The following is a 113,806-nucleotide window of genomic DNA, read 5'->3' on the forward strand; positions in this document are numbered from 1 at the left end:
CCGGACGAGGCTGGCCCGTTTCGGACTCTGATAAATCCCGGCCGCGCACGGATGTTGGCTGAAACGGATTGATGACCATGGACCAGATTGCTGCCCAGCTGATCGGCTTTGCCGCCGACCATACGCAATGGATCGCGGCGCTGGTCTTCGTGCTGGCCTTTTTCGAATTCATCCCCTTCGTGTGGGTGGCCCTGGTCGGGGTCGCCGCCCTCGTCGGGCCGCAGAATGTCGGCCAGCTGGCGGTGGTCGTGGCGGCCGCGACGATTGGCGGGGCGCTGGGCGATGTCAGCCTTTACCTGCTGGGCCAGAAGAATGCCGGCCATCTTGGCCGCATCTGGCCATTCCGGAAGCATCCGAACCTGATTGCGAAGAGTGAAGCCTTTTGCGCCCGCTGGGGGCTTGGCGCTGTTGTGATCGGGCGGTTTTCCGGTCCGGTGCGGGCCGGTGTGCCCGTGGTCGCTGGCGCGCTGCGCATGCCGGCGGTGACGTTTTCAGCTGCCTCGGTTGCCGGCGCGCTGATTGCCGCCGTTGTGTTCCTTGTCCCGGCTGCTGTGGGTGCGGGCACCTTGTTCGGGATGCTCGGCCTCAGCTGACGGAGGCGCGTCCGGATCTTCCGGCTTGTGCCCGATCCAGAGCATGTGCGGGACATGGTAGCCGCGGTCCAGCGGCACCTGCTCGACATCGAAGCCAGCGGATTTCAACTGCCTGCGAACCTCTTCCGGCGACGGAAACGTGAAGGTGTTCTTCTCTCCCATCGTCAGCCCAAAGATATTCACGGCGAGTGTTTCTTCCGCTTTCAGAATGGCAAGTTTTCCGGGCTTCCCTGTATTCATTTCCTTCAGGAAGAGCCATCCGCCGGGTTTCAGGCTGTCATAGCATTTCTTCAGGATGCCCGCCCACATGATCAACGGCACCAGATACATGACATCCAGAATGGAAATGTAATCCACAGACCCTTCCGGAAAGTCAGCGATGCTCATGACAGCGAGCTTGTGACCACGCGTTCCGGCATTGGCGAAGGCCTCTTTCGCCTGCCGGATTTTCTGGGGGTCGAGATCAATTCCGATCAGGCTCAGACCGGGGCGCATGCGGTGAGCCAGCGCCAGGAAGATGCCGTGTCCGCAGCCAAGGTCCAGGAGTGTCCGGCGTTCTCCGGCGGGGGTGCGGGGAATCCGGGCAATGATTTTGCCGAAAGGGGAGAGTAGCGAGCGGATCACCTGGTGTATTCGCCAGATGACGGGCAGCGGCGAGAGGAAATGCCAGACAAAAAGGGCGATGGACAAACGGCCCATCCGGCACGGGGACTCTGTGCTGTCTAGGCCGTCAGGTCCCGGAACGAGATCAGACGGATCCCCTTCGCTTCGATTTTCGCGGCGACCGAAGCGTCCTTCAGAGCTGACAATTCGTTCGCCCATGCATACCCCCAATGGAGTTTATCGGACGCGGGGTCGTCTTCCCCGGGATGGCACATTAACTCACAGGTGCCGGTTTGCGGCAAGTTTGACACGACCGTCAGGAGAGCGGCTGTGTCGAGTTTCCCGCCATAGTGGAATCCCGCAAAACGATCCGTCGTCGGGCCAAATCCCTTGCGAGCGCGGTTGCAGAAATGGTTCAGGACAAGCTGTTGGGCGACGCGCGGGAGTCCGCCCGGTGACGTCAACATGTAGGGACTGACCGTCTCCCGCGGCAGGCGCATGGGGGCGATCCCGTGTTTACGGCCAAGGTCCTGCGCGACGGAAAGGATACCGGGCAGCATGTGGACGTGCTGGTGGCTGTCGAGGTGGGAAATCGCAAGACCGGCTTCCTTGATACGCGCGATCTGGGCGTCCAGTTCGAGGCGGACTTCATCGAGGTCGATGAGGCCGCGGAAATAGCGCTTGGCAAACACGGTGATGTGTTTGTGGAAATGGCCGGTTTCGTCGACGAGGCTCGGAACTTTTGCCGGGTCGGTCAGCGGGCGTTCCTCGATCAGGGTCAGGTGGACGCCAATGTCGAGCGAGGGCGTTGCCTTTGCGATCCTGACCGCATGATCGAAGGCCGGGGCACAGGCCATGATCGAGGTCGACGTCAGGATGCCATTGAGATGTGCATCGGCGACGCCTTCATTCACCCGTTCCGACAGGCCGAAATCGTCCGCATGCACGATCAGGCGCAGACCGTTTGTCGCGGCCTTGTCAGGTGTCGGCGTAAGGGGGACGGCTTCGGTCATGGCGCAGGAGGGGCCTCGGCGATTGTCGGGAAGGCATACCAGATTTCGGTGTCGTCCCGCGAGTGGATCACCTCGGGCGCCCGTCCGCCGGCCCGCTCGCTGGCGCGCTTCATCAGCCGGTCGAACCGCTCGTCCAGCCAGCGCGGCTGGTATTTCGATGTACGCAGGATGTAGACCGTCGGCGTCTCGCCATAGGTCGGACCATAGCCCCACGGCCAGTTGCGGGTGGAGGCGACATAGTCCGGATCGAAATACGGAATCTGGAAGCGCACCGTATCCGGATCGTTTTCCGGGAAGAGGAGCGTATCGCCCCAGGGGTAAAGTTCCACCGTGGTCAGGCCGTTTTCCTGGATGCCATTCATGTAGGCTTCCAGCACGGCGCGGTCTTCGGGGGTGAAGTAGGGCACGTCATCGGCGATGACCATGCCATCGACATTCAGTTCCTGCAGGTAACCTTTCGGGCCTTCGATCCGGCCGGTCTTCAGGAAGAACAGGCCCGCGACCGCCACAAGGGCGAGCGATGCGCCAAGGGAGATCAGTGCCTGGTCCGGATAGCGCCGGCGCACATCCTTCACGAGGATCTCGATCAGGGCGAGCGCGGCGAGCAAATAGGCGAAATCGTTGAACACGTCATACCACTGTTCCTCGCGCACGCGGCTCATCAGCCAGGCGCCGACAGCGAAAGCGGTAAGGTGCGCAACCGGCACCTTGCGCCAGAGGGCCAGCGCCCAGATGGCGAAGATCGACACCAGGCCTACGGCATGCCAGCCGCCGAATTGCGACGCGCCCTTGCTGGCCGAGGTCGTCTCGGACAGGCGGTAGGCGAGGTCATGCTCGAAGGCGGCCCAATGGGTAAAGATGTAGAGCGCCTGCGCGGCCCAGGCCGCGACGCCGATGCCAATCACGATCATGCCTGTCCGGCTCGGCCAGTTCTTCCACAGCTTGCCCGCGAAAATGGCATAGAAGAAAACCGGTGCGCCCATCAGCATGGCGTTCGGGTGGATAACGGCAGACCCGCCAAGCAGGCCGAGCGCGACCCAATGGCGATTGTTCTGCACAAGAAGCAGCGCGCCGCAGATGATGGCGAACATCACCGCTTCCATGCGGGCATTGTTGGCCATGGCCACGAAGTGTCCATTCAGCAGGAAGGCGCCGATCAGGATCAGGCTGACCGCGGCGATCTTGCGGCCGCGCATGGCCGTGGCCAGAAGGCCGAACCCGGCCAGTGTCGCGACGAGGGACACGGCCCGCGCGATTTCCAGCGAAAAGCCGAAGACCTTGAAGACGATGCCCATCAGGAGGGGATAGCCATAGGGCAGCAGCAGGAGCGGGCGGTCCGGGTCGATTTCCGGCGCGATGAAATCATTCCAGCGCTCAAATCCGCGCGCCTGCCAGAGGAAGTAGGCTTCGTCGCCCCATGGGGCAGGCAGGGTCAGCCCGGCGGCCATGTGCACGGCAATCGTCAGGATCCCGACGAGCACCACGCCCGCGAGGAAAAGGCTTGCGCGCAATGTCCAGCTGTCATCCCCGCCGCGCAGGAAATGCATCAACTTCTGAAGTGTCTGAGCTGCGTCCATGCGCGTGGCTCCTCCCATCTTGCCGCCTGTGACGGCGACTACATTCTCTGGTCGAGATTTTTTTCCGTTTCGACGTGGGCAAAATTCTGGATCACCGAAGCGATCGTTTCCACAATATCGGCCTTTTGCACCTTGCCGGATGTATCGCTGACAAGCGTGTCCAGCCGGTCGATGAAGTCCGGGCCGATCTTCGCCTTGGCGTGACGAATGGCCAGCACGCTCTCCATGCCGATCTCGTGGGAGACCTCGTCGGCGCCGACGAACTCCTCATAGGGTTTCTCACCACTCGTATCGAGCGGGGTGAGGAGTAGGGGCCATTTGCCCTGCTTGCGCAGCGCGGCGACTTCATGGCGGGCTTCGGTCTCATCCTCGAACGGAACGGCTTCGAAGCCGGTGAGTTTCAGCACGTCTGCCGCAATGGCTTCCAGAAGGCGCAGTTCCTTTTCCGGGTCGAGGCGCGGGATGATGATTTCATCCTGTCCGCCAAGCAGGGACGCCAGCAGGCAGATCTCGCCCGCTTCGGCGCGGGTGACGAAATAGCGGCGTGTGCCCCGCGGGGCAGCCAGCGGTTGGCCGAGTTCGATCCGGCGCAGCCAGGCCTGCGGCAGACTGCCATTGGAGAAGAGGACATTGGCGAACCGCGCCGACGACACATTCATGCCGGCGGTAGGGCTGGCGCTGAACAGCACGTCTTCCATCAGGCGCTTGGTGGCGCCCATCAGGCTGGTCGGGTTGGCGGCCTTGTCGGTGGAGACGCCGAAGAAACGGGTCGTGCCACCGCGGGCCGCGATCCAGGACTTGAAGCGCGCCTGGCGTACGACATTGGTGTCCAGCATCTGGAGCAGGGAGTAGATGTCCTTCTCCGAACGCACATGTTTCAGCGCGGCGAAATTCATCACAACATCGTAGGGGTCTTCGGAATTGACCAGACGTTCCGTGACCGGAGCGCCGAAATCGATCGGCCACATGCGAAGGTCGAGATTGGCTGGAAGGTCCATGCCAGAGCGCAGGTCGCGCACCAGTTCGGCAAGGTAATTTTCCGAATGGTCGATGACGTGCACGGCGGCCGGTTCAAACCGGATCAGCGCGCGCAGCGTGGCCGATCCGATGGAGCCACCCCCGCCGACAATCAGGACGCGCTTGCCGGTGACCGCCTCGCGGATGCGGGCTTCGTTCGCCGTGATGTCGCCCTGGAAGAAAGAGTGGCTGCGGGCCACGACATGCTGGTCGAACCGGTCCGGGGAAAGGTCGCTCATGCTCACGATGCGGTCTCCTTGCCGGCGTCGGACCGGGCGCCATAGGTGTCGGCCACGAGGTAACGCGGGCGGTTTTTCACTTCGTCGAAGATGATGCCGATATATTCGCCCAGCACGCCGAGGAAGAAGAGGTTGACCGACCCGCCGAAGGCGCCGAGCGCGAACAGGGACGCCCAACCCGGAACGATGATGTCTTCGAAGAAGAGATAGACGATCAGGTAGTAGATACCGGCCGTCGCACTGCAGGCGGCGAAGATCAGGCCCAGCCAGATACAGACGCGCAGAGGCAGTTTCGAGAAGGAGAAGATGCCGTTCGTTGCGAACAGGATCAGCGCGGCGAGGGAATAGTTCGACCGGCCTGCAAACCGTTTCTCCGGCACGAATTCGACATAGGAGATCCGGTAGCCGACCCAGGTGACAAGACCGCGGAAGAAGGGGTTGTGCTCGCGGAACTGGGTCCGGAACACATCGGCGACTTTGCGGGACAGGAGGCGGAAGTCAGCAGACCCGGCATTCAGGTCGATCCCGGTCATGCGTTCGAACACGCCGTAGAACATGCGCGAGGTGACGCGCTTGCCGAAGGAAATTTTCTGGTCGTCATGGCGGAGCGTCTGGACGATGTCGGAGCCGCCGCGCCATTCCTCGATCAGTTTCGGGATCAGCGAGGGCGGGTGCTGCATGTCGCTGTCGAGCATGACGACGGCGTCGCCGCGCGTCTCGTCGATGCCGGCAATCAGCGCTGCCTGGTGGCCGAAGCGGCGCGACATGACCAGGACGGTCACATTGTCGGATTTGTCGGCAATGCCCTGCAGGATTTCATCGCTGCGGTCCGGCGGGGCGGGGTCAACGACATAGATGTAGCGGAACTTGTACTCATTATAGAGCGGTTCAGTCGCCTCGATCAGTGCCTTGTGGAAGGTTTCGATTGCCGCTTCCTCACGGAAGACCGGGCAGACGATATCAATACTCAACATATGGCTTGTGCCTCGATCACCGATTTCATGCCTTGTTCAAATCCGATCTGCGGGCGCCAGTCTGTGGCCGCAGTCAGGGCGGAGATGTCTGCAATGACATCCATGACTTCATTCTCGCGGCGCTCGCCGCGGTCGGAATAGGGTTTGGAGGTTCCCGCCGCCTTCAGGCAGGCAGCGATGACGTCGCCAATGGAATAGGAGCGGCCGGAGCCGACATTGTAGGTGCCGCCACCTGACATCCCGATCGTGCTGATCATTGCCTCCACCACATCGTCCACATGGACGAAATCCCGGCGCGGGGCGAGGTCTGCCACGACAATTTCCTTCACCGACGGGTCAACGGCCTGACGGGCAATCGTTGGTATCAGGAAGGAATCCTTCTGGCCGGGGCCGTAGGCATTGAAGAGACGCAGCACGGTGACGTCCATGCCGAAATTGCCGGCGAAGAAGCGGCAGGCATCCTCGGCGGCGAGTTTGGACCAGGCATAGGGATTGGCCGGACTGGGCGGAAAATCTTCCGACACCGGCACGGGGGCCCCGGCACCGTAAACAAACGTGCTGATGAAGGTCATCGGCACCCCGGCGCGGCGGCATTGGTCCAGTACGCGCACGGTGCCGTGCGTGTTTACCAGGTGGTAGTTCGCCGGATCGGTCCAGCTGTCCGGCACGAAGGAAAGCGCGCCAAGATGAAAGACGTGTCCGGCGCCTTCCAGCGGCAGGTCGCCAGTGAGCAGGTCGCCTCCGGTGGAACGGGAAAAGCCCACAATCTCCATGCCCAGTGCTTCCAGCCGCGCGGCGAGCCGGCGGCCGACAAAACCAGTCTCCCCGGTCACGACAATGCGGCCGGGGAGGTCCTGTTTTGAAGAAGAGGCGGTTGCTGGCACGTCAGAGTCCCAGTTTTGTGCGCAGGTCCGGCCATTCGTCGACGGCGCGGAAATAGTCATCCGGCCGGCCGATATCGAGCCAGTAGCCTTCGTGCGTCTGCACGTTCACATCGCGCTTTTCGTCGAGGAAGCGCAGCATCAACTGGTCGAAGCCATAGGCCTCATCTTCCGGAATAAAGTCCAGCACGCGGCGGCTGAGGCAGTAGACACCCATGGAAACGAGATAGGGGGTGCGCGGTTTCTCGGTGAAGGAGACGAGATGGTCGGCGTCACAGCCGAGCACACCATAGTCGATCAGCTGTTCGCGCTTGGAGGCGGCGATGGTGAACAGGCGGTTGTCGTTTTCATGATTGGCGAAGAAGTCGCCGAAATCGAGGTCGCAGAGAATGTCGCCATTCATGACGATGAAGTTTTCCGGCAGCTCCTCCATCAGGTGCAGCGGGCCCATTGTGCCAAGCGGCTTGGTTTCCAGGGAATATTCGATGCTGACGCCCAATCGGCTTCCGTCGCCGAAATAGGCGCGCAGGATATCTGCCTGATGGTTCACGGCCAGGATGATGCGGCTGAAACCCTTGCGAGCCAGCTGCTTGATGATGACTTCCAGGATCGGGGATTCGCCAACCGGCATCAGGGGTTTGGGCAGTACGACCGTGTATGGACGCAACCGCGATCCGAGGCCCCCCGCCAGAATGACGGCTGTGCGGCCGGTGTCGTTGCTCATGTTAATACTCCTGTCCCCAGTCAGTGCAGCTGAAACCGCGTGTTCGAATTACGCGAAGAAGGCTGCAAATTCCTTGCCATTTAAACAGGAAATGCCGCGCACGTCTGGTGCAAACAGGGACACTTCTGAGGCGAGTCGTGGAAAGCGCAGCAATCCTGCGAGGAGATTCTGCTCGACTGGCATGCGCAATGCACAAAATCGACGGTAATGCGCCCTGACTCCTTCCATCCTGCGGCCGGCGGCCAGGCCGGTTCAAAGCCAGGCTACCGGGCCGATGTGGACGGACTGCGCGCGGTGGCCGTTCTGGCCGTTCTTGTTTTCCATGCAGGTTGGAGCCGGTTTTCAGGCGGCTTTGTCGGCGTCGACGTCTTTTTCGTCATTTCAGGCTATGTGATCGCGCTCAGCCTGTTCCGCGACCTGCGTGCCGGAAGGTTTTCTCTGACCGGCTTTTTCGCGCGCAGGGCACGTCGAATTCTGCCAGCGCTGACGGTGGTCTTGTTGGGTACGCTGCTGGCAAGCCTGGCAATCGTGCCGCCTGTCTATTTCCAGCCTTTTGCGGACAGCCTGATCGCGGCGTCGCTGTTCTTTTCGAACGTGCATTTCTGGCAGGCCAGTTCCTACTTCAACAATGACATGCCGTTCCGGCCCTTGCTGCACACCTGGTCGCTGGGCGTGGAGGAACAGTTCTATCTTGCGGCGCCGGTATTCCTGCTGGTGATCCAGCGTTTCCTGGCCGGACGCTGGCGGCTTGTGGTGACCTTGTGCCTGCTCGGTTCTTTCGGGCTGAACCTGTACGCCGTGCGCCACGGCCATATCGATGCGGCGTTCTACCTGCCGTTCACGCGGGCCTGGGAATTCCTGCTGGGTGTCCTGATCGCGCTCCTGCCGCGCTCAGCCCTGCCGCGCGGGGTGAACGAGGCAGGCGCGCTGGCCGGACTGGGGATGATCGCCGGGGCGGTCTTCCTGTTCGGGCCGGGGACCCTGTTTCCCGGATCTGCAGCGCTCTGGCCCTGTCTCGGGGCAGGGCTGGTGATCTGGCTGGGCCAGCCGTCGGGGCAGGAACACCGGCCGCTTGTGTCACGCTTTCTGGCCTTGCCGCCCATCGTGTGGGTGGGGCGGATCTCCTATTCGCTTTATCTCGTGCACTGGCCGGTGCTGGTCCTGGCGCCGTTCCTGATAATGCGCCGGCTGACATTCGGGGAGACGCTGGCCGCACTGGCGCTTTGCTTCCTGCTGGCCTGGCTTGTCTACCGCCTTGTCGAAACGCCCCTGCGCCGGACCGGTCGGAAAACATCGGTTGTGCTGGCAGTGGCGCTGGCGTGCGCCCTTGGTACCGCAGCGGCCGGGTGGGCAGGGGGCAAAGCCAATGCCCGTCTGTTCGCCAGTCAGCCGGGCTTCGACCGCGTGCCGGACATTCATGCGGCTGAGCGAGCGTGGGGCGCGGGCACCTGTCTGTTGCGGGATAGCCAGAGCTGGACGGACTGGTCGGCCGGGGCCTGTACGCTGGGCGATGGAGACGGTGCGCCGACCCTCCTGTTCGGGGATTCCTTTGCGGCTCATTATGTGCCGGGCCTTCGCGAGACCGGATGGGCCGCACGCGCGCCGATTGTCGAATATGCCATGGAAGGGTGCCCCCCGACCCTGGCGCCAGACAGCCCGGGTACGCCAGCCTGCCTGGCCTTCCGGCCGCAAGCCCTGGAACTCGTCCGGCAGCTGGGCGTCAAACGGGTGATCGTGGCGGGCAGCTGGCTGGAATACGGCACGCGGATTTCGGTCCAGGTCGAAAGCACATTAACCGCGTTCAAGGCCGCCGGTGTTGAGGTGACGCTGATCGGCCAATCACCGAACTTCCATATTCCGCCTTATCTGATCCTCGCGCGGACCGTACCGCCGGGAACGGAAGACGCCGCCCTGCCGCTGAGCGCCGAGGCGCGCGCGATGAATGACCGGCTTGCCGCGATAGCTTCGCGCACCGGCGCGACCTTTATTGACCCGGCCGGGGCGCTTTGTCCGGAGGGGCATTGCCCGGTCCGGGCCGGGGGCCAGGATCTTTATCTCGACTATGGTCATTTCACGCCGGACGGCTCCCGCCAGGCGGTGGAGGCCTATTTTCCAGATCCGGCACATTGATCTGGAGCCTGTCTCAATAGAATACACCAATCAGGGGAATTCACCCGGAATGCGGTCGATTTGTCCCGCTTTGGTGGATTTGGACTGGATTCCTGTGGTGTGAGAGTTGCTATAGGAAAGCTGGGCGCATTAACGGTGCGCAAGACAGCTAGAGGGACCAGAGGCACACATGAAAATTCTGATTACAGGCGGCGCGGGTTATATCGGCTCGACCATGGTACCGCGACTGCTGGAGCAGGGGCATGAAGTCACCGTGCTCGACACGTTCGAACGTGGCACGACCGAACTGGCCGCCGTGTGCGCGAACGAGAACTTCACCCCGGTCAAAGGCGATGCCCGCGATACGCGCCTGCTGGACGAACTCGTGCCGCAGGCCGATGTGCTGATTCCGCTGGCGGCCCTTGTCGGCGCGCCGCTCTGCAAGCTGGACCCGATTGCAGCCAAGACCCTCAACCAGGAAGCGGTTGTGGACCTCGTCAAGCGGACCTCCAAGGACCAGAAGGTCGTCTTCCCGGTCACCAATTCCGGCTATGGCATCGGGGAAAGCGGCAAGTTCTGCACCGAGGAAAGCCCGCTGAACCCGATCTCCCTCTACGGTATCACCAAGGTGGAAGCCGAGAAGGCCGTGCTCGACAACGGCAATGGCGTGACGCTGCGCCTGGCCACGGTGTTCGGCATGGCTCCGCGCATGCGCCTGGATCTGCTGGTCAATGACTTCACCTGGCGCGCCGTAACCGACCGGGCCGTCGTCATCTTCGAAGGCCACTTCAAGCGCAATTACATCCATGTCCGCGATGTGGTGAAAGGCTTCGAGCACGCGATTGCGAGTTTCGACACGATGCGCGGCGAGGCCTACAATCTCGGCCTGTCGGATGCGAACCTCTCCAAGATCGAGCTTTGCCAGAAGATCCAGAAACACGTGCCGAGCTTCGTCTATCTCGAAGCGCCGATCGGCGAAGACCCGGACAAGCGTGACTACATCGTCTCGAACGAGAAGGTGGAAGCCACGGGCTGGAGTCCGGACTGGTCGCTTGACCGGGGTATCGCTGAACTGCTGCGTGGGTACAAGATGATCCGCAACTCCCGCTACTCGAACGTCTAAGGCCTCGTAATGATCATTGTCCGCAGCCCGCTTCGTGTCTCCTTCTTCGGAGGCGGTACCGATCACCCCTCCTGGCTGGAGCGCGGGGAGAAGGGGGCCGTGCTGTCGACGTCGATCGACAAATACATCTATATCCAGCTGCGCCGGCTGCCGGCGGTGTTCGATTTCAACTACCGCGTCGCCTGGGGCATGCTGGAAGAAGTGTCGACCATCAACGAGATCCAGCATCCGGTCGTGCGCGAAGTGCTGAAGCACTATGCCGGCGACAACGAGACGGGCTATGAGGTGATCCACAACTCCGATCTGCCGTCCAAGTCAGGCCTTGGGTCCTCCTCTTCCTTCACCGTGTCGCTGCTGCACGCCTTTTTCGGCAACCAGGAAATGCTCAGTTCCAAGAAGAAGCTGGCGCGCGAAGCTATCTTTGTCGAACAGAAGCTGCTGGGTGAAACGGTTGGCTATCAGGACCAGATTGCGGCGGCCCATGGCGGCCTGAACCGGATCGAGTTTTCGGAAGACGGCGACTATGACATCTCTCCCATCCGCTTGCCGGCCGCACGCCGCGCGGCGCTGGAAGACTCGATGATGCTGTTCTTCACCGGCTTCACCCGCTTTGCCGACGAGATCGAAAAACGCAAGGTGGCAAAGTTCGGTGACCGGACGAAAGAGTTGCGCGCGATCTATGACATGGTGGGCGAGGGGGAACAGATCCTCACGGACCCGTCACGCGACATCAATGATTTCGGCGCGCTTCTCAATGAGACCTGGATGAACAAGAAAGCCCTCGACGCCTCGGTATCAAACCCCGAGATCGACGAGCGCTATGAAGCGGCTCTCAAGGCCGGTGCGCTTGGCGGCAAACTGCTGGGTGCAGGCGGTGGCGGCTTCCTGCTGATGTTCGTGCCACCCGAAAAGCGCGCCGCAGTGATGGCCGCGATGAAGGGCATGACCCATGTGCCGCTGCGCATGGAGCGGAGCGGGTCGCAGGTCGTTCTTTACGATCCGGAATTGGATTCAAACTATCTTCCCGCCGGGGCCAAGGTTTCCTGAACATGATTGATATTGATGTGTCCGCACAGACGGCTGCCATGACCTGCACGCAAGGCGACGTTTTGTTCGCCGGGCTCGAAAAGGCACTGGATAATGGCCGGGGTTTTGTCTTCGTCACCGATGCGGGCGGCAAGCTGCTGGGCTATGCCGACCTTACCATGATGCGCGAGGCCTTCATGAAGGGCGGGCATCTTTCCGGCCAGACGGTTGGCGATGTGGCGGCCCCTTGGGGCAGTGCGAAAGAGCCGCTCGGTGTGGAGCCTGTGCTGGATGGCGAAGGCCGCCTCAGCGGGATCGACGAGTCCGGCCCGCAGCCCTTCCTGCCGGTGTCTGAGCCGGACCTCACACACCGCGAAATGCGCAACGCATTCGACGCGTTCCTGTCGACCTGGATTTCCTCAACTGGCGACTACATCCGCCGCTTCGAACGCGAGTTCGCCGAAAAGATGGGTATGGCCCACGGTGTGGCGACGTCCAACGGCACCGTCTCGCTTCACCTTGCCATGGCGACGCTGGGCATCGGGGAAGGGGACGAAGTGATCGTTCCGGACCTGACTTTCGCGGCTTCCATCAATACGGTAATGCATGTCGGCGCCCGGCCTGTCCTGGTCGATGTCGACCGCGATACCTGGTGCCTGTCGGCCGAAGCGGTTGAGCGGGCCATCACGCCGCGCACGCGCGCCATCATGCCTGTGCACGTCTTCGGCCGCCCGTCGCAGATGACGGAAATCTTTGAACTGGCGCAGGCCCGGGGCCTCTACATCATTGAAGACTGCGCCGAAGCCCATGGCGCGAAATATGACGGCCAGCCGATCGGGTCCTTCTCCGACATTTCGAGCTTCTCCTTCTTCGCCAACAAGATCATCACCACAGGTGAAGGCGGGATCTGCCTGACCAATGATGCCGATATTGCAACGCGCATGCGGATGCTGCGCGATCATGGCATGCGGCCGGAGCGCCGTTACTGGCATGAGGAGCCGGGCTTCAATTTCCGCATGACCAATATGCAGGCCGCCATCGGGTGTGCCCAGATCGAGCGGATGGACGAGCTGCTTGCAATGCGCGCCGCTGTTTATGACCGTTATGTCGAGGCCCTCTCGGGCATCCCCGGCGTGTCTTTCCCGCCGCCGATGGACCAGCGTGCCCAGCCGGTGACATGGTTTGCCTGTGCCCAGGTGCCGGAAGACAAGCGCGCCGACCTCATTGCCGCCTGCAAGGCCGCGAATATCGATCTGCGCCCCTTCTTCCACGGCCTGTCGTCGATGCCTGCCTATCGTCAGTATGCCCGGAAGTGCCCGAACAGCACCTGGCTGTCCCGCACGGGCGTCAACCTGCCAACCTCGCGCCGCGTAGACGATGCGATGGTCGCCCGGATTGCCGGTGTGTTCGAAAGCGTGCTGGGCAAGAAAGCCTAGGCAAAACATTCAGACGAAACCAAAAAAGGGCGCTCCAGCGGAGCGCCCTTTTTGTATCTGCTTGCATACTGCCTCAGTCGCGGATCGGATAGCGCATCCAGTCATGGGCGAGCAGGGCAGCATCTTCCGAATCGAGACGGCGCCCGGCTGCGCGGCGGTAGGTGGCGCGGTTGGCGCGGGCCGTGCGCAGGAAGTCGAAATCGGACAGGCGCACTTTGCCTTTCTCGATAAGGTCGGCACAAAGCGCATCGTCTGTGAAGAGGCGTTCGATGACCCCGGCCATGTCGTGCGGATCCATCGGATCGAACAGGAGGCCGGCATCGCCGACCTGCTCGGGCAGGGCGGTGACGTTCGAACTGGCCACTGGAATACCCTCCGCCCAGGCTTCGAAAATCGGAAGACTGTTCGCTTCGAACAGGCTCGGCACGACCAGACAGCGGGCCATCTGATAGATCGCGCGCAGATCCTCATTGGACACGAAGCCCAGGAACTGGACCTGGTCTTCGAGGCCGAGTTCACGCATGCGGCTGTCCAGCGCTTCGCGGCTCGGCTCGTGCCGGGCTCCGGTGGAGACCAGCGGTACGGTCAGGCCCTTTTCATCTCGCAGCCAGGCCATCGCCTCGAACAGGCGCAAATGGTTTTTGTGCGGCCAGGTATTGTTCGGATAGAAGATGTAGCGCTCGGGCAGAGTATATTTGGCCCGCGTCGCGGCCTTGTCCTCGTCGGTCACCTCCGCCAACAATTGCGTGGGGGCTGCCTCCGGAATGATCTGCACCTTGTCGGGGCTGACGCCAAACTGGGCGACAACGTCATCCTTGATCCATTGTGAGTTCACGATGATCGCATGCGATGTGCGACAAGCAGCCCGGTAAATCGTTTCGCGCCAGGTGAGATCCGACAGGTCGAAGAATTGCGGATAATGCAGATGCTGCAGGTCGTGCGGATTGTAGACGGTCGGAATGGCGCAATAGATGAAGCCCTGAGTGGGCTGGTGCAGCACATCGAGGCCGAGGCTCTCGAGCCATCCGTCCGAGATTGGCACCTGCGGCCAGCCAACTTTGCCGTCCCGGCCGAGCGCCTTGTTCGCCAATCCCTTCACTCCGCGCAGGACGTCACGGACCGGATTGCCAGAGGAGACTGGACGCATTTCAAAGCGCTGATTTGCGGCAAGCGGGCTCAGCCAGTCGACCTGGTTCTGGTTCTCGACGATCAGGACGTAGGTTTCCGGCCCGTCCAGCTTCCCCAGCGCCGTGATCAGGCTGCGCAGGGCCGTTGCGATACCGCCATGTATCCCCGGTTCGACGTCTACAATGATGCCAACCTTCAAAATTCTGTCTCCTCCCTGGAGCGACTGTATCGATCCGGTCCAAATGTGCTGGTGCGCGTCACCAATGGGGGGCGCAGCACGCAAGTCTGATGCAAGTGGCCCTTTTATGGACCGTTTCTTGAAATTCCGTGTTAGTGGAAACAGGAAGTTTACTGGAATAGGGTTTGCAACCAAAACGAAGTTTTCGCGTCATGCCGCCTGAAGGGCGTGTTCGCGTACAGTAGAGGCGTTCTGACGGCGTATATATGAGACTGGTTGCACCCTTCGGCTTTTATGGCAGCGGCAATATTGGCGATGAAGCCACGCTGTTGGGGTTTGGCCGCCTGATTGAACGTTTCGGCGGGGGCATCGGGGTAGATGTTGCTTCCAGCGATCCGGCCCACACGAAGCGAGTAGAGCCGGGGTTCCGCTACTATCAGTATATCGACGGGATAATGGGGCTCCCGGCCAAGCTGCATGCCCATATGGGGGCTGGCTATATCATTCCGGGCGGCACGCCGATCATGGACAATCTGGGCGACTGGCCGCTGCTGAGCCTTGGCGGCATGCTCCAGCACGCCGGAAACTGGGGCAAGCCCGCAGCCTTTGTCGGGGTTGGCGTCGAGCAGCTCCGCCACGACATCTCGCGCCAGAGGGTGCAGGAACAGATCATTCCGAACGTCATGTGCTGGAGCGTGCGCAGCGTACATGACCAGGACCGGCTGCTGGACCTTGGGGTTGCACCGGACCTGATCACCATCGCGGCAGACATGGCCTGGCTGCTGGATCCGGCCGAGCCGGCCTATGGCCGCAAGGTAACCCAGCGCCTCGGGCTGGGCGGTCGGCCTGTCATCGGCGTCAACATCAATGCCGAAGACCACATGATGGAGAAGGCGCCGCGCCTGTTCACCGAACTGGCCGCCGCGCTCGACGATCTGGTTAACCGGCATGGCGCGCGTGTCCTGTTCCTCTTCAACGAAGTGCGGGAAGGGGACACCTATGACCAGGCGGCAGCGGACCTTGTTCGTTCACTGATGTCGCGCAAGGATGCGGTCCTGATGGGGCCATCTGACTACCTGACGCCACAGGAGATGATGTCAATCATTGCGCAGTGTGCGATGACGATTTCGACGCGGTATCATTTTTGTGTTTTCTCGGCCCTGCAGGGGGTTCCGTTCCTTGGGATCCGCCGGTCTGACAAGGTGAGCGATCTGTGCCGTGATCTCGGTTGGAAAGCCGCGCTTGATCCGGATGCCGCTGCGCATGCGGACATTTCCGCGATGGGAGACCAGTTGCTGGGTGATCCCTCCGCCGAGTTGAAAAAACTGTCAGAGAAGATTGCGGCCATGCGGGTGCGGGCCGAAGACAACAGGATCGCGCTGGATGCCTTGCTGGGGGCAATGCGTGGGGTAGGAATGCAGACCTGGATGCGCCATGCGGCTGGCCGGGTCGGACAAAAACTGGGGGGTGGAGTTCGATGAAACCCGAGACGACAAAAGTGTTGGTGATTACAGGCGTGTTTCCGCCGATGCCGATTGCAGAGGGTGACCATATTGCGCGGCTCAGCGAGGGGCTGGCGGAGCGCGGATTTTCCGTCGATGTGCTGACCAGCAAGAAAGCGGATGGCAAGAGTGTCAAAGGCTGCCGCGTCCATGCGGAAATGGATAACTGGAACTGGTCTTCGCAAGGCAAGGTGCTGCGCCATGCGCAGGACTTGAAGCCGGACCTGATCTTTATCTGGTTCATCGGCATGGCGTTCGAGTTTCATCCGATGATCTCGCTGCTGCCGACGCGTCTGAAAGCGGCCCTGCCGGACACGCAGATCGTGACCCAGATCACGGCACCGGTGGGGGTCCGCCCGAAAGAACATCCGTTCCTGACCCGGTTGAACCTGAAACTGTCTGCGCGTGCGCTGGGCGGTGGGAATATCAGTTATGAGTACGGCACGATCCTGCGGGACAGCGATCGCGTGATTGCCATGGCAAAACCTCATCTCGAACGGTTCGCCGAACACATGCCGGGACTGGAAGAGAAAGCTGTCATCATTCCTCCGCCGCCCTTGATTCCTATGAGCGTTCCGGGTGATGCGTCGCGCCTGAAGGGGCGTGAAATGCTTGGTGTTCCGGCGGATGCACCGCTGTTTGCCTATTTCGGCCGCCTCTATGTCGGCAAGGGCCTTGAATATCTCGTCCGCGGCTTCGCCAAGGTGCGGGCGCAGGTGCCTGATGCCCGCCTCGCCATCATCGGTGGTGCTGCGCCGGATTATTTCAAATCGGGCTGGAGCGTCGATGACCTGCACGCGATTGCGCGCGAAGAGGGGATTGAGGACGCGATCAGCTGGACCGGGGAGTTCCCGTTCGATACCGATGCCGGCTCGCTCTACCTGCGGGCCGCTGATTATGCCGTGCTGCCCTTCTCCGAGGGCGCCGCCCTGAACAACAGTTCCATTGCGGCCTGCGCCGCGCATGACTTGCCGGTCATCACCACGCTGGGGGAGCGTCCGGAACCGGAATTTGTCGACCAGCAGAACGTGCTTCTCGTCAAGCCGAAGGATTCCGACGCGCTGGCCGACGGCATGATACGCTTACTGAAGGATGCGGACCTGACATCACGGCTTCGCGCCGGGGCAGTCGCGCTGACGAAGCAGTATTTCAGCTGGGACGCGACCCTCGACAGTACGGTAAGCGTGTTCGAAGACGCGCTGGAGACAGCAGCGCTTCGAGAGCTGGCATGACCCGCGTCAAACAGGCCCTCTTTCTGGTGGGCGGCAGAGGCACCCGGTTGGGGGCCCTGTCGGCAAATACACCGAAGCCCATGCAGGAAATCGCGCCGGGCGTCCGTTTTTTGGACCTGATCCTGGAGAATGCTGCGCGGATGGGGTTCACGGATCTTGTCCTGCTGGCCGGCCATCTCGGAGACAAGGTCGAGGAGGCCTATGACGGCCAACGTATCGGCGAGGCGGCCATCCGTGTCGTGCGGGAAAGCCAGCCGATGGGAACCGGCGGTGCACTGGCGCAGGCAGCTCAGGTACTGGATGAGCATTTCGTCCTGCTGAATGGCGATTCCTTTTTCGACATCAATTTGCGCGCGCTGACGGCCGCGCCCCTTCCGGAAGGCGGTGGCCGCCTTGCCTTGCGCATGGTGGAGGATACTGCCCGCTACGGGTCCGTTCAGTTGGACGGGGCCAGGATCTCCGCCTTCATTGAAAAGAACCCGGACCTGACCGGACCGGGCCTGATCAATGGCGGCATCTACTATCTTGATCGCGCCATGGTCAGCCGGATCGAGGCGCCATCTTCCATCGAAAGCGATGTGTTTCCGGAACTGGTGAAAGAGGGGCGCCTGGAAGGCCTGCCTTTCGACGGATACTTTCTGGATATCGGCTTGCCTGAAACGCTGGCACAGGCGCAGCGCGAAACGGCTGCAATGCGGGTCCGTCCCGCGGCCTTCCTCGACCGCGACGGCGTCCTGAATGAAGATCACGGCTACACCCACCGTGTGGATGACCTCACATGGATTCCGGGCGCTCGAGAGGCGATCCGCCTGCTGAATGATCGCGGGTATCGTGTGATCGTTGTGACCAATCAGGCGGGCGTGGCGCGTGGATATTACGAGGAAGAGGCGATCGGCGTCTTCCATGCCGGTATGCAGGCGCAGCTCGCAGAAGAGGGCGCTTTTGTTGATGCCTTCTATCACTGTCCTTTCCACGCAGACGGGAAGGTGCCAGCCTATACAGTGGAAGACCATCCCGACAGGAAACCAAACCCCGGCATGATCCTGCGCGCACTGAACGACTGGCAAGTGAACCGGGAGGCGAGCTTTCTGATCGGGGACAAGCCATCCGACATGGAAGCCGCCCGCCGTGCTGGGCTGCCCGGCCACCTGTATACAGGCGGGGATCTCCTTGCGTTCGTGTCGGGTATAATCGGACCCGGCTGAGCCGGTGGAGGTAAGAATGTCTTCGGCAATTCCGTTCGACGAGATCCAGCGCTGGACATTCGATGCCGCCCTGCCGTTGTGGGCGGAAGCCGGCTATGACCTGCAAAGCCAACGGTTTGTCGAGAAGCTGGATTATTCCGGAGAACCGATTGATGCGGGGTTCCACCGCACCCGCGTGACCGGACGGCAGACCTATGTGTTTTCCCACGCCGCGATTCTCGGCTGGGAGCAGGGCATGACCTTGTCGGCAGAGGGCGCTCGCCAGCTCGATGAGCTGTATCTGGGCCCCGAAAAGGGCTGGCCGCGAACCACAGACCGCGAAGGCGCCGTGCTGGACGGCACGCCGGACCTGTACGATCTGGCCTTCGTCCTGTTCGGCTATGCCTGGCGCCACAAGGCAGCGCGGGATCAGGAGTCCCGTGCGGGCATGCACCGCGCGATGGACTTCATCGACACGCATTTGCGGGCGGAAAACGGATTCTGGCACGAATTACCGCCGGAAGGCTGGCGCCTGCAGAACCCGCACATGCACCTTCTGGAGGCCTCGCTCGTGTCCTACGAGGCCACGGGAGAGACGCGCTTCCTGGCAACGGCGCGAGAGCTGGTGACCCTGTTCCGCGACAAGCTTTTCGACGGCGCCACGCTGGCGGAGTATTTCGACGCTGACTGGAACCGTGCCGAGGGGCGTGATGGTCAACTGGTTGAGCCCGGCCATCAACTGGAATGGGCCTGGATTCTCGTCCAGTACGGCAAGCTGACGGGCGAGGATACGGTTGCGCTGGCAGAAGGTCTTGTCCGGTTCGCCGAGACCCATGGGGTCGATTCGCAGACGGGCCGGACGATGCAGGTCGTACTGGACGACGGGGCGGCAGTTGATGCCGGGGCGCGGACCTGGCCGAATACGGAGCGGATCAAGGCCCATCTCGCCCTGTTTGAAGCAACGGGACAGGATCCGCGCGCCGCCGTTGCAGCGAGCTCACGCCTGTTGCTGGATCAGTATCTCAACACGCCAATACCGGGTCTGTGGCTGGAGCGATTCACAGCGGATGGTGAGCCGGACGCCGATGATGTGCCGGCATCGACCCTTTACCATGTCTTTCTGGCGTTCACCGAAGTACTGCGTCTGCAGGAAAAAATCGAAGCCTTGGGACGCTGAACCTGCTGTATATTCAACGGAACTGATGTGCCGCCGCCACGTTCAGCGGCAATATGGCGGCCCGCTGGCTGTCTCAATCCTGAGCAGGCCTGGAAATTCGCGAGGAAATTTGCCTCCGGAGGTTGGGTCTCATGGCGGAGCGGCCTACATGAGACTTAACAGGAAAGAACCGATGACAAGCGCAGAGGCAGACACTTCGGCCAGGACGTCCGGGCGTCTGGTCGCCATTTCCAACCGGACTGCCGCCGGCAGTGAGAGCAAGGCAGGCGGGCTCGCCGTGGCCCTCTGGGAAACCCTGGTGGAGACCAAAGGCCTGTGGATTGGCTGGTCTGGCCGGGTGCTCGACTTTGAAACGGCACGGGTCAATTATGTCGAGGAAGAGGGGGTTCAGTTTGCCCTCAGTGATCTTTCCCGCCGGCAATATGACGGTTTCTATCTCGCCTACGCCAATTCTGTGCTCTGGCCGGTCATGCACAACCGGATCGACCTGGCGGTCTTCGAAGCCGATACTTACCGCAACTACCGGTCCGTGAATGAGAAGTTTGCCCGGATTGCGGTTCAGGAAGCCCGGCAGGAAGACTTTATCTGGGTGCATGATTATCACTTCTTTCTGCTCGGGCGGATGATGCGCCAGCGTGGCTGGCAGGGCCGCCTTGGCTGGTTTCTGCATATTCCGTTTCCCGCGCCGGACGCCTTCCGGGCGATCCCGCAGCACCGGGAACTGGGCGAAGCCATGTGCGCCTATGACGTGGTGGGCGTTCAGACCGGCAAGGACCTCTACAATCTCGCCCGCTACCTCGAAGAAGAGTTCGATGCGGAAGAATTGCCGGATGGCCGGTTCAAGGTAGGGGAGCGAACTGTCCGCCTGCTGCATTGCCCGATCGGGATTGATGTCGATGCCTTCGTGAAAGCCTCCACCTGTGAAGACGCGCAGCTGGCCGCGTCGAAGCTCGACAGATTTCTGGGGAACCGTCAGCTGGTGCTCGGCGTCGACCGGATGGATTATTCCAAAGGCCTGATCCAGCGCTTCGAAGGCATGGCAGACCTTTTTGACCGGCACCCGGATGTGCATGGGCACATATCCTTTACCCAGATCGCACCGCCCTCGCGGACGGTTGTCGAAGGCTACCAGCAACTTCGCCAGCAGCTGGACGAACTGTCCGGCCGGATCAATGGCGACTATGGAGACCTGGACTGGATTCCCATTCGCTATCTGGCACGCGGGTATGACCGGGACGAGATTGCAGGCCTCTATCGTGCCGCGAAAGTATGCCTTGTCACGCCCTTGCAGGACGGGATGAATCTCGTCGCCAAGGAATTTATCGCGGCACAGAACCCGGACGATCCGGGGGTATTGGTCCTGTCACAGTTTGCGGGCGCCGCCGAGCAAATGAATGAAGCCCTGATCGTCAATCCGTATGACGCTGGCGCAATTGCCGAAGCCGTTTATCAGGCTATTCATATGCCGCTGGCGGAACGGCAGGCCCGCTGGCGCAGCTTGATGGATGGCATCCGGTCGCAGGACCTGGTCTGGTGGAGGCAACGTTTCCTCAACGCCGTTCCCGCAGATGCAGAGGTGCCAGTACTTTCATGACAGGACAGGCTATCGCGCCGCCGCCGCTGACCGCGGGCGATGCGCTATTTCTCGATTTCGACGGAACGCTGGCCGGCCTGCAGGACGATCCGGATACGGTGTTCCTGGCTCCCGGTATGGATCTCGTCCTGGAGGCCGTCGGCGACCGTCTCGATGGGGCGCTTGCGATCCTGTCCGGCCGTGACGCTGGCGATCTGGCCCGGCGTGTGCCGGGCGGGTTATGGCGTGTCGGCAATCATGGCCTGATCCCGCTGGCGCCAGACCAGCAGGCACCGGATACGCGCGCCTCTGCGCCGGACGCCGTGCGCGGCGCGATCGAGAAGATCAGCGCGATGTTCCATGGCACGCGCGTTGAAACGAAAGGCCCTGTTCTGGCTTTGCACTACCGTCAGGTGCCGGACGCGGCAGACGATCTGGCGATCGCTCTCGCTGAAGCGGGGCTGTCGGGGGCGGGATATCGCATCCAGCATGGAAAGTTCGTGTTTGAGGCGAAACCCCAGGATGCCAACAAGGGCCACGCGCTGGCCCGTATGATGCATGAAGCGCCCTTTGCCGGGCGACGTCCGGTCATGATTGGTGACGATACGACCGATGAAGATGCTTTCAGGGCGGCCAACCGCCTTGACGGGTTGACGGTCAAGGTCGGCGCAGGCGACACCGTCGCGCGGCACCGGCTGGAAAATGTCGACGCCGTGCATGCTTATCTGAAGGAGTTGGCTGACACATGAGCGGACTGGACCTGGGCATCGTGGGCAATGGCACGATTGCCGCCCTGATCAATTCACGCGGTGATTACCAATGGTCTTGCCTGCCGAGGTTCGATGGAGAGCCGGTGTTCAACCAGCTGCTAGGAGGTGGCGGCACGTTTTCTGTCTGGATGGAAGACCTCGCGTCCCGCACCCAATCCTATGACCATAACACGGCCATCCTGCGGACACGTCTTGAGTCGCGTGACGGCGCCATCGTCGAGATTGTGGATTTCGCCCCGCGGTTTGAAAACCAGGGCCGGATGTTCCGCCCGGCCGCGCTGGTTCGCCGATTCCGAGTCCTGGCGGGCACGCCGCGCATGCGTATCACGCTGACACCCGAAACCGATTGGGGCGGGCGAAAGCTGAAGCCTGTGAGAGGGGTCAATCACGTCCGGTATGTGGATGAAGAGATCAGCTTCCGTGTAACCACGGATGCGCCGGTCTCCTACATCCTGTCAGGCACGAGTTTTATTCTGGACCGGGAAGCGGCCTTCATTCTGGGGGCGGATGAATCCCTTTCCGATCATCCGGAAGTGATCGCGCGTGATTGGGAAGAGCGCACGCGCCTTTACTGGAAGCGCTGGGCGCGCAGCCTTGCCGTACCGTTTGAATGGCAACAGGCGGTCATTCGTGCTGCGATCACGCTGAAGCTGTGCGTCTATGAAGAAACCGGCGGCATTGTTGCGGCGCTCACCACCTCCGTGCCCGAACACGCAGGATCCGAGCGGAACTGGGATTATCGTTACTGCTGGATCCGGGATGCCTATTTCACCGTAACGGCGCTGAACCGCCTGTCCGGCATGGGCACGCTGGAGCACTATATGCGCTGGGTCCGGAATATTGTGGCGCAATCAAAGGGTGGTCATATCCAGCCAGTGTACGGTATCGGCCTGGAAGCCGATCTGACGGAAGACTTTGCCGACCAGTTGCCGGGGTATCGCGGCATGGGGCCTGTGCGCCGTGGCAACCAGGCGGCGGAGCACGTCCAGCATGATGTGTATGGGCAAGTGGTCCTGGGCGTTGCGCAGAGTTTCTTCGATACGCGCCTGATGAAGCGGCCCGGCCTGACCGAATTCGAACAATTGGAACCCGTTGGAGAACGGGCTTTCGCAGTCCATGACACGCCCGACGCGGGTATCTGGGAATTCCGGACGATTGCCCATGTGCACACGTCATCCGCCATCATGTGCTGGGCGGCTTGTGACCGGCTCGCGAAGATCGCGGCGCATCTTGGCCTGCCAGCGCGGGCGGATTACTGGCGCGAGCGGGCCGAGATCGTTCACGGAACGATCCTTGAGAAAGCCTGGAACGAGGAGATTGGTGCCTTCACTGCGGCGTTCGGCGGGGAAGATCTGGATGCGTCCGTCCTGTTGATGGCGGAAATCGGGTTCATGGCGGCGGATGATCCGCGATACGTGTCCACGGTGCAGGTGATCAACCGGGACCTGCGCGAGGGCGACCATGTCTATCGCTACAAGGTGACGGATGATTTCGGAAAACCGAAAACCGCCTTCACCGCCTGCACCTTCTGGCTCGTCGATGCTTTGTACCGGATCGGGGAGACCGAAGAAGCGCGGCGTGTCTTCGAGGCGCTGCTGGCGGCGCGCAACCATCTGGGCCTGCTGTCCGAGGACGTCGACACTGACACCGGAGAACTGTGGGGAAACTTCCCGCAGACCTACTGCATGGTCGGGATCATCAATTCGGCGGCCTTGCTTTCGCGGCCGTGGAGTCAGGCGATGTAGGCGGCCTTGCCTAATTTTTAGGCAGGTCTATTCGCGCTTCCCTCAAAGCCGGGCGGCCCCGGCAGAGCAAGGATGTACCTGTTAGCTTGCCTTGACCGGGTGCATCCATGCATGCGTTGTTGTCTCCATGGGAGAGGCGCCACAATTTTTTGATGAAATGGATGGGTTCGACGGAAACGTCCGAGCCCCCTATGCGGCCTATTCAAACTGGCTGCAGGAAATGAGTCGGCCGGCCCTTCTGAAGAAATCTGTCGAAGCGCAGGCCTTTTTCCGGCGCACCGGGATCACGTTTAATGTCTATGGGGAATCCGAAGCGGACGAACGGCTGATCCCGTTTGATTTGGTCCCGCGCATTATCGGTGCAGGGGAGTGGGCGAACCTCGTTCGCGGAATCGAGCAGCGGGTTAAGGCGATCAACGCCTTCCTGCATGATATTTATCACCGGCAGGAGATTATCCGGGCTGGCCGTATTCCCGAGCGCCTGATCCGCGAGAATGATGCCTTCCTGCCGAGGATGATCGGAGTTGATCCCCCGGGCGGCATATACACCCACATTGTCGGCGTGGACCTGGTCCGCACCGGACCCAACGAATTCTATGTGCTGGAGGACAATGCCCGCACGCCGAGTGGCGTGTCCTACATGCTGGAAAACCGCGAGACGATGCTGAAGATGTTCCCGGAACTCTTCTCGCACATCCGTGTCCAGCCGGTTCAGCAATATCCGTCCATGCTGCGTCGGTCGCTTGAACAGTGCGCGCCGCCAGCGGCAAACGGCAATCGGCCAACCGTGGCGGTCCTGACCCCGGGCATCCACAACTCCGCCTATTTCGAACACGCCTTCCTGGCTGACCAGATGGGCGTTGAATTGGTTGAAGGCCACGACCTTCGGGTCACCGACGGACGTATCGCCATGCGCACGACGCGCGGTTACGAACCTGTAGATGTGATCTATCGCCGGATCGACGATGACTTTCTGGATCCCTTGAATTTCCGGTCCGACTCCCTGCTGGGCGTAGCGGGCATCTTCGACATTTACCGGGCCGGCGGGATCACGATCGCCAATGCGCCGGGCACCGGCATCGCCGATGACAAGGCGATCTATTCCTACATGCCGGAAATCGTCGAATTCTACACAGGCCAGAAGCCGATCCTGCAGAACGTGCCGACATGGCGGTGTGCCGAGAAGGACGCGCTGGCTTATGTCCTGGACCATCTGGAAGAGCTGGTGGTCAAGGAAGTGCATGGGTCCGGTGGCTATGGAATGCTGGTTGGCCCTGCCGCCAGCAAATCGGAATTGAAGAGTTTCCGCGCCAAACTGATGGCCAAGCCTGAATACTATATCGCGCAGCCGACGCTTGCGCTGTCTACAGTCCCTGTGCTGACAAAAACGGGACTTGCGCCCCGGCATGTCGATCTGCGGCCATTTGTTCTTGTTTCTCCGGAAGGTGTTCAGGTGACACCAGGCGGATTGACGCGCGTGGCCATGAAAAAAGGCTCCCTGGTGGTAAACTCCAGCCAGGGCGGCGGAACCAAGGACACCTGGGTCCTTAAGGGGGACTAGGTGATGTTGGGCCGCACAGCTGCCGGTCTCTTCTGGCTGGCTCGTCACCTCGAAAGGGCGGGGAATACCTCGCGCCTGGCCGAAGCTGGTTTCCGCATGGCATTGACGCGGGCCGATTCCGATACAGAGGAATGGCAATCTGTTGTCACCACAGCAGGGTGCAAGAAGGCTTATCTTGAAAAGCATGAGACAATCCGGTCGGACAAGATCCTGGATTTCATCCTGCGCGACAAGGACAATCCCAACAGCGTTCTCTGCGCTTTCCACACGGCGCGCGAGAATGCCCGGATGACCCGTACCGCCCTGACGCGGGAGGTGTGGGAAGCGATCAATGAAGCTTGGATGAGTGTGCGCGATGCATTGCGCCGCCCGGTGCCGGAACGGGATCTGCCCGAAATCCTGTCATTGGTACGCCGCCAGGGCGCGCAGGTGAGCGGCGCAGTCACTGGCACCATGCTGCGCAATGACATCTACAATTTCATGCAGATCGGCACGCTGGTCGAGCGAGCCGATAATACGTCGCGTATTCTGGACGCGAAGTATTATGTGTTACTGCCTTCCAGCGCATCAATTGGGTCGTCGCTTGATAATGTGCAGTGGGAAATGATCCTGCGGTCTGCCTCGGCAGAGCGCAGCTTTTACTGGCTGAATGGCGGACGGGCCAGTCCGCCCGCCATTGCAGACTTTCTGATCTTTGACGCACGCCTGCCGCGGTCTCTGGCATTCTGCTATGATATGATTACGGAGTATCTGGGGCGGCTTGCCATTGAATATGGTGAAAGCACACCGGCGCATGAGCTGGCGACCCGTCAGGAGAACCGCCTTACTGATTTGAACATCGCGCTTGTGTTTGAGGAGGGGCTGCATGAATTCCTCACCAGCTTCATGGCTCAGAACGCGGCTTTCTCAGCCCAGATAGAAACCGACTACAGGTTCAATGAGTAAGCCATGAGACTGCGCATCGATCACACAACAGTCTATAATTATGAAAAGGCGGCGGTCTATGCGCTGCATCAGGTGCGCAAGCGCCCGCACGACACGGATGCACAAACGGTAATGGCCTGGGAGCTGGTTCTGGATGGGGCCAAGCTCGAAGCGCAATATGTCGATCATCACGGCAATCATGTCGATCTCGTCTCCATCGAGCCGGACGCCAAACGCGTGTCGATTTCCTGCCAGGGCGAGGTTGAGACCCGCGACACAGCGGGCGTGTTGACCAATAACCGGATGGTCCCGCCCCTCTGGCTCTATCGCCGATTTACACCACTTACGAAGGTGGGGAAGGGCGTCCGCGGTCTCGTCTCCCAGTTGGGAAAGGACCCGGCACTCAATCTCGAAACGCTGCATGAATTGATGAACATGATTGCAGAGGCGGTCGTCTATGACACCCAGCCGACCGGACCGAACACGACGGCCGAGGAGGCCCTCGAAATCGGTCATGGCGTTTGCCAGGATCATGCGCACGTCTTCGCGTCGGCGGCGCGGCTACTGGGGTTTCCGGCCCGGTATGTCGGCGGGTACATGATGATGCTGGACCGGGTCGATCAGGACGCAGGCCATGCCTGGGCGGAAGCCTGGGTCGAAGGGCTCGGGTGGGTCGGATTTGATGCGGCCAACCGGGTTTGTCCTGACGAACGGTACATTCAGGTTGCAACTGGGCTCGACTATCGCGAAGCTGGTCCGATGACAGGGGTCATGTATGGCGGTGAACGGGAGGTCCTCTCGGTCAATGTCCAGGTCCAACAATAACAAACGGGTCCGAAGGGGTTCTAAGTGACATATTGCGTGGCGATGCGGCTCAACGCGGGGCTCATCTTCATGTCCGACACGCGCACGAACGCGGGCGTGGACAACATTTCCAAGTTCCGGAAGATGTTTACCTGGGAAGAACCGGGGGAGCGGGTGATTACCGTTCTCACGGCAGGGAATCTTGCAACGTCTCAGGCCGTCATCAGCGTTCTGGATGAACGGGCCAAAGCCCCAAAGGAACGCCGCCCCAGCCTGCTGGAAGCGCCGACCATGTTCCAGGTCGCCAATATAATTGGCGACACGCTCAAGGAAGTGATCAAGACGCAGAAGATGACCGGCCCCGAATCGGAGGCCGATTATGGCGCGACAATGATTGTGGGGGGGCAGATCGCCGGAATTGGGCCGCGCCTTTTCCTGATTTACCCCGAAGGCAATTTCATCGAAGCCAGCGAAGAGACGCCTTTCTTTCAGATCGGCGAAACGAAGTATGGCCGGCCGATCCTTCTGCGGGCCTATGACCCTGATATGAGTTTTGAGGAGGCGATCAAGCTCCTCTACGTTTCCTTTGACTCGACATTGAAAGCGAACTTGTCCGTTGGCATGCCGCTGGATTTACAGGTGGTGGAGAAGGGGACGATGCGGGTCCGTCATAACCGGCGTATCGACGAGGACGATCCGTACTTCCAGACCGTTTCCAGCAGTTGGGGTGACGCCTTGAAACTCGCCTTCAAGTCGCTTCCGGATTTTTCGTTCGACAAGAAGGACGAAGCCTAGGCGGTTGCCAGCCCGGGCGCGTATTCGCGGAAAAGCTTCTTGGCAAGCGCCACACGGCCTTCCGCATCCAGACCATCTGTATTTGCCGTGAGCGTTGCGTTCACCAGAGGCCGGATCCCCAGACGGTTGGCGATTTGAATGGCGAGGCCTGGGCGGGCATTCAGTTCCAGAAGGAGCGGGCCCTTCTCCTTGTCGAGCACGATGTCGGCGCCAAGATAACCTAGTCCAGTCACCTCATAGGCCTTGGCGGCCATCAACAGCATGGCGTCCCAATGGGGGACGGAGAGATTGCTGAGCGGATTGGCCGTGTCGGGGTGGATCTCCGTCGTCTTGCCATTCTGCATGCCGTGCAAAGTCCGGCCATTGACCAGATCGAGGCCGACGCCGACGCCGCCCTTGTGAAGGTTTGCCTTGCCGTCTGATTCTGCAGTTGGCAGGCGCACCATGGCGACGAAGGGAATACCGCGAAGGACGATGATACGGATGTCGGGAACGCCGCCGAAGCTGATCGGGTCGAAGACCTCGTCGAATTTGACGCGATACTCGATCATCGCCACGTCAGGCTGTCCCGAAAGGGAATACATACCGGACAGGACGTTGTTGACGTGGAATTTCAGGTCCTCGAACAGCGCACGTTGTCCATTGGACCGACGCCATCCGCCCCGCATGGGGCCGAGAATGACCTGAATACCATTCCCCTGGGAGCCGTTGGCTGGCTTGATGACGCAGCCGTCCGGTTTATCGAGCAGCTTGTCCAAATTCCTCATATCCAGAGGATTGCGGATCAGGCCGTAGAGTTCCGGTGTCGGAATATTTGCCTCGATGGCAAGGCGTTTGGTTTCGGTCTTGTCGTTGACCAGCCGCATCAGTCGGCGTGGATTGAGGTCATTCACAAGGCGAAGGTTTCGCTCATTGATACCGAGCAGACCGGCCTTGCGCAGGGCAACCCAGGTCCCGATCATTTTTCTGCCTGCTTGGCCAGTTCGCGGAAGCGGATGATCTCGCTGACGCGCAATCCGGTATACTTGCCCATCAGCAGGCAAGCCGCCATCAGGATCAGGAGCAGTTCAGGGAAACTGAACAGCAGGTATTCGATGTGCTTGTTCGTCATCACCAGATAGGACAGCGAGGCCACAAGCAACGAGCCGGCACCGGCCTTGATTGCATCCTCGGCGGAATACTCCTCCCACATGATAGACATGCGTTCGATGGTCATGGTCAGGATGACCATCGGGAACAGCGAGATCGAAAGCCCCATGCGCATGTTGGCGCTGTTGAAGACTTGCGCGATGACCGCCATGCAGATCACGATGAAGATCAGCACGACTGCGAGCCGCGGGACCAATAACAATCGGAGTTTTTCCAGATAGAAGCGCATGGCAAGGCCCAGCGCGACCAGCATGGTGAAGAGGATCAGGCCGTTCAACAGGGCTGTCTCCCGGAAGGCGATACCGATCAGGATCGGCATGAAGGTGCCGAGTGTTTCAATCCCGATGAACTGGCGCATGAAGACCAGCAGGACAATGCCGGCCGGAATCGTGATCAGAACCTGATAAACGAGCTGTGTGGTGACGGGCAGGCGGTCGAAGCTGAACAGTTCCACCGGGGTACGATCCGCGCGGGCAGCTTTCCGCATGACGTCGGAGGCGGAAGAATCGATCGGCTGGATCGAGACCTGCGGTTCGAAGTCAAACACGCCGTCGGCGCGGATCATTTCTTCCGCCCCGTACCAGATCGTGAAGAATTCCTTCGGATCGGCGCCAATGAAGTAGCGCTTGTCGCGTCCGTCGACGTGGTACTCCAGCCAGTGCTGCACTTCCGTGCGGCGTCTGGCTTCGTCGAGGTAAACGCCATTGGCCACACGTGCGCGGATGCCCTGGCTTTGAAGGGCTTCAGCTGCGAGCGTCAGGCGGTTGAGCGGCGGCGGCAGGACGGGGAGAAGCGCCTCGATTTCGTCGGCGTCTTTCTGGACGAAGATTTCCTGAAGGATCAATTCTGCAAGCGAGTCGTCGTCTGCTGAACGCCGACGCATGTCCGAGGACCAGACAAGGAAGGCCTGGCGTTCCAGGTCATTCAGCGATTCCGGTGGCTCGCGATCTGCTGGCCGGTGCATTTCCGCGGGCAGGGGAGAGCGCTCAGTTTCCCCCTCCAGGCGGGCCCTGTAGCGCAACACCTTGCGGTCATTTGGATAGCGATAGGTCCAGATCGCCTTGCGGCCGTTGTCATTGGCCGTTTCGAGGCGCAACCCGAATGCGCCATTGTAAAATTGTTCCTGCGAGACGCGCCGTGTGTCGCTGTTGGACGGGATGAACGTTTCGATCCGGACCGGCTGGTTGGCGGTGTCAAAATCAAGATAGATCTCGAAATCCCAGGTTGTCGTCTGGGTGCCCGGCGTGAGCGGGTAATTGTACTGGAATACCTTGATGCCGAAGATCGTCAGGGCGATCGCGGTCAGCACAAGGGCCAGAAGGCGGGTGTGGAAAGTACTAGTCACGCTCAGGTACGTTACATTCGTCGTCAGCGATAAAGGTCGATGCGGAATCGACCAGAACGCGGGACGCGAGGAATTCGCGGCCAATGAGGATGTCGTATTCAAAGTCCTCGCGGTCGGCAAGATTGACTTCAGCCAGACCCCGAACGCCTCCGACACAAATCGGCAGGTGAATCACGGGCCGCCGAATGGTCCCGCCGGTCTTCAGCTTGATCAGGGCAAACCGCCGGACATCCTGATCATAGCGCACAGTCCGGCCGTTCTTGCCGCGCAGCCGAAAGGTCACCCAGTCGTCCTTGCCGGACTTCTTGTAGACTTTCACATCGCGCCCATAGACCGAGGAGGAATCAGCGCCGGTGTCAAGTTTTCCTTTCATTTCAAGGCCTAACTTGCCGACGTGGACATCTTCGACAAAGCCCAGAACTGTCATGTCTTCGCGCCCGTCACGTTCGGCCAGGGCCGGTCCGGGGACCAGAGCCAGAGCGAGGGCGGCATAGATTGGCAGTCTCAACAGTTTCACGGGGGGACCCCTCCTTCCTGAGCTGTCGCGCGGCTGTCGCCTTAGCATGCGGTTGAGTGCAACGATAGACATTCTGCTCGGCGCAGAGACGCGGCACAAACACCAGATTCATGGCGAAAAATGGACATGAACTGCCAGTGCGTTCACCAAGCTGTCCGTCTCCCTTTTGCTGGCATTATTAACCCGCACCAGGCTTGGGAGTTCCGCCAGTCACCTTCCTGCTCCTGTCATCCCGGGAAGGCGTTCAGTTTATGTGTGCAGTCGTCAATTGTTTCACCGTCGACTTCTGTCCTTACCGCCATGCAGGAATGGCCTGTTGGGCGCGTTGAAACGCCCTCAGGACTGAAGGCAGATCAGGCTGAAACGGGGAAAACGGGCCATGTGTCGACGATCGCGCCGTCCTCATAGACGGCGATGTCGCCGAACTGCAGGAAAACCGCTTCGCTTTGCTGCGGGCGGAAGAAAACAAATTCGTCAGGCTGGATCGACAGTTCCGGGCCGCCATTCAGCATTTCCTGGTTCGAGGAACGCCCGAAGGTCTTGTTGTATTCGAGGCCGGGTGGGTCGACAGGATCGGCCAGCCAGTGCCCGCCATGAATGAAGACGGTCTTTTTTGAATTGGGATTCCAGGCTGAAGCGGCCCCGCTGGCGAATTCGAGGCCGGGCAGGCGGGTCTTGTCCAAGGACTTGATCACCGGGGTCGCGATAAAGCTGGCAGGCTGGTGAGGTTCCAGAAGCTCTGTGTCGAAATGCGTTGGCTTCACAAGACAAGACCCCGCCGAAACCTCGTTCGCAATGTCGGTGGATTGGTAATAGCGGTAAGTCGGACTGCCAGCCGCGTTCCGGGTCAGGCCCGACATCCTGTCTGCGCCGATCAGGGATGTCGCCTGTTCCAGAGCGGACGTATAAGTGTTCCACGCACTTTTCAGCGCCTTGTCTCGCCAGCCGAGCGTCGTCGGCAGGGAGGGGATATGCGGCTCATACCCCATGAATCCGCGAAATTCGAGATTCGGGTTTGCCTCGATTGCTTCAATGGTTGCGCCGAGTTCCGGGCCGGGCTCGAAGCCGCCCCGGTGCAGGCCAACATCGAGTTCGAGGACGATTTTCAGCGTGCGCCCGATATCGGACGCAAGAGAGCGATACATGTCCAACCGGGCGGGTGTATCGATCAGCCATTGAACGTTTTCGGCGGCATTGCTGGCGTCAGCTGGAAGTGTATCGAAATAGTGCCGGGCTGCGTACACCGGTAGCGGCTTTCCCAGAAGCTGGTCGGCGTCCGGCATGTCGATCGACAATTTCGACAACATGGGCTGGTTGAACGTCATCAGCCGGTTGGTGCCGGAAAGGTCCCGGATGTGGGAAAGGAGTCCGATCGAGGGCAGGGACTTGGCAACGATGCGGTAGCCCATGCCGGCGGGCAGGTGGGTCTTCAGCGTCCGTACATTGTCCGAGAGGCGCGCTTTATCGATCACCAGGGTCGGCCAGGCGATCCCGGCGCCGATCAGGGCGGCCTGAACGCTGAGGAAGTATGGATCACGTGGCCCACTATGGTCATGGGGTTTGTTCATCAGGACAGCTCCTCCGGCGGCGACGGCGGCGCCGCCCAGAAACAGGGTACGGCGCGATAATTCAGGCATCGAAGTCTACTCCGAACAGGTGCGCAAGATGCGGGTTCAGGAACTTCCCTTCCGGATCCAGCGACGCGCGCAGGTCAAGGAAGTTCTGGAAGTCCGGATAGAGGGAGATCAACTCTTCTTTCCCGAGGGAGTGCAGCTTTCCCCAGTGCGGACGGCCGCCATGGGCACGATGAATGGGTTCAAGAGCGGAGAAGAAATAATCGTAGGGCTCATCCACAGCGGCGTGTGTGGCGATCGACATGCGCGGGCCATCATTGAACGGACTTAGCCACGCGTCGTCTGGTGCCGTAATGCGGATTTCCATTGGGAAGAACGTGTCGTTCCGGGATTCGAGCGCCGCGATGATCTCGCGCAGGCAAGTCAGGCCATTCTCGAGCGGGATATGGTATTCCATCTCGTTGAATTTGGTCGGCCGGGCCGTAGCAAGCAGCTTCCAGTAGGCATCGGAGCTTTCTTCAATCAGGCCTTTCGGAAGGCTTCCGGCGGCGATCCGTTCACGCAGCCAGGTGGACCAGCCAAATACATCGCGCAGTTGCTTAAGTCCGGCGAGCGTGTCTTCATCCTCGTCCGGGACCCGGCCTGTTACCTCCCCCTCAAAGATATCGTGGGAAATTCCGGCGGCATATCCGGTGAAGGGAAAATAGTAGAATTCGAAATTCCGGTGTTGCTGCGAGAGGTCCATGACCTGATCAAGAAGCGTGTCCAGCTTTTCGACCCAGACCCGGCGTTTCAAATTGTAGGTCGGCACACAGTTCAATGTGTATTGCGTGATGACGCCCAGTGCGCCGAGCGATACCCGGCCTGCCATGAACAGGTCCGGGTCTGAGGCGGCGGAGACATCGCGGGCCGTGCCATCTGCCAGCATAATGCGGAAACCTTCGATGTGCGCATGAAGGGGTTGGAGTGTCCGGCCGGTGCCGTGCGTCGAGGTTGAGAAAGACCCGGCCAGCGTCTGCACATCCACGTCCGGGAGGTTCTGCAGTGCGAGACCGGCGCCATCCAGCTCACGTGCCGCCTGCCGGATACGGGTGCCAGCGCCGATCGTGGCTGTTCCTGTCGCGGCGTCAGCTGAGATCAGGCCCGAGAAGCGGCTGGCATCCACAATCATGTGTTCGGACGGGACGAGGCCGGTGAAAGAGTGTCCACTGCCAACGGGGCGGACGCGGCGCGCTTCGGCAAGGGCATTGGCGAGGTCTGCTTCGCTGGCAGGCACGGCGATCTGCTTTGGTGTGGATTGCTGGATCCCGGACCAGTTTGTCCATGCGACTTCGCCCTCTGGAGCAGGGGGTAAGCCCGGATCGTATCCGTCACGCGTGAAGTCCTTCATGCTCCAACGCGCGTATTGGACGCCGGGGATCGCGACGGCGGCAGCCAGCCCTGCGGTTCCGAGCAGCACGGCCCGGCGTGTGGTGCTCATGACTGACCCTCCGTTGCCATGAATTCGATGAGCGCCCGGAAGTCATCGTCTGTGCAGTCCGGGCAGTATCCCATGGAAGGCATCGTACCGCGTCCCGAATGAATTGAGGCGATCAATCCATCCATGCCGCGCTGGTCGATACGCGGCGCCCAGGCCGCAGAATGGCCTGTCAGCGGGGCGCCAAGCCCGTTCAGCGCGTGGCAAGCGCGACAGGACCGGTCATAGATCGCGGCAAGGTCCGGGTCGGAGGGCACGAGTGATTCGGCGAGGGCAATGTGTCGGGCGTCAGGCTCGACAATCTCAGGCGTGGAACTCCCGATCGCGCCGCGGGAACAGGCGCAAACGCATGCCAGCAGCAGCGTTGCTGAGAATATCCTCACCATTTGTCTCCCCGTCCGTTGCCCGGATCGTATTTAGATAGCAAGTGCTATCATTACAGGATACATCAGAATGAGTCTATCTTGGAACGATCAGATTATCGACGCTACTCCTTATTGGAGGACTTCCGGACGTCTTCGTTCAGGGCGGCGAGACGCAAGCTGACGGCATATGCCTTCTTGGTCTCCATGCCGGCAAGGATCATACCCGCCTGTTCCGAGCGCATCAGGCGCAGGAAGCCGGCCGCAAAGTCGGAATCCATCTGGTTGAAGATAGACGCCGCCTGATCCGGTTTCATGGTGCCATACATGCGCGCAAGATGGTCCATATCATCATTGGAGGCATCCTGAAGCTGGCCCCAGCGGTCCTGCAATGTGGCTTCCACCGCCTTGAGATCGGACGCGCGCCGGTCAAGTTCTTGCTGGCGGGCGAGCAGTTCCAATTCCAGTTCCTGAAGGGCAGCCTGTTGTTCTTTCAGCTTTTTCTGGTCATCCGCCAGAAGTGCAGCTGTCTCAGCCGTAAAGCAGACCTGGTCGACCTGTTTGGCGCCTGGCGCGATGGAGGACGGCGCCGGAGTCTGATCTGCTGATTCCGCGGGGTGGGACGGTTTCTGCGGGCTTTCCGCAATCGCCAGATTGCTGGGCAGAAACCTGACGGCGGCACCCAGCGTGAACAGGAATCCCAGCGTGAGCAGGACATAGGATCGGCTGTTGGTGAGGGACTTCATGGCAGGCAACCTGTTCCGTTTTCTGCGAGGTCAGCGCCCGGTGGTCTGGGCGAGGGGGCGATAGTCTTCGTCGGCGGCTTCTGTCATTTCACGCATGTCCTGCATGACCCGGTTCATCTCCATGATCCGTGTCTTTGACTGATCCAGGATGATCCGCATCATCGTGCTGAGCTCGGCTTGAGATGCGGTGACCTGGTCGACCGCATCCTTCTGCGTAGCTTCCAATGACGCTTTCAGTTCTTCCAGGCGCGCGCATGTCTGTTTTGCGTCTTCCAGATGGGTTCCGAGACGCGCGGCCATTTCGCCGACATGCGAACGCGTCTCCTTTGTCGAGCTGGACATGGCAGCAACGGATTTGGACATGGCCATGATCGTCGCGCCGAGGCCGTCGCGTGTATCCTGTAGCGCCTTCAGGCGGCGGTTCAGTACGAAACAGTAAGCGCACGCGGCAAATGACACGAGGATGATGGCGATGTCCGTGGCTTGAATAGGCATAGGGCTCACCTCAACAGGAATTCTGTGATCAGGACGCCTTGGGAGACGCCTCCGCCGAGCACCAGTTCGGATCGGCGGCTCAATTGTTCGCGCATGTGGGCGTAAAAATCGGGATTCTCGAAGTCGCTGAGTTCGACCGAGCGCAGGTAGTTGGTAAATGCATCGATCAGCACAGGCTCGGCCTTCTCAACCATGCCAGTGCTGCCATTACCGGTGACGATCGACACCTTCATCTTCAGGTAGCGTGTCGCTGGCTCGCTTCCGATCGTGATGAGTATGTCCTGCAATTCGACATATGACTGGTCTTGCTGCGCGATGGGCTCAACGGATGGGCCCGTTTCAACCACCGGGCACGCCGGTCCGGTCGGCGGGTCCGAAGCCAATACATATACGGTCGCGAAAGAGCTGGTCATGGCGCCCACAGCAAGAATTGCCAGGCCGACGAAACCGCCGCCCGACTTCTTTTCGCTGGTCTGATCGCCGCCGTCCGCGGCCTGATCGCCAGCTTTCGCAGCACCTTTTTTGGCCATCAACTTCCCGGCTATCCCAAGACTCCCAATGCTCCTTAAAGAGGGCTTCGGGTAAAGGAACCGTTAATGATTTTCGGCCAGATATTAACCATTCCACCGATCCGCCCTGATACGGGAAGACCTGATTCATGAATTTTATCGCCAATCTTCGAGCCCTACCCGTTAGCCGGCAGATCATGCTGGCTGTCGCCGTGCTGGGGGTCGTCGGCATCATGAGCGTCATGGTGCAAGGGGCCATGAAACAGCCCATGGGGCTGCTGTATTCGGGGCTCGACGCGTCCGTCACAGGGGAGATTATCGACGAGCTCGATAAGCGCGGTACGAGATACGAGATCAAGGGCGATGCGATCCTTGTGCCTCAGAAAGATCGTGATTCGGTCCGGTTCGCGCTGGCCCGGGACGGGCTGCCGAAGCAGTCGGTCCAGGGGTATGAGCTTCTGGACAACGTAAACGGATTTTCCGTGACCTCGGAGATGTACAATGCTGCCTATTGGCGCGCGAAAGAGGGGGAGCTGACGCGCACAATTCTCGCTGTTCCGGGAATCAAGTCTGCACGGGTGCACATAGGCGCGAGCCTGCGATCAGGTTTCGCGCGGTCGGACCCGGCGCAAACCGCGTCCGTGACTCTGTCGTCGGCGCATGACCTGACGAACAGCCAGGCGCAGGGTATACAGTACCTGGTTGCACTGGCGGTGTCCGGACTAAGCCCGGACGAAGTCGCCGTTATCGACCTGAATAAAGGTATACTGGCTGGACCGGGTGCTGCATCCACGGAACAATCCGGGGTGGCAGCAGAAACTCAGGAATCGCAGCTGGAGCAGAAGGTCCTTCGCCTGCTGGAGGCGCGTGTCGGCCCGGGGAATGCACGGGTTTCTGTTTCGGTTGATGTGAGCCATGAGCGCCAGCGGACTTCTGCGGTGACCTATGATCCGGACTCCCGCGTTGTACGCTCACGGACGACAGGTGACGTTGCCGAAACCAGCGGCGGAACATCTGGTGCGCTGACCGTATCCAGCAATTTGCCTCAGGGGAGCGCCCCGGCTGGCAGTCAAAGCAACAGCACAGTCAAGAATTCGTCTGAGTCTGTCTCCTATGAGATCAACGAAACCCGTACGGAGACCGAGCGCTTGCCAGGGCAGGTGGAGCGGATGTCTGTCGCTGTTCTCGTCAATGAACAGGTGCTCGGGCTGGACCCGGCCGCCCCCGACGCCGCAACGATCAACGATGAGATGGTGGCGGATTTCCGTCAATTGGTGACGTCTGCGATCGGCCTTGAGCCGGGACGAGGGGATAATCTGACTGTGGAATTCATGCCGTTCCAGGCCGCCCCTGTGGAAGAGCTTGCCACTGCGCCTGGCATGATGGAGCAGCTGATGGAGCGGTACTTCTGGTCGGGAATACAGATTCTTGTGCTGGGACTTGTCGTCATTGTTCTGGCGCTCGGTGTGATCCGGCCCATGCTGAAACAGCCGAAGACGAACGCCTTGTCGCTTGATGACCAGGAGCCGGGCAGCCTCGACGCGATTGCCGCCGATCCGTTCGCGTCCCTGAAAGACTATGCGTCCGAGCGTCAGGATGATGCCGCCGCGATCCTTCAGGAATGGCTTGATGAAGACCGGAAGGTTGCTGTGAATGAGTAGCGCGCTTCTTTCCAATTTGCCGCGATTTGACCGGGATGATCAGACCCATCCCGCCGAGCAGCTGAAACGCATGCTGGGTCAGATGCAGGCGGCGGCTGCGCGGCCTACTGCCACCACGTCACAGCCGGAGACGCCGCCTGAAGAAGAGGAAGAAGCCTCTTCATCGGAAGATATCGGGCCGCGGCTCGCTGAAGTCGAAAGTCTGATTAATCAGCTTTCGTCCACGCTGGTCCGGATTGAAGGCGAAGCGCGCGATCATTCGGTGCAGGTGACCCAGGCACTTGCTGCACGCCTGTTTCCTGAATTGTCGCGACAGTTTCTGGCCGATGAAATCGCCCGGCACCTTCCTGACCTTGTCCCCGCGTCGGTGCCGACGCTGGAAATCCGTGCGCAGCAGGAAATGCTGGATAAGCTGGACCCCATTATTGCCCGTGAGTCGTCACTGGCCGGGCGTTGTAAACTGGTGCCTGCAGAAACTGCGGGCGAGCCTCGCGTTCTGGTCTCATGGAAGACCGGCGGCGTGACATTCGATTTCGAGGGCCTGCTGGCAGCGTGCCTCGCCCATCTGGACCCCTCCCACACAATGATTGAGGAGTAGACTCATGACCGCCCCTATGGAAGCCGAACCGAAACCTGCTGACGTCGAGCGCCGCGATCCGTCTACGGCGAACCAGCACCGGCGCACGATCTTCAGCGTTCCGGTTACTGTTACCGTTTCGATTGGACAGGCGCGCCTCAGCGTGTCCGAAATTCTCGATCTGCAGCCGGAGTCGATTGTTCCGCTGACGTCTCGCATCGAGGACCCGGTCGACCTGACGATCGATAACAAGATCATCGCAAAGGGCGAGCTTGTCGAAACCGAAGACGGTTCGCTTGGCGTGAAAATCACGGAGATACCGGAGCAATCCTACGATGATCTGGGCTAGGGCAGGAGGCGTTTTCCTCCGCTTCAGCATTCTGATTATGTTCGCCGCGGTGGGCTTTTCGCTCGCCGCGCATGCGCAAGGTGCGCCGCAGCTCGATCCGGTTCCCAGCCTGAATGATGTCCTGAACGGCAACGGGCAGGGTGGTCTCAGCCGCTCGGTGATCCAGCTGTTCCTGCTGGTTTCTGTGCTCAGCTTGGTGCCAGCCATTGCCATGATGGTGACGTGCCTGCCGTTCATGGTGATCGTATTCTCGTTCATGCGCCAGGCGGTCGGCGTTCAGCAGGCTCCGCCCAACATGATGATCATGGCATTGGCCATGTTTCTGACCTTCTTTGTCATGGAGCCTGTTTTCACAAATGCCTGGGACAACGGCATTTCCCCCTACATGGATGGCGTGCTGACGGAAGAACAGGCCTGGGTCATGACGACAGATCCGTTCCGGACGTTCATGACCAACCGCACCGAGCCGGAAACCCTTTATGTGCTGAGTGACGCTCTGAACCGGCCGCTCGTCGAAGGGGAAGCCCCGTCCTTTCCGTTGCTCGCGACCGGCTTCATGCTGTCGGAAGTCAAACATGCTTTCCAGATCGGCTTTGTTATCTTTCTGCCTTTCATGGTGATCGATCTTGTCGTCGCCTCAGTGCTGATGGCGGTCGGGATGATGATGGTGCCGCCCACTGTCGTCTCTCTTCCATTCAAGCTTGGCTTTTTTGTTCTGGCGGATGGCTGGCTTAAGATTACAGAAGCCATTTTGCGCGGTTATGCAGGATGAGTTCAGTCCGATCCGCCTCTAATGTCGAAAGCCTGCCAGCGCGCCGCGCGCAGAAGATGGGCGTGGCACCAGCACCGCAGCCGGTGCCGATCAGTTCTGCGCAACGCGCGGCAGTGATTATTGCCCTGTTGGGGGAAGGGGCGGCCAAGCCGATTGTCGACAAGCTCGACGATGCCGCGCTGGCCAAGGTCGCGGCCGCGCTTGAAAACCTCTCCATGCTGACGCGAGACGAGCTCATTGAGATCGTTATGGATTTCCTCAGCCGGTTGCGCAAAACAAATGGTGCACTGCGAGGTGGCCGGACGCGCGCGAAGGAAGTCTTGTCCGGAGTCGTGGACTCCGGGCGCCTCAGCCTGATTTTCAGCGATGACAGCCCGGAGACGGCGACCGATGAGGACGATGAGGAACTCAGCGTTTGGGAGCGTCTGGAACGCAGGGAGCCGAAGCAGATTGCAGCCTATCTGTCCCGCCTGTCTCCGAACCTGATTGCGCTAATCCTCCAGAAGCTGGACGTTTCCATTTCTTCCGAAGTGCTGGGTCACATGGAAGGCGACAAGCTGGGTCCGATGATCGGTCACATGGTTGAGCCGCGCAAGGCAGACCCCGGGGTCGACCAGGTGCTCGGCCGCATGGTCGAAATGGAGTTTCTCAACGCCGTCCAGGAAGAAGCTGAGGAGGGGGGAGAGAATCTCGCCTCCGTTGGAGAGCTGCTGAGCCTCATTTCCTCCGAAAAGCGTGACAGCCTGGTCGCCTTCCTGCGGTCCAAGCATGAGGACAAGCTGGAAGGGATCGAAAAGTCGATCTTCACGCTCGAAGGCTTGCCCGACCTCTTGCCGAAAAATGCCGTACCGGTTGTCTTCCGGGAAGTCGATCAGTCTTTCCTGCTGAAGCTTCTCGGCACGTTGCAAGGGAGTAACAGCGCGGTATCGGACTACCTGCTCGGCAACATCTCCTCGCGCATGGCAGATCAGTATCGCGACGACCTCAGCGGAATGCAGCCACTGGCGGCAGATGAAGCCGAGACAGTCCAGCGTGAGTTCCTGAATACTCTGATGGGCCTCAAGCGCCGTGGTCTGATTGTACTTGAGCGCAGTGCAGAAAAGGACGCCTGAGGCGTCCAGTCCGCAGCGCGTCAAACGAAATCCCTAACGGACAACCAGTTCCGCGTGGATAGCGCCAGCCGTTTTCATGGACCGGATGATGTCTGCCATTTCCTGAGGTGTGACGCCGAGGGCGTTCAGACCGGAGATCAGTTCCGACAGAGTCACATTTGGTTGCAGCATCGCGATATTTCCGCTGCCTGTCTGGCCGATCGAAATTTCAGACCTGGGAAGCACTTGCGTTTCACCTTTTGAGAATGGCCCAGGTTGGGATGCGACAGGTGACTCTGAAATCTTGATAGAAATATTGCCTTGCGCAATCGCGACGCGGGAGATGGTGACATCTTCGCCCATCACGATCGTACCGGACTTTTCATCAATAACGATCCGCGCGGGGGCATTGACGGGTACGGTCAGATTCTCGATCTCTGCCAGCAGGCGGGCAGGGGACACCTGCAGTGCTCCGAAGTTCAGTTCCACGGTTCCGGGATCACGCATGAAGGCGATAGGGCTGCCGACCCGGCCATTGATGACATCCTCGATCCGCGCTGCGGTGGTGAAATCCGGGCTCCGCAAGGCCAGTGTCAATTCACGACGCTGGTTGAAATCGTAAGCAAGTTCGCGCTCGACGCGGGCGCCATTTGGGACAGCGCCCGTCGTGGGCGTGCCGCGTGTTTCGCGCGCGCCCTGCGCCTGAACATCAATGCCGCTGACGATAATGGACCCCTGTGCGACCGCATAGACTTCATTGTCGGCGCCTTTGAGCGGGGTAAGAATGAGTGTGCCGCCTTCGAGGCTTTTCGCATCACCGATGGAGGCAACCGTCACGTCGACGCTCGACCCGGTCCTCGAGAAAGAAGGCAGCGTGGCCGTGACAAGAACGGCGGCGACGTTCTTCGGCTTGATCTCTTCTCCCTGAACATTCACGCCGAGGCGCTCAAGCATGTAGGAGAGGGAGTCTTCCGTGAAGGGGGAGTTTTTCACCGTATCGCCGGTGCCGTTCAGGCCGACAACGATGCCGTAGCCGACCAGGTCGTTCTGGCGAATGCCTTCCACATCCACAATATCGCGAATGCGCGTTTCGGCGCCTGCGGAGAAGGCCATGGTCGCAGCAGAAAACGCGGCAAGGAGCAGGGTGGTCCATTTCATGGCACTATCTCATAAAGTTCAGCAGGCTGAGATTGGCGAGCCTGGCGGTAAGTGTGTAGGAGGCTTCAAGACTGGTTTCGAGTCGTTTCAGCTCTGATGCCGCTTCGTATTGGTCTCTTGCCGTCATCTGATTGAATGAATGCGTGAGTACAGTTTCTTCAAGGTCCAGAGCGCTTTTCGATGACTCGATCTGGGCCTGAAGAATGCCGCGTTCTGCCCGGGCATTGGTCAGCGCGGCCTGGCCGTCCGCCAGAGTTTCTGTCGCCGCGATAAGGGTATCGCTGTTGCCATTGAGCAGGGGCAGGGTTTCATCAGAACCCGAAAGGGCAAGAACAGCGAGGCCCTGCAGCGTCTGGGTAATTGCCGGATCTGTTCCGGTCAGGCTGGCCGGATCGGATGCCGTCGCGGTTCCGGAATAGACATTGGCCTGCCACCCGCTACCGGGCGTGTCAAAATATGCATCCATTTGCGCCGCAAAGTCTGCGGCGTCGGTGGCAGAGGCCGCCATGGAGCGGACATCACCCAGAAAAATGTCCACGTCGCCGACGGGTTTGGTGTTCGTCGCGTCGCCAGAGAACAGATAACGTTCACCATGCCGGGTGTTGAGCACGGAGAATGTGGAGGCCAGTGCCGCCTTGGCGTCGCGCACCACAGATTCCCGTGCCGTAAAGTCCTCTGAGCCAAGTGCGGATTTCATTCGAACGCCGAGTTGTCCGATATTGTCGTCGATTGCCGTGAGAGACTGCTGAATGATTTCCAGCCTGGTCTCCTTGAGCGTGAGTTGGGTCCGCTCGTTTGCGACATCGTCGATCGCCTTCTGTCCGAGCATTGCCTGGCCGATACGGCCGGACAGATGTGCCGTCATGTCCTTGTATCGGCCTGTAACAGCTTCCTCCGAGGTTGTATCCATGCGGTCACGCAACCGTACGATGGTCTCGCTGAGGCCGGATGAGAGGTGGGTAATAGGCAGGGTCAGGCGCATGTCATCAGATCTCCATCAGCCGGTCGATCATATTGCTTGCAATTTCAATTACTCGGGCATTCGCGGCATAGGACTGCTCGATGATCAGCAGATCCTGCATTTGCTGGTCGACATTGACCCCGGTTTCGGAAACTTCGGCTTCGGCCATGATCGTGTATTGCGAAGAGGCGGAAGAGACGATCGCTTCATGGCTGATCCGTTTCTGTCCGGTTGTCGAGGCAAACTGAGCCAGCAGTTCGCTTGAAGAATAACTGCCTTGAAATCCGCCAGAATTCATTGGGCGGACGGTTGTGATGGCGTCCAGCATGTTCTGGAGCGTTGTCGCGTTCCCGGACGGGCCTTCGCTGACGGCGCCAATGCCGTCTCGCAACCGCCACATACTGCCACCCTGGTCGGGATCGATCGCTGGATTGAGTGCCAGCCGTCCAGCAAGCCCCGGGTCGCCCGAACCGTCTGAGTCGACAAACAGGCCTTGTGCACCCGGTGCTTTCGTCGGGTCGATGGAATCGTCGGACAGGCGGGCAATGAGGTCACCCGCTAGCGTATCGAGCTGGTCGCTGAAAGCAGGAAGGTCGGAATCGCGAAGCGTGAACAGAGCGCCGAACATGCCGCTTGAAACGGCGCCGTAAGAGGAGGCCCCAGGCGTGATCGGGATACCTGCGACCGTCAGGCCAGACAGCCCCCCGCCAGCGAGTGTCTGTGACGGGCCAAATACGGTAGAGGGCGTAAATTCAATCTGCTTGGCATTTGTTTGCAGAAGATAGACGCCTTCTTGCGTGACGATGTCGATGCCACCGCTCTGGCGCGGTACAGTTTGTATGGGCAGGTATTCTGAAACCTGGTCGAGCAGGCGGCCACGTTCGTCTATCAGAGCCGCTGCCTGACCGCTGGTGCGGTCGACCCTGGCGAGCTTTCCGTTGATGTCCTCAATGCCCTTCAAGGCCGCATTGACAGTGTCGACGCCGATCCCGATCTCATGGTCCGTTTCTGCACGAAGGTTTGTGGCAAAATCGGAGAGGGCGTTGAATTCATTGACAAGGGAACTGGCCGCTTGAAGCGTAGCGGCCATGTCCGAGCCGGACTCCGGTGATATTGCCAGATTGGACAGGGCACTCTCGAAATTGGAGAAGAGACCGAACAGGCCGGACCCGTCCGCTGTATTCCCGACACGGGCAGAAATCGTATTCCAGGTCGATGCGAAGAGATCGGCCTGTGAAAGATCGCTGCCGAGAGAACGACGTTCGGCTGACAAGGCTTCGTTGCCCGCCCGGGAGATGCCGACGGACTTGACCCCGGCGCTTGAGCCGCCCAGGACATTCTCGGCCACAACGAGCGAACGGCGGACATAGCCCGCCGTCGTCGAATTCGAGACGTTCGTGGCGACAACGTCGGCCTTCAGACTTGTGATCCGAAGGCCTGACTGTGCCGCTTGGATGGCGCTGGATATGGTCACTTACGTGCCGTCCCCTTCAAGCGTGGATCAGCGCTTCAGGTTGGTGGTTTCCTGCAGCATCTCATCAACGGTCTGAACAATCTTCGCGTTTGAAGAATAGGCCCGTTGTGTTTCGATGAGATCGGTCAGTTCAGCGGCAATATCGGTGGCTGATTCCATCAGCGAGTAGCCCGCAACGGTGCCAACCGGGCCGGTGCCCGCATTCCAGAGGTAAAGGCTTCCGGACGAAGAAGAGACCGAATAAGCCTGTCCATCGAGTGCAGTCAAACCATTCATGTTCGGCACGTCACCGACGGGAATCTGGTAGAGTGTCCGGCGAAGACCCGTGTCATAGATAGCTTGCAGGTAGCCGTTCTCGTCGATCTCGACGGAGGCCAGATCCCCTAGCGGAGCGCCGTCCTTGGTCACCGCAGTTGGAGAGTAGGGGCCAGCCAACTGGGTAATCCCTGCACTGTCATCCGGACGGCCGATGAAAACATCAATGGGTCCATGTTCGAGCGTCATTGATAACTTGCCGGTGGCCGCATCATAGCTAACCCCTCCGCTGGCCGTTGCCGATGCGATCCGGCCACCATTCGATGCTGTGTCGTCGAAGACAAGATTCAGATCACCAAGAGATGTAACAGGATCGCCGGCACTATCGAAGAATTGAACGTCCCATTCGTTTGACGATCCAGAAGCTGGAACGTTTGGAGTGAATTCCATCGTCATTGTTTGGGCACGGCCGAGATTGTCAAAATATTCAATTGGCAGGGAATAGGGCTCACCAGAACCGCCCGTGGTGGTTGCGTCCGCCGGCAGATTGATACCCAGTTCCATGCTTGTTGTCGGTGACGCCGTGAATTGTGACGTTGCAATGTTCACAGGCTCAAGGTTCAGGCCGCTGTTGCGGCTGACATTCCCGATGTCACCAGAAGAGTCGGCAGGCCAGCCAAGCAGAAACATACCGCTCTGGGTGCGGAGGTAACCATTCTGGTCGGGGTAGAAGGATCCAGTCGGCAGGAGCATGAGCGAACGCTCGGAAGGAACAGCGCCGATTCCGCCTTCATTCGTCACCGGCAAGAGGCCTCGTTCAGTAACCGCAATGTCAGTGGCATTCCCGGTCGAGGTGAGCGGCCCCGTTGCAGCAATGTCCTTGAAGGAGTCGACCCGCACACCGCCAGCCGCATACGCGGATGACCGCTGATGAAGCACCATGCTCGAGAAGTCGACCTGGCTGCGCTTGTAGCCCAGGGTCGATGAGTTGGCGATGTTGTCGGAGATTGTCGAGAGACGGGCGGAGTTGACACCCAACCCCATCACACCCGCGTTCAGGGACGAAGAAATGCTCATGTCGGTTGCTCCTGCAAAGTGACACAACCATGAGTAATTCTCGTTGGTTAATGACGAGATAACCCCGCTTAACCGTATAAATTTATTGGGTCAGAATGGTAATCGAAATCCGGCGGTTCTGGGGGGCCGCAGGGTCTTCGGGGATCAGGGGGTCGGAGGCGGCCTTTCCGGAAACTTCCCGGATGCGGTCAGCTGGCATGCCTGAACGGACCAGGAGCCGCCGCGCGGTGTTGGCACGATCTGCGGACAAGTTCCAGTTATCGTAAATGCCGGCATTCCTATAGGTGCGATTGTCTGTATGTCCGACAATCTTCACCTGGTTTTCAAAGCTGCCGAACGAGCCAGCAACTTGTCCCATGAGATCCGCCAGAAGCTCGGATGGATGGCTGGAGCCGACCGGGAAGAGTGGGGTTTTGGCCGAATCCGTGATCTCCACAACGATGCCTTCCGGCGACATCTTGATCAGCATGTGTTCTGAAATCTGATGACCGTCTTCAGTCAGGCCTTTTTTCAGGTCTTCAAGCTGTGCGGCAATGGCGCGTTCGTCTGTTTTGTCTTTCGTCCCGTGCGAGTCGATGGATTTCGACCGCGATGCGCCGGTTCCCATTTTCGCGTAGGTTTCTTCTGTAAAAATGGATGAGCCATTCAGGCCATCTGATCCGCCACCGGAAATGCGGCTGATCGGAATTGTCGGGTTGAAATAGTCGGCAATACCTTTGCGCTGTTCCTCTGTCGTGGCGTTGAGCAACCACATCAGAAGGAAGAACGCCATCATTGCGGTGACGAAGTCGGCATAAGCAACTTTCCAGGCACCACCATGGTGCCCGTCAGCTTTGACGACCTTCTTTCGCTTGATGATTGTCGTGTAGACGATTGGCTGTTGCTTGCTACTCATTAACCCTAACCATTTGAGGCAGTAGGGGCTTTCTACCAGACAGCCGTGAAGGAACGCTGCGGAGCCGATGGTTAACTTGCCCCGGGCTGTTAATGGTTTTTCAACCGGTCACCCACCATCACTGGTTAACGGGACGGTACGTTTTTTTAATAGGTGGCAAACTGTGTCTGCAGTTCTGCGGAAAAAGATCGACGCTGGGGCGGGCATTCCTCCCAGCATAATGCAACTGCAGCATTTCTGGCTGCAGTTGCAGGCCTGCACCCAGGATTGGGCGGCAGACACCTATGGTATACGACCGGAAGTTTCGCTCGCCAGCCGCCGGGTTGTGAACGGCCAAGAGGCCCAGCAGAAGCTGGAAGCGGAAAGCGGCTTCTACTATTCCGCGGCAACTTCACCAGGGCTGGCCGGGATTGCATTGGACGCGGCCGGATCCATCCGCAATGCGGCCGTCCGGATGAATCAGGATATTGAGAGTCTTGGCGATGCCTCGCCGCTCTTTCTGAAATTGCTCGCTGAGCAGGCCGGGCTGGAACTCTGTCATCAGGTCACAGCCGACCTGTTCGATGCGGAAGAGGGGGCGTCCTCGGCGCCAGATCCGAGCGGTGCCGCAGGTCGTTTCGAGACATCCAGTCGATACCTGTTGTTGGAATACCGGCTCCAGATGGATGATGAAGTGTCCAGCGTTTGGTTCGCGTATTTCTTTGAATTCATACAACAATACGTAATTTCAAGTCAGCGGGCCGCTTCTGACCGGAAGGGGCAAGGCAGGCACCAGAGCCAAAGATCGCTGAACAACAGCATCCTGGCATCCACAACGATGCTGGACGCTGTGCTGGACCGCCTGTCTCTGACAATTGGTGAATGCGCCAAGCTGGAAGTCGGCACCGTGTTGCCGCTCGCTGGCGCGGATGGGGGGCGGCTATCGCTGTCCGCAGATACGATCAATGGGTGTGTCGATATCGGTACCGGTGAATTGGGCGTCTGGAAACGTCAGAGGGCTTTGAAGCTGAAGACGCCGATTTCGAAAACCTTTGCGCAGGAAATCGTGGATTCATAGCAATCATCCGTACTGGGATTGCTTGAGGGGAGTTGAGCAGTGAATGCAATTATAGGGATGCTGGTGACGGTTGCCATGGTGTTTGGTGGCTACCTTCTGGCCGGCGGCAAGATGGAAATTATCACTCATGCTCTTCCTTTCGAGGGCATGATGATCGGGGGCGCAGCGCTGGGTGCTTTCCTGGCGGCCAACGATTTGACGACCATCAAGCACACGGTCGGCGACATTGCGTCGGTTTTCAAAGGGCCGAAATGGAAAAAACAGGACTATCAGGATCTCTTGTGCCTGATGCATGAGTTGTTGAACGTGCTCAAGCAGAACCCGGTAGATATTGAACCGCATATTGAAGCACCGAACGAGTCCGATATTTTTGCCAAATATCCGAAGATCCTGAAGGATCACTCTGCGGTCGAGATGATCTGCGATACCATCCGCTCGATGATCATGAACTTCGATAATGTTCATCAGGTGGAGGAGTTGCTGGAAGCACAGCTCGAAGGCCTGCAGGAAGACAGCCTGCACGGTGCTCATGCCCTTCAGAATATGGCAGACGCGCTACCGGCGCTGGGGATCGTTGCGGCTGTCCTTGGTGTGATCAAGACAATGGCCGCAATTGACAAGCCGCCGGAAATTCTGGGCGGAATGATCGGCGGCGCTCTGGTCGGGACCTTTCTTGGCGTGTTTCTCGCTTACGGAATCGTTGGTCCGTTTGCCAACAAGGTGAAGCACAATCGTACGGAAGAACATTTCTTCTACGCGACGATTGGCGGTCTCCTTGTCTCCAACCTGCACCACAACCCGGTCAACATTTCGGTTGAGGTGGCTCGCCGTCATGCCCCGGCACGGGTTCGTCCGACTTTCGACGATGTCGAGCAGGCAATTCGGGAGCTTAAAAAGGCAGCATGAAGCGGCTTTGCCTCCTCCTTCTGCTCAGCAGCTTACTCGCGCCAGCTTCGCTCGCGCTTGATGACACTGATGCTGTATCCGGACCGGAAGCGGGGCAGCCAACTCAGCTTGCGAACGAACTCGATCAGTTCGTTCGCGATGCCATTGACGAGGGCCTGCTGACCCCGACAGGGGAGGCGGAACCGGAAATGGACGACAGTGTGGCGCAGGATAGCCTGCCCACGGGTGTGCGTATGAGGCAGGCGGCGCCTTTCCCGGTGGAAGTAGACTGTGAAGGGCCTTATCCACTCGATTTTGATGCGTTTGAGCGGTTCGACCGCTATCAGCAAATCTACACGTTCCAGGAGAACGTGTCCGGGCTGCCCGGCGACGCGCCTGGGTTGGACGGTATACAGCTCGCAAAAGCCTATTTGGCGCTTGGGCTCTATTCTGAATCCGGTATGGTCTTGAAGTCGGCATCCGGACCGGTCGCAGCGGCATACCGCAAGGTTGCGAGCCTGATGGAAAACCGGTCGGCCGCAGATGTGGACTATTTCCGCAAACTGGCGGAGTGCCGCCCGGAGGCGGGCGTCTGGCTTGGAGCTGCGCTGCTGGCAAACGATCAGGACGCGGGCGTTCAGACATTCAGCGAAAACCTGAACGGCTTCCGGAAATTGCCGTTCCGGCTGCGTGCGGACCTTGCCGCAATAGTCGTACCGCAGCTCGACAAGCGCGGAGAACGTATTCTTCCGGTCAAACTCCTGGCTGATTTTACACCGGATCAGGTGAAGGAGGCGTCGCAGCTACAATTCGTCAAAGCCATCATCGACCTTGGAGAAAACCGCCCGGACGCGGACAAGTCTGTGCGGGCCTTCCTCAGTGAACCCCTGTTTCAGGAGCAGGCGCTTGCAGTGCTTATGCGACACAACAAGCCCCTGAGCGAATTGCATGAGGAAATCCTGCTGGGGGAACTGATGAAAAAGTTCGGTCAGACCGGCAATGATCGGGAGCTTGCAGCCAGCCTCCAATATGCATTGCAGGAACTGAGTGGCAGCTCGCACTATCAGCCAATCCTGGAACTTTCTGGGATGCCGGCGTTGCAGAACCCGGCAGCCCAAAAGGAGATCCGCCGCCAATTCATTGGCGGACTGGAACGCGACCTGGCCAGCGATAACCGGCTCCGCAACCTGGCGGCAATCAATGCGCTGGTCTCCGACCCCGGCATTCTTGAGGCGGCGCCTGAGCGTACACAGCTTTATCGGTCGGGCGCCTCTCTGGCGGTGCGCTTTGGTCTTGTTTCTCTGACCCGGGTATTGATGCGGCGGGATGAGGCGGACGATGAAGTCATTGCGGAATTGGCGGGTCTTGAGTTCAGAAGCGGTGACTTTGACGCCGTGACAAACTGGGCCCAGGCTTACCCTGATAACGCACCTCTCAATCTTCTGGCCGCAGAAAGTGCGATCCGGAAGGGAGATGCCGCCGGCCTGCATGTGTACGAACAGAGGCTGGATCTGAAACCGGAAACCGTTCTGGCTCTCATAGAGCTTGATGCGGCGTCCGGTCGTTGGCTGGTTTCGGATGCGATCTACGACGCGGCCGCGCGCCTGACTGATCCTGTGCAAAAGCAGCGTGCGGAGAGGGTGTTCGCCATGCGTGAGACCGCAAAGGATCTGGCGATGCCGGTACGGCCCAAGGTCGCAATGGCGAAGGTCGCATCTGTTCTCGGCAAATCAGATCTTTCTTCAGAACAAGTCACCGGAGGCGCGCACTAATGTCGAACGCCATTTACGCCATGCTCGGCCGTCAGCAGGGCCTGATGCAGGAAATGCAGGTTGTCGCGAACAATCTCGCAAACTCCAGCACGACCGGATACAAATCGGACCGCGCTCTTTTCGGCGAGTTCCTTGTCGCGACCGGATCTCAGTCGTCATCGCTCTCCATGGGCGGATTGGCCGGACATAGTTTTGCAATGTCGCAAGGGGCGCTGAAGGTTACCGGCGGGGAAATGGATTTCGCCATTCAGGGCGACGGTTTCTTTCTGGTCAATTCAGAGCAAGGGCAGCGCCTGACCCGTGCGGGGCATTTCCAGCTATCTACTGACGGACAACTGGTCGACATGAACGGCAGCGCGGTTTTGAGCGCCGCTGGAGCACCGATCAATATTCCGCAAAATGCAAGCGAGATCCGCGTTGCTGCGGACGGCACAGTGACGGTCAGCTCGGGGGATGGTCTGCCACCGCAAGAGGTTGGTCAGATCGGCGTGGTCACCGTTGATGAAGAAGCGACGCTGGTACGTGATTCAAACTCCTATTTTTCAGCGCCCGACGGTCACAGGCCTGCGGAAAACAATGAGATCGTTCAGGGCGCGTTGGAGCAGTCCAATGTCTCGCCGGTGCTGGAGGTTGCGCGCATGATCGAAGTGCAGCGCGCCTATGAAGCCGGCCAGGCCCTATTCGAGCGTGAAGATCAGCGCGTCAGCCAGATCATCAGTGCAATTCGTAACGGATAATAGAAGAAGCAGCAGGTAAGAGAAGGAGCAGGATGTGAAATCTCTACAAATCGCCGCGACAGGGATGGCCGCGCAACAGATGCGGGTCGATGTCATCTCGAACAATATCGCGAACATGAGCACTGCGGCCTACCGGCCCCGGTCTGCGGAATTTTCCGATCTCGTCTATCAGCAATACCTGACACCCGGCACATCGACGTCGCAGGTCGGGACGCTGGTTCCCGCGGGCATTCAGATTGGTACTGGTGTTCGACCATCAACGGTCTCGATGGAACTGACGCAGGGGGCATTGAATCCAACTGATGCGGAGCTGGACCTCGCTATCGATGGATCCGGCTATTTTGAAATTACGCTCCCATCCGGCGAGTCAGCTTACACGCGGGACGGCAAGTTCAATCGCGGGCAGGACGGCCAGATCGTCACAATGGATGGCTTCCCGCTGACGGACGGGATCATCATCCCGGATGACGCGCAGAAGATCTCAATCAGCCGGGATGGCGAAGTAGTCGCCTATTTTGAGGGCGTTACGGAAGGGCAGGCCATTGGAAATATTCAGCTGGTCCGCTTCGTGAACGAGAAGGGGTTGGAGGCAATGGGCGACAACCTGTTCCGTGAAACCCAGGCTTCAGGCACGCCAAATCAGCAAGTGCCGGGTACTGAAGGTGCAGGCTTTATCCGGCAGGGGTTTCTTGAAGGATCTGGCGTCGATGTGGTGAAGGAGATCTCGGAGCTGATCGAAGCCCAGCGTGGATACGAGTTGAATTCGAAGGTGATCACGGCCTCCGATGAAATGCTCGCCGCAACGACGAGGGTGAAATAATCACGATGTCTGTTCTCGCACTCAGTCTTGGAATGATGACGCTATTCGCAGGGTCGTCTTCCCTCGTGGCGGCGGAAGTGATCCGCGCCGGCGATCCTGTCACCACTTATAACGCAACCACCGAAGAGGGAGAGAATGCCTCTGGCGATCCTCTGGTCGGCCGCGAAGTGCTGCGGACAGTCTATGCCGGAAAGCCGATCACGTTTGAGAACACGCGGGCCCCTGTGCTGGTGCGGCGCAATCAGGTTGTCTCTGTGAAATACATCAAGGGCGGTTTGGAGATTACCGCCTCCGGCCGGGCCCTTGGAGATGCAGGGGTCAATGACCCTGTGACGGTGTTGAATCAACAATCAAAACAGATGGTGCAGGGCATCGTTCAGGAAAGCGGATGGGTGCTGGCACAATGAAACATTTTATCTCGACGGTACTCCTCGCCACTGCCGCAACCGCTTGCGCAGGCTCTCCCCTGTCCGATCCGAAGCCGGAACCGGTTCCGCTCTATGCCGGACCCTGGGCAGGGGCGGGGGTCGATATGGACGCCGTTACAGAACCCAACCCGTCTCTTTGGGCAACGTCTGCAAACGCGCTGCTCAGCATGCGCCGTGCCAAGGCTGTGGGAGACCTGTTGACGGTCGTTGTGGAAATGGATGATCAGGCCAGCCTTAAAAGCTCGCTGTCCCGGAGCCGCGGATCCAGCGAGGACATGAGTATCGATGCGCTGCTTGGCTTGCCGGACATACTGAACAACGCCCTGCCGGGATCGGCAAGCGTGTCTCCGGCAATCGATTTTCAGCGTAACTCAAACATGGCGGGCAACGGCGCCGTCAACAGGGCCGAGAAAGTGACGTTCACACTTGCAGCGCGTGTCGTTGGTGTCGAACCGAACGGGAACTTAATCATTCAGGGGTATCAGCAGACACGGGTCAGCAACGAGACCCGCTATCTGAGCGTCTCAGGCGTTATCCGCGCCCAGGACATTACCCGGACCAACACTGTAACGTATGACAAGATCGCCGATGCCCAGCTATCCTATGTCAATCAGGGTGACACAACCGGTCCCAACGGGCGCAAGGCCGTACCGAAATTTCTGGACAAGGTGCTGCCATTCTAGGGGTGGGAGACCGAGATGAAGCATGTCATCTCTGCAGTGGTTGCTGTCGTTTGCATTCTCATCGGCGGCATCACAGGGCATTTTGTGAAAACGGGACTATCAGCAGCGGCCAGTACGGCTGCGCATGAAGACTCGAAAAAAGAGGCTGATGGTCATGGCGCAGCAGACAGCCATGGCAGCGAGAAGAAAAAGGATTCCCACGGGGCAAAAAAGGAATCCGCTGGTCACGGTGGTGGCGGCCATGGTGGAGGTGACGCGTCGGGGGATGTCGTCTATTTCAAATTCACCCGCGAATTCATTGTGCCCATCATGCATGACCGCAAGGTCGCGAGCCTCGTGATCCTGAACATCAATTTGGAAGCGGACTCCAGCGTTTCGCAGAAACTGTTCTCAATGGAGCCCAAGATCCGGGACAACATCATGACCACGCTGATCGAGCTCAGCAATGATGGCCGGACATTCGAGAGCCTGACGGATGTGGAAAGTTACGAAACCATCCGTGCCATGGTTTTGCTGAACCTGCAGAAGGCTGTGCCATCCGGTATTCAGAATGTCCTGATTGTGGATATTGCCCAACAGGACCTTTGATCCTGTTTCAGGGCAGAAGCTTCAGACCGCTCCTACCGGTTGTATTTCTCGACGTTCGCCATTTCGGTCGTGAGGTTTAGCGACGTTTCCAGCAGCATTGTGCCTGTTTCATCTGCGGTCACGCCTGTCACCGTGCCGATCAGGCGAGGGGACGTCGTGCGTTGCAACTCGCCGTCCTTATACATCTGCAATTCCAACTGATAGACGCCGTCTTCGGCGAGTTCGGTTCCGCCGGACGTTTCGCCATTCCAGGTGTATCGGCCGGTTTCCGGATCGAGCGTCTTCGACCAGACTTCATTGCCATTTGCATCGCGGACTTTCAGGATGGTTTCGTCCGTTGACTCCGGGATATCGACGACAAAGTCCACGCCCTCGCCGGAATAGGGTGCCCAGGACGTGTCGACGGCGACGGTTTCCCCCAGCCATTGGCCGGCGAGGATGCTGGAATGCAGTCCACCAATCATTCCGGCGATACTTTCCAGGTGAGAGTTAGAGGCCACTTGTTGTTCCAGCGTCGAGAAGGTCGCCAACTGGTCAACGAATTGGGTCGAATCCATCGGCGACATAGGATCCTGGTTCCTGATCTGTGCGGTCAGCAACTTGATGAATGAATTGAATTCACTGCCGATGGTTTGGGTTGTGGCGCCGGATACGTCGGACATGTGGGAATTCCTTACAGTCTGATATCAAGTCCACCGCTCGCCGAGCGGGCGGGGCGGATGGAGTCTGCGGTGAGGGTTGCCGAGGTGAGAAGCGTTGGGTCCGTAGCGGGACCAATATTCTCGAACAGTCGACCAGATGCGGGTGTGTGAGACTGTTGGTGACCGGATTGTTGCTGCTGGAACGTCATGTTCTGGCTGGATAGCCCACTCCGTTCCAGGGCCTGTGTGAGTTCGAAATGCATGAGGCGAAGTTGCCTCATGGCTTCCGGCGATTCACCGGTCACCGTGACGTGTTGAATGCCGTGGGCATCGAATTTGAAATCGATCGACACACGCCCAAGTTCCGGAGGGTCGAGTTGCACGGTGATGCGGTCAGGCGTGTCATCCGGAGATCCAACTGCGTCTGTAATGATCTTCACAGTTTCGGCTGGGCTGGCCGTCACCACCGCATTCGTCGGCGTCATTTGCACCGGTGACTGAACGGGTTGTGAAGCAGGTTGGGGCGCAGGCGAGGTACCCAGCGCAGACGCGGCGAGCTGGGGACTGCCGTCAGGGGCAGGGGAGGTCTGATCGATCGCGCCAGTCTTTCCGGTATCTGAACTGACTTCCGGTGAACCATCTGAAAGTTCAGCCAGGAATGTCCCGTCCTCTTCCGGGGACTTCGCGCCGTCATCAGGGACGACATCTTTGTTGCTTTCAGTCGTGCCGGCTGAGTGCGTGATTGCGGTATCTGGTACATCCGGTTTCGCGGCGGCTGAGCCAGGGACCTCAATGGTAGATTTCACGAGCGCGTCTTTATCGGATGTGCGGGAAGTGCCCTGTTTGACCTCATCCTGTCCTGCCGCCTGAACGGTCATCGCTTGAACTTCAGGTGCAGGAGGCGTGTCCTCCGGCCGGGTGTCGACATGGACTTCAGGATTGCCGGTGGACGCGGATTCGATCGTCATGCTCTTTGATGTTTCAGGGTCCGTGGGCAGTTTCGTAGCGTCTTCGGATGCCGCAAGCGCGCCAGCAAGTGACGGCGCAGCGTCATCTTCATCCTGTTCTGAAAAGTCTGCGGTGTCGGGATTGTTGTCGCGCTTCTGCACTATACGCGTATCTGTGCCGTTCAGCGCCGTTTCGTCAGTCGTTATCTCATCGGAAGACTCAAGCTCGCTGGTTTCGAGAATCACTTCACTTTCGGCCGTGGCATCGTTCCGACGATCCTGCGGAGGCAAAGTTTGCGGACGGGTTTGTTCTGTGTCGGTTGTTTTGCCTTGTGGTGCGGACTCAGCCTTCGCGCCACTGTCTGTACCGCGTTCTTGCTGCAGCGACCGCGCGAACGCGTCGCCGGACCCGCCCGTTGGGGATTTCGACTCCGCGCGGTCGGGCTTTGCGTTTGTCTGCTTAAGCGCCAGGCCCGGTTCAATCAGAAATGTCATGATCGGTTACGATTCCCCGTCCCAATGTTAACCAAGTTACAACCAAAGGACATGAAAACAGCGTTAACGAACATGCCGTTGCGATAAATATTTGTGCGGCAATCCGGACTCGGAGGATTAGATGTCCCAGCCTGTTTCTTTCCAGGCATATGTTGCTCAGGCGCCTGACGCGTCAGAGCGCAACCCATTGGGGCAGGGGGCATCTGAGGCGTCCGATCTCGGCAAACGTTTCGAACAGATGCTGTGGACCGAGATGCTCTCTTATGCGGGGCTCGACAAAGCTTTCTCTCAGGACGGCGGCCAGGCGGCTGAAACTTTCTCGCGCTACGTAATCGAATCGATCGCTGCCGACCTTGCCGAGACCCATCCCATGGGGCTGGGGGAGGCGGTGGACCGCACGGTGGCGGCGGGTCAATCATCACAACAGGATGACGTGGTATGAACCAGGTTTCCATTCAGAACGAAATCGACGGTTTGAAAGAAACGCTGACCCTGGAGCAGCAATATCTTCTCGCGGGCCGTGCCCGGGAAACCCTCTCACTGGCTGAGACCAAGCTTTCTGCGATGGATGCGCTCGAGACGGCCTTCGGATCGCTCGACCCGAGTGTCGTGCCGGGGGCCTATCAGAGTGATATGATGGACATTGTTTCGATGGCAAAGGAGAACGCCGTTCACTTCGAAGCCATACAGAACGGTCTGCGGCGCGCCATTCAACGACTCGAGTCGCAGCACGCGAACGCCTATGTCGGATCTTATACGCAAACAGGTGGCAAGGTCGCGTTTACCGAAGTCACAGGGCAATTCCTGAAAAAAGCCTGACTGGTTAACTGCTTGTACACTACCAGATTGTATTCGTTTCCCTGCAACCTGGAGGGGTTGGCGGATTTCCGCAGTCAGGATGACACGCAATTCAATCGGCCGCGATCCGTTCGCAGGCCACGTACCTTGAGGGATGGGTATAACAAATGTCCAGTATTCTGACTAATAATAGCGCGATGGTCGCGCTCGACACGCTGCGCAATATCAACAAAGATCTCGCATCGGTCCAAAACCAGATTTCAACAGGTAAGACGGTTTCCAGCGCCAAAGACAATTCGGCGATCTGGGCTATTTCGACTGTCATGTCGACCGACGTGGAAAGCTTCAAGACGATCTCCGACTCCCTGAACCTCGGTTCCTCTACCGTCGGCGTTGCTCGTGTTGCCTCCGAGAAGGTTACTGAGCTTCTCCAGGACATGAAAAACCTGATCGTTAATGCTCAGGGTGCAAACGTTGACCGTACGAAGATCCAGACTGAAATCGGTGAGATTCGTGAAAACATCAGCTCCGTTGTTGGCGCTGCCCAGTTCAATGGCCTGAACCTGGTTGACGGTTCTTCCTCAGCCGACATGAAGATCCTGTCTTCGCTTGACCGCAGCTCTTCGGGCACCGTTTCGGCAGCCTTCATCGATGTTGCACGTCATGACCTGTCGATCAGCAACTCCGCAACGGGCGCAACCTTCGGCGGCACCGCTGTTACCGACACGTCGATCATCGACAATGGTGGTACGAATGCCGGTACGGCAGCGACAGTTGCTGATGGCGGTTCCCAGGCGATCACGATTGCTTCGGTGGCCGACGGCAATTCTTATCGCCTCGTCCTGGACGACTCGGGTGCTGCCAATGACCTTGGCCAGCGTACGTTCGAATATGTGGCCGGTACGGATGACAGCGCCAACTCGGTTGCTGCGAACCTGGCAAATCAGGTCAGCACCTTCTTTGCTGCCACGGGCGAGACCAACTACACGGTTTCCCGCGCCGACGACGTGATCACGATCACCAACAACTCGGGCGATGATCTGACGCTGACGGCTGCTTCCGCCACCGGTGGTACGGCTGGCACGAGCGCTGGCGGTCTTGGCAACGTCTCTTCGATCGACGTGACCACAGATGCCGGTGCAACGGCTGCTCTGACCTCAATCGAATCCCTGCTTCAGACGTCGATTGATGCTGCAGCTGGCTTCGGTTCTTCGCAGACCCGTATCGAAAACCAGACTGACTTTGTCAGCTCCCTGGTCGACTCCATGACTTCCGGTATCGGTGGTCTGGTGGACGCAGACATGGAAGCTGCCTCGGCCAAACTGCAGGCCCTTCAGGTCCAGCAGCAGCTGGGTGTCCAGTCTCTGTCCATTGCTAACCAGGCGCCGCAGACTCTGCTGTCGCTGTTCCGCTAATATAACAGATAGCCCGGGAGCCAACGGAGGTTCCCGGGCTATTACTTCTACAAACCCGGGGAGGGTGTTTTGCAGTCACTGGCTTTCAAGGCGTATGGTGAGGTCAAGCAACGCACCGCGGGGGAGAAAGAAATTGAATTTGCGTTGTTTCGTCAGATTACGGACGCGCTCAAAGAGGTTTCTGACACGGAAGATGTCCAGCCAACTGACTGGGCAGAAGCCATTCACAGGAACCAGCAATTGTGGACAACGATTGCAATCGACTTGCTTCAACCTGGCAACGCCCTGCCGGACGAGATGAAGCGAAGCCTTCTGTACCTCGCAGAATTTGTCCGTCAGACCAGCATGAAAATCATGGCAGGCGACGGCGACATCGCTGACCTGATTGAAATCAACCAGTCCATTATGAATGGTCTTGGCGGTGCCGTTTCCAGCGACATAGCCGGGGAGGACGTCTGATTGTCGGGTCTCGTATTTAAAGTGGCACCGGGTGAGCGATTCATCATCAATGGTGCGACCCTCGAAAATGGTGACAAACCCGCTCGCATCCGTGTGGTCGAAGGGGATGCCCGCGTACTTCGCTGCCGCGATGCCATGCATCCAACGGAAGTCGATACGCCGGTCAAGCAGATCTACTACGCGATCCAGCTTCTGGTGACCGGTGATCTCTCGGAAGATGAGACGGTGCCAGCAATTGATGCTGAATGCGCGCGCCTTGAAGAAGTTTTTGATCACATAGACCCGGAACTGATCCCAGTCCTTCGTTCCATGATTGGCCGGGCCAACTATTATTCAGCCATGTGCCACCTGCGCCAGATCATGCCGATCGAGGCGGAACTCCTGGCCTTGCCCGGAAATGGCGCAGCGCCATTGCGTCAGGCAAAGGTCGCCTGACATCATGTTCCAGCCTGCCATCCCGTTGTCAGGAATTGGTGGATGGAAATTCCTGCAGGCGACGTATTCGCGCCAGTTGGAATCTTTCACTGATTCTCCCCAGGTCCGGAATGACCGGGATTACATGCTGGATAAGCTGTCCCAGACCATGAGTGTCGACGATTTCATGGCGGACAGGCGATTGCTGCGCGTCACCATGACGGCTTTCGGCCTGGGTGGTGAAGAGTGGAAAGGCGGATTTATCCGAAAGGCGCTGGAAGAGGTCGGAGACCCCGAAAGCACGTTCCTGCCGCGTCTTAACAATCCAAAGTACACAAAATTTGCTGAGGCGTTGTCCCCGATTGATGGCAAGATCATCACGTCATCGTCACAGCGGGCGAAGATGGCCGTCAATTTCGAAGCGGAGTCGTTCCGGACAGCTGTCGGCGATGTCGATGATTCCATGCGCCTTGCGTTGAACTACCAGTCCGAGATTGCCGAAATTGCTGGGAAGGAGTCCAGCGACAAGGCAATCCTTTACCGGATACTTGGGGATGTGCCGGTTCGCACAGTCATGCAGACCGCCTTCAATCTGCCGGATGGGCTCAGCAGTCTCGATCTTGATCGGCAAGCGGACATTTTCAAGGAAAAGATCCAATCGGTTCTGGGGGTCAGCGACCTTTCGGATCTGGGAAAACCCGAAGTGACGGAAAAGATGATCCATCGTTTTCTGGCCATGGAAACCATCGAGAACGGGTCTACATCCTATTCGTCGGCCTCCGCCGCCCTGACCTTGCTCAGCAACGGGGTTGGCAGCCAGGCGAGCCAGAATCTTTTCCTCAGCCTTCTGTCTTGATTTCTTCTTCCGGGATGGAGGCTTGCCCATCCGGGCCGAGGATGGACAGCAATGCCTCAAAGGCTGCAGCAATTCCGTCCGGGCTCTTTGTGCCCATGAAGGCGTCGAGTGCTGGAAAGAGGGCGATAGAATTGTCACCGTCTGCGTCTTTGCCGAACTCATAGAGGTTCGCCCTCAGCATGGGCTCGAGTTCTTCGTAAAGCGCGAGTGTCTTCCGGCAGCGGCGAATGAGAGCGTTTTCGTCATCAGTTGCGGCGTGTGGCAAGGCACGGGAAACTGATCGCAATACGTCGATCGCCGGATAGCGCTGCCGCTCGGCAATCTGGCGCGACAGGATGATGTGGCCATCCAGGATGCCGCGGATCATGTCGGCGACTGGCTCTTCCATGTCAGATCCGGCGACGAGTACGGAATAAATCGCTGTAATATCGCCCTTGTTGCCAAGGCCTGGTCCGGCCCGCTCGGCAAGTTCGGAAATGACCCGGACCGTCGAGGGCGGGAAGGCATTCAGCGCCGGCGTCTCGCCAGCCATGAGGGCGGTTTCCCGATGCGCTTCGGCAAATCGTGTGATGGAGTCGAAGAGGAAGAGTACATTGTGCCCTTCATCCCGGAAATGTTCGGCGGCTGTGATAGCGCAATAAGCCGCTCTTTTCTTGGCGCCCGGCGGTTCGCTGGCGGTTGCGGCAATTACGACGGTCTTGGACATGATCGATTGCGGCAGCACGTTGCGGACAAACTCGTTCACTTCGCGAGAGCGTTCGCCGATAAGCGCGATGACGACCCGGTCGGCTTCCAGTCCGGCTGCGAGTGAGCCGAGGAAGGTCGACTTGCCCACGCCCGAACCCGCAAACAGGCCCAGCCGCTGGCCCTGGCAAATCGGCAGCATCGTATCGGTCACCATCCAGCCTGTTGCCAACCGGTCACCGATACCCCGGCGGGCATGCGCGGGCAGGGGGGCCGTGTTCAGGCGGCGATTTGTGGCGCGTAGCGGAACGACCGGTGCCGTCGCGCCGGTAATGTCGCCGCGATAGTTGATGATTTGGCCAAGCCAATGATCGCCGGGTTCGATCCGGGGTTCCTGCTGAATCTGGACAGCATCCCCGATCCGGATTGCGTCGCAGGGCGAATAAAGGAGTGCGGTGACACTCTCTCCGGAAATTGAAAGGATTTCCCCGAGAATGCTTGTGCCCTGTTTTTCGATGACGATTTCATTGCCGACACCAGCAAGTTCGCTGATACCGGCAATGCGGACCATGCCAGGGGCGACGTCTGTGATGGTGCCCCAAAGACTAAAAAGTGTGAACGAAGGTGAGGCCGTCCCCATCGGCATGGTGTAAATCCTAACAAAACGCGTCGATCGGTTAACTATTTCTTCAACTTATCGCTTGAAGTCTTGTTAACGAGTTAACCAAGACGAGTCTGTCATGATTTCCCAGCTTCCGCTTTTTGAAATCTACGGCGCAATGGCACGTTACGCCGCGGAGAGCCAGAAGGTCAGCGCGACCAATATCGCGCATGCCGACGAACCCGGCTACAAGGCCAAACAACTTGAGTCTTTCGAGTCCTATCTTGCGCGCGCCTCCAATAGCGCTGCGCACACAGGGCTGAATACGTCATTTAAAGTCGTCGAGACGAACGGACCCGTCTCGCCCAGCGGCAATTCGGTCAGCATCGAGATGGAAATGTTCAAATCGGCTGAGGCGGCCGGTCAACACGAACAGGCGATGACGGTCTATTCCAAGTCGCTTGAGTTGCTGCGTACCGCGCTCGGAAAGTATTGAGGGAGGTCTGAATGAACCCACTCAAACAAATCATGATGCAGGCCGTTTCCGGCATGTCGCTGGAACAGCAGCGTGTCACGGTGGCGTCGGAGAACATCTCGAACGTCGACACCCCCGGATACCGCCGCAAACTTTTGCTGCAGGAAGCGCTCCCCGGGACGGGGGCGGATTTTGCGGCGACCAAGGTCATGCTGGATGAGACACCGGGTCAGAGGGAGTATGACCCGTCCAATCCGATGGCCGATGACGACGGTTACGTCACCATGTCCAACGTTTCCCTGATTACGGAAATGGCGGACTTGCGTGATGCCAACCGCACCTACGAGGCCAATCTGAACTCGTTTCAGCAGGCCCGCACGATGTACCAGTCATTGCTGGATGTTCTACGCCGCTGATGCGGTAAGAGGGGAGATGGGTTATGTCGACAGTGGGGTTCAACGCCTATACGGCGCTTAATACCGCGCGCCCTGCAGACGCCGCCGGTTCGGCTGGCGCTGCCGCGAAAACAGGCGACGACAAGAATGTCGTAGCGGAGGGAATTTCCGACTTCCGTGCGGCGCTGCAGCAGGCGGAAGGCGCCGCGGTGGACACGGCTGTGTCCGGTGCCGATCCGCATGCCATGGTTGCTGCGCTCGCCAATGCCGAGATGATGCTCGACGCTGCCGTGACGATCCGTGACAAAGTGGTCGAGGCTTACCAGGAACTGCTGCGGATGCCGGTCTGAGGCCGGAGGGTGCGGCATGTCTGAAGCGGAAATCTTCGAGGTTCTCAGGGCGCATATATGGGGCGCCGCCATGATGGCTCTGCCGATCCTGGTGACGACGCTGATCCTTGGGTTTGTGATCGGTCTTCTGCAGGCGCTGACCTCCATCCAGGAGATGACGCTGACCTTCATTCCCAAGATCTTTGCTGTCGTCGTCGTGTTTTTCCTGTCGCTTGGTTACATGACCCGCATCGCACTTGATCTTTTTAACAATTACGTCCTGCCGCTCATTTCAGAATAGGCCCCGCCGTGGATACAAAGAAACTTTTCGGGCTGTCGAACCCAACCGCGCTTCTGGCAATCGGTCTGATGATGGTCATCCTGGTGATGGTGCTGCCTGTACCGGCCTGGGTGATGGACATTGGACTGACCTGTTCGTTTGCTTTCGCGATCCTGATTTTCACGACATCGATCTTCATCGAGAAGCCTTTGGACTTCTCATCCTTTCCCAGCGTGTTGCTTGCCTCGCTGATCCTGCGGCTTGCATTGAACGTGTCTTCGACCAAGCTGATCATCGGCGATGGTCATACGGGTACGGATGCTGCTGGCGGCGTGATCCAGGGCTTCGCCATGTTCATCATGGGCGGCAATCTGTTTGTGGGCCTCGTTGTCTTCGGCGTTTTGGTGATCGTGAACTTCATGGTTATCACCAAGGGCGCAGGCCGTATGGCCGAAGTCGGCGCCCGCTTCGCCCTTGACGCCATGCCAGGCAAGCAGCTGGCCATCGACTCAGACCTTGCTGTTGGGGCCATTTCGCACGAAGAGGCCAAGCAGCGCCGGCAGAAAGAACAGGAAGAAGCCGCATTCCTCGGCTCTCTGGATGGTGCTTCAAAGTTCGTGAAGGGCGACGCCATCGCGGGCCTGCTGATTACCGCGCTGAACCTGCTGGCAGGTATCGGTATCGGTTTGACCGTGCACCATCTCAGCTTCTCTGAAGCCCTCAGCAATTACTCGATCCTGACCGTCGGTGATGGTCTTGTTTCCCAGATCCCGGCCGTGATCGTCTCCGTCGCTGCCGCGCTCCTTCTGTCGAAGGGGAGGGAAGACGGCGCCATCGATCTCGCGCTGGTGGCGCAACTGGGCGCCAACGCAACGGCGCTTTTCATCGTTTCCGGCATTCTTGGCGTGTTTGCGCTGTTCCCGGGGCTGCCCTTCATTCCATTCATGCTGGCTGCAATCGGCTTCGCGACGGCTGCCTGGTTCATTCACCAGAAGCACCAGAAAGTGGAAGCCGACAAGGAACTGGCGCTGGAGGAGAACGTTCCTGAGCCGATCAAGTTTGGCGACTCCATTCACTCCGATGAGATCCACCTCGAAGTCGCGCCGGATCTCGTGAACCTTGTCCTCCTGGGCGACAACGGATTTGAAAGCAGGATCCAGAAGATCAGGCGGTACATTGCCGAGGAATACGGCTTTGTCCTTCCGCCGATCCGGATGACGGACAATCCGATCCTGAAAAAGAACGAGTACCGCATCCGCATTCAGGGCGTCAGGATCGATTCCGGCTTCTTGCGGCCGGGCTCCGTTCTGGCGCTGCTCGAAGATGACCAACTGCCGCATCTCGATGGCGAGAAAGTCAAGGAACCGGTCTACAAGGCGGCTGCACGGTGGCTCTCCTCCGGTAAGAAACAGGAACTGGCCGCCTCCGGAATCCCCGCTGTCGACCCGATCGAAGTGCTTGCCACGCACATGTTGGAAGTGATCCAGTCGAACTTCTCATTGATCTTCACCCGCATGGTGATGCTCGACACGCTGGACGCGCTGACCAAGGTGTCCGACCCTGAGCGTGCCGCTTCCAATCGCCGGTTCCTGGACGAGTACATCCCCGGCAAGGTTACACCGGAGCTGCTGCTGTCTGTTATCCGTCTGCTGCTGGAAGAGCGCGTCTCGATCCGCAATCTGTTCCTCATCGTCGAGACCCTGGCCGAAGCCAAGCAGGCGGGCGCGAACATCCAGAAGTCTGTCGAAATGGTGCGCCAGCGGCTCGCCTTCCAGATTGTCGACCGCCTCCAGGACGAGCAGGGCCGCCTCCCGCTGGTCCAGCTTTCCACCAATTGGGAGCAGAAATTTGCCCAGTACGAAATCACAAATGAAAACGGTAACAGCGACATTGCGTTGCCGCCGGAACTGTTTGGTGAGCTGACGAATCTGGTCCAGACAAAACTGAATGAAGCGGCCCGCAAAGGTGTGATTGCATCTGTCGCGACAACTTCGCGCCGGCGCCGCTTCCTGCAGACCGTGCTCGTCAGCAAAGGCATTCGCAATGCCGTGTTGGCCTATGAGGAAATCAACGCCAAGACGAAGCCCTATATCATCGGCGTTGTCTGATGCTGGGGGGCTTGCCCGTCCCGGACGCATTATCCACCTGGATCGCACTGGTCATGGTGATTGTCGCCCGGCTGAGCTTTATCGTCTTCTTCATGCCGGGCATCGGCGAACAGACGGTTCCGCTTCAGATGCGGGTGATGATCCTGCTCGCGCTCTCCGCCATGTTTTCGATATCCGGGTTCATTGCGCCACCGCCGGCCGATTCATTCGCTTCATATGCGGGCGTGCTGGCAACGGAGGTGGCTATCGGTTTCTCCCTTGGCGTGGTGATGCGGGTCACCATCTGGATGCTCAGCATTGCCGGCACCGTGATTTCACAATCCATTGGATTGTCACAGCTCCTGGGGATTGCGCTGGAGCATGAACAGCAGACCATGACGGCCAATTTGCTGTCGATGGCAGGGGCGGCGCTTTTGCTGTCAGCAGATTTTCATATCAAGGCGATTGCGAGCCTGCTGCGTCTTTATACGGATGTGCCGATCGGGGCGCTGGAAGCAATGAACCAGGATATGCTGGTCCAGGCGTTCCTGTCGGCTTTCGGGCTTGCGATCATGCTGGCCTGGCCGTTTGTGGCAGTGAACCTGCTGTACAATATTTGCCTTGGTTTCATCAACAAGGCGCTGCCTTCGCTGATGGTGGCATTTGTCGGCGCGCCGCTGATGATCGGCGCCGGTATTATCCTTCTGGCGTTGTCGATCATGGGCATGCTGGTGGTGTGGGAAGGCCGCATACCTGATATCGTCGTCTGGCAGTGAGGTAGATCATGGCCGAGCAGGAATCAGACAGCGGCGAAAAGGAATTCGAGGCCACCGAGCAGCGCCGCCAGCAGGCGCGTGAGGAAGGCAATGTTCCGCAGTCGAAGGAAGCCAATACTCTGGCATTGATCGTCGGCACCATGGTGGCGGCAGTCGTCCTGCAGTTGGCCATCGGCAATTCGGTGTTCCAGGACTTTTCGTCGATGTTGTACCACGCGGATTCCTTCTCGGAAGACATCTTCGATTCGGGAGGGAGCGAGACCCGCAGCTGGCTGTCCACGACCCTCATCAAGTTTGCCCCGGTGCTTCTCATCCTTGGCGCGATTGTCATGCTGGCGCTCATTGCCCAGCGCTCCATCTCTTTTTCAGCAAAGAAGATTCAGGCGGATCCAAAAAAACTGTCACCCTTCGAAAACATCAAGAAAAAGTATGGCGCGAAAGGCTTGCTGGATTTCCTGAAAGACACGGTAAAACTGATATTTGCGGCGACCATTGCCATCGTCTTTCTCGTGCAGCTCGCCCAGGACTATTACGCCTCCAGCGCCATTCAGCAGGGCCAGTTCGCCGAATTCACGTTTGCGCAGGTGCTCAAACTTATCTTTTGGTTCCTCTTGTTCCAGTTCGTGCTCGCGGCAATTGACCTGCCACTGCAGCGCCGGCTTCACGCCAACCAACTGAAGATGACGCGTGAGGACATGAAAAAGGAACTCAAACAGTCCGAGGGGGATCCCCAACTTAAGCAGCAACGCCGCCAGAAAGCACAGAAAATATCGCGCGGCCAAATGCTGACCAATGTGAAGGATGCGACTGTGGTCATGGTCAACCCGGAGCATTATGCCGTCGCGCTGAAATGGGACCCTGACTCCAGCAAGGCACCTGTCTGCGTGGCCAAGGGTGTCGACCATCTCGCGGCGCGCATCCGTGAGGTTGCCACAGCGAACAACGTGCCGATCTATCGGGATCCGCCAGCTGCCCGGTCGATGTACGGCCTTGTCGAGGTGGACGAAGAAATCCGCCCCGAACACTTTGCCGCTGTGGCTGCCGCGATCAATTTCGTCGAACGTGTGAAAAGGCACATGGAGTAGGGGATGGCGCAAAAAGGCCCGCCCCTTCAGAAGCTTGTTGCCCTCAAACGCCAGCGGGCCGAGCAGCACCTGCTCAGCGTGCAGCAGGAGCTCACCGCGCTGAAGACAGACTTGCAGCGGCTCGAAGCGGACCTGGCCTCACTCAATGGCGAGGCGGGCGGGATCGAGTCGCATATCCTGTCCTATGAGCACGGATACGCGCAGCGCCAGACCTTCGCCATTCAGGCCTGCCGCGCGAAGATCGCCGAGAAGGAAACGGAATTCAGTGCCGCCCGCGAAGCTCTGAAACGGGCCTTCGATTCCGAAGACCGCCTGCGCCGGGAGGGCGGCCGACCCTGACCGCGGTGCTTGATCTTTGACAGCCAGCTCGCCACAAGACCGCCCATGATCGACTATCGTTTCTCCGTGGCCCCCATGATGGACTGGACCGATCGGCATTGCCGGGCATTTCACCGGTGCCTGTCGAAACGGGCCTTGCTCTGGACGGAGATGGTGACGGCGGATGCCGTGATCCATGGCAACCGGCAACGCTTGATTGGCTTCAGTGAGGCCGAGCACCTGCTTGTCCTGCAGCTCGGCGGGAGCGACCCGCAGAAGCTGGCCGAGGCGGCGCGCATCGCCGAAGGCTTCGGCTATAACGAGGTAAACCTCAATTGCGGGTGCCCGTCCGACCGGGTGCAGTCGGGCGCGTTCGGCGCGTGCCTGATGGCGCAGCCGGATCTCGTGGCAGACTGCGTGGCCGCAATGAAGGCGGCGGTGTCCATTCCTGTCACCGTGAAGTGCCGGATCGCCATTGACGATTTGCCGGCGCGCGAGACCCTGTTCACCTTTATCGACAAGGTGTCTGCGGCCGGGTGCGAGGTCTTCACCGTGCATGCCCGGAAGGCCTGGCTGAAAGGGCTTTCGCCGAAAGAGAACCGGGACATTCCCCCGCTCGATTATGAGCTGGTCGCCGATCTGAAAACGGCCCGGCCGGACCTGACCATCATTCTGAATGGCGGCATTCCTGACATTGCGGCGTGTGCGGAGCATCTGAAGCGCTTCGATGGCGTCATGCTTGGACGGGCAGCTTACCAGACGCCCGCCATTCTGGGGGAGGTCGATGCAACCCTCTTCGGGCAGGGGGAGGTCGTTTCGCCGTTCGAGGCGGTGGAGGCTTATCGCCCCTATATGGCGGCACGCCTGGACGCAGGGGACGGACTGCATGGCATGACCCGTCACATGCTGGGTCTCTTCAATGGCCGGCCGGGCGCGCGCCTGTGGCGGCGGACCCTGTCGGAACGGGCGCCGCGTGATGGGGCGGGGCTGGACGTGCTCGATGCCGCGCTGGACGCCGTGAAGGATCGCGCCCCGGCCTGACACCAAATTTGTTCTTTATTTGTTCGGGTCTGCGTGTTAACCATTTTCCCGCTGGAAGGGAAACGGGCGATGGTCTGCAGGGTCACCACATTTGCATTTGAGGGCGTGGATGCGCAGCCCGTTGATGTTCAGGTACAACTCACGGGCGGAAATCCGAATTTCCATATTGTCGGCCTGCCGGACAAGGCCGTTGGCGAAAGCCGGGAGCGTGTGCGCGCCGCTTTTGCGTCGCTTGGGCTCGCTTTGCCGCCGAAGCGTGTAATCGTAAATCTTGCCCCTGCGGACCTGCCCAAGGAGGGCAGCCATTACGACCTTGCCATCGCGCTCGCCATGCTGGCCATCATGGGGGTGATCCCGGCCGACCAGCTGGACGGTTATGCCGCCATAGGGGAACTGTCGCTCGATGGCGGCCTTGGGGAAACGGTTGGCGTCCTGCCTGCTGCCATGGCGGCGGAGTCGATGGATTTGCGGCTGATCTGCCCGGAAATCTGCGGTGCCGAGGCCGCCTGGGCCGGGGGCAGCGTGATTGCCGCGCGCAGCCTGATCGCCCTGATAAATCATTTTACCGGACGTGAAGCCATCGGAGCGCCCAAGGCGGGCCTGCTGGCTGAGCCGCCGCCCGGTCCTGACCTCAAAGATGTCAAAGGGCAGGAGGGCGCCAAGCGGGTATTGGAGATCGCCGCGGCGGGCGGGCACAACCTGCTGTTCTGCGGTCCGCCCGGTTCGGGCAAGTCGATGCTGGCCCAGCGCCTGCCGGGTCTGTTGCCGCCACTCAGTGCGCGGGAGCTGCTGGAGGTTTCGCAAATCCAGTCGATCTCCGGCCTGCTGGAACGTGGACGCCTGTCGCGCACGCGGCCTTTCCGGGCGCCGCACCATTCGGCCTCGATGGCGGCGCTGGTCGGCGGCGGGATCAAGGCGAAGCCGGGAGAGGTCTCGCTGGCGCATCATGGTGTCCTGTTTCTGGATGAGCTGCCGGAATTTCCAGCCAATGTGCTCGATAGCCTGCGCCAGCCATTGGAGGCGGGGGAGGCTGTGGTGGCCAGGGCGAACCGGCATGTGCGGTATCCCGCGCGGTTTCAGCTGATCGCGGCGATGAACCCGTGCCGGTGCGGGGGCGGCCCGGGGGCGGCTGCGTGTACGCGCGGACCCAGATGCGCACAGCAATACCAGTCCCGCCTGTCAGGCCCGTTCCTCGACCGGATTGATCTTTACTTCGACACGCCGCCCGTCACCGCCGTGGACCTCGCCTTGCCGCCGCCTTCCGAAGGCACTGCGAAAGCCCGCGCCCGTGTGGCGGTAGCGCGGAATATCCAGGCCGACCGGTTCGGCGAGACAGGGGACGATACGCGCCGGCCCGTCAACGCCGACGCCCCGCTGCCGGAACTGGAAAAAGTCGCCCGGCCCGACCCGCCGGGGGGCGCGTTGCTGGCGGATGCCGCAGGACGGCTGAACCTGACGGCGCGGGGCTATTCCCGCGTGCTGAAAGTCGCGCGAACGATTGCAGACCTCGACGGATCAGATGGTGTACGCCGCGTTCACATTGCCGAAGCCCTCTCTTACCGCCAGCGTCCGGCCGGGCAGGGGGAAGGGGTCAACGCGCAGGCCATGGCCCGTTAGGAAACCGGCCGCGAAACGTGTGGCCGATTTAAACAATTCCTAAAGCGTCTGCTGCAGGATGCCTCCATGACCAAGCCACCCCTGCTGCCGGGCGAGCCGCGCCCGGAAGAGACATTCCTCGCTGCGGCGAGCCATGAAATCCGCACGCCGCTGAACGGGATTCTCGGCACGGTTTCGCTGTTGCTGGAAACCGAGCTGGAGCCGTCCCAACGGGAATATGCCGAAGCCATCCGGCTCAGCGGTTCCCGGCTGCTGGATCTCCTGAACAATGTGCTCGATTATGCGCGCCTTGATGCCTCGACCATCGAACTGGAGGCCGAGGCTTTCTGTCCGGTCCGTCTTGGCCGCGAAGTGGTGGAACTGCTCAGCCCGCGCGCCCACGCCGCCGGGCTCGATATTGCGGCACGTGCATCTGACCTGCCGATGCCGTCTTATTCCGGCGATGCGGGGCGCATCCGGCAGATCCTGTTCAACCTGGTCGGCAATGCCCTGAAATTCACCGAAACCGGCGCCGTCCTGCTGGATATATGCGCTCAACCGGATGGACTGGAATACCGGATCATCGATACCGGCCCCGGCATTGCGCCTGCCGATCGCGAGCGGCTTTTCGAAGCGTTCCGTCAGTCCAGCCGCCAGGATGCCTACAAGGATGGCGGCGTTGGCCTCGGCCTCGCCATTGTGAAGCGCCTGACAGACCTGCTCGGCGGACACATCGAAGTGACGGGGGAGCCAGGCCTCGGCACGTGCTTCTCCGTGCGTCTGCCGCTGAAAAAGGCCGACTTGCCGGCAACGCATGACCTGCCGGTCCTGGATGCGGTGGTGGGGCTCGCCGGTCTGCCGCCGGCAACGTGCCTGTCGACAACCGCCGCCCTGATGGATGCATCGGCCCGGCCGGTTCGCATTGATGTGTCGTCTGGCCACGTCCCGCCGGAGGTCGATGTCCTGCTGATCGGGGCGGAGCAGTCGGAAGAAACCATCCGCGCGCTCGCCCGCAAGGCACCTGCGCTGATCGTTCTGCGTCCGGAAGACCGGGGCGCCATCGCCCGCTTCAAGGCGATGGGCTGTGTCGGCTGGCTTGTGCGGCCGCTGCGGGCCTCCTCGCTGGTCGAACGTGTGTTCGTCGTGAAAGCGGGCGGCCTGCCGGCGGACGAACCTGAAAAGCTGACGGGCGCCGGGCGCGTGCTGATCGCGGATGACAATCCGGTCAATGCGATGATTGCACGGCGTGCCTTGGAATCGGCCGGATTTACCGTCACAGTCGCCTCGACAGGTATTGAAGCGCTGGAGGCCGCGAAGAGCATGAATCCCGCCCTGGTCCTGATGGATCTCCGCATGCCCGAGATGGATGGATTTGAAGCCATGCGCCGGTTGCGCGCCGAAGGGGCGGATGTGCCCGTGATCGCCGTGTCTGCCGAAGTGAATGCCGATATCGAGCGTCAGGCAATCACAGCCGGCGCCAATGAAGTGGTCGCCAAGCCGATTGAACCGCAGGCCCTGCGGGCGCTGGCCATCCGCTGGACCGGCGCAACAGGCAAGGCCGGCGCCGCATGAGCGGTGAAGCCGCGCTACCGGCGAAGAAACCCTCCCGGGCCGTCCGCGCCCTCCGGGCCCTGAAAGACCGCCGCATGGCGGCGATGCTGATGCTCTCCTTTGCGGCCGGATTGCCTTACGGCGCCGTGCTCGGGACGCTGAATGCCTGGCTGACCCAGGAGGGTATCAAGCCGTCCACCATCGGCACATTGTCGATCATCACGCTTGGCTATTCCTTCAAATATCTCTGGGCTCCGGCGTTCCAGGACGCGTCCTTTCCTGTCCGGTGGCTGGGGCCGCGGCGGATGTGGCTACTGGCCTTCCAGGTCCCGATTGCCATCCTGCTTGGCGTTCTGGCGTTCAGCGATCCGTCCAACGCAATCGGCCTGGTTGCGCTGGTCGCCCTGAGCGCGGCGCTCCTGTCGGCAACGCATGACATCGTGCTGGATGCCTGGCGGATCGAAGTGGCGCGTTCGGACGAAGACAAGGATTTGATGTCCGCCATCTACCAGCTTGGCTACCGGGCGTCTGGCTTCGTGACCGGCTTCGTCGCCCTGTTGCTTGTCGGATATATCGGCTGGCCGCTGGTCTACGGCATGATTGCCCTGATGATGCTGTTTGCCGTGGCCGGGACGTTTGTGGCGCCCGAGCCGGAGCGCTCCGACGATCCGGCACATGCCCGGCCCAGCTATCAGTCGAACCTGCCGGAATCGGAACGAAACCTTGTCACCTGGGGGATCGCAACCGGTTGGCTGATCGCTCTGTGCATGATCATCTGGTTTGTCTTTGGCGCCCTGACACAGGACCCGCCGCCAAGCGCACGGGCCTTTGTGACCCAGCAGGGACCGGTCATCGTGGCGTTTACGGTTCTGTTCCCGGCCTTGATCGCGGCCACGCTTCTGGCGCGGCATGGGCGCGAGCCGGGCACCGTGCTGATCGATGCGCCGGGCACCAGCCGCCTGACCCGGGCGGTCCGGGTCCTGTTCCGGGCCATTTTCGATCCGCTGATGGACCTGATTGGCCGGCTCGGCTGGGGCGCGCTGTTCGTGTTGCTGCTGGCGCTGACCTACCGGTTTACCGATGCGGTCTGGGGCGCCTTTGCCTATCCATTCTATCTCGATGACCGGTTCGGCGCGCTGCATCACTCCACGGCGGATGTCGCGATTGCCTCGAAATTCTTCGGCATCCTGATGATCATGGCCGGGGCCGCACTTGGCGGCGTCGTCATGGGCATTGTCGGCCGCATGCCTGTCCTGGTGGCAGGGGCTGTGCTGGCCGCGGTCACCAACCTCCTGTTCGCAGACCTTGCGGCGGGCGGTGTGGCCATCGATGCCTTCCTCGATTTTACCCACCTCGGAGAGCCGTTGCGGGCCTTTGCTGCGGTTGCCGCAGACATTTCGCCAGACGCACATGGCGCGGATGCGGGGCCACGTCTGGCGCGCCTGATGATGGCGATTGCCGGGGAGAACCTGGCCGGAGGTTTCGCCAGTGTCGCGATCGTGGCGTATCTCACATCTGTCGTGAACCCGCGCTTTGCGGCGGTCCAGTATGCCTTGCTCGGGTCCCTGACGATGCTGATCGGGACGTTGGGCCGGCCCTGGCTGGGTGAGATCATCGAACAACAGGGCTATTATACGGTCTTCATCATCACGTTCTGGCTCGGGGGTGTTGCCGTCGTGCTCAGCATTCTGGAATGGTGGCGGCAGGCACGGGAAGCCCGTGCAGCAAAGCAAGGAGACGCCTGATGGAAAACCAACGTCCCAAAGGTCTTGGCGGCCACTGGCGGCTTTATGTGGCGATGGGCGTGCTGTCGCTGCTAGGCGGCCTGTTCGCCCTTCTGAATCCTGTTGCCGCTTCATTCTTTGTCCTGCAGATCGTGGCCTTCCTGTTTATCCTGCTGGGCGGGATGCAGGTGGCTTTCACGCTGCGCTCGCCATTCGGCTTGTCCTGGTTCGACCTTGGTATGGGCGTCCTCCAGATCCTTCTGGGCGTCATGCTGCTGGCGAATCAGTTGGGCGGGCTCGTCTCTCTGACGCTGATCCTGGCGTTCCTGTTCATGCTGGAAGGCGTGATCCTGGTGCTGGCGGGGACAAATTTGCGCCCGTTCCGCCCCTGGCTCTGGCTGGTGGTCGGCGGGACGATCTCGATCCTGCTGGCCGTGTTCGTGCTGATGAACCTGCCGGAAGCGGCAGCCACGCTGCTCGGCCTGCTGCTGGGGATCGATCTTATGTCGAACGGACTCTGGCTCGTTGCGGCGGGCCTGATGCTCCGCGACGTCAAGGACTGAACGGGCAGGGGCTGGCCCCCCGAAGCGGCGCGCTCTAGGCTCGGTACACCCGCAACCGACCGGAGCCGTCCCATGAAATCCTTTTTCGCTGCCGCCGCCGTCGCCTGCCTGCCGCTGGTGGCTTGTACCACGCAGGACGCCGCGCCGATCGCTGCCATCAACGCCCAGAGCGAGGCGGAGACCGCTGCGATCACGGCCATGCTTGAAGCGCAGGATGCGGCCTGGAACCGGGGCGACATTGATGGCTTCATGGACGGCTACTGGAAGTCGCCTGAGCTGCGCTTTGCGTCCGGCGGCAAGGTCACGCGCGGCTGGGACGAGACCAATGCCCGCTACCACAATACTTATGGCGGTCCGGAGACGATGGGCACGCTGGTGACCGACGATTACGAGATCGTGCTGCTGGGTCCGGATGCCGCCGTCGCGCACGGACGGTGGAAGCTGACAGGACGCGAAGGGACGCCGTGGGGGCTCTACACGCTGGTCCTGCGCAAGATGGGCGGTACGTGGAAGATCGTTTCCGACACGACCACGTCTGCCGGTTAAGGCCATCGGTCTGCCATGAAATGACCTCGGGCCTGCGGCTTGGCAGGCCCGGACTTTGGCGGCAAAAGCAGGCAGGGGCCCCTGTGGCCGCAGTGTCAGGGGACCGGCATGAAACGAGCGACACTCGACCAGACGACGGCGAATTTTGCGTTGGAACGCTCGATCGAGCGGCCATGGTTCCGCAGTTTCATCACCGGCCTCATCATCTTCAACGCCGTGATCCTGGGCATCCTGACCTACCGGCATTCCCTGCCGGCGGAACTGGTCCTGACGCTGGAGGTCATGGACCATGGGATCACCTATGTCTTCGCGGTGGAGATCCTGCTGAAGCTGGTGGTCTACCGGCTCCAGTTCTTCCGGGTGGGCTGGAACTGGTTCGACTTCATCGTCGTCGGTATTTCGCTGATCCCGGGCGGGGGCGCGTTCAGCGTCCTGCGGGCCCTGCGCGTGTTGCGAGTGCTGCGCCTGCTGCATGTCGTGCCGGTGATGCGCCGGATTACCGAAGCCTTGCTCAAGGCCCTGCCGGGCATGGGGGCGATTGTCGCCGTGCTGGCGCTGGTGACCTATGTCGCTGCGGTGATGGCCACCAACATGTTCGGCAATACCGAGACCGAGGAAGTCCGCCAATTGTTCGGGGACCTGCCAAGCTCGGCCCTGTCCCTGTTCCAGGTAATGACCATGGATGGCTGGCGGTTTGAAGTCATGCAGAAGGTGATCGATGACGGCCACCCGATGGCGTGGCTGTTCTTCCTGATCTTCATCTTCGTGGCCAGTTTCGCCATCCTCAACCTGTTCATCGCCCTGGTCGTGGATTCGCTGGCAGCCGAGCAGAAAGCGGTGCTCGAAGAAGGGCTTGAGGACCTGGAGGAGGAGTTCGAGGAAGAGCGCGGCGAGGCCGATGATGCGCGACACGAAGTCCTGGCTGTTCTGAAGCAATTGCAACAGGAAATGGCGGAGCTTAAAGCAGCGGTCGCCGCCCGGCCCGGCCCCGGCGAGTAGAAATGCATTAAGCGTGCTTCACGCAACTGTCAGCAACCCGGCCTCCCAAGATTTGAAAATTCTGCTATAAGGCGGCAACGATGAGCCTGTGGACGCGACTTCTTGAAGGCGGCAGACGCCTTTTTGATCCCGACATCACGCATGAGGACGAAGCCCGCGACCCGGGGGAGGTTCCGTGCGCGCCGGACCCGAACGATGTGGGCTTTACTGCAGCGGTTGTTGGCCTCGGCGCCAAGCTCGCCAAGGCGGACGGCACCGTTTCCGACAAGGAAATCATGGTGTTCTCCCGCGTCTTCCGTGCCCCGCCGGAAGAGGCCGACAATGTACGCCGGGTGTTCAATCTCGCCCGCCAGACGGTGCGGGGCTATGAGGGCTATGCCCGCCGGATCGGCCGGCGCTACCATGACCGGCCCTGCCTGCTGGAAGGCGTGATGGACGGCCTGTTCCAGATCGCGGGCGCGGACGGCGTCATTACACAGGACGAGCTGACCTATCTGCAGAATGTGTCGGAGGCCTTCGGCTTCAGCGAAGCGACGTTCCGCCGGATCAAGGCCGCCCATATGGGGCCGGACCGGAACGATCCCTATCACGTTCTGGGTGTGGCCCACGACGCCGAGTTCGATGTCATCCGCGCGGCCTATCGGCGCCTGATGGCGGATCACCACCCCGACCGGGTGATCCAGATGGGCGCGCCGCGGGAATTCGAGGATGCCGCCCATGCCAAGGCTGCAGCGATCACCGCCGCCTATGCGCAGATCCGGACCGAGCGGGGCCTGCTGATCCGGCAGGAATATTGAGCAGGCTGAAGCTTTTTGTGAGGTACCGCCTGCGTCTCGTTGACGGGCGGCCATGATGCCGCCATGTTGAAAGGGCATAAGGAATTGCCATGACACAGACCGCTCCCCATCCCGCCGGATTTGATTTCGCCGCTGCCCTCCGGGCCGGACTTGCCCTGTTTCTTCAGGTGATGATCGGGATGATGCTGGTCCTGACAGCTGGCATCGTCGCCGTGATGACAGCGATTGCGGGCGTGCTTCTGGGCGCGGCGGCTCTGGTCATGCGCTTTGCCGGGGCCCGCCGCACACGTCGCCAGGCGGAAGACGCCGGCGAGGAGACTGTGACGCTGGAAGCCCGGCGCACACCGCGCGGCTGGACGGTGGAATAAAAGTCCCTCCGGGACCCTCAACAACACCCTCTATAGACCGTCTATACACCCTCAACACGGCCCGTTTCCCGCGGGCCGTTTGCTTTTGCGCGCATGTCACTTGACGCGAATGCGCTACAAGTGTAGTGAGTTGGTGACCTTGATAGTGACCCCGGCACAGGTGAAGCCATGTCCCAGCCCAATTCCTCCGAACTCATCGTGTTGAAGCACCTCTGGTCCGCCGGGCCGCAGAGCGCGCGCGAAGTGCATCAGGCCGTCGGTCCGGGGCAGGGGTGGAAGCCGTCCACCACGCGCACCGTGATCGCCCGGATGGAAGAGAAGGGGTGGGTGGAACGCCAGGACATGCATGGCATGGCCGTCTTCTCCGCCGTGCTGGACCGCACCGCCACGCTGGGCGGGCTTGTCCGCCATCTGGCCCGGCAAGTGCTCGACATGGACGGGCCGATCCCGGCCGCCCTGTTTGCCGAAAGCCCGCATCTGTCCGATGCCGAACTGGACGAACTGGACGCCATCATCAACGCCGCCGAGGATGAGACGAAAGGGGGCAAGTCATGAGCCCGCTGGGTCTTGTCCTGCTCGCGCTGGGCTGGAGCGCGGCCGTCTGGGCCGGTGCCAGCCTGATCTGCCGGAAACAGCCGCCGCCGAAAGTGGCGCAGGCCATCTGGCGCGGGGCAGGGCTTGCGCTCGCCGCGCCGTTTGCCGCCTCGCTGGTCGTGCCGGGATTTTCTGCCGACATCGCCGCGCCGCTGGCCGAGCTGCCACTGCTGGAGCCGGTTATGGCCGTACCGCCGCAAGGCACTGGCGCCGCCGCACCGGCCGCCGGGCTTAGAATGCCGGACATTGGCACGCTGATCCTGGCCGTCATCGCGGCGGGCTGGGCCGTCCGCTTTCTGCTGTGGGCGATCAGCCAGGTGCGCTTGCAGCGGCTGAAGGCGCGCGCCATGCGCACCCGCCGCCCGATTGGCCATTGGGCGGAAGCCGTCGGCCTCGCCCGCACGCCGCATGTGCAGGTCATCCCGCGCGGGGCGCCGTTCCTTGCAGGCATCCTGAAACGATCCGTCTACGTCCCGGCTGCCCTGATCAATGGGGCAGGGGCGAGCGAGGTCATCGTGCACGAACTGGTTCACCTGAAACGGGGCGACCTGATTGCACGGCCGCTTGAGCGGATCGTGGCGGACATCTTCTGGTTCTCCCCCTTTGCCTGGTGGATTCGCGGCCAGCTCGATTTCTGGCGCGAAGCGGTTGTCGATGAAGACACGGTCGAATTGACGGGCGACCGGATCGCCTATGCCCGGACCCTGACGTCTGCTGCGCGCGTGTCGCGCGATGAGGCGGTGCTGCCTGTGGCGGCATTCATCCTCCGGAAGAAAGGAACCCTGAAGATGCGTCTCAACCAATTGCTGACAGAAAAAACCCGTCCGCGCCGTCTTGGCCTTGTCATGGCACTTGCGCTTGCCTGCGCCGCCCCGATGGCGATTGCGCAGGGCATGCTGATAAAGGGCGCTGCCGCTGCGCCCGGCGCAGCCATCACCTACAGCCATGCCGTGCTGGACAAGGCCCGCCTGACGAGCGCGTTCGGCCCGCGTAAACATCCGATCACGGGCGAAATGAAAACGCATAATGGCGTCGACCTCGCCGATGCATCGGGCGTAGCCGTCTATGCGCCATCGGCCGGCGTGATCACATCGGCAACCAAAAAAGACGCCTATGGAAACCTTGTGGAGATGCAGGCCGGCGGCGACACCGTGCTGCGCTTTGCCCAGCTGAAATCCATGAAGGTGAAGGCAGGGGACACGGTAAAGCCGGGCGATGTCATCGGCACGCTTGGCGAGTCCGGACAGGCCACCGGCCCGCACCTGCATCTTGAAGTCCTGCGCGGCGGTGTTGCTGTCGATCCGCAGGCGGAGGAGGGCCTCGTTCTGGCAGACGATCTGAAACTTCCTGCCGCCAACCCCTGAGGGCGGTCGCGAAGACTGATCCTCATCCCCCAAACAAAAAGCCCGCAGCAATGCTGCGGGCTTTTTCGTTCCGGATGGCCGGGTCTTAGCGGTCGAAGAGTTTCGAGACGCTTTCCTCGTTCGCGATGCGGCGGATGGCTTCGCCCAGCAGCGGCGCGATCGGCAGGATGCGGATGGATTTGGATTTCTTCGCTTCGTCCGACGGGGCGATCGTGTCGGTCATCACCAGTTCGTCGAGCACCGATTTTTCGATCCGGTCGACGGCCTTGCCGGACAGGACGCCGTGGCTGACATAGGCCGAGACCGATTTCGCACCGGCTTCCTTCAGGGCTGCAGCAGCATTTGCCAACGTGCCGCCCGAGTCGCACATGTCGTCCAGCATGATGCAGCGCTTGCCGCTCACATCACCGATGATGTTCATCACTTCTGACTTGCCGGCTTCGGGGCGGCGCTTGTCGACGATGGCGAGATCTGCATCGTCGAGCCGCTTGGCGAGGGACCGCGCGCGCACCACGCCGCCGACGTCCGGCGAGACGACCACGATCTTGTCCTTGCCGTAGCGTTCCTTGATATCGTCGATCATCACCGGGCTGCCGAAGAGGTTATCGGTCGGGATGTCGAAGAAGCCCTGGATCTGGCCGGCGTGCAGGTCGACGGTCAGGACGCGGTCGGCGCCGGCCGAGGAGATCAGATTGGCAACCAGCTTGGCCGAGATCGGCGTGCGCCCGTCGGTCTTCCGGTCCTGCCGGGCATAGCCGAAATAGGGGATCACCGCCGTGATGCGCCGGGCCGAGGCGCGCTTCAGCGCATCCATCATGATCAGCAGCTGCATCAGATTGTCATTGGCCGGGTGAGAGGTCGACTGAATGACGAAGACGTCCTCGCCGCGGACGTTCTCATCGATGCGGACGAAGATTTCCTCGTCTGCGAAGGATTTCACCTCCGAGCGGGTCAGTCTCATGTCCAGATAGTCGGCAATGGCCTCGGCCAACGGGCGGTTCGCGTTGCAAGCGAGAAGTTTCATGTTGGCTGTGACCCTGTGCTGCCCCGGATGGCGATGCTTTTGTAACAGTGAGCGGCGAGTCGCAACCGGACTCTGGCACCCAAGGCCACTTTTTACGGTGCAAGCATAATGACTGAGGCATTTCGGCCATAGTCCGGCTCGCCGCGATGATTGCGGCGCCGGTTGGAGAAATAGGCGTCTTCCAGGGCGCAGGTGTCGAGGTCGAGATTGACGATGTGGCCGATGTCCATGGCGACGAGACTGGCGCTGCAATAGCCGGGCAGGTCGAAATGATAGCGGTCTCCCTGGCCGGGACCGAACAGGTGCTCGCTGGCGGGGGAGGCCTCCAGGAAGGTGTCGCGGAATTCCGGGCCGACCTCATAGCTGGCCTGGCCGATCGTCGGCCCGATGGCCGCGTGGATGCGGCCCGGCCGGGCGCCGAGCTCGGTCATAGAGGCGACCGTTGCCTCCAGCACGCCGCCAAGGGCGCCTTTCCAGCCGGCATGCGCCGCCCCGATCACGCCCGCTTCGGCGTCCGCGAAGAGGACCGGCGTACAGTCCGCCGTCAGGATGCAGAGGCCAAAGCCCGGCAGCGTGGTGACCATGGCGTCGGCCTGCGGGCGGTCTGTGTCCCAGGCGTCCGTGACGTGGACCACCTGCGCCGAATGGATCTGGTGGCAGGACAGCAGGACGTCCGCGCCCATGGCCTGGCGGATGATGTCCCGGTTCTGCGCCACCGCGGCCGGGTCGTCGCCCGAGCCCGGCCCGGCATTGAGGCTGGCATAGAGCCCGGTGGAGACTCCGCCGGCCCGCCCGAAGAATCCGTGGCGGATGCCTTTCAGGCCGGCAAGGCCGGGGGCGGTTTCGAAAGGGGGCAGGGCAGTCTCTGGCATGGTTCAGGCGTGCTGTGCCCCGACCGCCCTGTCAAGTTACCGGGCCGCGCCGCCTATTGGTGATAAGCGGTTTCGCCATGCGTGGCGGAATCGAGCCCGGCCTCTTCATCCTCCGGTGAAACACGCAGCGGGATCACGGTGCGGATGGCGTAGAGCAGGCCTGCGGTGACCACTGCCGACAGGAGCGCGACCACCGCGACGCCCAGCAGCTGGATCCCGAACTGGGTGAAGACCGGCTTTGACAGGCCCGGCGCCAGCGGGCCGAACGCGGCCAGGAAGGGCAGGGAGAGACTGCCGAGAATGCCGCCGACGCCATGCACGGCGAACACGTCGAGACTGTCGTCGATCTGCAGTTTCTGCCGGATCAGCACCACCGCGCCATAACAGACCAGCGCGCTGGCCGCCCCGATGACGATCGCTCCGGCCGGGCCGACAGAGCCGGCCGCAGGCGTGATCGTGGCAAGGCCGGCCACCATGCCGGTCGCGATACCGACCAGCGTGGGCTTGCGGAAGCTGACCCATTCGATGCCCATCCAGACGAGGGACGCGGTGGCGGCCGAGGTGTGCGTCACCAGCATGGCGCGGGCGGCGTCCCCATTGGCGCCGAGGGCCGAGCCGGCATTGAAGCCGAACCAGCCGACCCACAGCATGGCCGCGCCCAGCATGACGAAGCCGGGGCTGTGCGGCGGATGCATGTCCTTGGGGAAGTGCGCCCGCTTGCCGATGATCAGGGCAAAGACGAGAGCGGACACGCCGGCCGTGGTGTGCACGACGATGCCGCCCGCAAAGTCGATGACGCCCATGCCGGCCAGCCAGCCGCCGCCCCACACCCAGTGCGCGGCCGGCGCGTAGCACAGCAGCAGCCACAGCGCGCAGAAGACCAGCATCGCCCCGAAATTCACCCGCTCCACAAAGGCCCCCACGATCAGTGCCGGGGTGATGATCGCAAAGGTCATCTGGAACATCATGAAGAGCGGTTCGGGAATGGACTGGCCGTCCAGCGGCGCCGCGGTGACCCCTGCGGCGAAGGATTTCGCAAAGCCGCCGATGATGCCGCCATCGCCCGGCCCGAAGGCGAGGGAATATCCGCAAACCAGCCAGACGATGCTCATCAGCGCGGCGATCGCCATGCACTGCATCAGCACCGAGAGCAGGTTCTTGGCCTGAACCAGGCCGCCATAGAACAGGGCGAGGCCGGGCAGGGTCATGAACAGGACGAGCGCGGTGGCGGTGAGGATCCAGGCGGTGTCCCCCGCGCTGGTGCCCATGTCTGCAAAGGCTGGCGCAGAAAATACCGCGCACAGCAGCGAGAGCACGCCGAAGCGCGCCGCAGTTGAATTGTGTCCCAATGTCAGCTCCCTCATTCAGTTCACGCGTGTGAACTTGCCCTCCACTCGCGTCTATTGGTTTGGGAAAAACAGGGTCCGAGTGCGCCGGACCGCCAAGTTATTTAAGGGCGCGGGTCACCCGTGTGATCAATTATGCCTAATATATAGGCTGGTTTGAGCGAGAAGCGTGCAAGTTTTGAGCGATTTCGGGGCGTTTTGGCGCGATGTCTGATCGCTATGTGATCGCGTCTGCATTCTTTCTGGGCGCCCCGTCTGACGCAGGGCGTTCCGGAGAGGGGGGGAAGCCCCGAGCGAAAATGAAGAGACAGAAGAGTTGTTCAGGTAGAATTGCCGGATAGGATCGCCGGCATGATCCGCGCCGATATTGCCCGCCCGCCCGTTCCGTCCGTCCCGCTCCATGGCGGCTGCCATTGCGGCGCCGTCCGGTATGAGATCACCGCGCGCCCGAAGGCGGTGAACGCCTGCCATTGCGATGATTGCAAACGCCTGTCAGGCGCGACCTTCGGCGTCTATCTGCATGTTCCGAAACCTGCGCTGGCCGTGACGTCCGGGACATTCGACACATTCCGGCGCACCGGCGGAAGCGGGCACACGATCCCGATCGAGCGGTGTACGGAATGCGGCACGCGGATGTGGCACCTGCCGGACGCCGCGCCGGATCTCGTCATCCTGTGCGCGGGCACGCTGGACGATCCGTCCTGGGCGGTGCCGACCTCCCACATCTTCACCGAAGAAGCCGCCCCCGACGCCGTCGCCGCCAGCGACGCCCTCGTCATCGAAGCCTTCAACTCCACCCGCCGGGCGCTCTGGGCCCATTTCGACCGGATTTACTCAGTGTCGAGTTGAAGACGGCATTACCCCTGAGCGGGGGCCCTGCGGTTTACCTGTTCACCTAATGGGGGAGTTCTGGAAGTTTGTTCGGAGTTTCCAGCAATTAGGGGTTGCTGTTTGGGGCTTCAGTGTTGAAGTCTGCTGCTTCCAACGGAGGGGTGAAATGGCGAAGCAGAGGCTTGCTGCGGCGATAGCGGCATTGATGTGGGTTGCCGCGTGTGGTGGGGGTGGCGGTTCAGGATCCGGAACATCTGCGCCAGCATCTTCGCCGAACCAGGCCCCTGTATCTGCCGCCGGTGAAAGTTTTTCCGCCCATATTGAAGCTGACGGCACGCCGCTGGACGGCAGCCAGAGTTGGGATCCGGACAGCGATGCATTGAGTTTTGAATGGGTCATCGTATCGGAACCTGAGGGCGCAGGCGCGCAATTCAATGATGCGACAGATGTGCGGCCAAAGCTGCAGGCACGGGCGCCCGGGACTTATGAAATAGAGCTGACCGTCACGGACCCCGCAGGCGCATCGGGACATGACACGATTGTGGTCAGCCTTGAAAACGATGCGCCCGAGCCGAAGGCAGCTGTCTCACTTTCTATGCCTGCGCTTGGAGAAGACATCGAACTGACTGCGGTGGAAACGACGGATATCAACGGCCAGCCGCTGACATATACGTGGACCCTGGAGACGGCTCCGGCGGGTGTGATGGTTGGCACGACATATGACGGCGTCATCCAAACGACCTCTTTCGACGTGGAAGGGGCGTACGGCTTCTCCCTGACCGTATCGGACGGGTACGATACGGTCACCGTCGATATTCCTGTGATCTTTGCCAGCAAATTTTCTGTCCGTAAGCTGCCCGTCGGGTTCGGGGCGATGGGGGTGCAACCTGGTGGCGGCCGGTTGGTGGTCAGACTGCAGCGCCAAATAGCAATCTTCGATGAAGGGGTGAGAGAACCGAAACTGGTCTCTGTTCCGGGCGACGGTGTGATAGGCGTGGCCGTATCACCGAACGGACACCTCGCTGCGCTGGGATCTTATCACGCCGTGACCTTTGTTGATCTCGACAAAGCCGAGGTCGTCGCCACATGGCCTGTGGGCGCCTCTCCCGTTAACCTCGTCGTGTCCGACGAGGGGATCGCCTACATAACAGACCAGCGGGATGGCAGTACCGATCTGGTGTCGGTAAACATGGAAAATGGCGAGAGCATAACAACTCCGGGCCGGTATCCGGACTCGAGGGGGTACATGCCTCCCTCCGGTGACAAATTGTATTTCATGGCGAATGTGTCTCCGGATGTGCTTGGCCGGTACACGATCTCGGATGGGGTGTTTTCCGACTATCGTGAGGCGGCCGACGCAAGCGGTACTTGCGGAACCGGTTGGATAAGCGGCGACGGAAGCGCGATGCTGACCAATTGCGGGCGGGTCGTACGGCTTTCCGATGATCCGGCAACGGATATGACCACGATCGGAAAGATCTACAATCTGGGTGCCGTGCAGAGTGCGACGTATAGCCCGATTACAAAATACTGGTATGTGCTGGGCCCCCCGAATGACGCGTATCAGAGTAAGATTCTGGTGTATGACTCCAGGAACTTTGAGCTGATCCATACGATCGAGATGCCGTTGGAGCATGGGTCAAGCGGCAACCAGTTGGTTGTGCGAGACATTATTGCGAGTCAGACGGATCTTTCGCTCCGCATTCTGGCAACAGATCATCTGACAATGAATGTGGATCACTACATACTGGTGACGGCGCTTGAATATCCGGCGGGTGCGAACCTGCCACCGGAAGTGTCCGTGCAGAAATATTCCGCAACATATGCCGGGAAGGCTGTTACCGTCGACGCGAGCGATACCTTGGACCCAGAGGGGCTGCCTCTGACCTATAGTTGGCGCGTTGCAGCCGAACCTTCCCCTGGATGGGCGACTCTGGAAAACGCAGACACAGCGGTCGTCCGCATGACGCCTGCCATGGAAGGCGAGTACACGCTGGAGCTGACGGTGAGTGATGGCGTCCATAAGGTCGTTCGGCAGATCGGGGTCCTAGTCTCTCCCGGAAAAGATGCCGTATTCTACAGGTTGCCAGGGGACATTCTTGATGCAGAGTACTCGAAACCACTTTCGACGCTCGCCTATATTGTGGACGGGGAGTCTTCGATCCATCTCGTCAATCTTCTGACCTTCAAGGAGGAAATCGTTCCACTAGAGCGGCAGGCATACCGGATCGGGATTGGTCCTGACGGTCTGCAGGCGGCCCTCTCTCTCTCGGGTCTTCTAAATCTTGTCGACCTCCAGACAGCCAAAGTCGTCGACAGCGCGCCGACTGCCTGGGACTGGGGCGATATCGTTCTGGACCGGAACGGGCGCGCTCACATGAATACGGAGCGCGGCAACACTGGTCCTCTCGTCACGGTTGACTTCGGATCAGACCAGGTCAGTCTCAATTATAGCGTCTCTCTCGGCACGCTGCTGCGCATGCATCCGCTGGAAAACTGGATTTATGGTGTCACGACGAGGCAAACGCCCGCCATTCTCCGGAAATGGGACGCGACGACTCTGCCCGTTCAATCGATCCGGTCAGAAACGATCGGTGTCGACAAGGATGAGCTGGGTGGAAATATCTGGTTCAGCGAAGACGGGCAGCGGATGCTGACCGCGACCGGCAAGCTATTCACAGTCTCAGGCAATGACAGTGAGGATTTGCTGCTCGATAAGACAATTCAGGACGGTATCTTCGCGGCCTGGGCGGATCACTCCAGCGAGACAGGGGAGTGGGCCGTGGTCATCGGTAATTCGGCGAACGTGCCGAGCCTGAATGGAAAAGTCGCATTCTATGATGATCAGACTCTCACCCGGAAATCTGCCGCCGAATTGCGTGACGTGCCCATAGGCGGCACACTTTATCCCGTTCTGGCCGCACGGATATTCTATTCTGAAGATGGCTCCGGCCAGGTGATCATGACATCCAATTTGGGGGCCACAGCGGATCCCATCACCGTTCAGGTGTTGAACCTGTTGAAATGATGGCGTCCGCCTACTCCACCTGATCGGTGTAGGCGCCTTCTTCGAAGGCTTCGGCGAGTTTGAAGCGCTGGATCTTGCCGGAGCCGGTGAGGGGCCAGCCGTCGACCCAGATCCAGTAGGCGGGTGTCTTCTGCGGTGACAGGCGCTCGCGGATGAAGCGTTTGAGTTCCGCATCGTCCGGGCGCGGCTTTGAATTGCCGCGCATGAAGCAGGCGACCTGTTCGCCCCATTTCTCGTCCGGAATGCCGACAATGGCGATTTCGGAAATCGCTTCGTGTTCCAGCAGGGCATTCTCGATCTCTGCCGGGAACAGATTTTCGCCGCCGCGGATGATCATCTCTTTCACCCGGCCGGTGATCTTTACATAGCCGCGTTCATCCATGCGGCCGAGGTCGCCGGTGTGCAGCCAGTTGTCGGTGTCGATGGTGGCAGCGGTTGCGTCCGGATTGTCATTGTAGCCGAGCATGACGGAATAGGCGCGGGCGCAGATCTCGCCCTGTTCGCCGATGGGCATCACCTCGCTGGTGGCCGGGTCGCGGATCGAGATTTCCGTATACGGCACAGGCTGGCCGATGGTTTGGGTCAGATCTTCTTCGCTGTCTTCATACCAGGCCTGTGTCAGGGCAGGGGAGGTTTCGGTCTGGCCATAGATGATCTGGATCGGGGCACCGAGCACTTTACGGGCCTTGCGGCACAGTTCCGGTGGCACCATCGACCCGCCGGACATGATCCGCCGGGTGGAGGAAACGTCGCGTCCGGATGTCTCCACTTCCTCGATCAGGGCGACCAGCATGGTCGGCACGCCGAGAATGAACCGGGTCCGCTCGCGCTCCATGACCTTCACGACCATGGCCGGATCGAAAACCGGTGCCAGCAGCATGGTCGCGCCAACACCGAGGCCGCCCAGTGCGAGAATGGCGCAGCCGGTCGTATGGAAGAGAGGCATATGGTGCACGAAGACATCGCCCTGGTTCACACCGGCGCGCTTCATGGCCTCGATCCCATTCGTGACGAGGCCGTTGTGGTGGAGCAGGGCCCCCTTGGGAAAGCCGGTCGTGCCGGACGTGTACTGGATCTGTGTCGGGTCGCGCGGGCCGGGATTGCGCAATTCGCCTTTGTCTTCGCCGTCGAACAGGGCCGCGCGGTCGGTCAGCAGGATGCGGTGGCGGATGGCCGGGATTTCGTTGCAGACTTCATCTGCGATCTGCTGCATCGGATTGCCCCGGAAATCGGCGACATAATAGATTGCTTCGGACCGGGACTGTTCGAGCACGTATTTCAGTTCGCGCTTCTGATAGGCCGGGTTCACCGTGACGAGGATGACGCCGGCGAGGCCGCAGGCCAGTTCCAGCAGCACCCATTCGGGCACATTGTTGGCGTAGACCGCGACGCGGGCGCCTTCCTCATGGCGGTTGGCGAGGGCCCGGGCGAGGCGTTCCACATCGAACAGGAGTTCGGAATAGGACCAGCTGCGAACGATGCTGCCGTCATAGTCCAGCGCTTTCAGGGCGGGCTGGTCAGGCTTGCGGGCGGTCGAGGCGCGCAGCATGTCCCCGATTGTACGTGGGGCCGGTTCGGGGCCTCCGTGAGCCGGAAAATAGGATTCCGTCAGCGAAACCTGGTACATGCGTGCCTCCCAACACTCATTCAGTCTTGGGACGTTACAGGCAAAATATCCGCGCCGCTACGGGCGTTTCTGATGCAGGTGCAACGGTTTCACCTAGTAGGCGTAATGTCCGTGGCGGCGCAGGTATCCGGCCATGCGGGCGCGCTTGTTGTCGAGATCGTCTTCGATGATCGACGGGATCAGGAAGAAATCCAGGACCCACCAGACGAAACCGATGAGAATGAAATAGGACAGGATCTGCAGGATCGCGCTGATCGGCTTGCCCAGATAGAAGCGATGGGCCGACAGGAATCCGAGGAAAAACCAGAGCAGGTAAGCCGCGCCAGCGCTCTTGCGCTCATTGGCAACGCGTTGCTCGATCAGGATCATGTCGTCGGTCGTGAGGCTCATGGCCCGGGGTCTCCTTCTTATCGAATAACAATATATGTCGGGTTCGGCGGGATTCCAAGGGCAGCGGCAAAAAACATGCGTTATTGAGCCCGGGCGCAGGCCCTGCTAAGCGCCGCTGATGTACCAGATATCGGCAAGAGGCGCGCGGGCGCCGGTGGAAGCAGCATGGGATGCCCTGGCATGGGCAGACCCGTCGCCTGCAGGCGCAGTGGACTGCAAGGAAGACGGGCGGGGCGTCTGGCGCCTCGACGCCTTCGCGGAGACGCAGGACGACGCGGACGCCTGCGTCGCCATCATCGCGGAGACCAGCCCGGAGCTGAATGCGCGGGTGGAAGAAGTGATCGAGCGCGACTGGGTGACGATGTCACTTGAAGGCCTGCCGCCGGTCTCTGCGGGTCCGTTCTTCGTCGCCGGCAGTCATGCCATCGCCCGGCATGCACCGGGCAAGATCGCCGTCTTGATCGAGGCGGGCCCGGCCTTTGGCACGGGCCATCACGGCACGACGCTTGGCTGCCTGCTGGCGCTGGACGGGGTGCGCCGCCGCCGTGCCATCGGCAAGGTGCTGGACCTCGGCACGGGGTCGGGCGTGCTGGCGATCGCAGCCCTGAAGGCCGGGGCGAGCATGGCGCTCGGCACCGATATCGACTTCGACAGCGTGCCCGTGGCGAACGAGAACGCGAAAAAGAACAATGTGACGGGCTTTACCGCCATGCATGTGACGGGCGCGAACCATCCGCGTATCCGCGCGGCGGCGCCCTATGACACCGTGTTCGCCAACATCCTGATGAAGCCGCTGATCGGCCTCGCACCGGAGATCGCGCGTCTCACGGCGCCCGGCGGCACAGTTATCCTGTCAGGTCTGCTGCACCATCAGGCGGGCCAGGTGCGCCAGGCCTTTGAAGGCCATGGCATCCTGTTCGAGCGCCGTATCCGAAAGGATGGCTGGTCGACGCTGGTCATGCGCCAGCGGGACTGAAGCCGAACCTGAACCCTGCGCGCAAATAAAAATCTCCCGCCGCATCCCGGAAAGGATGGGCGGGAGAAGGGTACGCTACACTCAGGGATGGGCCGGCTCAGGAGGTGAGGGCGCGGCCCTAAAGATCTCTGAAGAGATCAGGGTGATCAGGCGTGGGTGGCGCGGCGCGACCAGCGGGCCATGCGGCGGGCCAGGATACGCGGACGGTTCACCGGCATTTGCACGGCTTCGCCGGCAATGATGGCGCGGGTGATGTCTTTGACTTCCGGAGCGCGAATGTCGTCGGCGTCGGTGCGGGTGGAAGTCGTCAGGTCGGTGTTCATCAGTTTTGCTTTCGTTGTTCTTGCAATTTTTATTTGTGCGTTCTTTTTCCGAACTCAAAGTTTCTGGAACAATGACATCGGAGGGCCGCCATATATGCCTCAGAGGTAAACAAAAAAGAGGCAAAGTCTTTAAAAGTGCATGCTGAAATGCATAGCTCAAATGCGCTTTCCTCAAGGCAGGCGCAGCGGTAAGACTCCGCCATGAGACAAACCTTCGATATCAAGGGCGGCCCCCAGGACGGGCGCGCGCACCTTCCGCTGCTCCGCAAGGCACTTGAAAACATGGGCCTCGACGGCTTTTACGTGCCTCACGACGACGAATACCAGAACGAGTACCTGCCGGACGCGAACGAGCGTCTGGCCTGGGTGTCGGGTTTTACCGGCTCGTTCGGGTCTGCGTTCGTCTTCACCGACAAGGCCGTGATCTTCGCCGATGGGCGCTACACCATTCAGGCGGCCGACCAGACGGCCCCGGAATTGTGGGACCGGGAAGCCATTCCGGAGCCGGGCGCGTTCGGCTGGCTGGCGAAGCAGGACTTGCGTGGCAAGACGGTCGGCTATGACCCGCGCCTGATGAGCCCCAATGATGTGGCGCTGCTGCAGGCCGCGGCGAAGAAATCCGGCGCCATGCTGGTCGCCGTGGACGAAAACCCGATCGACACAGCCTGGACGGACCGTCCGCCGCAGCCGATGGCGGAGGTCGCGCCTTATCACGTGAAATATGCCGGCGTTGCGCATGACGAAAAACGCGCAGACATCGGCAAGGCACTGGAAGAAGACGGCATTGATGCGGCCGTGCTGACCTCGCCGTCTTCGCTGGCCTGGGCATTCAACATCCGGGGCGGGGACGTGATGTGTACGCCGCTGCCGCTGGGCCGCGCCATCCTGCACAAGGACGGCACCGCAGACCTGTTCCTCGACGAGGCCAAGGTCTCGCCGAAACTGCGCAAGCATCTCGGCAATACGGTCACCGTCCGTCCTTTGTCTGACATCGACGAAGGGCTGAGCGAACTTTCCGGCAAGACCGTCAGTCTCGATCCGGACCTTGCTTCGGCCTGGTTCTTCGACACGGTAGAAGCCGCCGGCGGGACAATCGTGCGCCAGCGCGACCCTGTGGCCCTGCCGCGTGCCTGCAAGAACGAAGCGGAGATCAAGGGCACGACCGCTGCGCACATCCGCGACGGGGTGGCGCTGACGCGCTTCCTGCACTGGCTGGATACCGAAGGGCAGAGCGGGAAGGTGACCGAGATCGAAGCGGCGATCCGGCTGGAGAATTTCCGCGACGAATATGACTCGCTGAAGGATCTGTCTTTCCCGTCCATCTCCGGCGCCGTGGAGCATGGCGCGCTGCCGCACTACCGCGTGTCGGAAGCCTCCGACCGGACGCTGGAGCTCGGCTCGCTCTACCTGATCGATTCCGGTGGTCAGTATCCGGACGGGACGACGGATGTGACCCGCACCGTGCCGATCGGTGAGCCGACGGCGGACATGATCCGCCACTATACGCTCGTGCTGAAAGGTCATATCGCGCTGGCCATTGTGCGTTTCCCGGAGGGCACGACGGGCACGCATCTGGATGTGCTGGCGCGTCATGCGCTGTGGCAGGCCGGGCTCGATTACCAGCACGGCACGGGCCATGGCGTCGGCGTTTATCTCGGCGTGCATGAAGGCCCGCACCGGATCGCCAAGGCCTGGAACGCCGTGCCGCTGATGCCGGGCATGATCGTCTCGAACGAGCCCGGCTATTACCGGGAAGGGCAGTACGGCATCCGTATCGAGAATTTGCAATACATCACGCCGCCAGCGCCCATCGAAGGCGGCGAGATCGACATGCTCGGCTTTGAATGCCTGACCTTCGCCCCGCTTGCGCGTGACCTGATCGACGTGAAGCTGCTGACCAAGGAAGAGCGCAAATACGTCAACGACTATCACAAGCTCGTCTGGAAACGGCTGAACCGCAAACTGCCGGACGATGCGAAAGCCTGGCTGAAAGAGGCCACGAAGCGGATCTAGACGGCATAATAGATAATGGTCTTGAGGGCCGGGTTTTCGATGACCTGAAGGGCGACATATTCGTATTTCGTCCTGCCGCCGCCTGGCGGGTAGAGCGTCTTGCGCCCGGCGCCCCCGGCCTTGATGCCATGCTGGCGCCACCATTTTGCGAACAAAGCGCTCTCTGCCTGAAGCCGGCCCGTCAGCTTCACAAAGCGGGGATCGGCGGCGTTGATGTCATGAACGGGCCGGAATTCGGCCAGCATGCGTTTTGCTTCGGCTTCCCAGCCCGTCCCGAACAGCTTGCGTGAGGCGGGGCGGAGGAACATGCCGATAAAGACATTCCTGTCTGCCTCCCCAACATCGCCGAACCCGAACAAGGCATCGGCTGCAAGGTTCCAGTGCAGCACATCGCCCAGCCTGTTGGTGATGTAAGCTGGCTGGGCCAGTCGGTCGATCATGCGCTGCACAGTGGACGGAACAATTTCGTCACTAGCGGCCTGGGGCAGGGCGATACCCGACAGGGCGTAAAGGTGCGCCGTCTCGACCATGTCGAGCCGCAAGGCCCGGGCAATCGCGTCAACGGTCTGCCGGGACGGTGTGACCGGCCGCCCCTGTTCCAGCCGGATGTACCAGTCGACAGAAATATCTGCGAGCTCGGCCACCTCATCGCGGCGAAGCCCCGGCGTGCGGCGCCGTCCGCCTTCCGGCAGGCCAAGGGTCTCCGGCCGGATCGCCTCGCGCCGGGAGCGGAGGAACCGGCCAAGTTCGTTGCGGGCGTGGCGCAGAGGGGCGGGCGTCGTCGTTTGCATCTCAGGGTGGGCCTATTTTATCCTATGATAATCCTAGTCCTGTTTGCGGCATGGCGTTCACCCTAGTCTCGATAAACGATCCGTCAACTGCGGGTCGAAAGAGAAAGGAAAATCCCATGCCAATGATTCAAGTCTGGATGCGTTCCGGGAAAGACAAGGCCTACAGGGCGGCTGTTTCGGAAAGCATCCATCAGGCGATGATGTCGGTCATGAACCTGCCGGAAGACGATTATTTCCAGGTCACGCACGAACTGGAAAAAGAAGAGAACTACATCTTTGACCCGAACTATTTCGGTATGCCGCGCAGCCCGGACTTCCTGATGATCCGGCTGTCATTCAATGCCCGGCCGGCCGCTGTGAAACAGCGCCTGTTCGAGACGATTGCGGACAATCTCGTGAAATCTCCCGGCCTCCGCCGCGAGGACCTCGGCATGAGTATCATCGAGACCAATTTCGAGAACTGGTGGGCCCATGGCCGCCGGGTGGACAAGGAGACGGGCACGGACGCGCGGATGAGTGGGGGCGACTAGCTTTCGCTAGAACTCCCGCTCTCTCCCGGTCCACTCGATAAACCGGCCCGTGCGGGCAAGGGTGAGCCCGTCTGCGACCGCAACAATCCCTTTCGCGACTTCGTCCGGGGAGAGGGTCGCGCCGGGTCCGCCCATGTCCGTGCGGACCCAGCCGGGATCGATCAGGCAGACGGAAATACCTTCCGGCGCGAGGTCTGTCGCAAGGCCCTGCATCACCTTGTTCACAGCGGCTTTGGATGCGCGGTAGGCGATCCGGTCGGATTTCGCATACCCCATCCATGCCATCTGGCTGGAAACGGTCAGGATACGGCCGTTCTCCGATTTACGCAGATGAGGCAGGAAGGCCTGTGCGACGGCCAGCGGCGCGAGCGTGTTGATTTCCAATGTCCTGGCAAAGCCGCCGAAATCCATGTTCAGCGTGGTCTGGTCGGCATCCGGCGGGCCGATCGTGCCAGCATTGTTGATCAGGATGTCGATGGGCGCATCGAGCGACGCGGCCGCGGCAGACACGGCCGTCCGGTCCGTCACGTCGAAGACGAGCGGCGTGAAGCCGGAGCCCAGTTCGGCCGCCGTTTGCTCCGCCTGCGCTTCGGTCCGCACGCTGCCATAGACCTGCCAGCCCTTGTTCAGGGCTGCGCGGGCGAGATCAAAGCCAATGCCGCGATTGGCGCCGGTGATCAGTATGGTCGTCATGTCAGCTCATTCCAGATTATGTCAGGCCCAATTGCTTCAGCGCATCCTGCACACCATCGAACCGGGGGCGGATGTCGTCTCCGATATGGGCATGGGTGGGGATGTAGAACAGGCCGAGGTCCAGGCCTTTCAGGGCGATTTCGGCGCACTGCTCCGGCATGATGACATTGAATTCGGGGGGGATCATGGCCGGGTCGGGAATGCCGCTGGCGATCAGCGGCGTGTAGACCCCGCCCGGCATCAGCACGTGCACATCCATCAGTTCGCCGCCAAGGTCCTCGCGCAGCCATTCGGCCATGATCAGCACACCATGCTTGGTCGCGCCGTATGCGCCGATATGGGTACGCTTCACGGCGTGCGGCAGGCTGAGGGAATTTTCAGACCCCGTGATCATCAGCCGCCCCCGCACGTCCGAGCCTGTCAGGACGGCGGCATAGGCCTGCGCCACGCGGAAGGGGGCGAACATGTTCACTTCGAACATGCGCATCGTCTCCGGCCCGAAATCCTCTTTCGTCATCCGCTTGTGCCGGTCGATACCGGCATTGGCGCAGACGAGATCCAACCGGCCTTTCCAGTCAAACGCCTCTTTCAAGAGCGGGGCAGATGCGTCCGGTTTTGACAGATCGCAGGGGATGGCAAGGCCGGGGCGGGGAAGGTTTGCGGCGACCTCTTTGGCGAGCTCTTCCTGGATGTCTGCCACCACGACATCCGCGCCGCGTTCGCTGAGAGCCATCGCCAGCGCCTTGCCGATGCCGGACGCCCCGCCGGTGATCAGCGCCACCTTGCCTGTGTAATCGATCATGTTTGAGGCCTCCCGGAATTTTGCCGTTTTTGGCAGGCTATACTGAAAGCGTGGCCGGGCAGAGGCCCCAGACAAAAACTGCCGGAAATTCTGTCCGTGCAGATTCTATTTGTTCTGTTTTTGTTCTCGTGGTAGGAACACCCTCCGTAGAGTTGGGAGTGTTTCCATGATCCTTGCTTTGTCTATTCGTGATTTCGTCCTGATCGATCGTCTCGATATCGAGCCGGGCAACGGCTTTACCGCGCTGACCGGCGAGACCGGGGCCGGCAAGTCCATCATTCTCGATGCGCTCGCCTTGACGCTGGGTGCCGCCGCAGACCGGGCCTTTGTCCGCGCCGGGGCGGCGCAGGCAAGCGTCGCGGCGGAATTTGCTGCCGTGCCGGGCCATCCTGTCTGGGAGGTGCTGGCAGAGCACGGTTTCGAGGCTGGCCCGGATGAAACGCTGACCCTGAAACGTATCGTGCGGGCCAGCGGGCCCGCGCGGGCCTTTATCAACGACCAGCCGGTGAGCGCGGCCCTTCTGGCGGAGGCGGGCGAGACGCTGGTGGAGATCCACGGCCAGCATGCCGCCTCGGCGCTGTTGCGGCCGTCCGCCCATCGCAAGATGCTGGACCTGTTTGCAGGCAATGAGGCCCTGCTGGACGCGTGCGCGGCGGCCCATGCGGCGCGGGTCGAAGCGCGTGAGACACGGGAACGGCTGGAGGCTGAAACCGAGGAAGCCCTGCGCACGCGGGAATGGCTGGCCGGCGCGGTGGAGGAGCTCGACACGCTTGCCCCGCAGGCCGGGGAGGCGGGCAGCCTGACGGAAACCCGCACGCGGCTGATGCAGTCCGAGCGCGTCACAGAGGCCATCACCGAAGCGGAAGAGGCGCTCGCCGATGCCGAGATCGAGACGGCCCTGTCGAAAGCCTCCCGCGCGGCCGAGCGGATCTGCCGCCTGCCGGGCTTCGATGGCGCCGATCACCCGATGGCCCATGCCGCCCGCTCCGCCGCCGAAGCGCTGGAACGGGCCCTGATCGAAACGGGGGAGGCGGAAGCCGCCATCGCCGCACTCGAAAGCCTGGTCGAGCATGACACGAGCGCGCTGGAGTCCGCCGAAGCCCGCCTCTTTGCGCTCCGGGCGGTGGCCCGCAAGCATATGGTCGACCCCGACATGCTGCCGGACGTGCTGGAAACCCTGCAGGAACGGCTGAACCTGGTTGAAGCCGGCGAGGATGCCCTGATCCGCGCCCGGAAGGCCGAAAGCGTTGCCAATGCCGCCTGGCATGACGCGGCGGAGAAACTGACGGCCGCCCGGACCGCGGCGGCCGCGCAGCTCGAAAAGGCCATCGCCAAGGAACTCGCCCCATTGAAGCTCGGCCGCGCGGTGATCCGCGTGTCTGTTGCGCCGCTGGGCGAAGACGGCGGGGCCCATGGCGCCGACCGGGTGGAGTTCGATGCCGAGACCAATCCCGGCGCGGGCTTTGGGCCTTTGCGCAAGATCGCCTCGGGCGGCGAACTCGCCCGTGTCTCGCTGGCCCTGAAATGCGCCCTTGCCGAAGCGGGCAGCGCCGGCACGCTGATCTTCGACGAGGCCGACCAGGGTGTCGGCGGCGCCGTCGCGGCGGCGATTGGCGAACGGCTGATCCGGCTGGGGCGCACGCGGCAGGTCTTCGCCATCACGCACAGCCCGCAGGTCGCCGCGGCCGCGCGGTCGCAGTGGCTTGTGGAAAAGGGCAGGAGCAAGTCTGGTGGCACGCGCCTGCGCGGGCTAGATGAGTCGGACAGGCAGGAAGAAATTGCCCGCATGCTGTCCGGCGCCGAGATTACCGAAGAGGCACGGGCAGCGGCCGGGAGGCTGTTGGAGGATGCATGAGCGAGGCGACCCCGGTCGAAGACCTGACGCGCGACGAGGCTGCGGTCGAACTTGAACGCCTGGCTGGCCTGATCGCCGAGGCGGACGCGGCGTATTACCAGGAAGACGCCCCGCTGATGACCGATGCGGAATACGATGCCGCGCGCCTGCGCAATGCGGCCATCGAAACCCGTTTCCCGGACCTTAAGCGGGAGGACAGCCCCTCTGACCGGGTTGGAGCCGTTGCGCATGAGGGCTTCGCCAAGGCGGCGCACGCGGCGCCCATGCTGTCGCTGGACAATGCATTTTCGGATGAGGACGTCAGCGATTTTGCCGACCGGATCCGGCGCTTCCTCGGCCTTGACGCCGATGAGGAAGTCGCGATCACGGCGGAACCGAAGATCGACGGCCTCTCCCTCAGCCTCACCTATGAAAAGGGCCGGCTGAAACGCGCCGCCACGCGGGGCAATGGCGAGGTTGGCGAAGACGTCACCGCCAATGCCCGCACGCTGGACGATATTCCGGAAAAACTCGGCGGCAAGGGCTGGCCGGATGTGATCGAAATCCGGGGCGAGGTCTATATGAGCAAGCCGGACTTCGCGGCCCTTAATGCGCGCGAAGAGGCCGCGGGGCGGAAGGTCTTTGCCAATCCGCGCAATGCGGCGGCGGGCAGTCTTCGCCAGCTGGATGTCGGGATCACGAAATCCCGCCCTCTGCGTTTCTTTGCCTATGCCTGGGCCGCCGAAAGCGCGCCCTTCGCAGCGACGCAGCACGAGGCTGTAGAGAAGTTTGCGGACTGGGGGTTTTCGACAAACCCGATGATGATCCGTGCCGGGACGGTAGAGGAATTGCTCGCCGCCTATCGCGATATCGAAACGCAACGCGCAGACCTGCCTTATGATATTGACGGCGTTGTCTACAAGGTGGATCGGCTGGACTGGCAGCAGCGCCTCGGCTTTGTCTCCCGCGCGCCGCGCTGGGCCATTGCGCACAAATTCCCGGCGGAGAAGGCGACCACCGAATTGCTGGGAATCGACATTCAGGTCGGCCGCACGGGGTCTCTGACGCCGGTCGCGCGATTGCAGCCGGTGACGGTCGGCGGCGTCGTCGTCTCGAACGCCACGCTGCACAATGAAGACGAGATCGCGCGCCTTGGAGTAAAGCCCGGCGACACGGTGGAAGTCCAGCGGGCGGGCGATGTCATCCCGCAGGTCCTCCGTGTCGTGAAGGATGGCGGCGGCGCGACTTGGTCAATGCCGCATCAATGCCCGATCTGCGGATCGGACGCCGTGCGGGAAATCGATGCCAAGGGCGAGGAAGACGTGCGCCGGCGCTGTACGGGCGGCCTGGTCTGCCCGGCGCAGGCGGTGGAACGGCTGAAGCATTTCGTCTCCCGCAAGGCGCTGGACATTGATGGCCTTGGCGCAAAGCAGATCCAGCTGTTCCACGAGAAGGGCGTGCTGAAAGGTCCGCAGGATATCTTCCGCCTCGCTGAGGCGATCGAGGCGGCGGGCCTGCCGCCGCTGGAAGAATGGGATGGCTTCGGCAAAGTCTCGGCGCGGAAGCTGTTCGACGCCATAGACGCGCACCGGACTGTGCCGTTTGCGCGCTTTCTCAACGGGCTGGGCATCCGCCATGTCGGCCAGACAACGTCTCAGCTGTTCGCGCGGACCTTCCTGGCGTGGGACGCGTTCTGGACGACTGTGGTGTCCGCCGCTGAAGAGGGGGAGGGCAGCGAAGCCTGGGAGGCGCTGGCCGGTATTGACGGCATCGGCGCCACGGCGGTCAACGCGCTCTGCGATTTTGAACGCGAGGTGCACAATCGCGAGATGCTTGCTGCCTTGCTCTCGGAACTGACAATCGAGGATGAAGCCAAGGCGGCGTCTGACAGCCCGGTTGCGGGAAAGACCATCGTCTTTACCGGCACGCTGGAACGCATGACGCGGGATGAGGCAAAGGCCCGGGCCGGGGCTTTGGGGGCCAAAGTCTCAGGGTCTGTTTCGAAGAAGACAGATCTCATCGTCGCCGGGCCGGGGGCCGGATCGAAACTCAAGAAAGCGGCGGAGCTCGGTATCCAGACGATGACCGAGGATGAATGGTTTGATCTGATCGGCGGCGCGTGAGCCGCCTGCCGGTTACTTCCCGCCGGGGATCAGCCGTTGCAGCAGGGTGCGCTTCGGCGCCGACGTATCCAGCATGACGCCTTCCGACGTCATCAGGTTGTAGGCCATCTTGTACCAGTCAGAATCCGGATAGTTGTAGCCGAGCGTTGCGGCAGCCTCGGTCGCTTGCGGGCGCATGCCCAGCGAGAGATAGGCCTCGACAAGGCGGTAGAGCGCTTCCTCGGAATGCGAGGTCGTGTCGTAGTCCTGCACAACGGTGCGGAACCGGTTGATCGCGGCGAGCGTCTGGTTGGACCGCAGGTACCAGCGGCCAACTTCCATTTCCTTGCCGGCCAGCTGGTCGTTGACCATATCCAGCTTCACCTCGGCATCGCGGGCGTATTCGCTGTTCGGGAAACGGCGCAGCACGTCCTGCAGGGAGGCTTTGGTCTGTTCGGTCATGCCCTGGTCGCGGCCGACATCGACGATCTGTTCGAATTGGCTGATGGCGATCAGATAGTAGGCGTATGCCGCCTCGCTGCCGCCGGGGTGGAGCGAGATGTAGCGCTGCGCCGCGGAAATGGCCTCGTCATAATTGTGGCGCTCATAGTGGGCGTACGCCGTCATCACCATCGCCTTGCGGGCCCATTCGGAATAGGGATGCTGGCGTTCGACTTCGTTGAACAGCAGGATCGCGGTCTCAAAATCGCGGCTGTCCAGTTCGCGGCCAGCCTGATTGTAGAGCTGCTCGACCGGACGTTCGACATAGGCCAGTTCGCGCTGGCGCTTTTCCCGGCTCTGGCAGGCTGTGAGACTGACAGCCACGGCAATCAGGGCGAGGGCGAGGGGCTTGGAAGGCTTCATGGGCTCCGGCGCGCTTTCTGCAATTCTTGTCGCCCTTTGATTAGCGCGAACCCCGCCTGAAATCCAAGGAACTTTCACATGCCGTAAACCCTGAACGGGTTCAGGCGGGCGAGTCTTACAGGCTTTTTAGGGGAGCGCGGCGATAACGGCCTAGAGCGCAACGCCGGCGCGGATTGTCCGGGTGACGAGATCGGTGTCCGCGTCGCTTTCCCAGCACCAGGCTTCCGGCGATTCCAGCAGCTTGCGTACCAGCATGTTGTTCAGCGCATGGCCTGGCTGCACGGCATCATAGGCCCCGGCAATCGGGGCGCCGGCCAGCATGAGGTCGCCGACCGCGTCCAGCATCTTGTGGCGCACGAATTCGTCTTCGATGCGCAGGCCTTCCGGGTTCATGATCGCGTCGTCCTCATCAATCACGACGACATTGTCGAGCGAGCCGCCACGGGCAAGGCCCATGGAGCGCAGCATTTCGACATCGCGGGCGAAGCCATAAGTGCGGGCAAAGGCCAGATCGCGGGCAAACATGCCGGGGGCGAGGCGCAGGGCCATCTGCTGCACGCCGATGACATTGTTGTCGTATTCGATGCGCGCGCGCATCGTGAGGTGGTTATCCTCTGAAGGGGACAGCGTCGCGCGTTTCGGCCCGTCGACGACTTCGATGGTTTCGAGAATGCGGATGCGGCGGCGCGGGACCGCCTGTTGCTTAAGGCCGGCTTGCAGCAGCAGCTCGCAATAAACGGCGGAGGAGCCGTCCATGATCGGCACTTCAGGACCGTCGATCTCAACCAGAAGGTTGTCGATGCCGAGGCCGGACACAGCGGCCATAAGATGCTCAACCACAGCAACGGAGATACCAGCCTCATTGCTCAGCGTCGTATTCATCTGCGTGTCGGAGACATTGGCAGCATGGGCGAGGATGCTGGCATTCTTCAGGCCAAGGTCCGTACGGCGGAACACAACGCCGGTGCCAACCGGGGCCGGTTTCAACACCAGGCGGGCCTTCTCGCCGCTATGCACGCCGACGCCGGCGCACATGGCGGGCCGCTCGATGGTCTGCTGCATTTCCATGCTAAATCTACTCACAACTGCCCCATGACAACGGATGTCTTTGTGGGGGCAGGGGGCGGAAGGGGCAAAACACGGCTTGTTTCGCCGTGTTACAAAACGGGCCATATCATCAGATATGGCCCTGTTTATATTGGATTTTTAATGTAACAGGTTAACCCTGCCTGACTGTTTTTTCACGTCTCCGGCGGGCCGGTTCAGTGATTGGCAGACCGGCGCAGGAACGCGGGAATCTCAAGGTCCGCATCGTCGAAGGGGGCGGGCTCCGGATGGTCGTCCGGCGAGGACACGATCGGGGCCGGCTCTGCGGCATCATCGTTTTCGCCCTGCGGGGTGTTGCGGCGCCAGCCAAACAGGTTGGCAAAGCCGGATCCGCCCTGATCGGCTTTCGGCTTGTCGGCAACCGGCGTGTCGCGGTGAGCGGAGAATACGGAATCTGCTGACACTTCTTCGTCTCCTTCTGCGCCTTGGTAGTGATCGTCTTCCACCGCGGCCGTTTCCGCTTCGGCGGCGGCCGGGCGATGGGTAATGATGGCCGGGCGGTCTTCGTCCGGGGCAGGGGCTTCGGCGGCCACTTCCTCGACAGCCGCTTCCTCGGGCTCAGCGGTTTCCGCTTCCATTTCAGGCTCCGGCTCTTCAACCGGCGCCGCAATCGGCTGGCGGACAGTGGCTTGCGCCTCGTCGGGCTGTGCCGGCCGGGATGCAAAGCCTGCTTCGACGCCGGCCGCGATGACCGAGACGCGAAGGCGGCCTTCCAGTTCGGTGTCGAAGGCCGACCCGAGGATGATGTTGGCATCCGGGTCCACCTCGCGGCGGATTTCGTTGGCGGCCTCGTCCAGCTCGAACAGGGTCATGTCATACCCGCCGGTGATGTTGATGAGCACGCCCTTGGCGCCTTTCATCGAAATATCGTCCAGCAGCGGATTGTCGATGGCCTGGCGGGCCGCTTCAAGGGCGCGGTTATCGCCGGTGGCTTCGCCCATGCCCATCATCGCCGTTCCCATGCCATGCATGATGGAGCTGACATCGGCAAAGTCGAGATTGATCAGGCCGGGCATGACCATCAGGTCGGTAATGCCGCGCACGCCGGAATAGAGCACGTCGTCGGCCATGCGGAAGGCTTCGGCGAAGGTCGTGCGGTCATTGGCGATACGGAAAAGATTCTGGTTCGGGACCACAATCATCGTGTCGACATGGCTGCGGATCAGGTCCAGCCCGCTTTCAGCGACATGCATGCGGCGGTTGCCTTCGAAGCCGAACGGCTTGGTCACGACGGCAACGGTGAGGATGTCCATCTCGCGGGCTGCGCGGGCGATGACCGGGGCAGCGCCGGTGCCGGTGCCGCCACCCATGCCGGCGGCGATGAACACCATGTGGGCGCCTTCGAGATGCTGCTTGATCTCGTCGATGGATTCTTCGGCAGCCTTTTCACCGATCTGAGGCTGCGCGCCTGCGCCGAGGCCGGACGTGGTGACCGGGCCAAGCTGGACCTGCGTCTCTGCCTTGGAACGTGAAAGGGCCTGCGCGTCCGTGTTGGCCGCAATGAACTCGACGCCCTGCAGGTTCGCCTCGATCATGTTGTCGACAGCGTTGCCACCGGCTCCGCCGACGCCAAAGACCAGGATCCTGGGCTTCAGTTCATAATTCATTGCTTCCCTCACTTCACTCTACTTGCGGACCCCTGCCGTGGAGCAAGATGGCGTGATGCGGCTAAGAAGCAGTTAAGTGGAGTGAAATTGGCTCAGAAATTTTCTTCGAGCCAATGGAACACCTTGTTCACCACGCCGCTTCTCGACTCAGGTCCGTCCTGGCGCGAAGCAGTTGCCCTTACTGCGTCCGCAAACCCCAACTCGGAGTATAGTAGCAGACCGGAGGCTGTGGAGAAAGCTGGCGTTGCCAGTGTCTCGCCGAGAAATTCGGCGATGGTTGGCCGGCCGAGACGCACTGGCGCCTGCAGGATACGGCTGGCCACGTCGCGCACGCCTGACAGCTGCGATGCGCCGCCCGTCAGCACGACCCGGTGGGGGAGTACTTTGCGTACACCACTGGAATCGAGCGTCTTCCGCACGAATTCAAATGTTTCTTCGACCCGGGGGGCGATGATTTCTGCCAGCTGGCCGCGTTCCATGCGGGCTGCCTGCAGGCGGCCGTCATCGCCAAGGCGCGGCACTTCGATCCGCTCGGCGAGGCCGGGGCCTTCGAGGTTGGCGGTGCCATAGACGCTTTTCAGCCGCTCGGCAGCGGCGAACGTGGTGCCGAGGCCTTGGGCGAGGTCGGAGGTGACATGCGACCCGCCCGCCGGAACAAGGCCCAGCCAGGCCGGGGAACCGTTCAGGTAGACCGAGACGGCCGTCACGCCGGCGCCCATATCGATACAGATGGCGCCGTTTTCGATTTCATCGTCGATCAGCGTGCCCGCTCCGCTGGCGATGGAGGAGGGGATTAGGGCCGTGACACCGATATGCGCCCGGCCGACACATTCGACGAGGTTCTTCACCACGGATTTCGGTGCGGTGACGACCGACAACAGCAGGCTCAGCTCGCTGGCATACATGCCCTGCGGTTCGCGGACACCTTCCTGTTCGTCGACCCGGTAAGCGACTGGCCAGGCGGCCAGGGTTTCCTCGCCCCGGGCAGGCATCTTGCCCAGCGCCTGGGCCTGGATGCGGCGCACGTCTTTCTGGTTGATCTCGCGCCCGCCGATGTCGATGCGGGCGGTGACCAGCGTGGAGGCCAGTTTCTGGCCCGTGATGCCGAGCATCACATTGGAGATCTGTTCACCGGCCTCGCGTTCGGCATCTTCCACGGCAAGGCGGATGGCGCGTTCCAGGCCTTCCATGTCTGTGATGGTGCCGCCGGTGAAACCGCGCGACTGCTGGCGCCCGGCGCCGAGAATGCGGAAGCTGCGCGGGCCGGCGCCGTCATTGCGGCCGATCAGGCAGGTGATCTTCGAGCAGCCAATATCGAGCGCTGCGACCGTGCCGGTCTGCGAGCGGCCCATACGCGGGGCACGGCGGGACTGTGCATTGGCCATCAGGACCGCGCCGCGATTTCACGCGCCTTGAAGTTCGGCGGGTTGACCGGGCCGAGATAGACGCGGCCGGCATTGCGCAGGTCGATCATTTTCAGCGGGCGCTGCATCAGGGCCGTGCGCACCTGCAGGTCGGTCAGGCGGCCGAGGGCGGCGGTCAGTTCGACATCCTCCGGCAGGCGGACCGTGGCGCCGGAAATCAGGCGCATGTCCCAGCGGCGGTCGTTGATGCGGGTTGCGATGGCAAGGTCGCCGGTCACGTCCGGGGCGTCGGCCAGCGCATTGACGAGGGCAGGGGCGGCCTCCGGTGCGCCCCGCCCGGCGACGCGGACCAGATCGGGATGATCGCCGGCGCGTTCGTCCGGGATGACCCGGCCGAGGCCGTCCACAACAGTCCATTCCTTGCCGTCATGCCAGACGGCCACGGGCTCGGCCGCGTCCGCGATGATGACAACCTGGTCTGGCCAGAGACGGTGCACGCGCACGTTCAGCACCTTGTGTGTGCCTTCAACGCGGCGGCGGATGATGTAGGGATCGGCGCGGAACATGTTCTCGCCCGGCTCGATCATGGCGGCGGCGCGGATTTCCTGCTGCAGGCCGGGGTCCTGCTCGAGCCCCAGCACGGAGACTTCGTTCACGGAGACGCCGGCCATCCGGGCCGTGTCGTCCATGAAGCCGGCAAACCGGCTTTCGATCTGCGACATGGATCCGCCCATCCAGGCCGCGAGTGCCACGATGATGGCGATCAGCATGACGAAACCGAACAGGACGGACGAGACGCGGACTTCCTCGCCTGTCACCTCATCGACAAAGGTGACCGGTTCGCGTTTGCGTTTCTTGGCGGGCTGGTTGCGGCTTATCTTCGGCATGAAGCGTCCTCAATCATCCATGCGACCAGTTCTTCGAAGGACATTCCTGCGAAAGCGGCCTGTTCGGGGACAAGTGAGGTGGGCGTCATGCCGGGCTGGGTATTGGTCTCTAGGATCACGAGCCGGTCTCTCTTGTCGTCGTAGCGAAAGTCGGATCGTGTCGCGCCCCGGCAGCCAAGGACCTGATGTGCCCGCACGGCGAAATCCATCGCCATGGCGGTGATGTGCTCAGGCACGTCTGCCGGGATCACATGACGTGATCCACCAGCTGAATATTTTGCATCGAAATCGTAATAGTCCCTTAAGGTCGTGATCTCTGTCACGGCTAAAGGCCGGTCGCCCAGCACGGCGACGGTCAGTTCCCGGCCGGGAATGAACTCCTCGGCCATCAGGTAGTCGCCATAATGCCAGCTCTCGTCCAGCAGGTCCTGCGGCGGGCCATTGGTGCCTTCGCGCACGATCAGGACACCGAAACTGGAGCCTTCATTGACTGGTTTGATCACGTAAGGCGGGTCCAGCGCGTGGGCGGCGGCGGCTTCGGCCCGGGTGACTTGCTTGTCCTCGGCCACCGGCAGGCCGGCGGAACGGTAGACGGCTTTCGATTTCAGCTTGTCCATTGCCAGGGCAGAGGCCAGCACGCCGGAATGGGAATAGGGCACGTCCATGATCTCCAGCAGGCCCTGCACACAGCCATCCTCGCCCCACGGTCCGTGTAGACCGTTCAGCACCACATCCGGCTTTGCCTCAGTCAGCTGGGCGGCCAGGTTCCGGCCGGCATCAATGCCGACCGCGTCATAGCCGGCAGCCTCAGCCGCGCGCAGCATCTGCGTGCCAGAGGAGATCGAGACCTCCCGTTCGGAGGACCAGCCGCCATAGATCACTGCCACGCGCTTCATTCTGAATGTCCTTCCTGCCCGGCGGCGCTCGACCCGCGCCCCCGGCGTTCAATCGTCTTTTCTGCTTGGTGCCGGTGAATAGGGGCTTAAGCGAGGCAATCCGGCGGCAGGGCGAAGATTACGAAAAAGTCATCTCGGTAGCCTATTGCGCTCGACTGACTACAACAGTAGTCAATATTGAATAACGGAAAGATGAGTCGCTGGCGGGGGCGCCGGTTTCTCTTCACGAAAGCGAAGAAGCAGGAGGCGCCCCGTGGCTGTCAGCCATACCCTATTGTCGAGTTTTGCCGCCCTGACGGCAGCCAGTCTTACCGCAATCCCAGCCATGGCCGAGCCTGACGCCGGCTCGCCCGCATCTGCCGGCATCGATTATGCGCCCGCCGATTTCGCGCAATACAATCCGCAAACCGCGCTGGACATGGTGAACCGGATTCCCGGCTTTTCCATCCAGGGCGACGATGACGGATCGCGCGGCTTTGGCCAGGCCAGTGGCAATGTCCTGATCAATGGCCAGCGGGTTTCCGGAAAATCAAACGGGGCCGAAGCGACGCTCGGGCGGATTTCCGCCACGCGGGTTGTCCGGATCGAAGTGGTCGACGGCACCATGCTGGATATTCCGGGCCTGTCCGGGCAGGTGGTGAATGTCACGACCGACGGGGAAGGGGGCATGTCCGGCACCTGGCGCTGGAAATCCCGCTTCCGGGAAAACCTGACGCCCTACTTCCATGAGGGTGTGGTCGCCCTGTCCGGCGGCGGCGAACGCCTGAACTGGAGCGTGGAGGCAAGCAGCCTGCCGGAACGCGGCGCCCATGCAGGATGGGAAACCATCACCTCGGCGGATGGTGCGTTGCTGGAACGCCGCAAGGAAGATTTGACCAATATTGCCGACAATGCATCCGTGTCCGGATCGCTCTCCTGGACACCGCCGAGCGGTGTGGTGGCGAACCTCAATGGGCAGGTCGGCATCTATCAGTTCGACCGGAAGGAAGTTTCGAAGACCTTCCCGGTCGATGCGCTGGAAGGCCGACGCCTTTTCCTGAGCGGAGAGGACGAGTGGAATGCCGAGTTCGGAGGCGACTATGAATTCGGCTTCGGGCCGGGACGCCTGAAGGCGATCGGGCTGATCCGGCGCGAAAACAGCCCGGTGAATGATTCGGTCCTTATCGGCGCGGTGGACGGAACGGACCTGACCGAAACCCGCTTCAGCCAGACCGTGGATGAAGGCGAATATATCGGCCGGGGCGAATATGCCTGGGCAGCGGGGCAGGGAAGCGATTGGCAGGTCTCCGTCGAGAATGCCTTCAACTTCCTCGAAGCCGAAGCCGGGCTGAGCATTGCCCGGGACGGCCAGCCCTTCGAGATCATTCCTTTGCCGGGTGCGAACTCCCGCGTTGAGGAGACCCGCTGGGAAGCGGCCATCACGCATGGGCGCGCCCTGACGGAGGCGCTGCGGCTGCAGGTTTCTCTCGGGGCGGAATATTCGGAGCTCACGCAATCGGGCGACAATACCAATGCGCGGGAATTCACCCGGCCGAAGGGCTTTGTCAGCCTGTCCTGGCAGGCCGATCCGAAGCTGAAGCTGACGGCACGGCTGGACCGGGAAGTCGGCCAGCTGGATTTCTTCGACTTTGTTTCGTCGGTGAACCTCAATGCCGACAATGGCAATTCCGGCAATGCCGAAATCGTGCCGCAACAGGCCTGGAAGTGGAGCCTGCAGGCGGAGAAGGATTTCGGCGCCTGGGGAGCAGCAACGCTGAACACCTATTTTTCCGACATTGAAGACATCGTCGACCGTGTTCCGCTCGGCACCGGCGACGGGCCGGGAAATCTCGACACGGCGTGGGAATTCGGCATGACACTCGACACAACGCTCAGTTTTGACAGACTGGGCATTCCCGGCGGCGAATTGACGAGTTTCGCCGAAGTGTATGATTCCGAGGTCACCGATCCGCTGACCGGTGAGGTCCGCCGATTCAATGACAGCCAACTATACTATGTGAACATGGAGTTCCGGCAGGATGTTCCGGACACGGATTGGACCTGGGGTATCTTTGCGGAGAAATTCGAAGATAACCTGTATTACCAGCTTGCCGAGCAGGGCGTGCAAAACTCCACACCCGGTTACGTTTATGCCTTTGTCGAGCACAAGAATGTGTTCGGCCTGACGGCCATGCTGGGGATCGGGAACCTCCTGAACCAGAAAGACAATTTCCGGCGGGAGATTTACGAGACCAACAGGCTGGGCCCGCTCGCATCGATCGAAGACCGCAATCGCCGCTTTGGCCCGGTCGCCGTTTTTGAATTGCGCGGAACGCTCTAGGCGGTTTCGCTGGCAAGCTGCCCGATGCGGCGCACTTCCCAGCGAAGTTCCACGCCCTGTGTTTCCAGCACACGGCGGCGGACGAGTTCGCCCAGCGCTTCCAGGTCTGCGGCGGTCGCGTCGCCGGTATTGATCAGGAAGTTGCAGTGCTTGGGGGAGACCTGCGCCCCGCCGACTTTCAGGCCCCGGCAGCCGGCCGCGTCGATCAGCTTCCAGGCAGAGCGCTGGTCCGGCGTTCCCGGCGGATCGGGATTGGCGAAGGTGGAGCCGGAGGTCTTTTCCTTGATCGGCTGCGTCTCGGCGCGGCGTGCCTGCAGCTGTTCGATATCGGAGAGGATCTTGTCCGGCGCATCCGTCCCGGTGCCCTCCAGGATGAGGCGGGTGACGATCAGGTCTTCCGGCAGGTCTGTGTGGCGATAGGAGAAATGGGCTTCGGGCAGGTCGCCGGAATGGGCCGGGCCGCGATAGGCGGCCTGGGTGCCGTCGCGCCGGAAGCCGTGCAGGCTGACCAGAACGTCACGCAGTTCCCGGCCGTAACAGCCGGCATTCGTCCGCGTGGCGCCGCCAACGGACCCCGGAATGCCGGACAGGAATTCGAGCCCGCGTATGCCATTCGTGGCAGCGGTCTTCGCCACGGAGAGGTCCAGTGCGCCGGTGCGGGCGGACAGGCGGGCCCCGTCCAGCGCGTCCACGTCCCCCCAATACCGCCCCATCAGGCGGATCACGACCCCCCTTATGCCGCCGTCGCGCACGATGACATTCGAGCCGACGCCCAGCACCGTGACCGGCACCTCCGGATCAAGCGCCTTCAGGAAGGCTTCGAGGTCTTCCTCGTCTGCGGGCAGGAACAGGGCGTCCGCCGGTCCGCCCACGCGGAACCAGGTGTAGGGGGCAAGCGGGGCGTTCTCGATCAGCTTGCCGCGCACGGGGGGGAGGGGGAATGCCGTCATGCCTTGGCGTTCTCCCGACTTGCGCATGAAGTCAAGCGGCGTGCCCCGGCGCGGCTTTGCCGTCGAGGGGCTCTTGTGGGTGGGCTCGCTGAAAAAAGCGGCACCGGAATGCCCGAAGGGCGATTTTTCCCAAATCCCTTGGACATGTTGCAGCTTCTGTTGAACCAGTGTGCCTCCCTTCTGTCACCTGCATTGGAGTTGCTGACATGTCCTTGTCCCTGAAAACACGTCTGGCCCGCGCGGGCCTCACAAGCCTGATGGTGCTGGCCACGTTCTCGGCACCGGCGAGTGCGAAACCGTCGGATATCAACAGCCGCTTCAAATCCACCTTGTCCGAAATGGTGGATGAAAACCTCGATGAATGGGTCGATGTTTACAAGGACTTTCATGCCAACCCGGAGCTGGGCCTGCAGGAAACCCGGTCTGCCGGGATCATTGCGGCACGGTTGAAAGAGCTTGGTTTTGAAGTGACCGAAGGTATCGGTCAGACCGGCGTGGTCGGCATCCTGAAGAATGGCAAGGGGCCGCTGGTTATGGTGCGGGCGGATATGGACGGCCTGCCTGTGCAGGAGAAGACCGGGCTTGATTATGCCAGCACGGTGCAGACGGAATGGAATGGCGAACCCAAATACGTGATGCATGCCTGCGGCCATGATGCGCATATGGCGATTTTCCTCGCCACGGCGCAGACGCTTGTCGAGATGAAGAAAGACTGGAAGGGCACGCTGATGTTGGTGGCCCAGCCTGCCGAGGAAGGTGGCGGCGGTGCCAGCAAGATGATGGCGGACGGTATTTTCGACCAGTTCGGCGTGCCGGATTACGGCTTCGCCCTGCATGTGACGCCTGCGGCCTATGATTCGGTTCAGATCGTGAAGGGACAGATGAATTCTTATGCAGGCGGGTTCGACATCGTGTTCAATGGCGTCGGCGGCCACGGCTCGCGCCCCAGCACCACGATCGACCCGGTGATGATGGCCTCCAAATTCGTGGTAGACCTGCAAAGTGTGGTCAGCCGTGAGAAGCCGGAGCAGGAATTCGGTGTGATCAGTGTCGGCGCCATTCAGGGCGGCTCGGCTGGCAACATCATTCCGGACTCTGTGCGCGTGCGCGGAACCGTCCGCTGGTACAAGCCGGAAGTCGGCGAGAAGCTGCTGGAAGGCGTCCGCCGCACGGCAGATGCCATCGTTTCCATGGCCGGGGCACCAGAGGCAGACATCAGTATCCGCAGCGGCGGCACGGCCGTCTACAACGATCCTGACTTGTCGCAGAACACGCTGGACGCGATGAGCCGGGTCTTCCCGGAAGGCAAGGTCACGTTTGCCGCGCCGACCACGGGCAGCGAAGACTATGGCGAATTCCTGAAATCGTTCAGCAGTTCGGTCTATTTCCGCGTCGGCGTCTACGACCCGGCCCTGTTCGACGAGAACGGCAAAACGATCGATTTCATGCGGACCCCGGGCAACCACTCGCCCTTCTTCGCACCGGTCCCTGCGCCGACAATCGGCACCGGCGTGAAAGCCATGACGACGGCCGTGATGAACGTCATGGAGAATTAGGCCGCGTTGCGGGCATCCTGCTTGCATTGTGCACTGATGAAAAGAAAAGGGCGCCTCCGTATCGGGGCGCCCTTCTGATTTTGTGTTTTATACCCGCTGGGTGCTCAGGGCGCCGTGGCAGTGCTTGTATTTCTTGCCGGAGCCGCATGGGCAGGGCGAGTTGCGCGGCGTGTTCGACCAGTCGTCTTCGGCCTGTTGCAGTTCCGGGCCGGGTGGCCTGGACGTGTCGGCCGGGTCCATCTCGTTGACGCCGGTATCGGGGTCGAGGTGTGTTTCGTGCGCCGGTACCTGTGGCGGCTGTGGTGCCGGCATCTGCGCGGGTGCGGGCCGTTGCGGCATCTGGGCCGGGGCAGGGCGCTGCTGCGCCTGTTCCGGAGGTGCCTGCTGCACACGGACATGCATCAGCGAGCGGGTGACCGTCGCGCGCAGTTCTTCCAGCAGGTTGTGGAACAGGTTGAAGGCTTCGGACTTGAATTCGTTCAGCGGGTCGCGCTGGCCGTAGGAGCGCAGGTGGATGACCGAGCGCAGCTGGTCGATCAATTGCAGGTGTTCGCGCCAGCGCATGTCCAGCACCTGGAGCAGAATCTGCTTCTCGATCCGGTGCATCTGGTCAGCGCCGACCGTGGTGGTGATCGCTTCATAGACCTTGTCCACGGCATCGCGGATGCGCTGGACGACTTCCTTGTTGGCAACGCCTTCTTCGGCGGCCCATTCGTCGACCGGCAGGTCGATCGCGAATTCGTTGCGCAAGGCTTCGCGCAGGCCGGCCACATCCCATTGCTCCGCATACGCCTTTTCCGGCATGGTGCGGGCGACGAGCGCATCGATCACATGTTCGCGCATTTCCACGATCACGTCGGACACGTCCTCGGCACGCATGAACTCCATGCGCTGTTCGAAGATGGCTTTGCGCTGGTCGTTGATCACGTCATCGTATTTGAGGACGTTCTTGCGGATCTCGAAATTGCGCTGTTCGATCTTGCGCTGCGAGGTTTCCATCGCCTTGTTCATCCAGGGATGGGTGATGCCCTCGTCTTCCTTGATGCCGAGGCGGCGCATCACGGCGTCCATGCGCTCGGCAGCAAAGATGCGCATCAGGTCATCTTCGATGGAGATATAGAATTTCGATTTGCCGGGGTCGCCCTGGCGCCCCGTCCGGCCGCGCAGCTGGTTGTCGATGCGGCGGCTTTCGTGACGCTCTGTCCCCAGAACATACAGGCCGCCCGCATCCAGCGCGCGCTTTTTCTTGACTTCGATGTCTGCCTTGATCTGCGAGGTGAGCAGGGAGGCTTCGCCCTCGGTCAGTTCCCGGCCGAGCTCGGCCTCTTTCTTGTCCTTTTCCTGCTCGAAGCGCAGGTCGAAATTGCCGCCGAGCTGGATGTCGGTGCCGCGGCCGGCCATGTTCGTCGCAACGGTAACGGCGCCAGGCACACCGGCATCAGCCACGATGAGGGCTTCCTGTTCGTGGTGGCGGGCGTTCAGCACCTTGTGCGGGATCTTCGCGGCGGTCAGCAGATTGTCGAGGATTTCGGACTTCTCGATCGAGGCGGTGCCGAGCAGGATCGGTTGGCCCTTGGCGTGGCACTCGCGCACTTCCTTGACGATCTCGGCATATTTCGCCTTGGCCGTCCGGTAGACGACGTCGTCTTCGTCGATCCGCTGGATCGGCTTGTTGGTCGGAAGGTCGATGACTTCCAGCTTGTAGATGTCCGCAAATTCGTCGGCCTCGGTCAGGGCCGTGCCGGTCATGCCGGACAGCTTGTCATAGAGGCGGAAATAGTTCTGGAAGGTGATCGAGGCCAGCGTCTGGTTCTCGGGCTTGATGTCGGTGCGTTCCTTGGCCTCGATGGCCTGGTGCAGGCCTTCGGACAGGCGGCGGCCTTCCATCATCCGGCCGGTGAACTCATCAATCAGCATCACCTCGCCGCCCTTGACGATATAATCCTTGTCACGGGCGTAGAGCTTGTGGGCGCGCAGGGCCTGGTTGGCGTGATGGACCAGGGTGATGTTGTGCGGCTCCCACAGGGACCCTTCCAGTAGGCCTTCTTCTTCCAGCCAGGTTTCGATCTTTTCCATGCCGCCTTCGGCATAGGTGACCGAGCGCTGCTTTTCGTCGAGCTCGTAGTCGTCTTCCTCCAGACGCGGGATCATCGCGTCGATCTTGATGTAGAGGTCGGAGCGGTCGTCGGTCGGGCCGGAAATGATCAGCGGTGTCCGGGCTTCGTCGATCAGGATGGAGTCCACCTCGTCGACGATCGCGAAATGGTGTCCGCGCTGGGCCATCTGGTCCAGCGAGTATTTCATGTTGTCGCGCAGATAGTCGAAGCCGAATTCGTTGTTCGTGCCGTAGGTAATGTCTGACGCGTAGGCGGCCTTGCGCTCCTCATCCGTGATGCCGTGCACGATGATGCCGGTCGTCATGCCGAGGAAGCCATAGATCTGGCCCATCCATTCGGCGTCACGCTTGGCGAGATAGTCGTTCACGGTCACGACATGCACGCCCTTGCCCTCAAGGGCGTTCAGGTAGGCGGCGAGCGTGGCGACCAGCGTCTTGCCCTCACCGGTACGCATCTCGGCGATCGCGCCGGAGTGCAGGATCATGCCGCCCATCAGCTGGACATCGAAATGGCGCATGCCTGTGGCGCGCCGTGCAGCCTCGCGGGTGACGGCGAAGGCCTCTTCGAGCAGTGAGTCGAGCGTGGCGCCGTCGGCGAGCCGCTTGCGGAATTCCGCCGTCTTGCCTTTGAGTGCGCTGTCTGAAAGCGCTTCCATCATGGGCTCGAGGGCATTGATGCGGTTGACGCGGGCGCGCAGGGGTTTCAGCTTACGGTCATTAGCGGAACCGAAAATCTTGCGGGCGACGGAAAACATATCAGGCTGCACCAATCAGGTCTGGGGCGAAGAAACTGTGATCCTGACCGTGTGACCGCACAGGAATACGCGGGTTCTCCCACCGTGATTACACCAGCCAAACGTACTCGACCAGCGCGCGGGTGAGACTTAAGAACGCCGCATTGGGGTGTCAATGCGGCGCCATCAGACAGCTGGAGTGATGACTGTGTTGAATCTGAAGGCGTTGCGGGTCAGTCCGCGTATCCTGTTTGCCGGCCTCGTTGCTAGTCTGGCGATCTTCATGGCGGCTGCCTGCAGTGCGCCGCCGGAGGAAGAAGTGCCTGTTCGCGTTGAAGGCGCAACAGCCGCCACCGTGAATGGCGAGAAAATCTATGTCAGCGATGTGGAGCTGGAGGCGGTTGCCCGCGGGCTTGTTCCGGCAGGGACAAAGGTCAAGGCAGGGGATACGGAATACGACACCGTCCTGAGCCAGCTGATCGAACAGAAGCTGATGTCTCAGGAAGCGATTCGGCGCGGACTGGACAAGGATCCGGCCGGGCGCCGCCGGCTGGAAATGGCCAGGGAACGCATTCTAGGCAACCTGCTGGTCGAAAACCTCGTCGCCGAGGATGTCACCGAAGACCAGATCGAGGCGATGTACCAGAAGCAGGTCGCCCTGCAGCAGGACGATGACGAGGTGCGAATCTCGCACATCCTGGTCGCCACTAAGGAAGACGCGCAGGCCCTGTTCGACCGGATCCAGGCCGGCGAAAGCTTCGAGAGCCTTGTTAGTGCCAACTCGCTCGACAGTGCCACGCGCATGGAGCAGGGGGACCTTGGTTATGTGTCCCCCAATGACGAGCCGGCGCCGTTTCCGCTGGTGATCGCCAATACGGGCGAAGGGGAGGTTGCCCCGCCATTCGAGTCCGCCGACGGCTGGCACATCCTGAAAGTGAAGGACCGCCGCTCGCGGGCCCCCAAGACGCGTGAGGAAATGCGGCCCGACATCGTCACCTTCCTGACGCTGGAACAGGTCGCCAAGATTGTCCGGCGTCTCAAGGCGGAAGCACAGATCCAGCAGGGTGAACCGGGGCTCGACGACGACGGTTCGACGCCTTACAGGCTTCCGGACATGGATACCGGCTCTGACACGCCGGAAGACCCGTCCGCTCCGGCTTCTGAAGGAACTGAACTTTGAATCTGACGCCCTCGCCCTTTGCTGCGCCTTTTCCGAAATTGCCTGACGTGAAAGGCGTGCGCGCCGCCACCGGCTCGCGTGGCTTTTATGCCAAGCGCGGCGAGACGCGCGACGATGTCTTCCTGTTCGCCTTCGACGAAGGCACGACATGCGCCGGTGTCTACACAATTTCACGAACTGCATCGGCAGACGTGTTGTGGTGCCGGCAGGCGCTGGAGACGGGCCGCGGTGTGGCCCGTGCCCTGATTGCCAATTCGGGCAATTCCAACGCCTTCACCGGTCCGAAAGGCCATGAGAAGAACGAGGCAACGCTGAAAGCCGTGACCGGCGCGCTGGGCGTCGCAAAGGAACACTGCTTCCTGGCCGCGACGGGCGTCATCGGCGAGCCGCTGGCCGATCCGAACTATGTCGGCGCGTTCGTGCCGGAACTGGCGGGCAAGCTCGGGCCACCGGACTGGGAAGCCGCGACCCGTGCCTTCATGACCACCGACACGTTCGCCAAGGGCGCCGGCACGTCGATGGACATTGGCGGGCACGATGTGAACTTTGCCGGGATCGTGAAAGGCTCCGGCATGATCGCGCCGAACATGGCCACGATGCTGGCCTATGTCTTTACCGATGCCGCCATCGCCCATGACGTGCTGCAGGAATTGCTCGAAGAGATCACAAGCGAGACGTTCAATTCGATCACCGTGGATGGCGACACATCCACGTCCGACACGTTGATGGTGTTTGCGACCGGCCAGTCGGGCATGGACCCGATCACCTCGAAGGACGATCCGCGTCTCGATTCCGTGGCGATGGCCCTGCACTCTGTCTGTCTGGAACTTGCCCAACTGGTGGTGAAGGATGGGGAAGGGGCGCAAAAATTCGTCACCATCCAGGTGGATAGCGCTGCGTCTCATCTTTCCGCAAAGATCATCGCCTGCGAGATTGCCAATTCACCGCTGATCAAGACAGCGATGGCGGCGGGCGATGCGAATTGGGGGCGTATCGTGATGGCGGTCGGAAAATCGCTGGAGCCGATCAAGGCGGAGGCGCTCGCGATCTGGTTCGACGATATTCAGGTCGCCAAGGATGGCGCACGCATGCCTGACTATGATGAAGAGGCTGCGAGCGCCGTGTTTGCGCAGCCGGAATTCACGATTCGTGTGGATGTTGCCGCGGGCGATCATTCGGCCACCGTCTGGACGTGCGACCTGACGCACGGCTATGTCGACATCAACGGCGCCTACCGCACATGAGCCCCAAATGAGCCATCGACTCGTTCTGGTCGTCGCCGCAGCATTGTACAATGACAAGGGCGAGATCCTTCTGGCGCAGCGCCCGGAAGGCAAGCAGCTGGCTGGCCTGTGGGAATTTCCGGGCGGCAAGGTAGAGCCGGGCGAAACGCCGGAGGCTGCCCTGGTGCGCGAGCTGTACGAGGAGTTGTCGATCACGGTTAAGGAATCGGAACTCCAGCCCCTCACTTTTGCGAGTTTCACTTACCCCGACTTTCATCTTCTCATGCCACTTTACAAGTGTCAGGCATGGTCAGACGAAG

Annotated in this window: 108 protein-coding genes (1 of these 108 cut by a window edge); 66 read left to right on the forward strand and 42 right to left on the reverse strand. The window is 60.9% G+C overall.

Annotated elements, in window-relative coordinates:
- The first annotated feature begins 77 nt into the window (after positions 1–77).
- The gene (locus HAD_RS06135; protein ID WP_051595963.1) at positions 78–593 is read left to right on the forward strand and encodes a DedA family protein; all 516 of its coding nucleotides are present in this window, start codon (positions 78–80) and stop codon (positions 591–593) included.
- Here HAD_RS06135 and HAD_RS06140 read toward each other — a convergent pair.
- The 7 genes from HAD_RS06140 to HAD_RS06170 are packed head-to-tail and all read right to left on the reverse strand — an operon-like array spanning position 492 to position 7,621.
- Complete coding sequence (locus HAD_RS06140; protein WP_162177474.1) at positions 492–1,283, reverse strand: class I SAM-dependent methyltransferase; 792 nt, start codon at positions 1,281–1,283, stop codon at positions 492–494. The two genes, HAD_RS06135 and HAD_RS06140, sit on opposite strands and share 102 nt — an antisense overlap.
- 32 nt (positions 1,284–1,315) lie before the next feature.
- Positions 1,316–2,209, reverse strand: coding sequence for a carbohydrate deacetylase (locus HAD_RS06145; RefSeq protein WP_051595964.1), 894 nt, complete (start codon positions 2,207–2,209; stop codon positions 1,316–1,318).
- Positions 2,206–3,786 carry an ArnT family glycosyltransferase gene (locus tag HAD_RS06150; RefSeq protein WP_035570002.1) on the reverse strand — a complete coding sequence of 527 codons (1,581 nt, stop codon included), beginning with the start codon at positions 3,784–3,786 and terminating at the stop codon, positions 2,206–2,208. The genes HAD_RS06145 and HAD_RS06150 overlap by 4 nt, the downstream gene beginning before the upstream one ends.
- 38 nt (positions 3,787–3,824) lie before the next feature.
- The gene (locus tag HAD_RS06155) at positions 3,825–5,042 is read right to left on the reverse strand and encodes a polysaccharide biosynthesis protein (RefSeq protein WP_051595965.1); all 1,218 of its coding nucleotides are present in this window, start codon (positions 5,040–5,042) and stop codon (positions 3,825–3,827) included.
- 2 nt (positions 5,043–5,044) lie between these two features.
- Positions 5,045–6,016 (reverse strand): glycosyltransferase family 2 protein, encoded by a 972-nt coding sequence (locus HAD_RS06160; RefSeq protein ID WP_035570003.1) that lies wholly within the window; start codon positions 6,014–6,016, stop codon positions 5,045–5,047.
- Positions 6,010–6,900, reverse strand: a complete 891-nt coding sequence (locus HAD_RS06165) for an NAD-dependent epimerase/dehydratase family protein (protein ID WP_051595966.1) — start codon at positions 6,898–6,900, stop codon at positions 6,010–6,012. The genes HAD_RS06160 and HAD_RS06165 overlap by 7 nt, the downstream gene beginning before the upstream one ends.
- A 1-nt stretch (position 6,901) precedes the next feature.
- Positions 6,902–7,621 carry a sugar phosphate nucleotidyltransferase gene (locus tag HAD_RS06170; RefSeq protein WP_035570004.1) on the reverse strand — a complete coding sequence of 240 codons (720 nt, stop codon included), beginning with the start codon at positions 7,619–7,621 and terminating at the stop codon, positions 6,902–6,904.
- Between the two features lie 207 nt (positions 7,622–7,828).
- Here HAD_RS06170 and HAD_RS06175 point away from each other — a divergent pair, with 207 nt between their 5' ends.
- From HAD_RS06175 to HAD_RS06190, 4 genes are all read left to right on the forward strand, one after another.
- A complete protein-coding gene (locus HAD_RS06175) occupies positions 7,829–9,751 on the forward strand; it encodes an acyltransferase family protein (RefSeq protein WP_051595967.1) in 1,923 nt (640 codons plus the stop codon).
- Between the two features lie 169 nt (positions 9,752–9,920).
- On the forward strand, positions 9,921–10,853 hold the full coding sequence (locus HAD_RS06180) for an NAD-dependent epimerase/dehydratase family protein (protein ID WP_035570005.1): 933 nt from the start codon (positions 9,921–9,923) through the stop codon (positions 10,851–10,853).
- A gap of 9 nt (positions 10,854–10,862) precedes the next feature.
- Positions 10,863–11,900, forward strand: a complete 1,038-nt coding sequence (locus HAD_RS06185) for a GHMP family kinase ATP-binding protein (protein WP_035570006.1) — start codon at positions 10,863–10,865, stop codon at positions 11,898–11,900.
- Between the two features lie 2 nt (positions 11,901–11,902).
- Positions 11,903–13,315: a DegT/DnrJ/EryC1/StrS aminotransferase family protein gene (locus tag HAD_RS06190; protein WP_051595968.1), complete on the forward strand. Its 1,413-nt coding sequence runs from the start codon at positions 11,903–11,905 to the stop codon at positions 13,313–13,315.
- Positions 13,316–13,388: 73 nt separating this feature from the next.
- On the opposite strand, the gene HAD_RS17830 is transcribed toward HAD_RS06190, so the two are convergent.
- On the reverse strand, positions 13,389–14,642 hold the full coding sequence (locus HAD_RS17830; RefSeq protein ID WP_051595969.1) for a glycosyltransferase family 4 protein: 1,254 nt from the start codon (positions 14,640–14,642) through the stop codon (positions 13,389–13,391).
- Positions 14,643–14,887: 245 nt separating this feature from the next.
- Here HAD_RS17830 and HAD_RS06200 point away from each other — a divergent pair, with 245 nt between their 5' ends.
- The 11 genes from HAD_RS06200 (at position 14,888) to HAD_RS06250 (ending at position 27,888) form a co-directional block, all read left to right on the forward strand.
- A complete protein-coding gene (locus HAD_RS06200; RefSeq protein ID WP_035570007.1) occupies positions 14,888–16,102 on the forward strand; it encodes a polysaccharide pyruvyl transferase family protein in 1,215 nt (404 codons plus the stop codon).
- The gene (locus tag HAD_RS06205; RefSeq protein WP_035570008.1) at positions 16,099–17,355 is read left to right on the forward strand and encodes a glycosyltransferase family 4 protein; all 1,257 of its coding nucleotides are present in this window, start codon (positions 16,099–16,101) and stop codon (positions 17,353–17,355) included. The genes HAD_RS06200 and HAD_RS06205 overlap by 4 nt, the downstream gene beginning before the upstream one ends.
- On the forward strand, positions 17,352–18,560 hold the full coding sequence (locus HAD_RS06210; RefSeq protein ID WP_035570009.1) for an HAD-IIIA family hydrolase: 1,209 nt from the start codon (positions 17,352–17,354) through the stop codon (positions 18,558–18,560). The genes HAD_RS06205 and HAD_RS06210 overlap by 4 nt, the downstream gene beginning before the upstream one ends.
- 16 nt (positions 18,561–18,576) lie before the next feature.
- A complete protein-coding gene (locus HAD_RS06215; protein ID WP_035570010.1) occupies positions 18,577–19,716 on the forward strand; it encodes an AGE family epimerase/isomerase in 1,140 nt (379 codons plus the stop codon).
- Between the two features lie 172 nt (positions 19,717–19,888).
- Entirely contained in the window at positions 19,889–21,310 is a 1,422-nt protein-coding gene (locus HAD_RS06220) for an alpha,alpha-trehalose-phosphate synthase (UDP-forming) (protein ID WP_051595970.1), read from the forward strand.
- Entirely contained in the window at positions 21,307–22,038 is a 732-nt protein-coding gene (gene otsB, locus HAD_RS06225; RefSeq protein WP_035570011.1) for a trehalose-phosphatase, read from the forward strand. The genes HAD_RS06220 and otsB overlap by 4 nt, the downstream gene beginning before the upstream one ends.
- Complete coding sequence (locus HAD_RS06230; protein WP_035570012.1) at positions 22,035–23,804, forward strand: glycoside hydrolase family 15 protein; 1,770 nt, start codon at positions 22,035–22,037, stop codon at positions 23,802–23,804. The genes otsB and HAD_RS06230 overlap by 4 nt, the downstream gene beginning before the upstream one ends.
- A 127-nt stretch (positions 23,805–23,931) precedes the next feature.
- Positions 23,932–25,365, forward strand: a complete 1,434-nt coding sequence (locus HAD_RS06235; protein WP_035570013.1) for a circularly permuted type 2 ATP-grasp protein — start codon at positions 23,932–23,934, stop codon at positions 25,363–25,365.
- Positions 25,366–25,368: 3 nt separating this feature from the next.
- A complete protein-coding gene (locus HAD_RS06240; protein ID WP_035570014.1) occupies positions 25,369–26,310 on the forward strand; it encodes an alpha-E domain-containing protein in 942 nt (313 codons plus the stop codon).
- A gap of 3 nt (positions 26,311–26,313) precedes the next feature.
- Positions 26,314–27,114 (forward strand): transglutaminase family protein, encoded by an 801-nt coding sequence (locus tag HAD_RS06245; protein ID WP_035570015.1) that lies wholly within the window; start codon positions 26,314–26,316, stop codon positions 27,112–27,114.
- 24 nt (positions 27,115–27,138) lie between these two features.
- The gene (locus tag HAD_RS06250; RefSeq protein ID WP_035570016.1) at positions 27,139–27,888 is read left to right on the forward strand and encodes a proteasome-type protease; all 750 of its coding nucleotides are present in this window, start codon (positions 27,139–27,141) and stop codon (positions 27,886–27,888) included.
- Here HAD_RS06250 and HAD_RS06255 read toward each other — a convergent pair.
- From HAD_RS06255 to HAD_RS17840, 9 genes are all read right to left on the reverse strand, one after another.
- Positions 27,885–28,850, reverse strand: coding sequence for an alpha-L-glutamate ligase-like protein (locus tag HAD_RS06255; protein WP_035570018.1), 966 nt, complete (start codon positions 28,848–28,850; stop codon positions 27,885–27,887). The two genes, HAD_RS06250 and HAD_RS06255, sit on opposite strands and share 4 nt — an antisense overlap.
- Positions 28,847–30,382 carry a UUP1 family membrane protein gene (locus tag HAD_RS06260; RefSeq protein ID WP_162177475.1) on the reverse strand — a complete coding sequence of 512 codons (1,536 nt, stop codon included), beginning with the start codon at positions 30,380–30,382 and terminating at the stop codon, positions 28,847–28,849. The genes HAD_RS06255 and HAD_RS06260 overlap by 4 nt, the downstream gene beginning before the upstream one ends.
- Positions 30,375–30,899 (reverse strand): ATP-dependent zinc protease family protein, encoded by a 525-nt coding sequence (locus HAD_RS06265; protein ID WP_035570020.1) that lies wholly within the window; start codon positions 30,897–30,899, stop codon positions 30,375–30,377. The genes HAD_RS06260 and HAD_RS06265 overlap by 8 nt, the downstream gene beginning before the upstream one ends.
- A gap of 353 nt (positions 30,900–31,252) precedes the next feature.
- On the reverse strand, positions 31,253–32,467 hold the full coding sequence (locus HAD_RS06270; protein WP_162177476.1) for an alanine racemase: 1,215 nt from the start codon (positions 32,465–32,467) through the stop codon (positions 31,253–31,255).
- Between the two features lie 61 nt (positions 32,468–32,528).
- Entirely contained in the window at positions 32,529–33,953 is a 1,425-nt protein-coding gene (locus tag HAD_RS06275; RefSeq protein ID WP_035570022.1) for a D-arabinono-1,4-lactone oxidase, read from the reverse strand.
- Positions 33,950–34,336 (reverse strand): c-type cytochrome, encoded by a 387-nt coding sequence (locus tag HAD_RS06280; RefSeq protein ID WP_035570023.1) that lies wholly within the window; start codon positions 34,334–34,336, stop codon positions 33,950–33,952. Before HAD_RS06280 ends, HAD_RS06275 begins: the two co-directional genes overlap by 4 nt.
- A gap of 101 nt (positions 34,337–34,437) precedes the next feature.
- Positions 34,438–35,058 (reverse strand): MotE family protein, encoded by a 621-nt coding sequence (locus HAD_RS17835; RefSeq protein WP_051595971.1) that lies wholly within the window; start codon positions 35,056–35,058, stop codon positions 34,438–34,440.
- Between the two features lie 30 nt (positions 35,059–35,088).
- Complete coding sequence (locus HAD_RS06290) at positions 35,089–35,553, reverse strand: DUF6468 domain-containing protein (protein WP_035570024.1); 465 nt, start codon at positions 35,551–35,553, stop codon at positions 35,089–35,091.
- 5 nt (positions 35,554–35,558) lie between these two features.
- Positions 35,559–36,083 (reverse strand): flagellar basal body-associated FliL family protein, encoded by a 525-nt coding sequence (locus tag HAD_RS17840; protein WP_051595972.1) that lies wholly within the window; start codon positions 36,081–36,083, stop codon positions 35,559–35,561.
- A 128-nt stretch (positions 36,084–36,211) separates the two neighbouring features.
- Between HAD_RS17840 and fliF the strand changes: the two genes are divergently transcribed.
- From fliF to HAD_RS06320, 5 genes are all read left to right on the forward strand, one after another.
- Complete coding sequence (gene fliF / locus HAD_RS06300; RefSeq protein ID WP_035570025.1) at positions 36,212–37,723, forward strand: flagellar basal-body MS-ring/collar protein FliF; 1,512 nt, start codon at positions 36,212–36,214, stop codon at positions 37,721–37,723.
- On the forward strand, positions 37,716–38,321 hold the full coding sequence (locus HAD_RS06305) for a hypothetical protein (protein WP_035570026.1): 606 nt from the start codon (positions 37,716–37,718) through the stop codon (positions 38,319–38,321). The genes fliF and HAD_RS06305 overlap by 8 nt, the downstream gene beginning before the upstream one ends.
- Before the next feature lie 4 nt (positions 38,322–38,325).
- The gene (locus tag HAD_RS06310) at positions 38,326–38,649 is read left to right on the forward strand and encodes a FliM/FliN family flagellar motor switch protein (protein WP_051595973.1); all 324 of its coding nucleotides are present in this window, start codon (positions 38,326–38,328) and stop codon (positions 38,647–38,649) included.
- Between the two features lie 37 nt (positions 38,650–38,686).
- Positions 38,687–39,421, forward strand: coding sequence for a flagellar type III secretion system pore protein FliP (locus HAD_RS06315; protein ID WP_035570027.1), 735 nt, complete (start codon positions 38,687–38,689; stop codon positions 39,419–39,421).
- A 62-nt stretch (positions 39,422–39,483) separates the two neighbouring features.
- Positions 39,484–40,533: a FliG C-terminal domain-containing protein gene (locus HAD_RS06320; RefSeq protein WP_162177477.1), complete on the forward strand. Its 1,050-nt coding sequence runs from the start codon at positions 39,484–39,486 to the stop codon at positions 40,531–40,533.
- Positions 40,534–40,566: 33 nt separating this feature from the next.
- On the opposite strand, the gene HAD_RS06325 is transcribed toward HAD_RS06320, so the two are convergent.
- The 5 genes from HAD_RS06325 to HAD_RS06345 all read right to left on the reverse strand — a co-directional run bounded on the left by HAD_RS06325 (position 40,567) and on the right by HAD_RS06345 (position 46,332).
- Entirely contained in the window at positions 40,567–41,625 is a 1,059-nt protein-coding gene (locus tag HAD_RS06325; RefSeq protein WP_051596224.1) for a flagellar basal body P-ring protein FlgI, read from the reverse strand.
- A 49-nt stretch (positions 41,626–41,674) separates the two neighbouring features.
- Positions 41,675–42,652: a flagellin gene (locus HAD_RS06330; RefSeq protein WP_035570030.1), complete on the reverse strand. Its 978-nt coding sequence runs from the start codon at positions 42,650–42,652 to the stop codon at positions 41,675–41,677.
- A 4-nt stretch (positions 42,653–42,656) separates the two neighbouring features.
- Positions 42,657–44,105 (reverse strand): flagellar hook-associated protein FlgK, encoded by a 1,449-nt coding sequence (flgK, locus tag HAD_RS06335; protein WP_035570031.1) that lies wholly within the window; start codon positions 44,103–44,105, stop codon positions 42,657–42,659.
- A gap of 27 nt (positions 44,106–44,132) precedes the next feature.
- The gene (locus tag HAD_RS06340) at positions 44,133–45,437 is read right to left on the reverse strand and encodes a flagellar hook protein FlgE (protein WP_035570032.1); all 1,305 of its coding nucleotides are present in this window, start codon (positions 45,435–45,437) and stop codon (positions 44,133–44,135) included.
- A gap of 82 nt (positions 45,438–45,519) precedes the next feature.
- Positions 45,520–46,332, reverse strand: a complete 813-nt coding sequence (locus tag HAD_RS06345; protein ID WP_051595974.1) for a flagellar motor protein MotB — start codon at positions 46,330–46,332, stop codon at positions 45,520–45,522.
- 67 nt (positions 46,333–46,399) lie between these two features.
- Between HAD_RS06345 and HAD_RS06350 the strand changes: the two genes are divergently transcribed.
- The 8 genes from HAD_RS06350 to HAD_RS06385 all read left to right on the forward strand — a co-directional run bounded on the left by HAD_RS06350 (position 46,400) and on the right by HAD_RS06385 (position 53,302).
- Positions 46,400–47,389, forward strand: coding sequence for a FliM/FliN family flagellar motor C-terminal domain-containing protein (locus tag HAD_RS06350; protein ID WP_084331799.1), 990 nt, complete (start codon positions 46,400–46,402; stop codon positions 47,387–47,389).
- Between the two features lie 39 nt (positions 47,390–47,428).
- The gene (motA, locus tag HAD_RS06355; protein WP_156942184.1) at positions 47,429–48,295 is read left to right on the forward strand and encodes a flagellar motor stator protein MotA; all 867 of its coding nucleotides are present in this window, start codon (positions 47,429–47,431) and stop codon (positions 48,293–48,295) included.
- A 188-nt stretch (positions 48,296–48,483) separates the two neighbouring features.
- On the forward strand, positions 48,484–50,046 hold the full coding sequence (locus HAD_RS06360) for a hypothetical protein (protein WP_156942185.1): 1,563 nt from the start codon (positions 48,484–48,486) through the stop codon (positions 50,044–50,046).
- Complete coding sequence (locus HAD_RS06365) at positions 50,046–50,783, forward strand: flagellar hook-basal body complex protein (RefSeq protein ID WP_035570039.1); 738 nt, start codon at positions 50,046–50,048, stop codon at positions 50,781–50,783. Before HAD_RS06360 ends, HAD_RS06365 begins: the two co-directional genes overlap by 1 nt.
- Before the next feature lie 34 nt (positions 50,784–50,817).
- Positions 50,818–51,603 carry a flagellar basal-body rod protein FlgG gene (flgG, locus tag HAD_RS06370; RefSeq protein ID WP_035570041.1) on the forward strand — a complete coding sequence of 262 codons (786 nt, stop codon included), beginning with the start codon at positions 50,818–50,820 and terminating at the stop codon, positions 51,601–51,603.
- A 5-nt stretch (positions 51,604–51,608) separates the two neighbouring features.
- The gene (flgA, locus tag HAD_RS06375) at positions 51,609–52,010 is read left to right on the forward strand and encodes a flagellar basal body P-ring formation chaperone FlgA (RefSeq protein ID WP_035570042.1); all 402 of its coding nucleotides are present in this window, start codon (positions 51,609–51,611) and stop codon (positions 52,008–52,010) included.
- On the forward strand, positions 52,007–52,714 hold the full coding sequence (locus tag HAD_RS06380; RefSeq protein WP_035570043.1) for a flagellar basal body L-ring protein FlgH: 708 nt from the start codon (positions 52,007–52,009) through the stop codon (positions 52,712–52,714). The genes flgA and HAD_RS06380 overlap by 4 nt, the downstream gene beginning before the upstream one ends.
- A gap of 15 nt (positions 52,715–52,729) precedes the next feature.
- The gene (locus tag HAD_RS06385; protein WP_035570045.1) at positions 52,730–53,302 is read left to right on the forward strand and encodes a flagellar basal body-associated FliL family protein; all 573 of its coding nucleotides are present in this window, start codon (positions 52,730–52,732) and stop codon (positions 53,300–53,302) included.
- Between the two features lie 32 nt (positions 53,303–53,334).
- Here the strand turns inward: HAD_RS06385 and HAD_RS06390 are convergent, their stop codons facing one another.
- A complete protein-coding gene (locus HAD_RS06390; protein ID WP_035570047.1) occupies positions 53,335–53,964 on the reverse strand; it encodes a flagellar hook assembly protein FlgD in 630 nt (209 codons plus the stop codon).
- An 11-nt stretch (positions 53,965–53,975) separates the two neighbouring features.
- Positions 53,976–55,385 carry a flagellar hook-length control protein FliK gene (locus tag HAD_RS06395; protein WP_035570048.1) on the reverse strand — a complete coding sequence of 470 codons (1,410 nt, stop codon included), beginning with the start codon at positions 55,383–55,385 and terminating at the stop codon, positions 53,976–53,978.
- Between the two features lie 121 nt (positions 55,386–55,506).
- Between HAD_RS06395 and HAD_RS06400 the strand changes: the two genes are divergently transcribed.
- The 6 genes from HAD_RS06400 (at position 55,507) to HAD_RS06425 (ending at position 59,327) form a co-directional block, all read left to right on the forward strand.
- Positions 55,507–55,827: a hypothetical protein gene (locus tag HAD_RS06400; RefSeq protein ID WP_035570049.1), complete on the forward strand. Its 321-nt coding sequence runs from the start codon at positions 55,507–55,509 to the stop codon at positions 55,825–55,827.
- A complete protein-coding gene (locus tag HAD_RS06405) occupies positions 55,824–56,204 on the forward strand; it encodes a hypothetical protein (protein WP_035570050.1) in 381 nt (126 codons plus the stop codon). The genes HAD_RS06400 and HAD_RS06405 overlap by 4 nt, the downstream gene beginning before the upstream one ends.
- Before the next feature lie 146 nt (positions 56,205–56,350).
- Positions 56,351–57,598, forward strand: a complete 1,248-nt coding sequence (locus tag HAD_RS06410; protein WP_035570051.1) for a flagellin — start codon at positions 56,351–56,353, stop codon at positions 57,596–57,598.
- A 69-nt stretch (positions 57,599–57,667) separates the two neighbouring features.
- Positions 57,668–58,057, forward strand: a complete 390-nt coding sequence (gene flaF / locus HAD_RS17845; protein ID WP_051595976.1) for a flagellar biosynthesis regulator FlaF — start codon at positions 57,668–57,670, stop codon at positions 58,055–58,057.
- Entirely contained in the window at positions 58,058–58,492 is a 435-nt protein-coding gene (locus tag HAD_RS06420) for a flagellar biosynthesis repressor FlbT (RefSeq protein ID WP_035570052.1), read from the forward strand.
- Between the two features lie 124 nt (positions 58,493–58,616).
- Positions 58,617–59,327, forward strand: coding sequence for a DUF1217 domain-containing protein (locus HAD_RS06425; RefSeq protein WP_241765310.1), 711 nt, complete (start codon positions 58,617–58,619; stop codon positions 59,325–59,327).
- Here HAD_RS06425 and HAD_RS06430 read toward each other — a convergent pair.
- Positions 59,311–60,657, reverse strand: a complete 1,347-nt coding sequence (locus tag HAD_RS06430; RefSeq protein WP_051595977.1) for a FliI/YscN family ATPase — start codon at positions 60,655–60,657, stop codon at positions 59,311–59,313. The two genes, HAD_RS06425 and HAD_RS06430, sit on opposite strands and share 17 nt — an antisense overlap.
- 94 nt (positions 60,658–60,751) lie before the next feature.
- Between HAD_RS06430 and HAD_RS06435 the strand changes: the two genes are divergently transcribed.
- From HAD_RS06435 to HAD_RS17850, 19 genes are all read left to right on the forward strand, one after another.
- On the forward strand, positions 60,752–61,108 hold the full coding sequence (locus HAD_RS06435) for a flagellar biosynthesis protein FlgB (protein ID WP_035570054.1): 357 nt from the start codon (positions 60,752–60,754) through the stop codon (positions 61,106–61,108).
- A gap of 11 nt (positions 61,109–61,119) precedes the next feature.
- Positions 61,120–61,503 (forward strand): flagellar basal body rod C-terminal domain-containing protein, encoded by a 384-nt coding sequence (locus HAD_RS06440; RefSeq protein WP_035570056.1) that lies wholly within the window; start codon positions 61,120–61,122, stop codon positions 61,501–61,503.
- A 23-nt stretch (positions 61,504–61,526) separates the two neighbouring features.
- On the forward strand, positions 61,527–61,832 hold the full coding sequence (gene fliE, locus HAD_RS06445; RefSeq protein ID WP_035570058.1) for a flagellar hook-basal body complex protein FliE: 306 nt from the start codon (positions 61,527–61,529) through the stop codon (positions 61,830–61,832).
- Between the two features lie 16 nt (positions 61,833–61,848).
- The gene (locus HAD_RS06450) at positions 61,849–62,112 is read left to right on the forward strand and encodes a flagellar biosynthetic protein FliQ (protein ID WP_035570059.1); all 264 of its coding nucleotides are present in this window, start codon (positions 61,849–61,851) and stop codon (positions 62,110–62,112) included.
- A gap of 68 nt (positions 62,113–62,180) precedes the next feature.
- Positions 62,181–64,199: a flagellar biosynthesis protein FlhA gene (locus HAD_RS06455; RefSeq protein WP_051596226.1), complete on the forward strand. Its 2,019-nt coding sequence runs from the start codon at positions 62,181–62,183 to the stop codon at positions 64,197–64,199.
- A 53-nt stretch (positions 64,200–64,252) separates the two neighbouring features.
- Positions 64,253–64,954: a flagellar biosynthetic protein FliR gene (locus HAD_RS06460; RefSeq protein ID WP_241765311.1), complete on the forward strand. Its 702-nt coding sequence runs from the start codon at positions 64,253–64,255 to the stop codon at positions 64,952–64,954.
- Positions 64,955–64,962: 8 nt separating this feature from the next.
- Positions 64,963–66,039, forward strand: coding sequence for an EscU/YscU/HrcU family type III secretion system export apparatus switch protein (locus tag HAD_RS06465; RefSeq protein WP_035570065.1), 1,077 nt, complete (start codon positions 64,963–64,965; stop codon positions 66,037–66,039).
- A 3-nt stretch (positions 66,040–66,042) separates the two neighbouring features.
- Positions 66,043–66,378, forward strand: coding sequence for a hypothetical protein (locus tag HAD_RS06470; RefSeq protein ID WP_035570066.1), 336 nt, complete (start codon positions 66,043–66,045; stop codon positions 66,376–66,378).
- Between the two features lie 45 nt (positions 66,379–66,423).
- Positions 66,424–67,398, forward strand: a complete 975-nt coding sequence (gene dusA, locus HAD_RS06475) for a tRNA dihydrouridine(20/20a) synthase DusA (RefSeq protein ID WP_035570068.1) — start codon at positions 66,424–66,426, stop codon at positions 67,396–67,398.
- A gap of 69 nt (positions 67,399–67,467) precedes the next feature.
- Positions 67,468–69,015 (forward strand): YifB family Mg chelatase-like AAA ATPase, encoded by a 1,548-nt coding sequence (locus HAD_RS06480; protein WP_035570071.1) that lies wholly within the window; start codon positions 67,468–67,470, stop codon positions 69,013–69,015.
- 66 nt (positions 69,016–69,081) lie between these two features.
- On the forward strand, positions 69,082–70,566 hold the full coding sequence (locus tag HAD_RS06485) for a response regulator (protein ID WP_051595979.1): 1,485 nt from the start codon (positions 69,082–69,084) through the stop codon (positions 70,564–70,566).
- On the forward strand, positions 70,563–72,290 hold the full coding sequence (locus tag HAD_RS06490; RefSeq protein WP_035570073.1) for an AmpG family muropeptide MFS transporter: 1,728 nt from the start codon (positions 70,563–70,565) through the stop codon (positions 72,288–72,290). The genes HAD_RS06485 and HAD_RS06490 overlap by 4 nt, the downstream gene beginning before the upstream one ends.
- Entirely contained in the window at positions 72,290–72,832 is a 543-nt protein-coding gene (locus tag HAD_RS06495; protein WP_051595980.1) for an HdeD family acid-resistance protein, read from the forward strand. Before HAD_RS06490 ends, HAD_RS06495 begins: the two co-directional genes overlap by 1 nt.
- 72 nt (positions 72,833–72,904) lie before the next feature.
- Entirely contained in the window at positions 72,905–73,378 is a 474-nt protein-coding gene (locus HAD_RS06500; protein ID WP_051595981.1) for a YybH family protein, read from the forward strand.
- A gap of 108 nt (positions 73,379–73,486) precedes the next feature.
- Positions 73,487–74,377, forward strand: coding sequence for an ion transporter (locus tag HAD_RS06505; protein ID WP_051595982.1), 891 nt, complete (start codon positions 73,487–73,489; stop codon positions 74,375–74,377).
- Positions 74,378–74,457: 80 nt separating this feature from the next.
- Positions 74,458–75,174, forward strand: a complete 717-nt coding sequence (locus HAD_RS06510; protein WP_035570075.1) for a molecular chaperone DjiA — start codon at positions 74,458–74,460, stop codon at positions 75,172–75,174.
- Positions 75,175–75,263: 89 nt separating this feature from the next.
- Entirely contained in the window at positions 75,264–75,542 is a 279-nt protein-coding gene (locus HAD_RS06515) for a hypothetical protein (RefSeq protein WP_035570077.1), read from the forward strand.
- Between the two features lie 168 nt (positions 75,543–75,710).
- Positions 75,711–76,097 (forward strand): BlaI/MecI/CopY family transcriptional regulator, encoded by a 387-nt coding sequence (locus HAD_RS06520; RefSeq protein ID WP_035570080.1) that lies wholly within the window; start codon positions 75,711–75,713, stop codon positions 76,095–76,097.
- Positions 76,094–77,500, forward strand: a complete 1,407-nt coding sequence (locus HAD_RS17850) for a M23/M56 family metallopeptidase (protein ID WP_051595983.1) — start codon at positions 76,094–76,096, stop codon at positions 77,498–77,500. The genes HAD_RS06520 and HAD_RS17850 overlap by 4 nt, the downstream gene beginning before the upstream one ends.
- 85 nt (positions 77,501–77,585) lie before the next feature.
- On the opposite strand, the gene HAD_RS06530 is transcribed toward HAD_RS17850, so the two are convergent.
- The 3 genes from HAD_RS06530 to HAD_RS06540 all read right to left on the reverse strand — a co-directional run bounded on the left by HAD_RS06530 (position 77,586) and on the right by HAD_RS06540 (position 80,664).
- Positions 77,586–78,524: a ribose-phosphate pyrophosphokinase gene (locus tag HAD_RS06530; protein ID WP_035570081.1), complete on the reverse strand. Its 939-nt coding sequence runs from the start codon at positions 78,522–78,524 to the stop codon at positions 77,586–77,588.
- 92 nt (positions 78,525–78,616) lie between these two features.
- The gene (gene pgeF, locus HAD_RS06535; protein WP_035570082.1) at positions 78,617–79,396 is read right to left on the reverse strand and encodes a peptidoglycan editing factor PgeF; all 780 of its coding nucleotides are present in this window, start codon (positions 79,394–79,396) and stop codon (positions 78,617–78,619) included.
- 53 nt (positions 79,397–79,449) lie between these two features.
- Entirely contained in the window at positions 79,450–80,664 is a 1,215-nt protein-coding gene (locus HAD_RS06540) for an ammonium transporter (RefSeq protein ID WP_051596227.1), read from the reverse strand.
- 429 nt (positions 80,665–81,093) lie between these two features.
- Between HAD_RS06540 and HAD_RS06545 the strand changes: the two genes are divergently transcribed.
- Together HAD_RS06545 and HAD_RS06550 are read left to right on the forward strand one after the other, a co-directional pair.
- A complete protein-coding gene (locus HAD_RS06545) occupies positions 81,094–81,591 on the forward strand; it encodes a GFA family protein (RefSeq protein WP_051595984.1) in 498 nt (165 codons plus the stop codon).
- A gap of 148 nt (positions 81,592–81,739) precedes the next feature.
- Positions 81,740–84,601 carry a YncE family protein gene (locus tag HAD_RS06550; protein WP_035570083.1) on the forward strand — a complete coding sequence of 954 codons (2,862 nt, stop codon included), beginning with the start codon at positions 81,740–81,742 and terminating at the stop codon, positions 84,599–84,601.
- Between the two features lie 10 nt (positions 84,602–84,611).
- On the opposite strand, the gene HAD_RS06555 is transcribed toward HAD_RS06550, so the two are convergent.
- Positions 84,612–86,228: a class I adenylate-forming enzyme family protein gene (locus tag HAD_RS06555; protein WP_035570084.1), complete on the reverse strand. Its 1,617-nt coding sequence runs from the start codon at positions 86,226–86,228 to the stop codon at positions 84,612–84,614.
- A gap of 93 nt (positions 86,229–86,321) precedes the next feature.
- On the reverse strand, positions 86,322–86,618 hold the full coding sequence (locus tag HAD_RS06560) for a TM2 domain-containing protein (RefSeq protein ID WP_051595985.1): 297 nt from the start codon (positions 86,616–86,618) through the stop codon (positions 86,322–86,324).
- A 118-nt stretch (positions 86,619–86,736) separates the two neighbouring features.
- On the opposite strand from HAD_RS06560, the gene HAD_RS06565 reads away from it, so the two are divergent.
- A complete protein-coding gene (locus HAD_RS06565) occupies positions 86,737–87,594 on the forward strand; it encodes a 50S ribosomal protein L11 methyltransferase (RefSeq protein ID WP_035570085.1) in 858 nt (285 codons plus the stop codon).
- A 146-nt stretch (positions 87,595–87,740) separates the two neighbouring features.
- Here HAD_RS06565 and HAD_RS18545 read toward each other — a convergent pair whose 3' ends face one another.
- Positions 87,741–87,917, reverse strand: a complete 177-nt coding sequence (locus HAD_RS18545) for a hypothetical protein (RefSeq protein WP_156942186.1) — start codon at positions 87,915–87,917, stop codon at positions 87,741–87,743.
- Between the two features lie 201 nt (positions 87,918–88,118).
- On the opposite strand from HAD_RS18545, the gene HAD_RS06570 reads away from it, so the two are divergent.
- The gene (locus HAD_RS06570) at positions 88,119–89,930 is read left to right on the forward strand and encodes an aminopeptidase P family protein (protein ID WP_035570086.1); all 1,812 of its coding nucleotides are present in this window, start codon (positions 88,119–88,121) and stop codon (positions 89,928–89,930) included.
- Here the strand turns inward: HAD_RS06570 and HAD_RS06575 are convergent.
- The gene (locus HAD_RS06575) at positions 89,927–90,721 is read right to left on the reverse strand and encodes a helix-turn-helix transcriptional regulator (protein ID WP_051595986.1); all 795 of its coding nucleotides are present in this window, start codon (positions 90,719–90,721) and stop codon (positions 89,927–89,929) included. The two genes, HAD_RS06570 and HAD_RS06575, sit on opposite strands and share 4 nt — an antisense overlap.
- Positions 90,722–90,837: 116 nt before the next feature.
- Here HAD_RS06575 and HAD_RS06580 point away from each other — a divergent pair, with 116 nt between their 5' ends.
- Positions 90,838–91,251 carry a tautomerase family protein gene (locus HAD_RS06580; RefSeq protein ID WP_035570087.1) on the forward strand — a complete coding sequence of 138 codons (414 nt, stop codon included), beginning with the start codon at positions 90,838–90,840 and terminating at the stop codon, positions 91,249–91,251.
- Positions 91,252–91,257: 6 nt separating this feature from the next.
- Here HAD_RS06580 and HAD_RS06585 read toward each other — a convergent pair whose 3' ends face one another.
- Positions 91,258–91,944 carry an SDR family oxidoreductase gene (locus HAD_RS06585; RefSeq protein WP_035570088.1) on the reverse strand — a complete coding sequence of 229 codons (687 nt, stop codon included), beginning with the start codon at positions 91,942–91,944 and terminating at the stop codon, positions 91,258–91,260.
- 16 nt (positions 91,945–91,960) lie between these two features.
- Positions 91,961–92,746 carry an SDR family NAD(P)-dependent oxidoreductase gene (locus tag HAD_RS06590; protein WP_035570089.1) on the reverse strand — a complete coding sequence of 262 codons (786 nt, stop codon included), beginning with the start codon at positions 92,744–92,746 and terminating at the stop codon, positions 91,961–91,963.
- Between the two features lie 166 nt (positions 92,747–92,912).
- On the opposite strand from HAD_RS06590, the gene HAD_RS06595 reads away from it, so the two are divergent.
- Both HAD_RS06595 and ligA read left to right on the forward strand, forming a co-directional pair.
- Complete coding sequence (locus tag HAD_RS06595) at positions 92,913–94,601, forward strand: DNA repair protein RecN (protein WP_035570090.1); 1,689 nt, start codon at positions 92,913–92,915, stop codon at positions 94,599–94,601.
- A complete protein-coding gene (gene ligA / locus HAD_RS06600) occupies positions 94,598–96,703 on the forward strand; it encodes an NAD-dependent DNA ligase LigA (protein WP_035570091.1) in 2,106 nt (701 codons plus the stop codon). The genes HAD_RS06595 and ligA overlap by 4 nt, the downstream gene beginning before the upstream one ends.
- Positions 96,704–96,715: 12 nt before the next feature.
- On the opposite strand, the gene HAD_RS06605 is transcribed toward ligA, so the two are convergent.
- The 6 genes from HAD_RS06605 to HAD_RS06630 all read right to left on the reverse strand — a co-directional run bounded on the left by HAD_RS06605 (position 96,716) and on the right by HAD_RS06630 (position 103,407).
- Positions 96,716–97,546 carry an outer membrane protein assembly factor BamD gene (locus HAD_RS06605; protein WP_035570092.1) on the reverse strand — a complete coding sequence of 277 codons (831 nt, stop codon included), beginning with the start codon at positions 97,544–97,546 and terminating at the stop codon, positions 96,716–96,718.
- Positions 97,547–97,696: 150 nt separating this feature from the next.
- Positions 97,697–98,629 (reverse strand): UDP-3-O-acyl-N-acetylglucosamine deacetylase, encoded by a 933-nt coding sequence (lpxC, locus tag HAD_RS06610; protein ID WP_035570094.1) that lies wholly within the window; start codon positions 98,627–98,629, stop codon positions 97,697–97,699.
- Between the two features lie 179 nt (positions 98,630–98,808).
- A complete protein-coding gene (gene ftsZ / locus HAD_RS06615) occupies positions 98,809–100,260 on the reverse strand; it encodes a cell division protein FtsZ (RefSeq protein WP_035570095.1) in 1,452 nt (483 codons plus the stop codon).
- A 92-nt stretch (positions 100,261–100,352) separates the two neighbouring features.
- Positions 100,353–101,645, reverse strand: a complete 1,293-nt coding sequence (ftsA, locus tag HAD_RS06620; RefSeq protein WP_035570097.1) for a cell division protein FtsA — start codon at positions 101,643–101,645, stop codon at positions 100,353–100,355.
- Entirely contained in the window at positions 101,645–102,511 is an 867-nt protein-coding gene (locus HAD_RS17855; RefSeq protein WP_051595988.1) for a cell division protein FtsQ/DivIB, read from the reverse strand. The genes ftsA and HAD_RS17855 overlap by 1 nt, the downstream gene beginning before the upstream one ends.
- Positions 102,499–103,407, reverse strand: a complete 909-nt coding sequence (locus HAD_RS06630; RefSeq protein WP_035570099.1) for a D-alanine--D-alanine ligase — start codon at positions 103,405–103,407, stop codon at positions 102,499–102,501. The genes HAD_RS17855 and HAD_RS06630 overlap by 13 nt, the downstream gene beginning before the upstream one ends.
- 253 nt (positions 103,408–103,660) lie before the next feature.
- On the opposite strand from HAD_RS06630, the gene HAD_RS06635 reads away from it, so the two are divergent.
- Positions 103,661–105,727 (forward strand): TonB-dependent receptor plug domain-containing protein, encoded by a 2,067-nt coding sequence (locus HAD_RS06635; RefSeq protein WP_156942187.1) that lies wholly within the window; start codon positions 103,661–103,663, stop codon positions 105,725–105,727.
- Here the strand turns inward: HAD_RS06635 and murB are convergent.
- A complete protein-coding gene (gene murB, locus HAD_RS06640) occupies positions 105,724–106,677 on the reverse strand; it encodes a UDP-N-acetylmuramate dehydrogenase (RefSeq protein WP_035571768.1) in 954 nt (317 codons plus the stop codon). The genes HAD_RS06635 and murB overlap by 4 nt on opposite strands.
- A 206-nt stretch (positions 106,678–106,883) precedes the next feature.
- On the opposite strand from murB, the gene HAD_RS06645 reads away from it, so the two are divergent.
- On the forward strand, positions 106,884–108,233 hold the full coding sequence (locus HAD_RS06645) for an amidohydrolase (protein ID WP_035570101.1): 1,350 nt from the start codon (positions 106,884–106,886) through the stop codon (positions 108,231–108,233).
- A gap of 87 nt (positions 108,234–108,320) precedes the next feature.
- On the opposite strand, the gene secA is transcribed toward HAD_RS06645, so the two are convergent.
- Complete coding sequence (gene secA, locus HAD_RS06650; RefSeq protein ID WP_035571769.1) at positions 108,321–111,104, reverse strand: preprotein translocase subunit SecA; 2,784 nt, start codon at positions 111,102–111,104, stop codon at positions 108,321–108,323.
- Positions 111,105–111,291: 187 nt separating this feature from the next.
- Between secA and HAD_RS06655 the strand changes: the two genes are divergently transcribed.
- The 3 genes in view from HAD_RS06655 to mutT are tightly spaced (at most 7 nt apart) and all read left to right on the forward strand, a layout consistent with a single transcriptional unit that may run on beyond the window.
- A complete protein-coding gene (locus tag HAD_RS06655) occupies positions 111,292–112,263 on the forward strand; it encodes a peptidylprolyl isomerase (RefSeq protein WP_162177478.1) in 972 nt (323 codons plus the stop codon).
- Positions 112,260–113,507, forward strand: coding sequence for a bifunctional glutamate N-acetyltransferase/amino-acid acetyltransferase ArgJ (gene argJ, locus HAD_RS06660; RefSeq protein WP_035570102.1), 1,248 nt, complete (start codon positions 112,260–112,262; stop codon positions 113,505–113,507). Before HAD_RS06655 ends, argJ begins: the two co-directional genes overlap by 4 nt.
- A 7-nt stretch (positions 113,508–113,514) precedes the next feature.
- Positions 113,515–113,806: the 5' portion of an 8-oxo-dGTP diphosphatase MutT gene (gene mutT, locus HAD_RS06665; RefSeq protein WP_035570105.1), read on the forward strand. Its footprint extends 128 nt past the window's final position; 292 of the gene's 420 nt are visible here — the first part of the coding sequence; it begins with the start codon at positions 113,515–113,517; its stop codon lies off the right edge, out of view.

This window comes from Hyphomonas adhaerens MHS-3, from assembly GCF_000685235.1.
GTDB lineage: Bacteria > Pseudomonadota > Alphaproteobacteria > Caulobacterales > Hyphomonadaceae > Hyphomonas > Hyphomonas adhaerens.

Excerpts from the sequence above, each read along its gene's own strand:
- HAD_RS06135 (WP_051595963.1), top strand. The coding sequence starts at position 78 with ATGGACCAGATTGCTGCCCAGCTGATCGGCTTTGCCGCCGACCATACG.
- HAD_RS06145 (WP_051595964.1), bottom strand. The coding sequence starts at position 2,209 with ATGACCGAAGCCGTCCCCCTTACGCCGACACCTGACAAGGCCGCGACA.
- HAD_RS06150 (WP_035570002.1), bottom strand. The coding sequence starts at position 3,786 with ATGGACGCAGCTCAGACACTTCAGAAGTTGATGCATTTCCTGCGCGGC.
- HAD_RS06155 (WP_051595965.1), bottom strand. The coding sequence starts at position 5,042 with ATGAGCGACCTTTCCCCGGACCGGTTCGACCAGCATGTCGTGGCCCGC.
- HAD_RS06160 (WP_035570003.1), bottom strand. The coding sequence starts at position 6,016 with ATGTTGAGTATTGATATCGTCTGCCCGGTCTTCCGTGAGGAAGCGGCA.
- HAD_RS06170 (WP_035570004.1), bottom strand. The coding sequence starts at position 7,621 with ATGAGCAACGACACCGGCCGCACAGCCGTCATTCTGGCGGGGGGCCTC.
- HAD_RS06175 (WP_051595967.1), top strand. The coding sequence starts at position 7,829 with ATGCGCCCTGACTCCTTCCATCCTGCGGCCGGCGGCCAGGCCGGTTCA.
- HAD_RS06180 (WP_035570005.1), top strand. The coding sequence starts at position 9,921 with ATGAAAATTCTGATTACAGGCGGCGCGGGTTATATCGGCTCGACCATG.
- HAD_RS06185 (WP_035570006.1), top strand. The coding sequence starts at position 10,863 with ATGATCATTGTCCGCAGCCCGCTTCGTGTCTCCTTCTTCGGAGGCGGT.
- HAD_RS06190 (WP_051595968.1), top strand. The coding sequence starts at position 11,903 with ATGATTGATATTGATGTGTCCGCACAGACGGCTGCCATGACCTGCACG.
- HAD_RS06200 (WP_035570007.1), top strand. The coding sequence starts at position 14,888 with ATGAGACTGGTTGCACCCTTCGGCTTTTATGGCAGCGGCAATATTGGC.
- HAD_RS06205 (WP_035570008.1), top strand. The coding sequence starts at position 16,099 with ATGAAACCCGAGACGACAAAAGTGTTGGTGATTACAGGCGTGTTTCCG.
- HAD_RS06210 (WP_035570009.1), top strand. The coding sequence starts at position 17,352 with ATGACCCGCGTCAAACAGGCCCTCTTTCTGGTGGGCGGCAGAGGCACC.
- HAD_RS06215 (WP_035570010.1), top strand. The coding sequence starts at position 18,577 with ATGTCTTCGGCAATTCCGTTCGACGAGATCCAGCGCTGGACATTCGAT.
- HAD_RS06220 (WP_051595970.1), top strand. The coding sequence starts at position 19,889 with ATGACAAGCGCAGAGGCAGACACTTCGGCCAGGACGTCCGGGCGTCTG.
- otsB (WP_035570011.1), top strand. The coding sequence starts at position 21,307 with ATGACAGGACAGGCTATCGCGCCGCCGCCGCTGACCGCGGGCGATGCG.
- HAD_RS06230 (WP_035570012.1), top strand. The coding sequence starts at position 22,035 with ATGAGCGGACTGGACCTGGGCATCGTGGGCAATGGCACGATTGCCGCC.
- HAD_RS06235 (WP_035570013.1), top strand. The coding sequence starts at position 23,932 with ATGGGAGAGGCGCCACAATTTTTTGATGAAATGGATGGGTTCGACGGA.
- HAD_RS06240 (WP_035570014.1), top strand. The coding sequence starts at position 25,369 with ATGTTGGGCCGCACAGCTGCCGGTCTCTTCTGGCTGGCTCGTCACCTC.
- HAD_RS06245 (WP_035570015.1), top strand. The coding sequence starts at position 26,314 with ATGAGACTGCGCATCGATCACACAACAGTCTATAATTATGAAAAGGCG.
- HAD_RS06255 (WP_035570018.1), bottom strand. The coding sequence starts at position 28,850 with ATGATCGGGACCTGGGTTGCCCTGCGCAAGGCCGGTCTGCTCGGTATC.
- HAD_RS06270 (WP_162177476.1), bottom strand. The coding sequence starts at position 32,467 with ATGAACAAACCCCATGACCATAGTGGGCCACGTGATCCATACTTCCTC.
- HAD_RS06275 (WP_035570022.1), bottom strand. The coding sequence starts at position 33,953 with ATGAGCACCACACGCCGGGCCGTGCTGCTCGGAACCGCAGGGCTGGCT.
- HAD_RS06280 (WP_035570023.1), bottom strand. The coding sequence starts at position 34,336 with ATGGTGAGGATATTCTCAGCAACGCTGCTGCTGGCATGCGTTTGCGCC.
- HAD_RS17835 (WP_051595971.1), bottom strand. The coding sequence starts at position 35,058 with ATGAAGTCCCTCACCAACAGCCGATCCTATGTCCTGCTCACGCTGGGA.
- HAD_RS06290 (WP_035570024.1), bottom strand. The coding sequence starts at position 35,553 with ATGCCTATTCAAGCCACGGACATCGCCATCATCCTCGTGTCATTTGCC.
- HAD_RS17840 (WP_051595972.1), bottom strand. The coding sequence starts at position 36,083 with ATGGCCAAAAAAGGTGCTGCGAAAGCTGGCGATCAGGCCGCGGACGGC.
- fliF (WP_035570025.1), top strand. The coding sequence starts at position 36,212 with ATGAATTTTATCGCCAATCTTCGAGCCCTACCCGTTAGCCGGCAGATC.
- HAD_RS06305 (WP_035570026.1), top strand. The coding sequence starts at position 37,716 with ATGAGTAGCGCGCTTCTTTCCAATTTGCCGCGATTTGACCGGGATGAT.
- HAD_RS06310 (WP_051595973.1), top strand. The coding sequence starts at position 38,326 with ATGACCGCCCCTATGGAAGCCGAACCGAAACCTGCTGACGTCGAGCGC.
- HAD_RS06315 (WP_035570027.1), top strand. The coding sequence starts at position 38,687 with ATGTTCGCCGCGGTGGGCTTTTCGCTCGCCGCGCATGCGCAAGGTGCG.
- HAD_RS06325 (WP_051596224.1), bottom strand. The coding sequence starts at position 41,625 with ATGGCCTTCTCCGCAGGCGCCGAAACGCGCATTCGCGATATTGTGGAT.
- HAD_RS06330 (WP_035570030.1), bottom strand. The coding sequence starts at position 42,652 with ATGCGCCTGACCCTGCCTATTACCCACCTCTCATCCGGCCTCAGCGAG.
- HAD_RS06340 (WP_035570032.1), bottom strand. The coding sequence starts at position 45,437 with ATGAGCATTTCTTCGTCCCTGAACGCGGGTGTGATGGGGTTGGGTGTC.
- HAD_RS06345 (WP_051595974.1), bottom strand. The coding sequence starts at position 46,332 with ATGAGTAGCAAGCAACAGCCAATCGTCTACACGACAATCATCAAGCGA.
- HAD_RS06350 (WP_084331799.1), top strand. The coding sequence starts at position 46,400 with ATGGTTAACTTGCCCCGGGCTGTTAATGGTTTTTCAACCGGTCACCCA.
- HAD_RS06360 (WP_156942185.1), top strand. The coding sequence starts at position 48,484 with ATGGACGACAGTGTGGCGCAGGATAGCCTGCCCACGGGTGTGCGTATG.
- HAD_RS06365 (WP_035570039.1), top strand. The coding sequence starts at position 50,046 with ATGTCGAACGCCATTTACGCCATGCTCGGCCGTCAGCAGGGCCTGATG.
- flgA (WP_035570042.1), top strand. The coding sequence starts at position 51,609 with ATGTCTGTTCTCGCACTCAGTCTTGGAATGATGACGCTATTCGCAGGG.
- HAD_RS06380 (WP_035570043.1), top strand. The coding sequence starts at position 52,007 with ATGAAACATTTTATCTCGACGGTACTCCTCGCCACTGCCGCAACCGCT.
- HAD_RS06385 (WP_035570045.1), top strand. The coding sequence starts at position 52,730 with ATGAAGCATGTCATCTCTGCAGTGGTTGCTGTCGTTTGCATTCTCATC.
- HAD_RS06390 (WP_035570047.1), bottom strand. The coding sequence starts at position 53,964 with ATGTCCGACGTATCCGGCGCCACAACCCAAACCATCGGCAGTGAATTC.
- HAD_RS06395 (WP_035570048.1), bottom strand. The coding sequence starts at position 55,385 with ATGACATTTCTGATTGAACCGGGCCTGGCGCTTAAGCAGACAAACGCA.
- HAD_RS06400 (WP_035570049.1), top strand. The coding sequence starts at position 55,507 with ATGTCCCAGCCTGTTTCTTTCCAGGCATATGTTGCTCAGGCGCCTGAC.
- HAD_RS06405 (WP_035570050.1), top strand. The coding sequence starts at position 55,824 with ATGAACCAGGTTTCCATTCAGAACGAAATCGACGGTTTGAAAGAAACG.
- HAD_RS06410 (WP_035570051.1), top strand. The coding sequence starts at position 56,351 with ATGTCCAGTATTCTGACTAATAATAGCGCGATGGTCGCGCTCGACACG.
- HAD_RS06425 (WP_241765310.1), top strand. The coding sequence starts at position 58,617 with ATGCTGGATAAGCTGTCCCAGACCATGAGTGTCGACGATTTCATGGCG.
- HAD_RS06430 (WP_051595977.1), bottom strand. The coding sequence starts at position 60,657 with ATGCCGATGGGGACGGCCTCACCTTCGTTCACACTTTTTAGTCTTTGG.
- HAD_RS06435 (WP_035570054.1), top strand. The coding sequence starts at position 60,752 with ATGATTTCCCAGCTTCCGCTTTTTGAAATCTACGGCGCAATGGCACGT.
- HAD_RS06440 (WP_035570056.1), top strand. The coding sequence starts at position 61,120 with ATGAACCCACTCAAACAAATCATGATGCAGGCCGTTTCCGGCATGTCG.
- fliE (WP_035570058.1), top strand. The coding sequence starts at position 61,527 with ATGTCGACAGTGGGGTTCAACGCCTATACGGCGCTTAATACCGCGCGC.
- HAD_RS06450 (WP_035570059.1), top strand. The coding sequence starts at position 61,849 with ATGTCTGAAGCGGAAATCTTCGAGGTTCTCAGGGCGCATATATGGGGC.
- HAD_RS06455 (WP_051596226.1), top strand. The coding sequence starts at position 62,181 with ATGATGGTCATCCTGGTGATGGTGCTGCCTGTACCGGCCTGGGTGATG.
- HAD_RS06460 (WP_241765311.1), top strand. The coding sequence starts at position 64,253 with ATGGTGATTGTCGCCCGGCTGAGCTTTATCGTCTTCTTCATGCCGGGC.
- HAD_RS06465 (WP_035570065.1), top strand. The coding sequence starts at position 64,963 with ATGGCCGAGCAGGAATCAGACAGCGGCGAAAAGGAATTCGAGGCCACC.
- HAD_RS06470 (WP_035570066.1), top strand. The coding sequence starts at position 66,043 with ATGGCGCAAAAAGGCCCGCCCCTTCAGAAGCTTGTTGCCCTCAAACGC.
- dusA (WP_035570068.1), top strand. The coding sequence starts at position 66,424 with ATGATCGACTATCGTTTCTCCGTGGCCCCCATGATGGACTGGACCGAT.
- HAD_RS06480 (WP_035570071.1), top strand. The coding sequence starts at position 67,468 with ATGGTCTGCAGGGTCACCACATTTGCATTTGAGGGCGTGGATGCGCAG.
- HAD_RS06485 (WP_051595979.1), top strand. The coding sequence starts at position 69,082 with ATGACCAAGCCACCCCTGCTGCCGGGCGAGCCGCGCCCGGAAGAGACA.
- HAD_RS06490 (WP_035570073.1), top strand. The coding sequence starts at position 70,563 with ATGAGCGGTGAAGCCGCGCTACCGGCGAAGAAACCCTCCCGGGCCGTC.
- HAD_RS06495 (WP_051595980.1), top strand. The coding sequence starts at position 72,290 with ATGGAAAACCAACGTCCCAAAGGTCTTGGCGGCCACTGGCGGCTTTAT.
- HAD_RS06500 (WP_051595981.1), top strand. The coding sequence starts at position 72,905 with ATGAAATCCTTTTTCGCTGCCGCCGCCGTCGCCTGCCTGCCGCTGGTG.
- HAD_RS06505 (WP_051595982.1), top strand. The coding sequence starts at position 73,487 with ATGAAACGAGCGACACTCGACCAGACGACGGCGAATTTTGCGTTGGAA.
- HAD_RS06510 (WP_035570075.1), top strand. The coding sequence starts at position 74,458 with ATGAGCCTGTGGACGCGACTTCTTGAAGGCGGCAGACGCCTTTTTGAT.
- HAD_RS06515 (WP_035570077.1), top strand. The coding sequence starts at position 75,264 with ATGACACAGACCGCTCCCCATCCCGCCGGATTTGATTTCGCCGCTGCC.
- HAD_RS06520 (WP_035570080.1), top strand. The coding sequence starts at position 75,711 with ATGTCCCAGCCCAATTCCTCCGAACTCATCGTGTTGAAGCACCTCTGG.
- HAD_RS17850 (WP_051595983.1), top strand. The coding sequence starts at position 76,094 with ATGAGCCCGCTGGGTCTTGTCCTGCTCGCGCTGGGCTGGAGCGCGGCC.
- HAD_RS06530 (WP_035570081.1), bottom strand. The coding sequence starts at position 78,524 with ATGAAACTTCTCGCTTGCAACGCGAACCGCCCGTTGGCCGAGGCCATT.
- pgeF (WP_035570082.1), bottom strand. The coding sequence starts at position 79,396 with ATGCCAGAGACTGCCCTGCCCCCTTTCGAAACCGCCCCCGGCCTTGCC.
- HAD_RS06540 (WP_051596227.1), bottom strand. The coding sequence starts at position 80,664 with ATGGGCACCAGCGCGGGGGACACCGCCTGGATCCTCACCGCCACCGCG.
- HAD_RS06545 (WP_051595984.1), top strand. The coding sequence starts at position 81,094 with ATGATCCGCGCCGATATTGCCCGCCCGCCCGTTCCGTCCGTCCCGCTC.
- HAD_RS06550 (WP_035570083.1), top strand. The coding sequence starts at position 81,740 with ATGGCGAAGCAGAGGCTTGCTGCGGCGATAGCGGCATTGATGTGGGTT.
- HAD_RS06555 (WP_035570084.1), bottom strand. The coding sequence starts at position 86,228 with ATGTACCAGGTTTCGCTGACGGAATCCTATTTTCCGGCTCACGGAGGC.
- HAD_RS06560 (WP_051595985.1), bottom strand. The coding sequence starts at position 86,618 with ATGAGCCTCACGACCGACGACATGATCCTGATCGAGCAACGCGTTGCC.
- HAD_RS06565 (WP_035570085.1), top strand. The coding sequence starts at position 86,737 with ATGTACCAGATATCGGCAAGAGGCGCGCGGGCGCCGGTGGAAGCAGCA.
- HAD_RS18545 (WP_156942186.1), bottom strand. The coding sequence starts at position 87,917 with ATGAACACCGACCTGACGACTTCCACCCGCACCGACGCCGACGACATT.
- HAD_RS06570 (WP_035570086.1), top strand. The coding sequence starts at position 88,119 with ATGAGACAAACCTTCGATATCAAGGGCGGCCCCCAGGACGGGCGCGCG.
- HAD_RS06575 (WP_051595986.1), bottom strand. The coding sequence starts at position 90,721 with ATGCAAACGACGACGCCCGCCCCTCTGCGCCACGCCCGCAACGAACTT.
- HAD_RS06580 (WP_035570087.1), top strand. The coding sequence starts at position 90,838 with ATGCCAATGATTCAAGTCTGGATGCGTTCCGGGAAAGACAAGGCCTAC.
- HAD_RS06585 (WP_035570088.1), bottom strand. The coding sequence starts at position 91,944 with ATGACGACCATACTGATCACCGGCGCCAATCGCGGCATTGGCTTTGAT.
- HAD_RS06590 (WP_035570089.1), bottom strand. The coding sequence starts at position 92,746 with ATGATCGATTACACAGGCAAGGTGGCGCTGATCACCGGCGGGGCGTCC.
- HAD_RS06595 (WP_035570090.1), top strand. The coding sequence starts at position 92,913 with ATGATCCTTGCTTTGTCTATTCGTGATTTCGTCCTGATCGATCGTCTC.
- ligA (WP_035570091.1), top strand. The coding sequence starts at position 94,598 with ATGAGCGAGGCGACCCCGGTCGAAGACCTGACGCGCGACGAGGCTGCG.
- HAD_RS06605 (WP_035570092.1), bottom strand. The coding sequence starts at position 97,546 with ATGAAGCCTTCCAAGCCCCTCGCCCTCGCCCTGATTGCCGTGGCTGTC.
- ftsZ (WP_035570095.1), bottom strand. The coding sequence starts at position 100,260 with ATGAATTATGAACTGAAGCCCAGGATCCTGGTCTTTGGCGTCGGCGGA.
- ftsA (WP_035570097.1), bottom strand. The coding sequence starts at position 101,645 with ATGGCCAATGCACAGTCCCGCCGTGCCCCGCGTATGGGCCGCTCGCAG.
- HAD_RS17855 (WP_051595988.1), bottom strand. The coding sequence starts at position 102,511 with ATGCCGAAGATAAGCCGCAACCAGCCCGCCAAGAAACGCAAACGCGAA.
- HAD_RS06630 (WP_035570099.1), bottom strand. The coding sequence starts at position 103,407 with ATGAAGCGCGTGGCAGTGATCTATGGCGGCTGGTCCTCCGAACGGGAG.
- murB (WP_035571768.1), bottom strand. The coding sequence starts at position 106,677 with ATGACGGCATTCCCCCTCCCCCCCGTGCGCGGCAAGCTGATCGAGAAC.
- HAD_RS06645 (WP_035570101.1), top strand. The coding sequence starts at position 106,884 with ATGTCCTTGTCCCTGAAAACACGTCTGGCCCGCGCGGGCCTCACAAGC.
- secA (WP_035571769.1), bottom strand. The coding sequence starts at position 111,104 with ATGTTTTCCGTCGCCCGCAAGATTTTCGGTTCCGCTAATGACCGTAAG.